Genomic DNA, 115,343 nt, shown 5'->3' with positions numbered 1-115,343 from the left:
CACCGTCAGCATATTTCAATAAAGCAATATGAGCTGTACGGTTTGGATCGTATTCAATACGCTCAACTACAGCAGGGATGCTGTCTTTGTTACGTTTGAAGTCTACGATACGGTAGTGCTGTTTATGACCACCACCAACGTGACGAGTAGTAATGTGACCGTTGTTATTACGACCGCCAGTACGTTTTTTAGCTTCAACCAACGGAGCATATGGCGCGCCTTTGTGAAGGTGGTTATGAACCACTTTCTCTACAAAGCGACGTCCTGGAGACGTTGGCTTACATTTTTGAATCGGCATAATTTTCGTCCTTATTCCGCTGCGTTTTCAGCGGTATCGCCCAAGTCAGCCATTTCAACATCTTGGCCAGCTTTCAGGGTGACGTATGCTTTTTTAACATCAGAACGACGTCCTAATGTTTTACCAAAGCGTTTAGTCTTACCTTTAGTGATCGTTGTGTTAACTTTAACAACTTGAACACCAAATAGTTGCTCAACAGCTTTTTTGATTTCAAGTTTGTTTGCATCTAGTGCAACTTTGAACACTTGAACACCAGCAGTTTCGCCTAAAACTTGTGCTTTTTCTGAGAATACAGGTCCTTGTAGGACTTGATAGATACGTTCGTTGTTCATCCGAGTTCTACCTCAATTTTCTTAGCAGCAGCAACAGACATAACAACTTTATCGAACGCGATCAAGCTAACAGGATCGATTGCAGCAGCATCAACCACATCAACGTGTGGAATGTTGCGAGCAGCAAGATACAAGTTCTCATCAACAGCATCTGTAACGATTAATGCACGAGGTGCATTCAAGTCGTTAAGTTTTGCAAGCAATTCTTTAGTTTTTGGAGCTGCAACAGCAATCTCTTCAACTAAAACAAGGCGATCTTGACGAACAAGCTCAGCCAGGATGCATTGCATAGCACCGCGATACATTTTACGGTTTACTTTTTGAGACCAGTCTTGTGGACGAGCAGCAAAAGTTTTACCACCGCCAACCCAGATTGGGCTACGAATAGAACCAGCACGAGCGCGGCCAGTACCTTTTTGACGGAAAGGTTTTTTACCACCGCCAGAAACGTCAGCACGTGATTTTTGCGCTTTAGAACCTTGACGACCACCAGCTAAGTAAGCTGTAACAACTTGGTGTACAAGAGCTTCGTTAAAATCACGACCAAACGCAACTTCAGATAACTCAACAGCAGAGCCGGAAACAGTATTTAAATTCACGTTATTTCCCCTCAGGCCTTGATAGTAGGACGAACAGTAACGTCGCCACCAGTAGCACCAGGAACCGCACCTTTAACAACTAGAACTGAACGTTCTGCGTCGATAGCAACGATTTCAAGACCCTGTGTAGTTACACGTTCAGCACCTAAGTGACCAGGCATTTTTTTGCCTTTGAACACGCGACCAGGAGTCTGGTTTTGACCTGTAGAACCGATAACACGGTGAGATACAGAGTTACCATGTGTAGCGTCTTGAGTACGGAAGTTCCAACGCTTAACACCACCTTGGAAACCTTTACCTTTAGATGTACCAGTTACGTCAACAATTTGACCCACTGTGAACAGATCTACACCGATAGTAGCGCCAACTTCACGACCTTCAAGCTCAGCTTCTGAAACGCGGAATTCTTGAACCAGACGACCAGCAGCAACACCAGCTTTCGCGAAGTGACCTTTCTGAGCGTTAGTTACGCGAGATTCGCGACGTTCACCAGTAGTGATTTGAATCGCTTGATAACCATCAGTTTCAAGCGTTTTGATTTGAGTGATGCGGTTAGGATCAACCTCAATCACTGTAACAGGCACAGAAACACCAGCATCTGTAAAGATACGTGTCATACCGCACTTGCGACCGACTAAACCAATAGCCATGTGCATAAACCTCTAAAAAAGCGGCCTAATTAACTTAGAGCGTTAATTAACCCGAAAGCCTTAACCCAATGCGATCTGAACATCAACACCAGCTGCAAGATCTAACTTCATCAATGCATCTACAGTTTTGTCTGTAGGTTGAACGATGTCGATCAAACGTTTGTAAGTGCGGATCTCGTATTGGTCACGCGCATCTTTGTTAACGTGTGGTGATGTTAAAACGTTAAAACGTTCAATGCGTGTAGGCATTGGAATTGGACCACAAACTTGTGCGCCAGTACGTTTTGCTGTTTCTACGATTTCTTGAGCTGATTGATCAATAAGACGGTGATCAAAAGACTTAAGACGGATACGAATTCTCTGGTTAGACATACCAGTTAACTCCAAGCCAAATATATAAAGAATCACTCTTGACGCATCTCACCCCACTATTTTAAGGCAAGTGTCAAGAGCAGTGAAATATCACTAAGGTCACGATCGATGCCGCGACTGTCACGATGTTAACTACTTTATTCGTAGCTAACCCCCTTCATCAAAGGGTCGCCCATTATAGCTATTGTTTAATGCATAAGCAAATCTCTTTTGCTGTTTTTCTTATATTTTTCATTTTTTATGAAAGATCAATTGCTTAACTTTTAATCAATAGGCATTTTTTCTTAATACATACTCTATTGCTTGGTTTAGTATTTGATTTCCCTCAATAAATTTGTTTTTTGCGCTTTTCCGTAGATCATGTACTGGCTGTACATGTGTTCCTGAAAAAAATGCCACTTCTTCATCATTTTCCAAAAATAAATCGAGTACTTCTGGGGTAATTTCAGGATGAAATTGGAAGCCCAAAACATTTTGTCCGATTTGATACATTTGATTACGACATGCATCATTTTCCGCCAGTAATACCGCTCCTTTGGGAATTTCAAATGTTTCACTGTGCCACTGCATGACTTTAAACTCTTTCGGTAGTTTGAAACAGTCATGCGGTACGTTATCGACCTTACGGATGGTCGTCCACCCCAATTCTTGTTGTACATTTCGACTCACCGCCCCACCCAAGGCATTGGCAATCAATTGCCCACCTAAACAAAGCCCGATTGCGGGTTTACCGAGGGCTAAATAGCGTCGCAGCCAACGCTTTTCTATTTTTAACCATGGGAAATTTGCCTCATCATTTACGCTCATGGTTCCACCCATAATGATAAGTAAATCGACATCTTCAACATGCGGCAAAGCCTCGAGATCTAAGGCTTGATCGACAGGTAATGCAAAGAATTCTGTGGCCGTAATTTTGGCCTGATGCTGTTTTAAAAATTCATAACAACTGCCGAACCCTTCACCAGCAATATGCTGAAAATAATGTACTTTTAAATGCGACTTCATGCGCTAAACCTATTGTTGTTGCTCTGTTATCGGTTTTGCAAGAATGAAGCCAACTTTGCTTTTCACTTAATTTTCTATACAAAAGCATCGTAAATCCATGCGTTTTAGTCGTATTCTTTTGAACATTCATTATTATTTTGATCATTTCAGAGCGCCACGTGAAAAAGAATCCTCAAACCGAACTCATTCATGCACCAAGAAAGGCACCGCAATACATCAATAGTGTTCAACCTCCCCTGTTTCGTGCATCCACTATAATTTTCGAAAATACAGATGCGCTATTTAATCGCCATTGGACTGATGATTATGACTATAGCTATGGAACACATGGCACACCCACTACATTTACCCTAGGCGATCAGATTGCTCAGATTGAAGGTGGCTTGTATCACTTACTCGCACCAAGCGGTTTATCTGCAATTAATTTGGTCAATTCATGTTTTTTAAGTCAAGGGGATGAAGTGTGGGTCGCAGATAATATCTATGGCCCAAATATGGACCATTTACGCAATTTAGAAACCCGCTATAGCATCGTGGTCAAGGTTTATAACCCTATTGATGTCGATTCATTTAGCCCTTCAGCGCAAGCCAAGCTTATCTGGTTAGAAGCGGCGGGTTCTGTCACTTTAGAGTTTCCAGATTTAGTCGGCTTGGTCAAAAAAGCTCAAGCGCAGAACATTCTCACTGCACTGGACAATACGTGGGGCGCAGGACTTGCCTTTAATGCTTTTGATTTTAGTGCTGAGCACCTGGGTGTCGATATCAGTGTGCATGCCTTGACCAAATACCCAAGTGGCGGCGGGGATATTTTGATGGGTTCGGTAATTACACGAGATAAAAAGCTTCATCACAAACTGTTTCGTGCGCACGCCATTCAAGGCATTAGCATCTCTGGTGATGATGCCGCGCAAATACAACGCAGTCTGGCTTCTATGCGCCTGCGCTATGAACACCAGTCACAAAGTGCTTTAACTTTATTAAATTGGCTAAAACAACAGCCAGCCTTTGTACAGGTTTTACATCCTGCTGATGAAGCTTCCGCAGGACATCAGTATTGGAAAGAAATTTGTACAGAACAACACAGTGCCGGTTTGGTCAGCGTGATATTTAATGAAAAATATAGTTTGCAAGATGTACGCCGCTTTTGCGATGCGCTGAAACTCTTTAAGCTCGGTTTTAGCTGGGGTGGCCCAGTCAGTTTAGTCATGCTATATAACTTAAAAGATATGCGTGTACTCGAACATTCACATATTCAAACCGGCTTACTGGTTCGCTTTTGTATAGGACTAGAACATCCTGCAGATTTAATACAAGATATAGAAAACGCACTACAACATTTAAATAAACAGCAACTCGAATAAATACAGGAACATCTATGGGTACACCAATTATTATTGGCAAAAAGACACAAGACACCACACAAGATGTGGTGCTTCATTCACAATTTGCAAACCGCCATGGTTTGATTGCTGGGGCTACAGGTACTGGTAAGACGGTGACGTTGAAGGTGTTGGCAGAAAGTTTTTCTCGGCTGGGTGTACCCGTATTTTTAGCCGATGCCAAAGGGGATGTTTCTAGCCTTGCCAAAGCAGGTGAAAACAATCCTAAGTTTGACGAACGAATTAAAAGTTTAAATATCGGGAGCATTCCTTTTGCTGCCTCCCCTGTGGTGTTTTGGGATTTGTTTGGTGAACAAGGACATCCCATTCGCACCACCATTTCTGAAATTGGTCCACTTCTCCTTGCCCGAATTCTGAATTTAAACGACACGCAAGAAGGCGTGTTATCTGCGGTCTTTCGTATTGCCGATGATCAGGGCTTATTGCTCATCGACTTTAAAGACTTAAAAGCCATGATTAGCTACGTCAGTGAACATGCAGCTGAATTTAAAAATGAATATGGCAATTTATCGCCTGCAAGTTTAGGTGCAATTCAACGTAATTTGCTTGCATTGGCCGATCAAGGTGGTGACAAGTTTTTTGGTGAGCCTGCGCTCAATATCATGGATTTCATTCAAACGGATGCACAAGGTCGTGGCAACATCAACCTGCTCGCCGCCGACAAGTTAATGAATACCCCTAAGCTCTATGCGACTTTTTTACTTTGGATGCTGTCAGAACTGTTTGAACAATTGCCCGAAGTTGGAGATATGGATAAACCCAAACTGGTGTTCTTCTTTGATGAAGCACATTTATTGTTTGATAATGCCAGCCCTGCTTTACAAGAAAAGATTGAACAAGTGGTTCGTCTGATTCGCTCTAAAGGGGTCGGCATTTACTTTGTAACGCAAAATCCACTTGACCTACCTGAGAGTGTTTTAGGACAACTGGGTAACCGTGTTCAACATGCGCTACGTGCATTTACCCCCAAAGATCAGAAAGCTGTTAAGACGGCAGCAGATACTTTCCGAGCCAATCCTGCGTTTAAAGTCGATCAAGTGATTACGGAACTGGCTGTAGGTGAAGCACTGATCAGCTGTCTAGATGAACAAGGCACACCTCAAATTGTTGAACGTGCTTGGGTGATGCCACCCTACTCTTCATTTAGCCCAATTGCTGTAGAAGAACGCAAAGCTCTGATGGCAAATAGCGTTGTCGCAGGTGTGTATGACACCGAAGCAGATCGTGAAAGTGCCTATGAACTTTTACAAAATAAAGTGGCGGAGCGCCAACAACAAGCCGTCCAAGCGGAACAAGATAAAATAGAAGCCAAAGAACAAGAAGCGTTGGCCAAACAACAAGCCAAAGAAGCAGATGCACTCGCCAAACAGCAAGCGCGTGAACAAGAACGCCTTGCGCGCGAACAACAAAAAGACGCTGAGCGCTCAGCCAAACAACGTGAAAAACTGATTCAAGACACGGTAGGAACTTTTGCAAAAAGTGCAGCACGCAGCTTGGGTGGGTCGACAGGTCAGAAAATTATCCGTGGCCTCTTAGGTTCTATCTTCGGCAAGAAATAATCTAAAAGCCCAATTAAAAAGTACAAATTTATGGAATCTTTTTATATTCCATAATTTTTTTATGGTTTTTACTAAAACATGTATTGCGCGGATGTATTTAAAAATGTATTTTAAATACATCTAATAAATAACAGCCATGAGAGATCAGCTATGACTCCGCAGCAAATTGACCTAGTAAAAGCAACTGTTCCTGTTCTACGTGAAAATGGTGTCGCGCTGACTGGTTACTTCTATAACCGTATGTTGGGCAATAACCCTGACCTCAAAGAAACCTTTAACATGGGACATCAGCGCAGTGGTGCTCAGGCACAAGCCTTGGCGGGTGCTGTATTGGCTTATGCTGAAAATATTGAGGACCCATCTGTACTTTTACCAGTTGTAGAATTAATTGCGCATAAACATGTGAGTCTTAACATTCAAGCGCCAGACTATAATATTGTCGGCGAAAATTTGCTGCACTCGATCAGTGAAGTATTAAGCATTTCAATGGAAGATCCACTGATTGCCGCTTGGGCAGCAGCATATGGACAATTGGCAGACTTGTTTATCAGCACTGAAAAAGCGATTTATGAGCAACATCAGCAAACTAAAGGCAGTTGGTTAGGTTGGCGTAATTTCAAAATCGCGAAAAAAGTGGCTGAAAGTGATGAAATCACCTCATTCTACCTTGAGCCTTCTGATGGTGGTGATTTACCAAAATATGAAGCAGGTCAGTACATCTCTGTACGTGTATTGGTCGATGAGCTGGGTCTAAAACAGCCACGTCAATATACACTGTCGACCAGCCCGCAAGACAACTACTTACGTATCTCTGTAAAACGTGAAGATCAGAAAGGTGACTTGGTTCCAGGTTGGGTATCGAATACACTGCATGGCTTGGAGATCGGTTCAGAAATCGAAGTGTCTGCACCAACAGGTAATTTCTTCCTGATTGATTCACAAAAACGCAATGTCTTTATCAGTGGTGGTGTAGGTCTAACACCAATGATTGCGATGCTGAATCAGTTGGTGACTTTAGACATGCCACAACCTGTAACCTTTATCCATGCCTGCCGTAGCAAACAAGTGCATGCAATGCATAAACACATTCAGGATTTGGAAGCAAAATACCCACGTCTTAGCACCTTTACAGCCTATGAGTTCCCTCATGCTAATGATAAATTAGGTGAAGATTATGATGCTGCTGGTCGTCTAGACTTAGGCAGCATGGATACTGCACTGTTACCGATCAATGCGGATTATTATCTTTGCGGTCCAATGCCATTTATGGCTGAACAACAGAAAGCTTTAATTGCTCGTGGTATTCCTGCTAGCAATATTCACAGCGAAGCTTTCGGCACTGGTGGTGTAAAACACTAACTAAGCTATTCACCTGAAATACAAAGGGTTAGTTTAGTTATGCTAGACTAGCCCTTATTTATTTCTCTCAGACTCACAGTATTATCATGCAACTCAATAAATTCACCGATTATGCATTACGCATTTTGCTCTATATCGCACGTCCTCGTGATGTGCCTTATAACATTGCTGAAATTGCAGAAGACCTGCACGTTTCGCGTAATCACTTGGTGAAAATTGTGCATTTTATGGCAAAGCAAAACTGGTTAATCACCAGCCGCGGCAAAGGTGGCGGCATTCGCCTAAACCCTGAAGCACTTGACGCTCAGCTCGGTCAAATCGTACGGATTTTGCAAGGCAATCACCAGATTGTAGAATGCAATGACCCACCTTGCGTACTGCGCAGTCAATGTGGTTTAAAAAGCATTTTAGACCAAGCTTTAGAACAGTTTTATCAAAGTCTCGATCAGTACAAACTTGCCGATGTTTTACAACCAAGCAGCGCATCTAAATTTACAACACAATCTCCAATTCAAATGATCAATCTCTAATTTCACTTTGCCTGCGACAAAATTCGCTTGCCTGCCCGACTTCCTTTATAATGCGTGTTGTTAAATCAGTTATTGAAGTTGGGTTATGCATCAGCACAGAGGAAAATCACGAAACAGTAAAGCGGCCAATGCGCCGAAGCAAAAGATTACTTATGAGAAAAAAGTAGACTCTGCGATTACTGAATATGCTGTGCGCTCGCTCAACTGGCTACGCAAAGCTGAGTTCTTAATGAGTGCGCCTAAACTCAACCTCTGCGTTGAAGATACCGGCTATGAAATTGCCTTTGCAGGTCGCTCCAATGCGGGTAAGTCGAGTGCCATTAATGCGCTCACCAACCAAAAACAATTGGCTCGTGCGTCGAAAAAACCGGGTCGGACCCAAATGATCAACTTTTTCAGTTTAGGAAATCCTGATCAACGTTTGGTCGACTTACCGGGTTATGGCTATGCCGCTGTACCTGAAGCGATGAAAATCGTGTGGCAAAAAGAGTTAGAAAACTATCTGATACACCGTGAAAGTTTACAAGGTCTTGTGCTGTTGATGGATATCCGTCATCCACTACAACACTTTGACGTCATGATGTTGGAATGGGCACATTCACGTAAATTGTTCGTACATGTACTCCTGACCAAATCAGATAAATTAAACCGTGGCCCAGCCTCTAAAGCACTACAAGAAGTGAAAGCAGCATTGAAAAAAATGAAGCTAAACTTCTCTATCCAATTGTTCTCATCATTGAATAAACAAGGTTTAGAAGAATTAGCGAGTGTCATGGCGGGTCGTCTCAACTTCACTCTAGAACAATCGACAGAGTTTGATCTCGACAGCATCCCTGAAGCATCAGAAGATGATATTGAAATCGATGCAGACGCGGAAGCATTCGATGACTTCCACACTACATCTGAAGACTTACCCCAAACTGAAGGCAAAAATTCAGACCACTAATCGAGTAATTTTAAAGTCAGCGCAAGAATGATTGTCTGACAAAAAGTATCTTCTGAAGATAATGAAATGTCCTGTATTGCTAATCACAATGCAGGATTTTTTTTGGATACTGAATACATCAGATGTGCACTCGATCACATAAAAACAAGGATAGGTCATGAAATTACTCTCCCGCTTGAAAAACACAAAACTTGGATCATCAATCGAATATAAAATTAAACCACGTAAAGTGAAATTTGAGTGGCAAGATACCCAAGTTGACTGGGTGCCCAACCAAGCTTTTGTCAGCTATTTTATTAATGAAATTAACATGATCTTACCGGCTGGTGAGTTTTGGTTTTGCCGTCTGTATAACAAAGTATTGCCACAAATTAGAGATGAAAAACTAGCCGAGGACGTTAAAGCATTTATCCGCCAAGAAGCTATGCATGCTCAGGCGCATAACTCTGCCAATAAAGAATATCTGTCTCAGCGCAATATCAGTATTCAACGCAACCTTGAAATCATGGATTTTCTCTTTGGCAAACTGCTTGCAGACCAACCTTTAGGGCTCAACGTACCCAAAGCTTTAGATCATCAATGGGATCTCTTTCGTTTAGGGGTGATTGCAACGGTTGAACACATGACCTGTGTACTAGGCAAATATGCTTTATATAATAAAGAGTGGGAACGCCTCGGTGCCGATCCGAATATGCTCGATCTAGTAAAATGGCATGGTGCAGAAGAAATAGAGCATCGTACCGTGGCCTTTGATTTGTATCGTCATCTCGGTGGGGGCTATATTTCTCGCTATTATCAAAGTGTGATCGTAATTGCAGCCGTACTTGGTCTATGGGTCGATGGTGCAGCACATATCATGCAGCAAGACTCGCGCTATGCATCGATTAAACCTGCCGTATATAAACCGTGGATTTGGCGTGAATGGGCGCGTATCGCGCAAAAAGATAATCGATTATTGCCACATCCACTTTGGTTAGTGTCGCAGCAATTGGGGTATTTAATGCCTTGGTACGATCCTGTGCATGAAGCAAAAACGGAAGATGCGATTGCATACCTCGACAACTCTCCTGCTACAAAACGTGCCGCACTGAAAGTCGCTTAAACACCACTTTAAAATCTGTATTAAGCAGGGTTCGCCCTGCTTTTTTTGTGCTCACATCCATTACGCTCCGTTTTTTATTGAGCAATCAACACACTCAAGATGGAAAAGGTCATAAGTTCGAGGTTTAAAGTACAGTTATTCCGAGTTCCCTATTCTCTTTAAAATGTATTTATACTCAGTCTCATCCTAAAATAAAAATAAGCCATTCAGGAGCATCTCCATGCACGCTCACATCTCCGTCATTACACTGGCCGTGAAAGATTTACATGCTGCATTCGCGTTTTATCAGGAGGGTTTAGGTCTAAATAGCGCAGGGATTATTGGGACTGAGTTTGAACATGGCGCTGTGGCATTTTTTGATTTACAACACGGTTTAAAGCTCGTACTCTGGCCACAAGATAGCCTTAGTCATGACACCGGACTCAGCACTTCAGCATTTTGTCCAACTCAAATGTCTCTCGGACATAACGTCAACAGTCCTGCAGCCGTCGATCAAATCATGAAACAAGCCCAACGCGCAGGTGCAAAAACAATTAAACCCGCACTGCCCACGTTTTACGGTGGTTATGCAGGCTATTTTCAAGACTTAGATGGGCATCTGTGGGAGATCGTCTACAACCCACATTTTAGTGCTTTATCTATTTAATTCGACAACGCTGGTTCATCTACATCTCGCGTATGACGATCAACCACCACACTAATCATCATATCGCCCTGTACGTTCACCACAGTCCGTACCGTATCCAATAGACGATCGATCGGCAGCAATATCGCAATGGCTTCTGCAGGAAGCCCAACCGATTGTAAAACCATAATCATCGTCACCATTCCAGCACTTGGAATGCCCGGTGCGCCGAGTGACGCAATCATGGCGGTTGCACAGACAATTAACTGCTGACCCAAGGTTAAATCTAAGCCCATCAAGTTAGCAATAAATAACGCAGCAGCAGCTTCATACAACGCTGTACCATCCATATTTAACTGTGTGCCCAATGGAATCACAAAACCTGCTGTTTGAGGACGTACGCCTAAATTTTCCTGCGCACATTTCATCGACAGTGGCATCGTTGCTGAACTTGAACTGGTTGCAAAAGCAGTGATTAAGGCAGCTCGTGTTCCTCTAAAAAATGTCAGTGGACTCATTTTCCCAAAAATCCAAAGCAACAGAGGTAACACCACTGCCCCATGGAAAATCGTGGTCCCTGTGACTACGGCAGCAAACTCCGCGAGGCGACTCAACACCGAAATATCTTCGGTAGCAATCAATTTAGCCAATAATGCAAAAATACCAATCGGTGCAAGCTTCATCACCCAGCCGATGATCATCATCATGATGTCGAAAAATTGCTGACTGAGCTTTCTCACGCTTCGGAACTTTTCACCGCCTTTGACCAAGGCCACACCTAGAAATAGTGAAAACACCACGACTGCGAGTACGTTGCCATCACTAAAGGCTTTAAACGGATTGATCAGTGTATTTTGAATAAAATTGGTAAAGAATGAACCTGCTGTGAGGGTGTCAGGACTCTGATGTTGTTGCATTGCATCTTGGAACATGACGATGTCCACGCCCTGCCCAACTTTAAAAATATGCGCACATGCTAGACCCAAGATCAGTGCCAAAGTCGTGGTGGTGACACAGCAAGCTAAGGTAATTTTCCACGTACGACTCAGCTGACCACCCGCTTGTAAATTCGATACCCCCACCACAATCGAACTAAAGATCAGCGGAACCAAGATCATTTTCAGCAAGCCAATAAAAATACTACTGGCAATCCCCAGGCCATACAGGCTGGCGGATAAAAACTGCGTCTCTGGAAACTGAATTAATAAAAAGCCAAATGCCACACCCAATATTGCGGCAATTAAAATCTGCGTATTTAAGCTCATTGTGCCTTGCATTTATCATCCTTTATTCAGGCACTATGCCATGCGACCCATTGAGAATCGAGGAATTTTTTGTCACATGAACTGCTACAATTCTGCAAAGCATGTATTCAACCCAATTCAATTAGTACTGCACCCTAATAAGATAACTCGATTCCGTGAGTAGTTGCATAACCCCAAATTGACGGAGATAAAAAACCGAATCAGAAGATTCGGTTTTTTCAGTATTCAACTTTTACTATTAACACATATTGCTCAAAGCTTATTGGGTTTCAATTTCACGTAAACGAATCAAGCCTTCTTGTGTCGTACTACAGACCAACTCACCGTTTTGCCACATGCGACCGAAATTTAGACCACGTGAACTAGCACTGACGGTGGCATCCATATCATAAAGCATCCATTCATCCACACGGAATGGCTTATGGAAATACATGGCATGATCAATACTCGCACACTGCAAACTAGGTGATAAATAACTTAAACCATGTGGACGAAGTGCAGTCGTCATCAGCGTAAAGTCTGAATAGAATGCCGCAATAGCCTGATGTAAAGAGATGTCATCAACGTCAGCAGCAATTTTGTCATGGGTACGAATATAGTGTGCATACGATGGCGCAGCAGGCTGCGGTTGGTACGGGTTTTGTGGATCAATCGGGCGAATTTCCACATGACGGTCGCGCATAAAAGATGCGCGGACGTTTTCAGGGACAAACTCCACCATCATTCGTTTCAACTCAGCTTCAGATTTTAAATCTTCGACGGCTGGATATTCTGGCTCTGCAACTTGGTAGTTCAACCCTTCTTCTTGCTCTGCAAATGACACCATACACATAAAAATGGTTTTACCATGTTGAATCGCACGAACCTGACGACTCACAAAACTGCGTCCATCGCGAATACGATCCACTTCATAAATGATTGGTGCATTGATATCACCGCCAAATAAGAAATAGGCATGTAAAGAATGAGCAGGTCGATCTGTCGTATAAGATGCCGCACGTAGCGCCTGACCTAAAACCTGTCCACCAAAGACACGTTTCCCGACCAAATTTCGGCTTTGCCCACGAAAAATATTTTCTTCTAATTTTTCAAGGCTGAGTAAATCAACCAACTCTTGTGTTAAGGCATTCATAACAAACCTATCTATCATTCGGGATTAAGCTAACGCAGGCAACATCAACAGATGTTTAAATATATTTTCCATTTTGCCATAAATCCAGACTAAAACCCTAAAGATTCGCTGACTGATCTGTCACCTTGCTGATGCAATATAACTGCTAAAAATACGTTTTTTAACGATAAAATCTTACAATATCTATGCAATTTGTCAGAAAATGACATACAGTTTTTAAGTACAATTACGCAGAATAGATTCCCCTCAGAATCTCTGTGGTTTGGTCATGAAAAGTAGGAGTTTGTATGTCCAAGAGCGGCTTTGGTCAGATGTATCGAAAGCTTTCGAGTAAACTGCTTGACCTTGTGGTAACACCGCATGTTTTAGGTGAAGTCCCTGTAGAACCTGTAGTGACTGAAACCGATACAGATACCGGCGTACAGACAACGAAAATTACCTGCTACGTTCTGCAAAATCATTCACGGAGTAATGCTTTAATTGTCGATGGTGAAACCCGTCGTTTAAAGCTACACCCTGCACTCGACCCAATGACTGTGGGTACGCAAACAGAAAAAGCCTCTGTGGTGTTTTTACAACATCATGATGAAGACAACTTACTCAATCCACCGCCACATGCCTTTCCACCTCGTTTATTACGTTTAATTGAGGTTTTGGAAAAAAATCCTGATGCGGATGTTGAGCTCGTTCCTGTAACCGTGCTGTGGGGCCGTGAACCCGATAAAGAAGACTCTTGGTTTAAATTATTATTTACCGATACCTGGTCTACACCAAGCAAAGTGAAGCAGTTGGTGAATATTGGTTTGCACGGTCGTCAATCGTACCTCGAATTCCATGAGCCACAGTCTTTGCGTCGTTTGGTTGAATATGCCAAAACTACACATCCGAACCTGTCACCTGCGACTTATATTGTCAGCACACTGAATGATTATTTAGATGCACAGCGTGAAGTGGTTTTGGGGCCGGATTTATCTGACCGTCGTAATGTGATGCACGGCCTGATCAAATCTACGGATGTGCAAGATGCGATTCGTCGTGAAAGCATTCGCAGTAAAATCAGTATGGTTGAAGCTGAACGTCGTGCGATTGGTTATTTAAATGAAATCGTTTCTGACTATTCTGCATCAACAGTACGTTTTGCTGACTTAGCACTGACTCGTCTGTGGACACAGCTTTATGATGGCGTCGAAGTGCATAACTTCAGTACCGTTCGTGAACTGGCCAAAGACTACGAGATCATTTACACCCCATGCCATCGTAGTCATATCGACTATTTATTATTGTCATATGTGATCTATAAGCGTGGCTTAATGGTGCCGTACATTGCTGCGGGCGATAACTTGAACATGCCATTTGTAGGACAAATTTTACGTGGTGGCGGTGCGTTCTTTATTCGTCGCTCATTCCGTGGCAATGGTCTCTACACCACTGTATTTAAAGAATACCTCTATAGTATTTTGGCGCGTAATACACCACTTGAATACTTCATCGAAGGGGGTCGTTCACGTACTGGTCGTTTATTACCACCGAAGACTGGCATGCTCGCCATGACTGTCCATGGTCATTTACGTAATCCAGCCAAACCGATCGTGTTCTTACCGACCTATATCGGCTATGAGCGTTTAATGGAAGGTGCGACCTACGTTGGCGAAATGAATGGTAAGCCGAAAGAAGGCGAATCGATCATTGGGATTATGAAAACTCTGCGTAAGATCGAACGTATTTTCGGTAAAGTGCATTTGAACTTTGGTGAGCCGGTTTTCCTTGATGATATGTTGAAACAGCATAATGCAAGCAACATCAAAATCGAGAAAAATGACGACCCAATTCCGCCAGAGGTTTCGGATGCCATTAACAGTTCTGCACACGTGATTTTAGAAAATATTAACCGTGCAGCAGTGGTGAACCCGGTTTCATTGCTTTCACTGATTTTATTGGCGACATCTAAACATACTTTAGATGAAGAGATTTGCATTAAGCAGTTAGATACCTATCGCGATCTTTTAAATGCCTTACCTTACGATGAACGCATGCAAGTGACACCGCTATCGGGTAAAGAAATCATTGCTTATGGCTTGAAACTCAAGCTGATTAAACGTGTTAATCATGTCCTTGGCGATATTATTGCCATTGCTGATAATCAAGCGGTGCTATTAACCTACTTCCGTAACAACATCCTACATGCATTTATTTTGCCATCATTGATTGCCGCTTTGGTTGAACATAATGGTTATATTCGCCGTGGTGATTTGATTAATGTCATTCGTACACTGTATCCGTTCTTAAAAGCTGAGTTGTTCCTTAAATGGAATGATGAAGAACTTAAAGATCAGATCTGTGCGTATGCAGAAGTACTGATCAAAGCCAAGCTAATTTCTGAAGATGCAGAAGGCAACCTGATCTCCCCTGCGCCTAACTCAGAGCAGCACAATCAGTTAGTGGTCTTAGCTGCACCCGTGATGCAAAGTCTTGAGCGTTACTACATGACTTTGGCCTTAATCACACAACGTGGTTCAGGCAATATCTCGACGCGTCAGGTTGAAGAACTCAGTCACTTGGTTGGTCAACGTCTGTCTGTGCTGTATGAATTTAACTCGCCAGAGTTCTTTGATAAGGCCTTATTCCAAAGCTTTATTAAAGTCTTAACCCAACAAGGTTATATCAGCACCAATGAAAACAATGCCATTGTGTTTGATGAAAATTTCCAAAATGTTGCGCAATATGCCAACCTCGTTTTGGATGATGTGACACTGCAAATGTTGCAGCACATTACGACCTTTAGTGATGAAGAGTTAAAAGAAGCACTGGATAAAGTGGCTGCGGAACAAGCCAAAAAACGCTTGAAACGTAAGAAGAAATAAACCGTTCTGATTTTTTTCGCCATAAAAGCGGAAGAATATGAGCAAAATCAGGGACAAGTTGTAAAAGGCTTGTCTCTGTTTTTTGGACTATACAAAAGTATTTAATATTTTCTTTTTTTAAATTAAGGTATGTACATGCCAAAATTTTGGAGTTCCATTGGCTAGCGGTTTATTGCCTTTAAATTCATCGATATAAATAATATCAAAGTCCGCATCAAACAATTGTTTAAGCTCTTCCTGTTCAAAACCTATAAACTTTTCAGAAAAATTATTTACCCAATCATCATCTTTTCCTAACAGTTGTATGAGTAAAATGCCTTGCTAACTTAAGAATTCCTGCATTTTCTTTAAAACACTTTCAAGCGAATCCATAGAACAAAAAAAATAAACTGAATAAAGCAATAATTAAACTAGCTTTAGGAAAGCTATAGTCTTCAAAGGCCTGATTAGAAAATAAAAAATTCTTATTGTCTTTAAATTTACTTAGACAGATATTTTTAGCTTCAACAGTTGGATCAAATGCATATACTTTAAAATTATGACGGAGTAGAAATGATGATTCATTTCCTGCACCACAACCACAATCAATCGCGATCTTTGGTAAATTTTCAAAATAACTCAAAGCTTTTTCCAGAATCGGTCTATGGGGTAGATTCTGAGTAAGTTCAGCAAATGATTTTGTCATTATTTAAATTTTATCCTTTGAGATCCATTCTAAAATTTGAACAATACATGTTGTAAAAGACCTATCTTATTCATTTATAGAATTTCTTTTAATACTCACAAAGCTGCTCTGAATTTTATACGTCACGCCAATTTTACATACACATCACAATCAATCGTGCGCTAACTTAAAACCACTCTCCATCATCCGCGTTGCATAAATCTTTTTCCCTGTTTCTACTTCACTCTCTAAAACCAATTCGGGTAAATGCATAGCTCTTTGCAATTCCAAGATTCGCTCATGCAAAGGTTGAGGTTTATTATCAGTACAAATATATGATTTTTCAGGATGTTCCACGTGAAGTAGATGACACAGAAATTTTGCCAAATCATCGATATGTATTCGATTTGACCAATGAATATTGGGATAGCGATGAGTCGTTTCTGCCAGTTTCTGCATTCGTGTTGTCGATGTGCCATAAATTCCAGATGGACGTACGATCACGCATTCGTTAGGAAATGCTTGTGTGTAGCGATGCTCCATTTCCAGTAACAACATGCCCTGCTCATCGATCGGATGTGGCACAGTGTCATCATCAATCCGCTCCCCCGCATGTTCACCATAGACACGAGTGGAAGACACCACGATTAAACGTTGTATTGGATGATGTGCTAATGCTTGAACAATCGGCTGTACAGAATCGACATAAGTGTGTCGGTAAGCATCCACAGCATTGAGTTGAGCATGACGTGCAGGAGCCAAAAGAACATAGACTACATCAATCGGTTGAACCTGCGACAAATCCAGTTGGTGAACATCTTGGATTAAATGTTCTGCAAAATCATCCTCTTTCGCACTACGACTCACTGTGGTAATTTGGTGACCTTGCTGAAATAATTGTTTAGCAACACGTTGCGATGTTTTACCATAACCGATAAATAGAATATGCATCAAACGACCTATTCTCAGAACTGATCCATTTAGATCATATAAACCGAAGTTGAGGGGACATGGCTGCCGTCCATCAATTGCAAGGGGTTGGCAATGCCGCCGCTGCTTTACTTGAAAAACTAAATATTTTCACGACAGATGATCTTTTGTTTCATCTGCCACGCGACTATGAAGATCGTAGCACGATCATCCCCATGAACCAATTGACCGTGGGTCGAAGTTATTTACTGGAAGGTACAGTCAAAAGTATCGACTTCCCACCCGGTAAGCGTAAATCGATGGCCGCCCTTTTGGATGACGATTGTGGCAAAGTCACTTTACGTTTTTACCATATCTACAAAGGCATTACTGATCGGGTAAAACCGGGAAATCGTTTACGGATTTTTGGTGAAGTCCGTGTTGGTGCTCGTGGCTTAGAAATGTATCATCCTGAACTACAGGTGATTACTGAACACACGCCTTTACCTCAAACCCAACTCACTGCGATTTACCCTGCAACTGAAGGCTTAACACAGCCCAAACTGCGTGAATACGTCAAACAAGCACTACAGTTATATAGTGATGACTTACCTGAATTATTGCCAGAAAAATTCACCAATGGCTATGCCCTAAAACAAGCACTGGACTATATTCATCACCCCCCTGTCGATGCCAATATGTTGCAACTCAGCCAAGGTTCTCATCCTGCACAGCAACGTTTAATTTTCGAAGAATTGGTTGCCCATCAGGTCAGTTTGCTCAGCCGCCGTGCTTATATTCAACAAATCGAAGCACCGTCATTCTCTGCAAGTAAGAACTTCACCAAACAGCTTTTAAGTACACTACCGTTTGAAATGACCGGCGCACAAAAACGCGTGTCCAAAGAAATTGCGGTCGATCTGAAAAAGAACAAACCTATGCTACGACTCGTACAAGGCGATGTAGGTGCAGGTAAAACCTTGGTTGCAGGCGTTGCAGCCTGTCATGCGCTTGAGGAAGGTTGGCAAGTGGCCATGATGGCGCCGACAGAAATTTTGGCCGAACAACATTATCTAAATTTCAAAAAATGGTTTGAGCCGATGGGTCTGACCGTGTCTTGGCTTTCAGGCAAACAAAAAGGTAAAGCTCGAGCTGCGGCAGAACAAAGTATTCAAGATGGCTCCGCCAATTTAGTGGTCGGCACACATGCTTTATTTCAAGACAATGTTCAATTTGCCAAATTAGGTTTAGTGATTATTGATGAACAACACCGTTTTGGTGTCGATCAGCGTTTAGCACTTCGAAACAAAGGTCTAAATGGCATGACACCGCATCAACTGGTGATGACAGCAACCCCTATTCCTCGTACTTTGGCGATGTCGGCTTATGGCGATTTAGATACCTCAGTGATTGATGAACTGCCACCCGGTCGTACACCGATTCAAACAGTCACTATTCCACTTGACCGTCGTGAAGAAGTACTACAGCGGATTGCCAGCAATTGTGCTGAAGGTAAACAAGCCTATTGGGTCTGTACCTTAGTGGAACAATCCGAAACCTTAGATGCTCAGGCCGCTGAAGCGACTTTTAATGAAATTAAAGAACGCTTTCCAGACCTCAATATTGGCCTTGTTCACGGCAAAATGAAGGCCGATGAAAAGCAAGCAGTGATGCAGCAATTTAAAAATAATGAATTGCAATTACTGATTGCAACCACAGTGATTGAAGTCGGTGTTGACGTCCCAAATGCCTCAATCATGGTGATTGAAAATGCAGAACGCCTAGGGCTTTCACAACTACATCAGCTACGTGGTCGTGTAGGGCGTGGTGCCAAAGCCAGTTTCTGTGCCTTGCTGTATAAAAATCCCTTGTCGCAAAATGGGCAAGAGCGTTTACGCATTATGCGCGAGACCAATGACGGCTTTATTATTGCTGAAAAAGATTTGGAAATTCGCGGCCCCGGTGAGCTCCTCGGCACTAAACAAACGGGCGACATGGGCTTTCGTGTAGCAAAATTAGAGCGAGATGACCATTTACTCAATCAGGCTCACTATGTGGCTCAACAAGTCCTGAATGACTATCCTGCACAGGCTCAAGCGCTTTTAAAACGATGGCTGCCTGAAGCACCCCGTTATGCCTATGTATAATTAGGAGAACGTAATGGAGCGATCATCCTAAAAATACAGATTGGCTTTAACCAGTAAGCTTGTCGAACAGATTGCTGTAGTGTCGTGATTGCACTTCACAGCAATCTGTGCAAAATACTCAAAAAAGAATGATTAGAATAAAAACATGCTCCAATCCATCCAACATTTCATCCGAAAAGGAATGCAGAGCGTTTCCCCTTGCCTGCTCTGTGGTATCGATCGACAACAACATCATTCGCTTTGTACTGACTGCTGGGAACAACTGCCTTGGTTTAAAAAAATGGTTAATCGCCATGAACACAGCATCTCTTGTGCCTTTCACTATGATTTTCCAATAGATCGCATCATCCAAAGCTATAAGTATGAGCAACAATTGCACTATCAAAATTTACTGGCACAGAGCCTTTTAAGCATGCGCTTAGCTAGAGTTCAAGCCATCGTGCCGATGCCTATTTCAGTAGAACGCCTCAAAGACCGTGGGTACAACCAAATGCTACTCGTTGCACAGATGATGGCAAAGCAATTGCGCATCCCTGTTTGGCAACCCGTGATTCGTCAAGCACAGCACGCTCAAAAAGGTTTAAGTCGGCTAGAACGACTAGAAAATATCGAACAGCAATTTATTATCGACCCAACCGAAAAACGCCGTTTCCGCAAAGTCCTCATCATCGATGATGTGGTGACCACGGGGAGTTCAATCCATGCATTAAGTACGCTGTTACATCAGCTACATTGCACGCAGGTATATGCCGCATGCATTGCTGCGGCACAGTCTTAGTTTCAAACATCAACCACTAATAAAGAAACTGAGCAAGCGAAGCGGTTTAGCTTTCAGCAAGAGATCGCGCCTGCTGCTTCACCCAAGGAATCACCACCTCACGTGTTAAAGGTGCAAGTTTTGTTTGTGTATCATCCAAGCTGACCCATTGCATCGCTGCAATTTCCGCATCAATTTTCGGTTCACCTTGCAACTGAACAAGATAGACATAACTCACCAGTAGATGATCTGCTTCGTTCGCAGCGGCCGTTTCAAAACGACCAATGAATTGCTCAATCTGCGCAGCGCAGCCTATTTCTTCCTGAATTTCACGCAGCATGGTGATTTCAGGGGCTTCATTGGGTTCTAACTTACCACCCACTTGCATAAAGAATGCCGTGTGTTTTTTACGAACCACTAAAAGTTCATGCTGTTCATTTAGAATAATTGCTGCGGCTACAGTAATAGTTTTCATCAATCTTGTTCCAAATCCGCGATAAAGGCTGTACGTTCAACCATGCCCCATTTCGGCTCTGGCGCAGTGAAATGTTGAAACTGCTCAACAATCGTTTCAATATTATCTTCTGCAATTAAGCCTTCGATAAAACGTGGATGGGTAAAGCCTTTTTCTGCGGTAGTTTTCAGAAAATTCAATAAATCGTCATAAAAACCATCTACATTGAGAAAGGCACATGGCTTTAAATGAATGCCCAATTGAGCCCACGTCCACTGCTCAAAAATTTCCTCTAAGGTGCCTGCTCCACCTGGAATCGCCACAAAACCATCCGAGAGTTCAGACATTTTAGTTTTCCGTTGTTGCATATTTTCTACTACATGCAATTCGGTTAAATCTGGATGCGCCAATTCTTTATCGACCAGGACTTTTGGAATCACCCCAATGACTTGCCCGCCTGCACGCAAAGCACTATCTGCCACAACCCCCATCAAACCTGAACGACCACCACCATAGACCAGTGTGATGCCTTGTGCCGCCAAATGACGACCGACTTTTTCAGCCACCTGTAAATAGGCTGGATTGTTACCAAGGGCGGAACCACAGAAAATTGCGATAGATTTCATTTATAATCCCCATCAGATCAGGAACGCTATGCTGGAAAAATCAACTTTAAACAGATTTTTTCATAAAATAAGCATTAGAACAGTGTTTTTCAGCAAATCCTTGTCTAAAATACACCCATTCATTTTTAACTTACTGCGCAAGGGGAAAAGACAACATGCTTGAAGCCTTTTACGCCACAGAGCGCGGTAGCCTGGAAGATGTCACCATCAATGGTGACTTCGATTTACATCAGGATTTAGTCTGGCTCGATCTCATTGCCCCGTCTCAGGAAGAGCAGCAATGGATTATGGATGCCTATGATCAAAATTTACCTACATTAAAATCATTAGAAGATATTTCGTCGAGTGCACGATTTTACCGTGATGACGACGGTATTTTGCACATCAGCACCTATTTTTTAACGAAAAATAAAAATTTTCAGGTCGATGGCGAACCCGAAGAAAATGCCAGCACCTTAGCTACCGTACAAACGGTTGCCTTTATTTTGCATAAAGAACGCTTATTCACTTTACGGGGTGAAAAGCTGGTAGCTTTCCGTGCCTTTCGTGCGCGCGCGCGTCGCAATGATTATGAAATTGACTATAAAGATCCAACTTGGATTTTATTGGGTCTTTTAGAAGCCAAACTCGATGAGCTTGCGGATATCTTGGAAGATATCCACAAGGACTTAGAAAAGTATTCCACAGAAGTGCTGAATAACCGTCATCGTGAGATGATTTTAGACTTAGATGACATGATTACCCGACTTGCACATTTAGAAGATATGCTCGGGAAAGCTCAACTGTGTCTGATCGACTTACGTCGTGTTCTTACCTTCCTGTCACGTCCTCGCGCCTTGGGCAGCCATATTTATGATGCCGACATCCGAGAACTCAGTGAAGACGTACGCTCTCTTGTTGAGCATGATGCCTTCTTGTTCCAAAAGGTTCGATTCTTACTGGATACCACCTCAGGGTTCATTAACACCGAACAGAATGATACGATTCGTCGATTCTCGATTTTACCAAGTATGCTTGCGCCACCGATGTTAGTGGCTAGCGTCTATGGGATGAACACCGATGTACTGCCATTCGCACATGGTACAACCAGTTTTATCGTGGTCAGCTTAATCATCGTGGCATTCTTTATTGGCCCATTGATGTACTTCCGTTGGAAGAAATGGATTTAATCCTTTCCTATTGCGTAGACTTGCGAGAGTTTCTTGTCCCGCTGAAATAAAAAAAGCACCTTATGGTGCTTTTTTTTATTTAGATCAATTGCAAGTCATGCTCAAGATGACAAGCTTGAATAATCTTCATCATTTTTTCAGGGACTGCTTTAAACTGCAAACCTTGCGCTTTTGGCGTTTGGCGTAACCAACGGACCAAAACAGCTAAAGCCAAAGTGCTGCCATGTTCAAGCTCAGCAAGATTGACCACTAAGGGAAAAGCTTGCTGTTGTTGAATCAATTTCAAGCCGTCTTGATAATATAATTCGGCATTGTTGTAATCGATTTTGCCTGAAACTATCAATTCTTGTTGATGAAGTTTAATCACACATCACCTATCTTATTTTTTCTTGTCTAATGCTGCATCAGCATCAGGTTTGAAGTTCGCAATTGCTTTATCAATGTTACCGCCATTACGTTTTACAGTCGCCGCAAACTGATTACGGAATTGTAAGCCTAGGTCGATACCCGAAACGTTGATATTACGGATTTTCCATTGTGAACCTTTATCCGCCAACTGGAAAGAGACTGGAATTTTTTCACCGTTGTTATGGAAATCAATCGTTACAACAGGGTTCTTACTGTTCGACGCTTTATATGGACGCATGCTATACGTTTGGTTACTAAACTTGGCAAAAGCTGAACCATAGTTTTCGATCAGCGTTGCACGGAAGTTACGTTCAAACTGCGCACGTTGAGCCGCTGAGCTGTATTGATTCGTTGCATACGTACCCATCACGATACGTGTGAACGCTTGTGAATCGATATACGGGTCTAAGTTTTGACGAACAATCGTTTTCACAGCTGCAGGGTTATTTTGTAGTTTTGCGTGATCTGCTTTTAAACGTGTAATGAGGCCATCAGCCACTTTTTTTACAAATGCAGGTGGTGCTTCGCTTGGAGCAGCAAAAGCTGTACCTGCCATCATAGTTGATAAGATACTTGCTGTAAGCGTATGTTTTAACAATGTGTTCACTTAATTTCTCCTAAAAATTATTCAACAAATGCAGGTTCTTCTGCCGTTGTTGTGTCAGCAGCTTCTGTTTTTTGTTCAGCTTCTGCTGTGCTGTCAGATTTGTTCCCTGCACCACCGGTCACAAATTTAGACACCAAATCTTCGATTTCCATCGTACCTTGGGTATTACCAATTTGGTCACCACGTTTTAAGAAGTTGACACCACCACCCGGTACAATTTTCAAATATTTCTCGCCCAATAAACCATTGGTTGCCACCATAATGTAAGCATCTTCATCGATATTGGTGATGGATTTCATGTTAGCAATCAGTTGCTGTTCCATTTCTTTTTGTTTCGCAGGTGTTGCTGCTTCATAATCTGATGTGTAACGCAGTTCTTCGAGTGCATTCTTTTGCACTTCTTTTAATTGTTCTGCGTTATAAGAGGTTAATGAGCCATCCATAATCAGATGTGCTGTCACTAAGCGCGTCACAGGATCGAGTTTCAACGACTCCACTTGACCGACTTTGACACCGCTTAAGGTGACTTTGGCACGGGGTTTAATCCCGTTTACATTTTCAAATGTCGCGGTCAATTCATAACTGTCTTCGATGTTATTGCCGACCAAACCACTCACACGCATCGCCAAGAAGAAAATAGCGATAGCAAAAAGAATGACAAAAAAACCGACGGCCAGTTCACTCGTACGTGATTTCATTAAATACCTCCGAACATGACCGCAGTCAACACGAAATCTGATCCTAAAACACACAACGAAGAATACACGACTGTACGTGTGGTCGACGTTGCAATACCTTCTGAAGTTGGGACACAGGCATAACCCTGATAGACCGCAATCCATGTACAAATTAATGCAAAAACAAAACTTTTGATGATGGTGCCATTAAAGACGTCTTTAAAGAATTGCACACTGTTCTCGATGCCACTCCAATAAGAGCCTTCATCTGCACCCAGAAAATCAACACCCACCAATTTACCGCCCATGATGCCGACCGCAGCGAAAATCACCGACAACATTGGCAAGCTAAAAATACCAGCCCAAAGTCGAGGCGAGATCACTCGTTTTAATGGATCGACCCCGATCATTTCCATACTCGACAACTGCTCAGTGGCTTTCATCAAACCAATTTCAGCCGTCAAAGCAGAACCTGCACGACCTGCAAAGAGTAAAGCCGCAACCACAGGTGCAAGTTCACGCAGTAAAGTCAGTGCAACGGCTGTGCCGAGCATCGCTTCACTACCAAAGGTCGACAGAATGCTATACATCTGCAAACCCAGTACCGAGCCAATAAATAAGCCAGATACCACAATAATCAGTAATGAAAGCACACCAACACGGTACATCTGATAAATAAACAATTTCACGCCAAGTAAAGTCGGCATGGAAAAAAGAATCTGCAGCAACATAATGGTTGCTACGCCGATTCCTCGAACACGTTCAATGACGCGTCTACCTAATGCGGCAATAGCATTCATGAACGAACCTCATGATTTAAATAGGGCTGATGACTGAATTGATAATCGACCGGACCTTCTACCGAACCCGTCAAGAACTGCTTCACAAAAGGCGAAGCATGTGCTTTTAACTGCTCAGGTGTTCCCTCGCCCTGCACTTTCCCTTCAGCCACCACATAGATGTAATCTGCAATTGATAAGGTTTCAGCTACATCATGCGAGACAATAATGGTGGTTAAATCTAAAGCTTCACGTAGCGAACGAATCAAGCGGGTTAAAACCCCCATCACAATCGGGTCCTGCCCTGCAAAGGGTTCGTCATACATGATCAGCTCAGGATCGAGTGCAATTGCACGGGCCAAAGCCACACGACGATTCATACCACCTGAAAGTTCAGAGGGCATCATTTGTTCTGCACCACGTAAACCAACAGACTCTAATTTCAACGCAACAATTTCAGCGATCAAATGCTCTGGCAACTTGGTATGCGCACGAATTGGAAAGGCTACGTTTTCATACACCGACATATCGGTAAATAATGCGCCGCTCTGAAACAGCATCCCCATACGCGCACGCGCAGCGAAGAGTTCCTGACGTGACATCTGTGCAATGTCCTGCCCATCAAGCAACACTTCTCCATTATCGGGAGTCAATTGACCACCAATTAAACGGAGTAAAGTCGTTTTACCTGTACCAGATGGACCCATAATTGCAGTGATCTGACCACGACGAATTTTTAAACTGACATTGTCATAAATGACGCGCTCTCCTCGCTTAAAACTCAGGTTTTTCACTTCGATCAGTGCCTGAGTCTGAGAAGACGTTTGATTATTCATAGCTGAGGATTTTCCTGCATTTTTTTCAGCATGCATACTATAAAGGATTGAAGTTTAAAATGTTACCATTGCATGAGCGCATATCCCTGCATTCCATCAGGTAAATTGTTTTTTATTATTAATGCGATTTTATAGAGGGTGTTTTCAACCCAAAAGAAGAATTTAGTTAAAATAATTGTATATATAGTAAACGATATTACACAATAAGAGTGTCAAACCGATATAAGGCATAAGTACCTCGATCATCACTGTACGCATATTTGCCAACGCGTTTCCGTTCATATTAATTATCATTAAACACATAAAGTTTGATCAAGTATACATTTTTCTGATTAAAAAGCTAATTTAAATCCATAAAAAAACCGGTGTTTCCACCGGTTTTTTCGATATTTCTTTCGAAATTCAATTAGTCATTGAATTTACGACGTGGACGATCTTCACCGAAAGTGCGTTCGCCACGTGGTTTATCATCACCGAAACGTTTTGGACGGTCATCGCCGAAACGTTTTGGACGATCTTCACCAAATGAACGTTGAGGACGGTCACCGTTGAATTCACGACGTGGACGATCTTCACCAAATGAACGTTTTGGACGATCGCCATAACCTTCACGAGCTGGTTTGTAATCTACACGGTTACCACGGTTGTCATCGTTAGAACGACGGTCAAAACCACCTTCACGACGTGGACGATCGCTGTTAAATTCGCGACGTGGACGATCTTCAAAACCGCCTTCACGACGTGGACGATCGTTGTTAAATTCGCGACGTGGACGATCTTCGAAACCGCCTTCACGACGTGGACGATCGTTGTTAAATTCGCGACGTGGACGATCTTCGAAACCGCCTTCACGACGTGGACGATCGTTGTTGTATTCGCGACGTGGACGATCTTCGCCACCGAATGAACGACGTTCGCCATCACGGTTGCCTTCACGACGTTTGAAGTTTGATTCACCTTCAAAACGACGACCGCCACCGAAACCACCACGACCACCGCGACCGCCATCACGACGACCACGACCGCCATCACGGCTACCACGTGCAGGAGGTGGAGATGGCTCAAGACCTTCAATTTCAGATACATTTAAACGTGCATCTAAGAAGTCTTCTAAAGCACGGATTTTACCGCGTTCACGGTAAGTCGCTAAAGTAATCGCGTTACCAGTACGGCCCGCACGACCTGTACGACCGATACGGTGTACATAGTCTTCGTTCTTCATTGGAAGACCGAAGTTAATTACGTGAGAAATAGTTGGTACGTCTAGACCACGTGCAGCAACGTCAGTCGCAACTAAGATTTTTGCACGACCTTCACGAATGCTACGTAAACGACGGTTACGTACAGTTTGTGGCATTGCACCGTGAAGAGCAACAACTGAGTGACCTGCTTCTGCAAGTTCTTCAGCCAACATATCTGTATCTTCTTGAGTAGATGCGAATACAACTGCTTGATCTACAGACTCATCAGATAACCAGTGAGTCAAAAGTTTTTTCTTATGTTCGAAACCGTCAGTCCAGTGAAGAGTCTGAGCAATGTCAGTATTTGTAGAATGACCAGTTTCAATCGCAATACGCTGTGGATCATTCATCATGCGTTCTGCAAGTGTAATGATACGCGGCGCAAATGTTGCAGAGAACATTAATGTTTGTTTACGGTTAGCAGCCAAGTCGCTGATCGCTTCTAGGTCTTCAGAGAAACCTAAGTCAAGCATACGGTCAGCTTCGTCAACGATTAACGCATCAACGTTGTCTAGTTTAATTTGACGACGGTTAACCAAGTCAAGTAAACGACCTGGAGTCGCTACGACAACTTGTGCACCTTTAAGCTGTTGGATTTGTTTACCGAAAGGCATACCACCCATAATTGCAGCAATACGAACACCTTTCATGTGACGTACTAAAGCAATTGCGTCTTGGCTAACCTGTTGAGCCAATTCACGTGTAGGGCAAAGTACAAGAATAGACGGTGCAGTTACCGCTTTCATGCGCTCTTTGAAAGACATCAATGTGTCTTGACCAGCCAAAGCATTCACAGTTGGGAGTAAGAATGCAGCAGTTTTACCAGAACCAGTTTGGCTTGATACAAGAAGGTCTTTACCTTCTAATGCAGCTGGAATTGATTGTTCTTGCACTGGAGTCGGTGTAGTAAAACCTAGACCTTGTAATGCTAGTTGTAACGACTCATGTAAAGGAAAATCAGCAAAAGTTTTGCTCATAGAGTATTTCACCCCAAAAATGGGTGCTCCATTAAAAATATAAATTCAGATGGACATCGGCAAAAAGCGGCACAGCAAAAGACGCTGAAAATATAGAATCAGCGGCGATCCGAGAACGACGATGCGTATAACGCACACATGATTACAGCCGCAACCTGAAGGAATCGCTTAGCGATTGGGTGGGGCGCGAAATATCGTCCTCTCTTTGGACCGGAACGCGCATACACAATGATAGAAGAGAATGTTCAGGTAATGAACGAAATTTAGTGCGTGCGGGGATTATAGCAGAAAGTTTTTAAATGTCACCTGTTTTAGTCAACTTCAGAATATTTTTTGTAAGAAGCTTTAAATTATAGGTGTTTAAGCCATTATTTTTGACCGATTAGACAAAAATAAAGCCCTCATAAAGAGGGCTTTATTTCATTATTCTGTCAATAAACTCGAACTAAGCGTTCTATTATTTAGCAGCTTCACCCCAAGCTGGAACAACAGCTTGCATAAGTGGTTTAAGCATTTTCATAGAACATGCAAGTACTTGACCATTGTCCATTGAGTCGTTACCACCACGAGCATCAACCACAGTACCACCCGCTTCTTTCACAATAAGTTCACCCGCAGCGATGTCCCAAGGTTTCAAACCAAGTTCGAAATAACCATCGAAACGACCGGCAGCAACATATGCTAGATCAAGAGCAGCAGAACCTGAACGACGGTATTGAGCACCGGCTTCAGTCACATTTAACAATGAGTTGAAATGGTTTTTCGCATAAGAAACCACTTCGCCATTACGAATTTTACGATACGCATGACCCACTGAAAGGAAAGTGTTTTCTAAGCTATCTTTTACATTTACACGAATACGGCGTTGATTCATCATCGCACCGCGACCACGGCTTGCAGAGAACAACTCATCTTTCACAGGGTCATAAATAACACCGTGTTGAGTTACACCTTTATGTTGAACTGCAATAGAGATACAGAAATGTGGAACACCATTAACGAAGTTTAATGTGCCATCAAGTGGGTCGATGATCCAACACCAATCAGCGTCGTGACCTTTGCCTTCTTGAAGACCAAACTCTTCGCCTAGGAAACTGTGATTTTTATAGCTTTTACGTAGGGTATCGATAGTCAATTGTTCCAAATAACGGTCTACACGCGTTACTGGACCATCAATTCCTTTTTCTTCGACTTGTAGATCGAGTTTATGACGATTTTGATGCGCTTTTAAAAGCTCTTGACCAACTAATTGAGCCGCACGCGCAGCCATAACCACCATAGGTTCCATTGAACACCCACTACAAATTTGAAGATACTGATAAAGAATAATGCATAAAAGCCCTTATATCTTATCAAATATAAGGGCTTTTAGGGAAAAAATGTTTCTAAAAATTAGAAATTCAACAAACCACTGTTTGCTTATGTTTTAGCCAGCTCTGTGTCACTGAAGCGCCAATGCCTTCAGCATCCAGTCCAGCCTGATGCAACATTTGAGCATGTGTTGCTTGATGCATGAACTCGTCAGCCAAACCTAAATTCAGCACAGGCTTAACCACGCCTGCTTGGGCTAAATATTCATTTACTGCACTGCCCGCACCCGCCATGACTGCATGCTCTTCAACTGTCACAAACAGTTGCGTACTTGCTGCGATTTGATCGATCAACTGTGTATCTAATGGCTTCACGAAGCGCATATTAATCACACGTACAGCCACATCTAGCTTTGTCGCTAAAGCCTGTCCTGCCTCTAGTGCCGCTTGAACACGACTACCGAAAGCCAGAATAGAAATGGTGTCATCTTGCTGATCATTGAAGTTTGCAAGAATTTCACCACGGCCAATTTCAAGCTCTGTCATCTCTTGCTGAATCTCAACACCCAGTCCATTACCACGTGGGTAACGTACCGCCGCTGGGCCTTTATACAAATAAGCCGTATGCAACATTTGACGACATTCATTTTCGTCTTTCGGCGCCATGATCACCATGTTTGGCACGGTACGCATAAAGGCATAATCATATGCACCGGCATGCGTTGGGCCATCTTCACCAACCAAACCTGCACGGTCGATACCAAATGTCACATCAAGATTTTGCAAAGCGACGTCATGAATCAGTTGATCATAACCACGTTGTAAGAAGGTTGAATAGATTGCAACAACCGGTTTTACTCCTTCACAGGCCATCCCCGCAGCCAAAGTCACCGCATGTTGTTCTGCAATGGCAACATCAAAGAAACGCTCAGGAAACTGCTTGGCAAATTGCACCATGCCTGAACCTTCACACATCGCTGGGGTAATCGCCAATAAACGATCATCCTGTGCAGCTTCATCACATAACCACTGACCAAAAACATCTGAATATTTCGGTGCAGTTGCCACTGCAGCAGGTGCATTCACTTTACTGATGGCATGGTATTTGATTTGATCTGCTTCGGCAGGTGCAAAGCCTTTACCTTTTTTGGTATAGACATGCACTAAACGTGGGCCTGTGCGTTTTTTTAAGGCTTCAAACACATGTGTTAATTGTTCAACATCGTGCCCATCAAAAGGACCAAAGTAGTCAAAGCCAATGGCTTTAAATAGGTTGTCTGCAGCATCGGTCGCAGCACAATGTAGGCGTGAGTTATACGCCCATTCAGGATGAGGTTGAATATAGGCTTCGCCATTTTCAGAAATATTCACCGATTGACCACTTTCCCAAATCGCAGCCAAATGCTTAGCAAAACCACCAGTACTGCATGAGATCGACATATCGTTGTCGTTCAATACCACCATGAGGTCAGCATTGTGTGCCACCGCATCGTTCATGGCTTCAAAAGCCATGCCCGCTGTCATCGCGCCATCACCCACGATTGCAACCACATGACAGGGATCTTGCTTGAAGCGACGTGCCAATGACATCCCAAGACCAGCAGAAATCGCTGTTGATGAATGGCCTACACCAAAGGTGTCAAATTCAGATTCTTCACGGGCAGGAAACGCAGCCAAACCATCTTTGGCACGAATCGTCACTAATTGTTCACGACGACCAGTTAAGGCTTTATGCGGATAGGCTTGATGACCCACATCCCAAATCAGACGATCACGTGGCGTTTCAAAACAATAATGTAATGCCACGGTTAATTCGATCACCCCAAGATTGGCACCAAAATGCCCACCACTTTGTCCGGCCGCATACAAAATAAATTGACGTAACTCATCCGCCACTTGCTCTAATTGGCTGCGCTCGAGTAAACGAAGTTGTTGAGGATGGTTAATCGTATCCAGCAACGGTGTTACAGGGCGTTGAAATGGTATTTCTTTATACAGCATAATGTGGCAAAGCCTTCTAAAGCCTGGCAAATTCCTAAGCTCGGTCTAAATGGGTAACTCGATCATATCGTCGAATTGTATCACCTTACAATCAGCCAAACTTGTAGCGATGTAATTTTTAGCAATGATCTCGTTGGGGAGATTTTGAATGAGTCAGATTATCCTGAATAATCTTCCTATTTATCAACTATTATCGTTCGCTTTATACAAAAAAGAAAATGTTCTGCATAAATTCGTCGTTGCAATTCTACCAATGTCCAAGCATTACGCTATACTTTAGCCAATTTATAATCGAATAAACGGGTTAAGCAGTGCCTATAGAATTTGTCGCAACGTCAAGATTACCGACCGCTTTTGGTGAATTCAATATTACGGTTTTTCAGGATCCTGAAACCGGTGAAGAACATGTCGCACTCTCTAAAGGACTAGAACAAGCTCCTACTGAACCTGTTTTAGTACGTATCCACTCCGAATGCCTGACCGGTGATGCCTTTGCTTCACTCAAATGTGACTGCGGCCCACAACTTCAAGCCACCCAAAAATTAATTAATGAAGCGGGTCAAGGGGTGATTTTATATTTACGCCAAGAAGGTCGCGGTATTGGTTTAACCAATAAAATCCGTGCCTATGCCCTACAAGACCAAGGTCATGACACCGTGGATGCCAATTTATTATTGGATCTTCCTGCCGATGCACGTCGTTATGATATGTGTCCTATCATGTTGAATCATCTCAACATTACTGCGGTGCGTCTCATTACCAATAACCCGTTAAAAATTGAAGCGCTACAAGAGCAAGGCGTGAATGTCGTTGATCGCGTTCCGCTGACTGTGGGTTTAAATCCCTTTAACGAACAATATTTAAAAACCAAACATGATCGTATGTCGCATATGTATCAAAAGGACGATTTTTAAAAATCCTTTAAATTCTCCATAAATTAATCCCTCCAAACCTCCCTTTACAAAAGGGAGGCTTCCCCCTCTTTATTAAAGAGGGGTTAGGGAAAATTCAAATCGTCATCGAAAAAATACGATTTTCAGGGACACGTCGTTTTAATCGTAAATCAAAAGCCATACAGATATTACGGACAAACGGCTTGCCTGCATCACTCACCTGAATGTGCTGATCAAAAATCTCGAGCAAGCCATCTTCTTGCATTTCAGCCAATTGCGCTAGTACTTCATCAAGCTCAGGAAATTGCATTTCTGGACCTGCCCAAGAAGTTTGGAAGGTACACATCAAATTGAGAATATGTTTACGGATGATTAAGTCTTCATCTGTCAGCACATGCCCCCGATAGACTGGAATTTCATTCGCTTCTAAACGTGCATAATAGTCTTCAATTTTCTTTTCATTTTGCGCAAAGCTGTACCAACTGTCACTGATCGAGGATAAGCCGAGTCCAATCATTACTTGGGTTTTCGATGCGGTATAGCCCATAAAATTACGGTGCAAACTTCCCTGCTGAAAAGCTTGATACATTGGATCTTGAGTTAATGCAAAATGATCCATCCCTATTTCATGATAGCCCTGCGCTAGTAGCTGTTTTTTACCTTCTTCATAGCATTGACGCTTTAAATCATCTTTCGGGACATCAGCATCTTTAAAACCACGCTGACCATTGCCCTTAATCCACGGCACATGTGCATAGCTATAAAAGGCTAGACGATCTGGCATCAAACGATTGGTCTGTTCAATGGTATGCAACACATCGTTTAAATCCTGAAATGGCAGACCAAAAACCAAATCATGTGAAATAGAGGTATAGCCAATATCACGTGCCCACTGTGTTACTTGTTCAACATGTGCAAAGGGCTGAATACGGTGGATGGCTTTTTGCACTTTTTCATTATAATCCTGCACCCCATAGCTCACGCGTCGAAACCCAACTTCGTACAAGGCTTGTAAATGCTCACGTGTGGTATTGTTCGGATGCCCTTCAAAGCTAAATTCATGTGCATCGGCAATATCAGCATGCACTAGAATGCCTTGAATCAACTGGGTGAGATGCTCAGGAGAAAAGAAAGTAGGCGTCCCCCCGCCCAAATGAATTTCTTTAATCATCGGTCGATCGACCAAGAGCTGACAATATAAGTCCCATTCTTTCAGCACCGCCTGAATATAAGGCAGCTCCATCTCATGTTTTTTCGTGACTTTTTTATGGCAACCACAAAACGTACATAAGCTTTCACAAAATGGTAGATGGATGTACAGACTGATGCCTTCGAGGTGATTGCTCTCATCAAAAGATCGCTTCAAGCCCTGTGTCCACTGTTGCAATGAAAACTCAGCTTCCTCCCAATACGGCACGGTTGGATAACTGGTATAGCGTGGACCTGGTACATTATATTTTTGAATTAAAGAACTCGCCTGCTGAGACATCGATGCACCATTTCAATCAATGAGATTCAATTTAAATCTACTTAATGATTATTGTGCTGGGCTTCAGAAGTGAATTCAACCTAGCAAATTTGTCGGAATAGTCCCAATTTCAGTCTGAGCAATTGCTGCTAACTTTGCATGATCTTTTGGTTTAATCACTAGATTTCCAGATTTAAAGCATAGATCCGATGCTGAGTATCGGGAAAAATGCCTTAAGTTTTCACCTAATTTATGCTTTGATGACACTTATCTTTAAATTATTTTAATAAAGGTCACCATGCAGAATCCAACTTCAGCCGATATTCAACGTGTAGATGAATTCCTTCGCGATTTACAGGCACGGATTTGTGCCGCATTGGAACAGCAAGAACGTGCTGGTGGCGGAAGTGCCGAATTTGCTATCGATGACTGGGAGCGCCCTGAAGGTGGTGGTGGTCGCTCACGTGTTCTTCAAAATGGAACTGTGATTGAAAAAGGCGGCGTGATGTTCTCGCACATCAACATTTCAAAATTACCGGCCTCTGCGACTGAACGCCATCCCGCTATTGCAGGTGCAAAAGCGCAAGCCATGGGCGTGTCATTGGTAATTCACCCGAAAAACCCCAACGTCCCAACCTCACATGCCAATGTGCGTTTATTTGTCGCGGAAAAAGAAGGACAAGATCCGATTTGGTGGTTTGGCGGTGGTTTTGACCTCACTCCATTTTATCCAAATGATGAAGATGTCTTGTCTTGGCATCAAACTGCCCATGATCTTTGTGCCCCATTTAGCGATACACTCTATGATGAACATAAGAAATGGTGTGATGACTATTTCTATCTCAAACACCGTGATGAACAACGTGGTGTGGGTGGTTTATTCTTTGATGATCTCAACCAATGGGACTTTGAAACCTGTTTCAAATATATGCAGGCCGTGGGTAATGGTTATTTAGAGGCGATTTTACCGATCTTCCAAAGAAACCAAGACAAAGCCTATACCGAAGCACAACGAGACTTCCAACTATACCGTCGTGGTCGTTACGTTGAATATAACCTGGTCTATGACCGTGGTACCTTATTTGGCTTACAAACTGGCGGGCGTATTGAGTCGATTTTAGTGAGTATGCCACCCTTGGCAGGCTGGTCGTATCGTCCTGAATGGGAAGAACATTCTGCTGAAAAAAGACTGACTGACTTTTATTTAAAACCGCAAGATTGGCTGAATACGCTGAAATAAAACCGATAAACATGTATTTGCCCCTGTCCGTCAGGGGCTTTTTATTGCCTGATGATTAGAGTATTCATTTGTATGTAATATCTTGATGCATAAATAAATTTTTTAAGCATTTACTTTGTAATCAGATTGCTCAACAATGACACATCTTTTAAACAGCTTTAAGCTATGTCATTGCACAATGTGTCAATAAACTCATGGCTGTAATTTTCTTGTACGGAGTACAACGCACATGACACATCAAACACTCAATAAAAAAGCAGTCAGTCTTACTGCATTGGTGTTTTGGAGCTTTGCTGTTGTGCTGATTAGCGCCATCAGTACCAATATTTTTTCCGAAACGTCTTTGAATGATAATTTGGCTATTGGCTTCATGGTGGTTGCCTTGATTGGTTTAGTCATCAGTGCTGCCAGCATCTTGATTCAAAGCGTCCTAGATATTTGTAATCCTTAATTTTCCGCCTTTATTTCACGATTTTAAGACTGCCCGAACTTTAGCCATCCTCGGTTTTGGCGTATATTGTCTGCTCTTTCACATCTACATGGACGCTGTGCAATGAGCAAACAATTTGCCGTGATTGGCAACCCGATTGAACAATCACGCTCACCTGAACTTCATCATGCCTTCGCTGAAAAAACAGGCCTCGACATTCAGTACAGCAAACGACTTGCGCCACTCGATGGTTTTCAGCACAGTGTCGAATCCTTCTTTGCCGAAGGTGGCATCGGTATGAATGTCACTGTTCCGTTTAAAGAACAAGCCTATGCACAATGTGCCGTCCTTACTGAACGTGCCAAAATTGCAGGTGCGGTCAATACACTTTGGATGCAAGATGGTCAATTACACGGTGATAATACTGATGGTCAAGGCTTGGTGAATGCCATTCATGCCTTAGATTGGAATTTAGAACAGAGCGATATATTGATCATTGGTGCAGGTGGTGCAACACGTGGCGTGATTTATCCGCTGGTACAAGCTGGGGCCAAAAAAATCGTCATTGCCAACCGTACTTTAGCGCGTGCTGAACAATTGGTCGCTGACTTAAAAACTGCTGTCCCCAATGCCGAACTTGTAGCCATTGCCCTCACTGACTTAGCAGGTCAATTTGATCTGGTGATTAATGCCACATCGGCAAGCTTAACGGGTGATCCGCTAATTTTGCCTGAAGCATTACAATTCACGCACGCCTATGAAATGGCCTATGGCAAGCCGTCGACATTTTTGGATCAAGCCAAAGCACGCCATGTTCCAACCTCAGAAGGTTTTGGCATGTTGGTTGGTCAAGCGATCGAATCTTTTTCCATTTGGAATGGCGTCAAACCTGATCTAAAAGACTTTCTATAATTCAAAATGATTTGCTCAATTTACTTTCAGAGCAGTCGAAACACCTAAAAAAAGAACCTCGATTGAGGTTCTTTTTTTATCCAACTTAGTTCTTGTGTTTTTGAATGGCCTTATAGGTTTCATAATAAGCCGATTGGCTGAACAACTCTTTGTGTTCTGCTGCTAGGCCTTGCAATGACGCTTCTGATAATTTTCCTTTGATATCATCAGCAAAGGCTTGCGCGTAGATTTTTGATGCTTTCACCAAATGCGCTTTTTCAGTTCCTTCCAGTTCATAGCTAGCTAAAAAGTTTTGTTGATATAAATGTGCAAAAATCGCCTGATCAGTTTTATAGGTTTTTTGCAACTGCTTCCATTCAACCTGAGCTTTGTACTCGCCAATTCCTGACTGTACATAATGGTTGACCGAAGAACCTAAGTCATCAAAGTCTTGATAGCGATGCAAAGCATGCTTATCACGTAATTGATTTAAACGTTTCAGCGCATTGCCTGTTGGCTCTTTTAAGCCATCAACAAATCGATATGCATAAACTTCTGCAATTTCATTCAAATCATTGGCTGAGTAATAACGCACATACTGAGCGCGATAGTTAGCAAATGCCACGACAAATGCCGCTTGATAGGCTTTCACTTCAGATTGATGACGTTTATAACTTTGCAATGCCACAGTACTGAGATATTCAGGAAGTTCGATTTCTTCATTTGCAGCACGGACATCATCAACCGATGCAGTTTCTGCTTCAGCAAGCAGAGGATCATTTCCTGTGATCGGCGCAAGCAGGCCTTTCAACATATTTTCAAAGAGTGAATCTTTACTGACTTCCTCAATGGATTTTGCCTGTTTCATGGCTTGACGATCAATTTTAGTCGCATTGCCATAATTCAAAATTTGGTTGCTACTTTTCAGCTTTAATTGACCTAAATGTGGCTCATTAAAGGCCAATTGATAGTCCATTACTTGGACGCGGCCTTTGTGATCTAAGCCTACATCCATCACCACATTCGAAGATGATTTATCCTGTGCATTCAGCACCTGCGCAATTTCAGTTTGATGCTTTTGCCATAATTGCTGGAATTGTTTTACATCGACAAGTTGTTCACTTTGATATTGCTGGAATACTGGCTTTAACTGCTCAACAGCATCCGAAATCTCAGAATCTGTGTTGGATGCGTCCGCATCAGAGGCCGATGGTACAGAATCTGTTTGCAGCGGTATCACCCGAACATCTTGATAATCCTGACACAGCGTGACTTTACCAATCGGCACCTGTTTGGTGTTCATCAAGGCCTGACAGACTTCCTCAGATAAGTTCGCTGTTTCATCATCTTCTTCGGAAGCCGCATAAACTTCGGTTACTTCAGTATCCGAACTATAGGCTTCTTCGTCATCACCCGCGGTTGCCTCCGCATATGCACTTGCAGTATCAATCGCCTCTTCAGCAGATTCAGCGGCAGAAGACGTTTGTTCGTCTTCCGTTTCGTGTTGGTGATACATCAGGCCATGCATTTTCGCATTGAGCAGCTCATTCACACGTTCTACAGATGCATAAGCCGCATCATAGTCTTCATCCTCAGCTGCTGCCGCTACTGCAGTCCCTCCCGCCGCTTCAGCCGCAGCCATCGCCTCTTCGGAAGCACTGAGATGCGCAGCAGCGTCCACAGATTCATCTTGCTCAGCGTCACTATTGCGCTGACCTTTGATTTGCGTGGTGTAATAGTTGGCGTTCACAAAATCAAAAAGTTCAAGCTGGGTGTAAAGCGCATCGAGATCACCCACATAGCGGATTTTTTTAGTCAGCCCTGCATTTTTTTCATCACGTGTTAAAGCAATATTTTGCACTTGATTCGGCTCTGCCAAGACATAGGGCAAAGCATTCATCTGTTTTAAATAGTCAGCAAATTTTTTCAAATCGTACTGAGCAATCGTCTCTTTATGTTTTGAAAAATCCACATAAGCCAAGCTGCTTTGGCTTTCGCGATTCACCATAAACGGCATGAACGCAAAGTAGTTGGTATAAAATTTATGTTGATTAAAATCAATGATCATCGGCAACTGTGCATTCACCTGCAAGGTCGGTTTTTGATAACTCAATTGCAAGGTTAAGGCAGCAAGTTTTTCTCTAAAATGTACTGAACCGCTATAGCTAAACTGTAAATCATTCAATACATTCAGCAGTGATTGAGCAATTTTAGATTGCGGAGAAACGCCATCCTCTTCATCGCTATAGCGCGCTGATGGTGGGATCGATTCATTGGCAATGGCTTGATAGAGCTGTTTCTTTTCTTTTTGGCTAAACGGAATATTTTGGGTTTTAATCAACTGATCCAGTTGTTTTTTAAGTTTAGGATCCAGCTCTGGCTGTGTGCTTATCGCAGGCTTTGACTTGGTTTCAGGCTTTTTTTCATCGAACTGAAGATCTGTCTGAATTGAAAATTGCCCTTTCATGTCATAACTGGCATTTTCAAACATTGCGTTTAAGCCTTGAGTGGCTTGTTGCCCGAGAGACTGATCCGTTGAATTGGTTTTTATGACATGTTGAGCACACCCAGTAATACTCAAACCCAGTAAACAAAGTGTTATATATTTTAATCGCATAATTGTACGAAAGACCTAAGTTCTTTATGATTTATTAAAAGAAAAAAATGATCAAAAGATCAACATCAAGTCTATCAGAAGTTTATTTTTCACATGTTGGTTAAATATTACAATTCGCCTTTCTGACATTTTTTAAGGGCGTATTCATCAATGTTTTTTAGATGAAATTATGAATAATCAAATCATCAATACAGATAATCCAAAAAAATTTAGATATTAGGATTAAGACTATGCCTGCATATAAAGCGCCTTTACACGATATTCGTTTCTTAATGAATGAAGTGCTCGATTACCCAGCACATTACAAAACTTTGTCTAATGGTGAAGCTGCTGATGCAGACACTGTCGACATGATTTTAGAAGGTGCAGCGGATTTTTGTGAAAACATCCTTTCGCCTTTGAACCAAACGGGTGATGAAGAAGGCTGTCATTTTGAAAATGGTGATGTGAAAACACCAAAAGGGTTTAAAGAAGCCTATGACCAATTTGTACAGGGTGGCTGGCAAGGTCTGTCTTTCCCTGAAGAATTTGGCGGTCAAAACTTGCCACAGTCGTTGAATCTCATCAAATCTGAAATGATGGGTACAGCAAACTGGTCATTCCAAATGTATCCGGGTCTCAGCGTAGGTTGTATCAACACCATTCTACAATTTGGTTCAGAAGAACAGAAAAACCAATATTTACCGAACCTTGTTGCTGGAACTTGGTCAGGCACCATGTGCTTAACTGAACCTCAATGCGGTACCGACTTAGGTCAGGTAAAAACCAAAGCGGAACCTCAAGCTGACGGTAGCTATGCAATTTCTGGTACAAAAATCTTCATCTCTGCGGGTGAGCATGATTTAACAGATAACATCGTGCATATCGTACTTGCTCGTCTTCCAGATGCTCCTGCAGGTACTAAAGGGATTTCATTGTTCATCGTTCCAAAATTCCTTGTGAATGCAGACGGTTCAGTGGGCGAACGCAACCCTGTGACTTGTGGTTCGATTGAACACAAAATGGGGATCCGTGCTTCAGCAACAGCTGTGTTGAACTTTGACAATGCGATTGGTTACTTGATCGGTGAAAAACACAAAGGCCTACACGCAATGTTCACCTTTATGAACACTGCACGTATTGGTACAGCGATCCAAGGCATTGCACATGCTGAATTGGCATTCCAAGGCGCTCTTCCATATGCCAAAGAACGTATGTCTATGCGCGCACTTTCAGGTAAAAAAGATCCTGAAAAAGTAGCCGATGCGATTATTCACCATGCAGACGTACGTCGTATGCTTTTAACTCAAAAAGCGATCGCTGAAGGCGGCCGTTCAATGATTTACTATGCAGCTCAAATTGCGGACAAAATGACTGATGCTTTAACCCGCGGTGATACAGCAGCGTTTGAAGCACATGATGACCACTTAGGCTTCTACACCCCGATTCTCAAAGGTTTCTTAACCGAAATGGGTTATGAAGCTGCAAACCATGGTATGCAAGTATACGGAGGTCATGGTTATATTAAAGAATGGGGCATGGAACAAATTGTTCGTGACTCACGTATCTCTACTCTCTACGAAGGCACAACCGGTGTTCAAGCACTAGACTTGATTGGTCGTAAAGTTCTGCTGACCTCTAAAGGTAAAGTGATTCGTGACTACACAGCTGAAATCTTGAAGTTCTGTGGTCAACATGCACGTAACAAATACATGCGTCGTTTTGCGTGGGACTTAACGAAGCTTTGCGCACAGTGGAATGCATTAACGGTTCGTATCATGCTTGCAGCACGTAAAGACCGTGACATCGTATCTTCTGCTTCTGTCGATTTCTTAATGTTCTCTGGCTACGTGATGATGGCTTATTTCTGGGCACAACAAGCTGCCGTAGCTTCTGAAAAATTAGCAGAAGGCAATGGTGCAGAAGTTCCTGAGTTCTATAAAGCAAAAATCAAAGTGGCTGACTTCTACTTTGAACGTCTATTACCACGCTCACAAGGTCACGCTGAAGCAATGGTTAACCCATCGAAGACCATGACTTCTTTGGCTCCTGAACACTTTAGCTTTGACTACTAAGCTTTAAACCGAGTTAAATGACTCTATAAAAAGACCGCTTCGGCGGTCTTTTTTGTCTTCTCTTTTAATTTTGATCTATAGGAATTACGAGTAGTATTCTTAATTTCTTCATGAGGTAATAACAATGTATAAAGATGAACTTTATATGGAGAAATTTTGTTGTATTTTTCAACAAAAATAGAACACCTTATCGCTAAAACATAATTTTATTTAATAAATATTAAATACTTAAAGTAAATTTAACTCCATAATTTTAGCTTTACATTTGTATCTCATACAACTTCATATCTTCTGCATAGCCTCCCCCTATGATGACTTCATTAATTCATAGAGAGCGTAACCATGAAAAAATTGATGTCTTCATTGATGATTGGTCTGATTGCAACAACTGCGACAATGTCCGCTATGGCAGCGCCTGCATTCGATCATAAAAATCCACCACCTGCTGCACACTTCGATAAAAAACCTGTGCCACCTAAAGCAACACATCACAAATCTGCTGGGCCCCACATGGTGAACAAAGAACATCAACAAGCTCATGCGAAATTTGCCAAACAAAACCATAAGGCCACAGCATTTAAAGCCAATCAACACAAACCTGTACCGCAGCATAAATTACCCCCTATGCCACCGAAACATCGTTAAGTTAAACTCAAAAAAAGACCGCGAATGCGGTCTTTTTTAATCTTTACTTTGCTTTATCAGCAATAAATTCTTTGATCTCTATGGGTTTATCTTTCACCAACTCAACTGTCCCTTCATTCACACCATTAAAGTTTTTAAAATGAATAGAAACGCCTTGTTCATTGGCAAGTCGTACACCACTTCCAGAAACCGCTCGTTTCAACTCATAAACCCGATCAGAATTATCCGTCAATTGTGCAGTTTCAAAATTATCTTTGGTTTTTAGCTCAATCGTCAGATCTTGCGGCCCAGTAAAATGAATAACTTGCTCGTCCTGAGCAATAGCAATGTCATTCGACGGAGTAGTTGCTGACGCTGGTTCAGTTGATACCGTGTTTTCTACTGTAGCCTTTTTATCTGCACAACCAATCAAAGCTAAACTGAATACTGCAGCACTTAAAATATATTTCATTTTTAGGATAGTCCTTCTTGTAATATGTATTGGATTATTACAGGTCTAATTTTACAAATTGGACGCAAACTACATTAGAAATATAAAAATTTACGTGCTTTTTAAATTAAAAAAACAATTTTTCAATAGCATTCATTACAAAAACTCTTCCAACACTGAGTTTAAAAAGATATGCCCCTGTTCAGTACAAGACAAACGCTCAGGATCATTCACCATCAATTGACGCTGACGTAATGAAGCCAATAATTCAGAGATTGGCGCTAAACTCTCACCCGTTCTCTGCGTATACAAACTTGCATCTACACCATGATTTAGCCGTAAAGCATTCATCATAAATTCAAAAGGCATGTCGGCTGCTTCGATGCGCTTAAACTGAAGATGTTCAGCAGGTACTTTGGCTAAATAGTCTTTCGGCAATCGGGTTTTTTGGAAACGATACACCCCGTCTGGCATGGTCACTTTACCATGCGCGCCTGCGCCAATCGCTAAATAGTCACCAAACTGCCAATAATTTAAATTATGTGCCGACGGCTTTTCTTTACGCCATGCAGATACTTCATAATTGATAAAGCCTTGCGCTGTTAAATAGGCTTCGCCCTGCGCTTGAATCTCTTCAAGCACATCATCGACAGGCAGAATCGGCTGGGTGCGGAAAAAGACCGTATTCGGCTCAATCGTCAACTGATACCACGACACATGTGTTGCGCCATTTTCCACAGCCAATTTCAAATCCAAAAGCGCTTGCTCAATCGCTTGTTCAGGCAGGCCATGCATCAAATCGACATTCACCCGTTCAAAACCTGCTTCCCGTGCATGCTGAATGGCAGAAATGGCATCGTCATTCGAGTGAATCCGACCCAGTTTTTTCAGTTGCTCGGTATTAAAACTCTGCACACCGATAGATAAACGATTAATCCCTGCCTCTAAATAACCTGAAAAAGGATCGTGCTCAACCGTACCGGGATTGGCTTCCAAGGTAATTTCACAGCCCTTTTCAAATGGCACCAATGCTTTGAGCTGAGTAAATAACCATTGATAACCTTGGGCAGAAATCAAAGATGGTGTACCGCCACCAATAAATACACTATGAATCAGGCGACCCTGAGCAAAATCGACTTGCGTTTTAAAGTCTTCAACCAACGCCTGTAAATATTCTTGTTCTAAGTCCAAAGACAATTCACCATTCGGCACCGCATGCGAATTAAAGTCACAGTATGGACATTTACGCACACACCACGGCATGTGAATGTATAAAGACAAAGGAACGAGTGCAGGATTTAATTCAGCCAAGGAGTATGCTCAAAATGCGTTGAAGAATACTGTTTATTTTAACATGACTGCATCAGAGTGCTTATGAAAACTCTGATCGAATACAGTAGACTGATCATATTAAAAAAGAATTTGCTGATAACAAGATGAAAATAAGCAGCCATTTATTGTACTTACTGCCGCTCGCGATGGGTATTGGTATCGCCATGACCATTCAAACAGCGATCAATAGCCAATTGCGTGAATATTTATATTCACCGCTGCAAGCTGCCCTTTTTTCTTTTTTGGTTGGTACAATAGTCCTCGCCTTTATGGTGTTTTTTCAATCGGCCGAAAAACCGGACTTTGCAAGTTTTGCTCAAATCCCTTGGTATTTATGGTTGGGGGGATTTTTGGGTGTTTATGCCATCAGTATCAGTATTTATACCGCACCGAAACTGGGTTTTTTATCCCTCTCCGGTCTGATTATTTTTGGACAGATCTTAATGTCGATGGTATTTGACCATTTTGGCTTGCTCGGCACTGAAAAAACCCCGATTAACTGGCAACGCTTATTGGGTGGCGTGGTGATTTTTATTGGTGTGCTTCTCACTTTCCAACGCTAAGACCTCATTCCTAAGCACCTCACAAGAAATGAGTACATTCTGTGTCTACTGTCACGGCTGTAACAAGCAGCAAGTATGAATTAAAACAACTGTTTCATTTAATGATCCCGATATTGATCACGCAATTTGCGCAAGCGGGATTTGGTCTCATTGATACCATCATGGCTGGACACATGTCCGCCAATGACCTTGCAGCCATTGCGGTCGGGGTCGGCTTATGGATACCAGTCATGCTGCTGTTCAGCGGCATTATGATTGCCACCACCCCATTGGTTGCCGAAGCCAATGGTGCTCGGACGCCTGAAAAAATTGCCACCATCGCCCGTCAGTCTTTGTGGGTTGCATTATTTTTAGGGATCATTGCCGCATTAGTCTTACAAGCTATGCCGCTGCTTTTACCGTTATTGGGTGTCCCTGAAGTATTACTTCCGAAGGCGAGCTTATTCTTACACGCCATTAGTTTAGGTATGCCTGCTGTCACCATGTACGCAGCTTTACGTGGTTACTCAGAAGCATTGGGGCATCCACGTCCAGTCACTGTGCTGAGTCTGCTGGCCTTATTGGTGTTAATTCCACTGAACTTTATTTTTATGTATGGTTTAGGCCCAGTCCCTGAACTGGGTTCTGCTGGATGTGGATTTGCCACCGCGATTTTGCAATGGTTAATGTTCTTTGCTTTGGCGATGTACGTTTTCAAAGGATCGGCCTATCAAAAAACCCAACCTTTCGCTGCTTTTGAAAAAATGAACAGTGAATGGATCAAACGTATCTTAAAACTTGGCTTTCCCATTGGCCTGGCCATTTTCTTTGAAGTCAGTATTTTTAGTACAGCCGCTATTGTTTTGAGTCCCTTAGGCGAAGTTACCATTGCAGCGCATCAAGTCGCCATTTCGATTACCTCGCAATTGTTTATGATTCCCATGTCACTGGCGATTGCGCTGACCATTCGAGTTGGTACCTATTATGGGGAAAAGAACTGGCTAGCGATGCGAAAAGTCCAAAAAGTTGGGATGTTGACAGGAACGGTATTTGCCCTGATTACTATGCTGTTGCTTTGGCTTTTACGTAATGAAATTGTGTCACTGTATACTAATGATTATGATGTAACTCAGCTTGCCGTGTATTTGGTCTTGTTCGCGATTGCCTATCAGTTGATGGACGCATGGCAAGTCAGTGCCGCAGGGTGCTTACGCGGTATGCAAGACACCAAAGGACCAATGTGGATCACCATGATCGCGTATTGGATCATTGCCTTCCCTGTAGGAATCTATCTTGCACGCTTCACCACGACTGGTGCTGCAGGCGTTTGGATTGGCCTAATTGTGGGTCTGACTGTCGCATGTATACTGCTACTTACACGTTTATTTATGATGAATAAACGTTTAGCACAAGCGGGATAAGCCCTAAAATATCATATAAAAAGTTATTTAAAAATACGGCTACGCTATGCAGAAGATTAATTCAAATTAACTCACTGCATAGCAACACCATAAATAAAAAGCACGAAGAAGAGGAAAATAAACATGTCCCATGTATTTCGCTCGATCAGTCTCTGTCTGAGCTTAGGCTTTTCCATGTCACTACAGGCTGAACAAACGATCAACCGACATGAATTTCCTTTGTATCACGCACCCATCAAAGTCCAATCACAACCTGAATTTGATTACATCAATCAAGCACTTTGGACAGCCTTTCGCTTTTATCATGAACAACAAGCGAACTCATATACCGCACGTTTAAAGTTAAGTTGTCAACAGTCTGGCATGGCTTATACCTATCAGGACTTCATCAAGGCCAATCCAAAGTTTGCCTCTGCGGACGATCAGGATTTTATCGTGACGCAAAACCTCATCACCTTGAATGAAAATTTACACCATAACCAATGCAGTAAATATCTCGGTCCACATTTAGAACTGGAAAAAACTGAAGCAACTGATGTTACGGAGTGACATCAGTTGCTCAATTTGATTCAAATAAAAAACGATACGCGGAAATGTCATCCGCAATTGTTTGAGACAGGACTACCTCTAAACAAAAATGTTTTTGCAATACTTTAAATAATTAGACGCTAGCGAACGAGTTTTGTCGGTGAGGTGCATTGCACCGCAAGATGGTTTCCTTGCGAAGCACGCTTCTCATTTTGCCGAATGAGAAACAACGTTTCGTAAGAGTACCTCCAGCTGAAGGCTAATCCCTTTATTCAATCCCTAGATGAAAGACTCCGTCGAATAAAATTAAAAATCTTTTTTTAAATGCGTAAATACTTTTACAGGCATAACATCAGTAAAGCAACTAAAGCAGTAAAGCCAACTAATTAAGCGCCTCGATGGCATTTTTTAAACCTTGTGGCACTTGGCTGGCATCTTCTACGTCTTTCACGATCACCTGCCTGACGATCACATCTGTCCCATTAAAACTCATGGTTGGCGAGCCATACAATTCATAGCCTTCATTTAAAGCTTTGGTCACACGGGCACAGAAATTGACATCATCTTTACCAGTTAAATAGCGATACACTTTCATCGTTCAGTTCTCTTCTAGCGACGCGATATTTTAAACCATTCAGCGTGTGGCTTAAATTTGCCTGAATTATTTTCAGTATTTACATTTTTGCCCATCATTTTATCAATAGAAATAAAGTCTTAACAATTTAAAGTAGGCAGTTTGTGTTTTGTCGCCTATGATCGGTAATAGATAATAAATGATGATCTTGAGGAACATCACATGGCAAAAACGGCTAGCACACCGGGTCGTCGCTTTATGAAACTTGCCAGTATGACGGCAAGCATTGCTACTAAAACCGTTTCCAATTCCATCCGCAATATCACTGCCGATGAAGAACAGAAAAATGCATCTCGCAGTAAACTTTTTCAGGACATCGGTCTGCAAATTGCAGATACTTTGGGTGAAATGAAGGGTGCGGTGATGAAAGTCGGACAAATTGCCTCGCAGTACAAAGACATTTTTCCACCTGAAGTCGCAAAGGCCATCAGTAAATTACAACGCCAAGCGCCAGCCATGCCTTTTGCTGAAATTAAGGCTCAAGTAGAACAAGAACTCGGCAAACCCCTCGCGCAAATTTTTAAAAGTTTTGAAGAACAACCTTTTGCCGCTGCATCCATTGGGCAGGTGCATAAAGCCGTGTTACCTAATGGTCAGCAGGTGGTGGTGAAAGTGCAATATCCGGGTGTCGAAGAAGCCTGTGAAAGTGATTTAAAACAAGTTCGGCTTGCACTTCGTCTGATGGGCGTATTGAAAATTGATCGGAAGTTACAAGACAAGCTATTTCGTGAAATTCAGGACAGTTTGGACAACGAACTGAACTATGAAATTGAAGCACAAAACTTAGATGTTGCGCGTGCGTTTCATAGTGCGCTGGATGACAAAATCATCATTCCACAGGTCTATAAAGATTATTCTTCACGTCATATTTTGACTCTAAGTCTAGAGCTTGGCGACAGTATAGAAACTGCCAGTACGTGGTCACAAGAAACACGAAATGCCTTGGGAAGGCGCTTATTCCGTGCCATTGGCCGTGAAATTTTCTTCCTTAAACGTTTCCACTGTGACCCGCATCCAGGCAACTTCGCCTTTCGTGAAGATGGTTCAGTCATCGTATATGACTACGGCGGTGTGAAAACCCTGTCTCCTGAAATCGTGTCGCACTTTAAGCAATTGATTAATGCTGCACGCAAGCACGATATTCCACTGATGGAACAGCAACTTGATGCCCTACATTCCCTCAATGAACTCGGTAAATTCCCTGCGGAGTTGTATGAACAATGGCTTGAAGTACTGATGCGTCCACTGACCACACAATACGACTTTGCTGAAAACTCAGCGCACCATGACGGGGTAGAATTAATTAAACCTTCTCTTAAATACTGGGATGTGTTTAAACCGTCACCGGATACCTTGATGGTGAACCGGACTGTTTCAGGACATTATTGGAATTTGATTCATTTGAAAGTGCATGACAATCTCAATGATCTTTTTGATGAGTTGGTCCCACCTAGCGCTTAAGTGAATATGACGCGCTGATTGCCTGATGAATTTCGGGCAATATTTGCATTTCATATTGTTATGTTATAACATTTCTTTAATCAATAAATTTAAGGAACAGAAGAATGCGTGCCAACATCCATCCCGAATACCGTGAAGTGCTCTTTCATGACACCAATGCCAATGCCTTTTTTGTGATTGGCAGTACTTTAAGCACCAATCAAACCAAAGAGTTTGAAGGCAAAACTTATCCATATGTGACGCTCGATATCTCAAGTGCATCACATCCTTTTTATACAGGTGAACAACGTCAAGTGAATAATGAAGGACGTATTGCGAACTTTAATAAACGCTTTGCGCGTTTCAAACGCTCACAATAAGTTCAGTTTCGATTAAGTTTTTGCTTTTAAAATTAAAGCATTGAAGAAGTTCAGGGTTCCCCTCCTCCAGCCTGAACTTCTTTTTTTATGTCTGAAATTTTGAGGTTTTCAAGCGTTGTTTTAAACATCTATTTTTAAAATCGACTGAAATAAGTAATATCCCAGCCCCAATACGATGACACCAATCACCACACTGGAAATGGCATAACTAAATGCCAGCCCACTTTGCCCTTGTCTAAGCAGTTGAAAGGTTTCTAAGCCGAAACTCGAAAAGGTGGTAAAGCCGCCTAAGATCCCGACCATAAGTAATAAGCGTGCTTCATTTTGTAGAACGGGATATTTTTGGCTAAATGCAAAAAACACACCTGCACAAAAGCAACCTAAAATATTCACCCACCATGTTGCCCATGGAAAGAGCACGGTTGGCTTAGCCAATAACAGTCCTGCCGCATAGCGAAGTGTTGCCCCAATTGCGCCGCCACATGCGACCAAAAGCCAGTTCATAGTTGTCCTACTTCAACATCATTGGTATCTACAATTTAGGCAACAGACTGCCTAAGGTCGCCCTTCAATATACACGCATTTAATTTACGCAAATAGTGTTAAATGTTTGGGCCAAAGCTTGCTATAGTCTGCAACACTTTGCGGTATTTTTTATTGAAAGAGGACATTATGGCTCAGGAATTATTAGATCAACTTCAAGCAGGGACTGCGAAATTTTCAGATGTGATTGCATTTATTGAAGCGCGTTATAACCACACAGCAACCGCTTTTACCAATGGCAAACAAGCCAATGCAGCAACTGAAAACCAAGGCAGTGCCAAAGTATTTTCTTTTGCCCAATTGAATGGTCTAAACCAAGCTGAAACCTTAAGTCTTTTTGCTGAACATTATGCTGCTGTATTGGCAACACCAGACGCAACTGACCACCAAAACATTCGCCAATTTATGCAAAATGGTTGGGAAGGTATTCAATTTGACGGTCAAGCGCTCAGCGCGAAATAATGCCTAGGTAGACGTTCTAAATCAGTTCGTCTGCAATAAAAAAGCCAGTACAAATACTGGCTTTTTTTATCGTTCATCATCTGTTCACATCAGGACACTCGAACTCTGCAAGTCCATTCAGCCATCGCGGTTTTTTCCCAAGCTCGTGCATGCTTCAAATGTAGTAATTCTTCACCCGCAGTCGTTGCGGTAAAACGATAAGTTTTTTGACCGCCTCCGCCTAGTACTGGTGTCGTATCCGCATCAGCTTGCTGTTGAGCTGACTGAAACACTTCTTCAACTTTAAAAAGTTTCGGTTGCTCAGCCAAAGACCATACATACCCAGTACTTGGATTTTCGTTTAACAGCACTTCCAAAGTCTGTCCACGATCCATCTCAAGCAAAGTCGGACAACTTTGCTGTTCAGTAAATACATGGGTTTTCCCATCTACAGTTGAACTCATACTGGTACATCCACCAAGCGCCAAACCACTCGCCATCATTAGACTCAAAATAAACTTTTTCTTTATCGTCATTTTCATCATCAAATTATTTTACCTTGAATCTAATGCACACCGATTTCAAATACGATCTCGATACAATCGAAATTTAGCCTTTGACTTTTTCAATCCACTGAATCGAACTGACACGAAAAACTTCACAAGCCCCATCACCCGTATCTGTTGGGGTCAAAGATGAAGTCCAAACCAAATCTTTGTCTTTCACCTCAACCAAATCCCCTTTTAAACGCACAAGATCACCACGTTTTACTTGAGTAATTTGTTTCGCAATTTGCGGGTTTGCAGGAATGATGTGCATATTCGACACCATCATCATCGCTTGCTTTTGCGGTACAGGAACGCGATCCATTTTCCAATTTAAGAAACGGTCATATTGATTGACTGAAATCGTACGAGCAATTTCTGGCTCTGCAAATAAGCCCCAACTGACTGCATAATCGATCGGAGAAAATTTTGCTTGTTCATCTGTTTGATAGGTTTTTGAACCTAAAATTCGGAAATCACCTTTAAATTCTTTCAAGGTGGAAATTGACTGGCCTTTGGCAGCAGGTGCTAAGCCTTTGGCAATATTATAATCTGAAGACGCTTGGACACCGACATTCAATAAAAAGCCTGCAAGCACAGTACTTAATGCAATTCGCTTGATCATCGCGTTATCCTCTTACCCTGTAATACTTCACATTACTCAATTTTAATTCTGCAATTGAGCCGACTTCATCTATTCATAATGCCCCAACCTGAACATGAGCTTAAAATCCCGTAGGTTGAGCCTGATGAATGTCGTTTTCACTAGTTGTAACTCTATATTACGCACACAGTCTGCATAAACCTTATGAACTTGGTAACAAAATGCTGTTATTCAGTCAATTGGCCCATATCCACGCCCTACCACATGATTTAAAATTAAAAAGACATGATTTACACTTAAAAAAAAGCCAACAACAATACCCGCTATGATTTATAAATTTTATCAACAACACATTTTTCCGCATCTTTTAAATCAAGTCATGCAAGTACCGAGCCTGATGGATAAACGACGCGAACTCCTTTTAGCCGTGTCTGGTGAAGTACTCGAAATTGGCTTTGGTACAGGTTTGAATTTAGCGTTTTATCAAAATGTTGATACGGTTTTTGCCCTTGAGCCCAATCCTGATATTTTTCATTTAGCTGCTGAACGTGTACATGCGGCACCCTTTGAGGTACAGCATATTTTAGCCGGTGCTGAAAAATTACCCTTTGCAGATGAAAGTCTAGATCATGTCGTGAGTACATGGACCTTATGCAGCATTGCCGATATTGAAACTGCGCTTGAAGAAATCTACCGCGTCCTTAAACCAACAGGGACATTTCTTTTAGTAGAGCATGTACAACACAATGAAAATCGGAAAATTAAGCAGTTACAACACCTACTAACGCCCATTCAAAAGAAAGTCGCAGATGGCTGTCATTTGGATCGTAATATGCAAAAGTTGCTTGAAGATGCCCAGTTTGAGTGTTTTGAAACGCAGTATTTTGATGCAGAAGGCATTCCAAAAATTGGACAGCGCATGTTGCTCGCCCGCGCACGGAAGTTGAGTTAAAGCGTCCAAGGCCATGTTTAAGCAAAATCAAATCTAGATAAAAGTACCTAGTCTTTGATTAGTCGAATGGCATTAATTTTTAGGATATGACAGGGCTTTTTATTCAACACATTATAGGTGTTATACGACTTCCCTGTTTTGATGGAATGCACATCCACCCATTCACCCAAAATCTCCACGCGATCACCTGATTTTAAACGCCGAATACGATTTGCGACATCTTCGGATTGAGCAATCACACTAACATTTTGCAATTCGGACTTGAGCTGTTCAATTTGTGTCGAGGGCGCGTCTTTCGCTTGCACACTAAAACAGCGGTTCTGCTGAGACCATTCAAGATGGTATTTTAAAGATTGGATATCATTTGCGCCTGAACTCAGTAGCAGATCAATATTGCTGACATAGGCCAAGTCTTGAAAGCCACCCACCACGGTCGGTGCTGCCGGATGTAATGTACGACTACTCGCACTGTAGTAGCGTTTATCCAACAGCAAATATTCACCGGAAAATGCCTGAGTCGCTGTGACCTGAAAATTTTTCAGCACACCTGTCTGCTCTAAATGTGGAATGGCACGAAAATATTCAGACCATATCCACAGCATGAGCGCAAAAACGGCTGCAGTCGCTAAGAGTTTTTCCATGTGAATATTCTGTCCTTATTACTTTTCGACGGTTCTGAGCCTGAATCACGCGAGCTTAAATATGCTCAAAATCAATTCGGATGGTTTCAAAACGCACTCGCCCTTCGGCAATGGCTTGAGCAATCGCTTGTTGCCCTTTGGTCAAACGTGCCCCACCACTTTTAATATCAATCAGCACCACTTCGATGTCTTCAGCGAGTCCATCACCATCACGAAAGTCGGTATAGCCATCAAAAACCACATAATCGATCGGGTCACCGAGAAACTTTGCATCGCTAGGTAAATATTGAAATTCAGGCATGATCGGCGCCATTTGTTCGGCCATTTTGCCTTTTAAAACAGCACGACTGGTATTTACACTGCGTTTTTGTGCATGGGCCAAGGCCTGCTGATGTTCCAATTCTAGTTCTGCAATATATTGCTCGTATTCTGCCTTAATCCTTCCATTGCGACTGCCACTTAAAATTAAGGTGGTCAGTACAATCCCAATACACGCGCCAATGAGCATGGCCATCCAGACAGACATTTAAAATTCCTAATCTTTTTAAGATATTACAGCGAAACGTATAGAAAAAACTTAGACTTTGGTTCTTTGTCATATTCCCCGCATTAAACAATGATATGCTAGGGATGAGCAGAATAAAATCTATTTAGGTCGATGAAAACGATATTAATTGCCAATCAAAAAGGTGGTTGTGGCAAAACCATCACAGCAATCAGTTTAGCCTCTGCACTTGCGCAAAAAGGTTATAAAGTGGCCTTGGCAGATGCTGACAATCAAAAGTCTGCACGTCAATGGCTCAAACAGCGCCCAGAGACTGCCGCCCCGATTCAGAGCCTAGATTGGCGTCATGAAAAATCGATTGGTGATGTGCCGAAAGGGATTGAATATCTAATTATCGATGCTCCGGGTGCGTTATCGGGTGAACATGCAGATCAGTTGGTGAGTGAAGCTCACGCCATCGTTACCCCGCTACAACCATCTTTCTTCGACATAGACTCGACCCGTCGTTTTTTAAAGCATTTACAAGAAATTAAACGGATTCGTAAAGGTAAAGTCCAAATCTTATTGCTTGCCAATCGTGTAAAACACAATTCTGCTCATTCCAAAGAAATTCAAGATTTTTTCAATAAAGTTGAACAACAGCCCGTTGCTTGGATTTCTGAACGTACCGCTTATGGTCAACTTGCCATGCAAGGTCTTTCGGTTTTTGATAAAACGCAAAAATTGTACCTCGGAATGCAACAACAATGGCAACCTGTGCTCAATGCCATTATTGAAGACGAAGCCGAGTGGTTTTAACACATCATTCCACATTTTGTTGATATAAAGGCCAATCTTGCAAGGATCTAGCCTGAAAGATATTCACCATAAGTTAACAAGCTCTCGTTTTCGGGAGCTTTTTTTTCGGTTAAGATTGAACACAACATGATGAAAAAATCAGAGCACGCATTGCCAACGTTCGCACCTACATTACAAAAAGTCTTATTGTTCGGATTATTTTTTATCCTGATTTTTTTGAGCTTTAGCGTACTCAAATACTTTATTGTGCCCGTTGTTTGGGCAGCGATTATTGCTTATATGACTTGGCCGCTGTATCAATCGGTGCATCGTTTTTGTGGCAATCGTGCAAATCTAAGTGCGGCGCTGATGATCTTATTGGTCGTGCTCGTGGTAGGTCTGCCGGTGATTTTTGCGATCTTCTTGCTACAACATGAAGGCCGTAACTTGTATTTTGAATTACAAAAGCAGGTCTTCTCGGGTCATGTCAATGTGCCTGATTTTATTCGCCAACTGCCGTTTATTGGTAAAGAAGTCAGTCGTACCCTGCATGAGCTGAACAATGACCCGAACAGTATTATTCAATCGGTACAAATTTGGATTCAGGGGCATTTGAACTACGGTAAAGTTTTGGTCGGCGAAGTCAGTAAAAATATCTTTAAGCTGTGTTTTGCCGTGATGTCTTTATTTTTCTTCTATCGTGATGGTCAAACCATTTTAAGTCAGGTCAGTAAAGCCCTCGAAATGGTGATCGGGCCACGTATTCATCATTATCTTGCCACCATCTCGGATACCACACGTGCTGTAGTGTATGGCATCGGTCTTACCGCCATTGCCCAAGCTTTACTTGCCGGTGTGAGCTATTTTGTCGCCGATGTGCCTAACCCGATGTTACTAACCATCATTACCTTCATGTTGGCACTGATTCCGTTTGGCCCACCAATTTCATATACCGCTGTGTCGTTGTGGTTATTTTCACAAGGTCAAACCATTGAAGCCATTGGCGTCATGGCTTGGGGTGTATGTATCGTGAGTACAGCCGATAACGTGATTCGTCCTTTAGTGATTTCAGGGGCAACCCAGATTCCATTCTTATTAATCATGTTTGGTGTTTTGGGTGGGATCGCCAGTTTCGGTCTTGTCGGTTTATTTATCGGCCCAGTGATTTTGGCGGTACTCTTGGCGATTTGGCGTGAATGGTTGCATGAAACCCAAATTGAAGCCGTCATGATGCCCAAAGCAACATTGGCACATAACTTAGACAATATAGATGATAAGCCTGAACAACCTTAATTCAGGCTTGAATTCATTAAACAAATATTACAATCAAATACTTAAATTATCTGTCATCCTGTATCCGCATCTGTTTCAATAGTTGAAACTCCATAAAAACAGACAGGATGCCAAACATGTCTTCACTATTTAAATTCGGTGCGCTTGCTGCGGTCAGTGCCCTGATGTTTACAGGCTGTGCGAGTACCTCGACTTCAACAGGTCTGAATGCAAAAACCGTGACGGTCAATGCCGTGACTGCTCAAGGTATTGGTCAAAGCATCGGTCAAATTAACTTGGTTGATAGCCCTGCTGGCTTGGTTATTCATACCAATTTAACCCAGCTCCCTCCGGGTCCACACGGTTTCCATATTCATGAAAAAGGCTCTTGTGCCCCAGCTGAAAAAGATGGAAAAGCGGGTGCTGCTCTTGCTGCAGGTGGTCACTTTAACCCTAAAGCTACACCTAACCACGGTACGCCGCTAACAGGTCACTTGGGTGACTTACCGATCCTTCAAGTTCAAACCGATGGCACAGCAAAAGTGAATTTAATTGCACCACGTTTGAAATTGGCGGATGTACAAGGCTTAGCCATCATGATCCATGCCGGTGGTGATAATTACTCTGACGACCCTAAACCTCTAGGCGGTGGCGGTGACCGTATTGCCTGTGGTGTGATTCAATAATCGACCTTGCATATAGATTTGAACAAGCGGACTTTAAGTCCGCTTTTCTATTGATTGACATCCTCACCCCCTTAAAAGAGGGTGATTCCTACAGCTAGACGCTTATGCCCAAGCGCAAGAATGTTTAGAGCTGAGTTTATATCTCGATCATGAGCTGTACCACAGCTCATGCACTCCCATTCTCTTATTCCAAGATCTGTCCTACCTTTTGGACTACTTGAGGTGATCTCACCGCAGCACGAACAGATTTGGGTGGTATAGGCTTCTTGGACTTCTTCAAACAATACGCCTGCGTTCTCGCATTTATACTTGAGCATTGTTTTTAGTGCAGAAAATCCTGTATCCAAAACAGATTTTGCCATTTTGGTTTTTACTAATTTTTTAGCACTCAAGTCACCTACAATAATCAATGCATTTTCATTCACAAGCTTGGTGCTTGCTTTATGCAAATGATCTTTTCGACTATTTGCAATCTTGGCGTGTAATGCACGAACACGCTTCTTATTCCTGGCTCTCTGAGCAATACCTAATTTCTGCTCATATTTTCGATAGAATTTTGGATTTGAAATTACTGTGCCATCAGAACAGGTGGCAATATCTTTTAAGCCTAGATCAATACCAATCGCTTTGGTTGCTGTCGATTTATCTTGCTTAGGCGATTCAACAACAAGACATACATACCAACGCCCACGGCTATCCTCTACAAATGAACCTGTTTTTAACGTGTATTTGCTTAAACCGTAGCTATCCCAAAGCTTAAATTGGTGTTTTCCATACTGGACATATCCATTGGCATATTTGATAGCCACCTTTTTAAAGGGAACCCATCCCAAAGAGCGCCTTGCTGATTTTTTATTGCTGACACGCCATTTCAGCTTTGCCTTTTTAAATTGCTTTCTTCGGGTGACTAATTCTTCAGTTACAGCCTGAATGGTTTGACTATGTAAATTACATTCTTTGGATGTGCCTTTCGTATATTTGGCAATATCAAAAGCAGAGAGAAATTCACCTTTCCGCTTCAAATGCCTAAACCCTAAATCATTGACATAATTCCAGACGAAGTTCACTTCTGATGCTAGTTGGTCTAACACCTTGCAATGTTTGTCTTTTATACGTAATTTAAGGGTTTTCATGTACTTATATTAACAATCAAAACTCAAGGAAAATAGTCCTTAGTTAAATCAAACGACACTTCATGTCGTGTCGCTTATATCTCTGACCTGAAGGACAGAGTTTTACGCTCCATTTGATAAAAATTGACAGTTCACAGAAAAAAGCTCAGTCTAATTTACAAAATCATTCGAATACTTCATAACTCTGTGAACACGCGACTCTCTTGGTTTCAACAGTTTCAATCCAGTGCAATCATTATGTATTGCTTGCAAATTTGTATTGTTTTGAGTGGCACCACGCTCGGATTATATTTTCTCGGTTTTCATAGTTTTATTGTGCCCGTCACCTTAGGTGCGATTGCTACCGCGCTCACCGACTTTGATGACCGACTCAGCATCCGACTGCGTAATTTGCTCTATGTCTGCGTACTCTTCTTTAGTGTCAGTAGTATTTTAGATTTTCTCTATCCTTATAAGCTGCTGTTTATCTTGTATCTTTCACTGTCCAGTGCAGGATTTATTTTATTAGGAGCTTTGGGGCAACGCTATGCCACGATTTCTTTTGGCACGATTTTACTATCGATCTACACCATGTTCGGCTTGGGCGAATATGACATCTGGTATTTTCAACCCAGTTGCTTTGTTCTAGGGGCCTTATGGTATGGCTTCACCTCAATTCTTTTTTACCTGATTAAACCCACCCTACCCGTACAGGACAATCTCTCGCGTTGTTTTTTACAAATCGCCGAAGTACTGAATGCAAAAGCACGCTTATTTGACCCAGATAATGTCAACAATGTGGAACATTTACTGTATGAATTATCACTCAAAAACAGTGATGTCATCCCGAGTTTAAACACCACCAAAGCTTCTTTACTCACCCGTTTAAAAGCCTCAAGAGCCAATAAAAACACCATCTACTGGCTGAATTTATATTTCTTGGCACAAGATATTCACGAACAGGCCAATGCGAATTATTTACACTATGAACAAATTCATCAAAATTTTAGCCGTACCGATTTAATTTTCCGTTTTCAAAAAAATATTCGATTACAGGCGCAGGCTTGCCAACAGTTGGCCTACTGTATATTGCATCGGCAGCCCTATCAGCCTGATCCCATTACTGCGCAAGCACTGGCACATTTGCATGCCTCTTTGCAGGAGTGGATGACCAACAATCCGCAAAATATAGAAGTAAAAAACCTACAGCTGATCTTGAGTAATTTGGACAGTGTACAAGAACGCTTTTCGCATGTTCAGGATTTAGATCATTCACAGCAACAGGCCTATCAGCAGCATATTGATAACCTCAATTTACTTGATGACGATATTCATGGGTGGCATGATTTATGGCTCAAACTGAAACAGCATTTGAGTCCCGAATCTGCCTTATTTCGCCATGCCGTTCGCATCGCTTTTGTCTTTGCGATGGGCTATGCCATTTCGCTATTGCCCTTTGCTAAAAATGGCTACTGGATATTATTGACCAGTTTATTTGTCTGTCAGATGCGTTATTTTGCGACCAAAAGTCGTTTAAAAATGCGGACATTGGGAACCATATTAGGGGTCTTACTTGGCATTCCTATTTTGTATTTTGTGCCGAGTGTCGAAGGTCAATTGCTACTGACGATTATTTTTGGCGTGTGCTTTTTCTATCTGAGTGCCAAAAAATATGCCATGGCGACCCTCATGGCAACCTTAATGGTCTTGCTGATTTTTAATTTGAAAGGCGCAGGTTATGCGGTCATTTTACCGCGTATCGTTGATACTCTACTCGGCTGTTTTATTGCATGGTTTGCGGTGAATGTGATCTGGCCAGATTGGGACTTTCGCAATATTTCCAAGACCATTCAAAAAAGCTCTGCTGCGACCCTGCATTATTTTGATGCCGTGGTTGAGCAATATCTCCATGGGAAAACCAATAGCATTGATTATCGGCGTGCCCGTCGTTCAGCCCATAATGCTCAAACTGAATTGTCGAGCATGATTTCAAGTTTAAGTACCGAGCCTGAACCCGACCAAATTTTGATTCAACATGCTTTTCGCTATTTGGTCTATAGCCATAGTCAGCTCAGTTATATTTCGGCACTGGGGAGCCACCGTGAACAAGTACAAGACCAACAAGTCCTTGAACTACTGCAATGGTGTCAAAGCACCTTAGACGACGTCTTAATTCAGCAAAAACCGCTCAACCCTGAGAAAATTCAGCAAAAACTTTTCGAAATTCAAACACTCAGCACTGAAGAAATGCGGTCTAATCACCTACAACTGGTGCTCAAGCAGATCAGTTTATTATTAGAAACATTAGCCGAACTGATTCAGCTCAGAACACAGCTAATTCAGGCGGAAATTAAATAAAATCATTTGGGACTCTTGATGAAAATGCTTAGTTTCGGTCTTAAACGCCTCATATTAACCACGATTATGGCGACCTCATGTTTAGCTGCGTCTTCTGTTTTTGCAGCACCGACAGCACAAGATTTAAAGCGTATTCTGGAATGTCAGGCCGATTACGACACCTACCATGACACTTTACTCGACTATGAAAAGGTTCTAGGGCAATTGGGTTGGAAACGCCATGATGACCCACATCAACCGTTTATTTATATCTATAAAAATAAGCAGGCTGTAGAGTTTTTTGGCATGCCGACCCAAGAAATTGGCCTGTCTTCCAATGCAGTATTCGCAATCTATCGCCAAGCCGATGTGAAAAAACTTGCCCAAAAGTATGGCATTGAGCAGCATCCAATGTTTGCCAATATGCCGTTTTTCCGTGGTGAAAAAATCCTACGCACGGAAGCTGAAACGGATGATCTGCATGCCATCAATCACAAACTAAGCCTGTCTGAAATGACCGGAAAAAGCCCGATGATTTTACTCGGCTGTAACTATGAATTTGATCAGGGTTCGATTGAAGACGCCTTAGCGGATCTAGAAGATTAATCCGAGTAGATAACTCAGAATTAACTTAAAAAACATTCACTTAGATTCAATATGCAGATCAATTATTTCAACAGGAACGCTTCGTTCCTGCTGTGCTTTCAGGTACACTCAAGGCTGAAATCACTTTGAATTTAGACTTCGCATGAATATCAAGACCTTACGCTTTGTGGGCCTACTCGAAGGCATCTCCTTTTTATTATTGTTGTTCATTGCTATGCCAATGAAATACCTGATGGATAATCCAATATTGGTCAAATACGTCGGTATGGGACATGGCGTCTTGTTTATTGCCTTCTTGGTGGTGCTATTTGTGGTCTGTGAAAAGCAAAAATGGTCACTCAGCGTATTTCTAATGGGCCTGATTGCATCGATTTTGCCTTTTGGTCCGTTTATTTTCGATCGCAAATTAAAAAATGCAGAACAACCTGCAACATCAAATTAAGACGGTATCCAGCAAATAAAAAAGCCCAATATTGTTCTACACAGCATTGGGCTTTTTCTATAATGGCATGAACTCGAATTTAAAATTCACCCGTCAATTGACGTTGTCGCATAATATCTCGCACCACCAAGCGTGGTAGGCTGAACCACAAGATAATGAGGGTAAAGCCTGCCAAACTATAGGCCCAAAGGCCAAAGTTTTCATACAGCACGCGCACGATTTCGATCACGGCAAAGAACATCAGCATCATGATCACAGACACTGCCGCAGCCACTGTGCCCTTCGACATTTCAGACGACATTAAGGCAAATCGATAGAGCACAGAAAAGCTAATCCCTTCACCAAAACTGACCAAACTCATGCCAAGAATGAGCAATGTCAGAAAATAACTTTCAGTCATCGTCCCAATCACCACGAGGCTCGTCCCGAGTAACATCAGCGGTAGCCCGATCATCACAGACTGACCTAGAGGCAATTTGTCGATGATTTTAATCAGGACAATATTACCGAGGATCAGACCGCCCAAAACGGGAAACTGCGCCATGCCGTATTGCATGCTACTCAGTCCTAGTTGCTCCACCAATATGACCGGAGATAGCGCAATCCAGAGCATCAGTGGCATTGCCACCATCGGTAGGCCCAGTGTCAACGCCAAAAAGCGTTTGTTTTTTAACACCTGTTTAAAGTCATCGATAATATAGCCCACCGGTTGCTTTGGAATGCTGATGTGCTGAGCCGGCATCTTGGCCTTTAAACCAAACCAACTCAGAAAAGATAGAAATGCGATTCCTATAAAGCCCCAATGCCATGACACGTGATCAATCATAAAAGCACCGAGGACAGGGCCGATCAGTGGCGCCAGTAGTGAAATATTGGCCATGATCGCCATGACTTTGATGGCATCACGCTCTTCAAAAGTTTCCTGAACAGCAGCATAGCCCACGGCAGAAATGACCGACAAACCAAAACCTTGTAAAAAACGCAACGTTAAAAAGCTTTCGATATTATGCGTGAGCAATATCGCTAAACAGCATAAGCTAAAGAACGCTACACCACCCAATAGGACTTTTTTACGGCCTAATCGGTCTGACAATGGCCCTAATATTGCAGCGACACAAGCACCTCCCAATAAGTAAAATGACATCGACGAGGGTGCCCATGCACTACTCACGCCAAACTCTTGGGTAATCGCAAGCATGGCGGGTTGGACTAAGTCGTTTCCGATATAGACAGAAAATTCAAATAAAACCAGTGCCAAGGGAAACATTAAGGTGGCACGACTTAATTTTGTGGTTTGTACGTTTTGCATTGTTATCTACATATCAAATATGTGCTGTCGAGCTTGAAATGACAAATAGGGAGAGACACTTCAGCCCAATGACGAGCACTGTAATATTAATTTTAAAAATGAATTTGCGGCGTATCCGCCATATGTGCGTCGTATTCACAAGACGCTAGATAGAGATAAAATGAACTTCAACGAACCGATCTGTCGGTTTGAGTCCGACTATTTTAACAGTGTTTGCTGGCGTTGTATTGGTCTTTTTAAACTACCGCTTTTATGGTTTTTCATTGTCTGCTTTTTGGATAAAGCGACCTTGTTTTAGGTCTTCATAGGCTTGCATGACTTCTGCAAAATGATTCATCACAAAATAACCTCGCCCATAGATGGGTTCATTTAAAGGCTGCGCCGATAAATACAATATGTGGCTATCTTCGACTGCCGTCAATTCGACATTTTCACCTTGGCTCGACATGACTGCCATATGCTGTGCGTTTAAACGCTCATCCGCTTCAGTAAACTGTAACTGACCCGAACGTAGATACAACAAGGTTGTATCACCAGATGATGCAGGTAAATTCAGTGTCTGCCCTGCGCGTAGATACACATCAAATACCTGCATAGGTGTATGTGTTTCTGCGGGGCCGTGGGCTGTTAAATAATGCCCTGCAATGATCCGTACATAACCTGCATTATCTGCTAAATCCACTACAGGAATACTGGCTTTGGCTAAGCTCTGATAACGTGCAGGATTCATTTTATCTTTGGCAGGCAGATTGACCCAAAGTTGCAATATTTCAAATGCTCCGCCCTGCTGTGCAAAGGCTTGGCTAAAGACTTCTTCGTGTTGAATGCCTGAAGCAGCAGTCATCCACTGTACATCGCCCTCTCCAATGACGCCACCGCCGCCAGTCGTATCATGATGTTCAAGTTCGCCTTTAAACACCAATGTGACGGTTTCAAAGCCTCGATGTGGATGTTCCAATACACCTTTTTTCAGTTGGGTTGGTTTCAAAACCCCAGGCCCTAAATGGTCGAGCAATAAAAAAGGTGAAACGGTATTTCCCAATTCATAATGGGAAAAAACTGAAGTCACTGGAGCAAAGTCACCGACAGGTGAGCCTGAATCATTGACGTGAATAAAAGCGAGGGTTTTCATCATAAATTTGAAATCTGATCAAGATTTGAATTCGGTTTTATATTATTAAAAACTATACGAACTCACGAGAAAATTTTTAGGATTGAATATTCTATGTTTAGGATGAAAATTAAGATACGCGAAAACTCATCCGCAACTGTCCGAGTCAGGACACATTCAATATGTAAAGTTTCTGCGACCTACACAATTGAAGATGGTATTTGACGAGTTTTGCGGATGAAAGATGGTTTTGCTACTTTTGCCGAAACAAAAGTAGATACGAGCTCCAATCATCGAATTTAAAATGAAATGACCCCGTCATGCTGAACATTTAATAAGAAATTTAGACCTTAACTTTTTATAATTTAAGGACACTTCGCCGACTGGAAAGTCTTAGTATTTTTACCACGTTGGCACTGATATTCCTTTTGCGTATTTACACGCTGCCAGTCACCATCCACCAATCTAAAACTATAAATAGTACGAATTGATTTCACCGAATCATCCATCAAACCCGTTTCCGTCACTTTCACCTGCCCCGCATTTGGCGACTCAACACGGTTAAAGTACTGACGAATTTCCACAGTCGACAGCTCTTTACGCAAATCAGGACGTTCTTTTAATACCTGATCGAGTGGCGTAGCAGAAGAACCGACTTTAGACACAATTTTCTGCGTTGTCGCACAACCCGCCAACATCCCCACACACAATGCAGACACAGCAATTAAACGATACATAGAAGCAACTCAAATTTATTATTCAGACCTATCATGCCGAACATTTGTCCAAAACACTATTTAAGCAATGTAAAAGAAGCGATGAAATCCATAAATTGGTGAAAGAAGCTCTGATCCTTAATGAGTGCCATTTCAAAAATACAGCTATAAAAAAACGCATCCGAAGATGCGTTTTTAATCGTCTTTAAAAAATTAAAGATCAAACAATTTACCTGGGTTCATAATCGCATTTGGATCGAATACTTTTTTCAATGCTTTCATATATTCGATTTCTTCTGCTGAACGTGTGTAATCGAGGTAAGGCTTTTTAGTCATACCCACGCCATGTTCTGCTGAAATTGAACCGTCATATTTTTTCACAGTTTCAAATACGTATTTGTTTACCACTTGGCATTTTGCAAAGAATTCATCTTTACTTAAATCCGCAGGTTTCAAAATATTTAAGTGCAAGTTACCGTCACCAATATGACCGAACCAGCAAATTTCAAAGTCTGGGTAGTTCGCTTCCACAATTGCATCAATTTCTTTAATAAATGCAGGCACATGTGTAATCAGAACAGAGATGTCATTTTTGTATGGAGTGAACGGTGCGATTGACTCAGAAATGTCTTCACGTAAACGCCATAAATTATGTACTTGGTCTAAGCTTTGGCTCATTACGCCATCCAGTACCCAACCTTGTTCCATGCAATGTTCAAAGATTTCCATTGCCGCATCCATGATCGGTTCAAATGGTGCTTCAAACTCAAGTAAAACATAGAACGGACATGGTGTTTCAAACGGACGTTGTACATGGCCATTGTCCAATACTTTTTGCATCGCAAGTTCACCAAAGAACTCAAATGCAGTCAGGTCGATTTTCTTTTGGAAGGCATGTAGAACAGGCATAATCGCATCAAAATCAGGCACACCGAGAACCAATACTTGTAAGTCATGGGGTTGGCGTTCAAGTTTGATTTCAGCTTCCGTCACGAGGCCTAAAGTACCTTCACCACCAATAAATAAGTGCTGAAGTGCATAACCCGTCGCGTTTTTGATCATGCCTTTATTCAAGCGCAGGATGTCACCTTTACCAGTAACCACAGTCATGCCCAACACCCAGTTACGAGTCATGCCGTATTTAATCACTTTAATACCGCCGGCATTGGTACCGATGTTACCGCCAATTTGTGATGAACCTGAAGATGCAAAATCAACTGGGTAGTACATGCCTTGTTCTTCAGCATAGTTCTGAAGTTGTTCAGTCACTACACCTGCTTGTACGCGAACCATACGGTCAGCTGGGAAGAATTCCAAGATTTGGTTCATCTTTTCCATGCTCACCACGATTTCACCGTTAGCAGCCACAGCACCTGCTGATAAACCTGTACGACCGCCACTTGGGGTAATCGCGACATTAAATTGGTTTGCCAGCTTAACAATTTGTTGAACTTGCTCTGTGCTTGAAGGGAAAACGACGACCGAAGGATTTGGATCGAAGTGCTTAGTATGGTCACGACCCCAATTTTGGAGACTATCCGCATCTGTTTTAATACGGCTTTCGCCAACAATAGCGGTCAATTGGGTCAATAACTCTGGGGTTAAAGCGACTGGAGCATTCATCGTTTTCAGACCTTGCAAGAAGTAAACAAGTTTTTTTAAAGGTCCAGACTTCATTCAGTCAAAACTGCGGTAACGCATATTTCAAGGGAAAAAGCCTGAAACAGAGCGCATCAAAATGTCAGGGACTTGGTCATGATGATTTTGAGCGGCACCATTATAAGCTATAACTGGGCTTTTTTTGACAAAACCCAAAGAAAAACGTGATTTCAAAATGTCACGAGGAATATGACCAAGTTAATTAGACCAAATCTAAAAAAATTGACTCATCATTCGCCAAAATAGCCATGACGTCGGTCATAAAGGAAATGTATATCAGGCGACTTCCTATGCTATTATATGCGCACTAAATTTGGCCTTTGTAGCGGAGCCGTAATGAGCCAACATCTTTCTTTACCTAAAGATAAAATTCGTTTCTTGTTGTTAGAAGGCGTTCACCAAAACGCAATCGACACTCTAAATGCTGCTGGATACACCAACATTGACTACCGTAAAACTGCGCTTGAGGGTGAAGCGTTGAAAGAAGCGGTTAAAGATGCTCACTTCATTGGTATTCGTTCACGTACTCAATTAACTGAAGAAGTTTTTGAAGCGGCGAACAAACTGATTGCTGTGGGTTGTTTCTGTATCGGTACAAACCAAGTGAACTTAAATGCTGCAATGATTCGCGGTATTCCAGTATTTAACGCACCATACTCAAATACGCGTTCAGTTGCTGAACTAGTACTTGCTGAAGCGATTCTATTACTTCGTGGTGTTCCTGCAAAATCTGCTTCAACTCACCGTGGTGGTTGGAACAAGTCTGCAGTCGGTTCATTTGAAACTCGTGGTAAAACTTTAGGTATTGTTGGTTACGGTTCGATTGGCTCGCAACTTTCTGTACTTGCTGAAAGTTTAGGTATGCACGTAATTTATTACGATGCCGTAACTAAACTTCCAATGGGTAATGCACGTCAAGTCGGTTCTATGGGTGAACTTCTTGCCAATGCAGACGTGGTTTCTTTACACGTTCCTGACGTTCCATCTACACGTAACTTCTTCGGCAAAGACCAATTTGCTCAAATGAAAGAAGGCGCAATCTTCCTCAATGCTGCACGTGGTACATGTGTCATCATTGAAGATCTTGCTGATGCAATCAAATCTGGTCATATTGCTGGTGCTGCTGTAGACGTATTCCCTAAAGAACCGAAAGCAAACGGTGAAGAATTCGTTTCTCCACTTCGTGGCTTAGACAACGTGATTTTGACTCCTCACGTGGGTGGTTCAACAATGGAAGCGCAAGCGAACATCGGTCTAGAAGTGGCTGAAAAATTCGTTGCTTACTCTGATAAAGGTATGACTTTATCTGCAGTGAACTTCCCAGAAATCGCGTTACCGTTGACTGAAGGCAAACACCGTTTACTTCATATCCACAAAAACGTGCCAGGCGTTCTTTCAAAAATCAACAACTTGTTTGCTGAACACGGTATCAACATCTCTGGTCAGTCATTAATGACAAAAGGCGATGTGGGCTATCTTGTGATGGACGTTGATGCAACTGCTTCTAAAGAAGCATTGGATACACTTCACGAAGTTGAAGGTACCATCCGCGTTCGCGTATTGTTCTAATCGCATTAGACTCTGAAGCCACAGCCTTCGGGCTGTGGTTTTTTTATTGTAGTAGACTTTTAAAATCTGGCTTTTGCCAATCTCCCGCTATTCGAGTCATCGAAACAAATTTAGTCTATGCCAAATTTTAAAATTACCCCTGCCCTACAAGCACCACTGATCTTGCTTATTGCAATGATCAGTATGCAAAGCAGTGGTTCTTTCGCCAAGTACCTGTTTGGTCAGTTTCCCATCCTGACCGTGTCCGCGATGCGTTTACTGCTCGGTGCATTAATCTTGGCGATTATTTTTAAAGTTTGGCAGATCAATTTTAAACAAGTCAAATGGTCTGCAATTATCAGCTATGGCTGTGCCTTAGCAGGGATGAATGTATTATTTTACTTGTCGATTGATCGCCTGCCTCTCGGCATTGCCGTGTCTTTTGAATTTATTGGTCCGCTCAGTGTCGCACTATTTGCTGCACGCCGAAAATTTGATTTTATTTGGGTCGGACTGGCTATTTTAGGCCTTATCCTACTTTTTCCTTTTGACCAAGCTGCACAACGACTTGACCCCGTGGGCATTGCCCTCGCCCTCGGTGCAGGTGCGTGTTGGGCACTCTATATCGTGGCAGGTCAAAAACCATCAGGGGTCTCAGGCAATCATACCGTTTGCTTAGGCATGTTCGTCGGCATGTGTGTTCTGATGCCCATCGCAATCTTTGCAGGTATGCCGGCACAGGCGTTTGAGCCAAGTAGTCTGCTGTATTTTATTGCACTTGCGACCTTAGCTAGTGCTTTACCTTTTACTCTAGAAATGATTGCGCTACGTAACATGACTGCGCTGAGTTTCGGTACACTCATGAGTTTGGAACCCGCTGTTGCCGCTCTCTCGGGTTTTATCTTTTTGCATGAACATTTGTTATGGACACAATGGTTGGCATTGGCAGTGATAATCAGTGCTTCGATTGGCTGTACTTATACCACGCAAAAAGCCAAAGTCATTTAAATTCAAAATCCATCATGATTTGGTCAAATGTTAAAATTCACTCAATTGTTAGCATTAACCGCTATACTGTACTGACTCAAAAATAGGGCTCAACACCGCCCAACAACTGTGTGCCGCATGCCAAATTCACAACTTCTCGCTGTTGTTTTCATGGTGCTCTCCATGATTTCCTATCAGATCAGTGCATCATTCGCCAAGCAATTATTTTTGGTGCTTGATCCACTCAGTGTGACCATTTTACGACTCTGTTTTGCTTCAATTATTATCTGCTTAATGTTTCGTTCATGGCACATTTTAAAACGGCTGTCTTTTTTAAAATGGTGGGATCTGCTCTGCTATAGCGCGGCACTCTGTTTGATGAATGTGTTGTTCTATATGTCACTGGGTAAATTGCCACAAGGCATTGCCGTGGGTTTAGAGTTTATCGGCCCTTTGGGTCTGGCATTGTTATCCATTAAAAACAGCAGTGATTATATTTGGGTCTTTTTAGCAATCTTAGGCATTACCTTGATGGTGCCTTGGGGACAAGCTCATGATGGTAATTTCTCAATACTTGGGGCAGCCTGTGCCTTAGCAGCGGGACTCTGTTGGGCATTCTATATTTATTTCGGGCAAAAAGTCGTACACCAAAATATTGGTATGCATGCGCTAACGATTGCCATCACACTGTCCGCACTGACCTTGCTCCCGATTGGACTATATAACAATGCACCCGCCCTACTCGATACCCAATATTGGCCGAAAGCCTTATTAATTGCGATTTTAGCCACGGCCATACCTTATGCACTGGATTTAAAAGCGTTAAAAATCCTCAGTAAACTTAGTTATGGGACTTTATCGAGTTTGTCGCCTGCATTAGCTGCCATTACAGGTATGGTTCTGCTTGGCGAAAATATTGGGACGTGGCAATGGGTGGCCTTAGTCTGCATTATGTTGGCGTCCGTCGGGGTGACTTTACGCTCCTCTCGCAATACTCCGAGCAGCGTATCAGACTAAATTTTTATATTTATAGTTGAAACAAAAAGACGGCCTCTGCCGTCTTTTTTTGAATTTGTATGAGTCTTCAGGCTTCACTTGCATTTATCCCGTCAAACTGTCTTTATCCGCTTTCTTGTATTTTTTATATTCTGCCAAATATTGTTTGGCTAAACTTTCCTTTTGTTTTTCATCTAAGATTTTACCTGCTTGCTGAAAAAAGCCGTGTTCTTCCTCCTGCAAATGATGATGTACCGTTTCAGATAACTTTTTCGCAATTGCCAACCAACCTGGATTACTAAATTCAGTTTCCGTCAGTTGCTCTAATAATTCATCCATCTCATGATGTTCCGCCAATGCATGACGGGTGATGTTTAGGCCTGAATCAGTCATCATTAACGGGATGTAAAAATAACGATCTTCGCCAACAGCATGAGCAAATAACTCATTTTTGAGCAGCTCAAATAAATCTCGACGCTCAGGTGTATCCCCTGATGTTTGAATGAGTTTTTCAGCAAGTTCACGTTGCTTTTCATGACTTTGGCGTAAAGCTTCAAATATATTCATTGTAGTGATGACCTCTGATGCTTAGCTAATTGTGTATTATGAAATTTAATTATTATCCACAACTCAAACGAGTCGCTTATTTTCATACTAATCATTTCAGCGACAGAATTCAGCAACGCTCTGTTAAGATTTGTTTTAAGCTTGTCCCGTAAAGGTTTGATAACCCAACCGTACAATCAAAATACTCACCAAAATCAAAAATAGAATTCGAATAAATCCACTGCCGTATTTAATCGCTGCACGTACACCAACGATCGAGCCTAAAATATTTGCTACAGCCATCATTAAGCCTATCGCAAATAACACATGGCCAGTGGGCGCAAAAAAACTCAGTGCTGCAAGGTTGGTGGTTAAGTTGGCCACTTTAGACAAGGCAGAGGCATGCAAAAAGTCTGCTTGTAGATAACGAATAAAAAAGAAGATAAAGAAACTGCCCGTGCCAGGCCCAAAGATACCGTCATAAAAACCAATCACCAGACTACCAATAGCGGCAAAACCGAGGATTTTAGGAGTCAGTTCTTGGCGTACATGCACCTGACCAAATTGTTTTTTGGCAAAGGTATAAATCGCAATCACGATCAACATAACCAAAACGAAAGGACGTAAGACTTCTTTTGGAATTATTGATACACAGGCTGCTCCCACAAAGGAGGCAACAAATGCACAGCTTGCAATGACCGCAAGTAATTTCCAACGGAGTTTGACTTGGTGTAAAAAAGAATAGGACGCCGAAGCCGTACCAAAGATCGAAGACAACTTATTAGTGCCAAACACCGTCGCCGGAGATAAGTGCGGCATGGCATTCATAATGGCTGGAATTTGAATTAATCCTCCGCCCCCCACTGCTGCATCAATTGCACCGGCAAAAAATGCAAAAAATAAGAGGCTTAAAATAATTTCAATTTCCATAATTTGGCTTCAGTGGCTGTTGATGACTATTCAAGATTTAATACACGTTTTGGTACTAAGCGCTTACGATCGGTAATTTCCGCTAGACCTAAGCAACGTTCCCCATCAAATACCAAAACCTGCGCTTCCGCAGCATGCTCAATATTACTTTCCATTCCACGACTAAAATATTCAGCTCGACCTTCCGGCGCTTGCACTTTGCAGAAATGATCGACAGGCGAATACACCGGCAGCAATAATGCTTCACGCTCAGCTTCGGTCAGACTCTCTAAATATTCAATAGTGTAAGTTGGATTGAGATCAAAATGCCCAGTTTGCGTACGGTGTAGATAGGTCAAATGTCCAAAAGTACCCAATGCTTTGGCAATATCTTCGCCTAAAACACGAATATACGTGCCTTTGGAACAGGTGATGTCGAGTGTAATACTATTCTCATTAAATGATAATAACTCGATGGCATAAATCGAAATTGGACGTGCTTCACGCTCTATTTCTATGCCTTTACGCGCCAACTCGTACAGCGGGCGACCTTCTTTTTTCAGCGCAGAATACATCGGTGGAATTTGTTGAATATCCCCTACAAATTGCGCCAAGACATTTTGAATATTTTCTTCAGTCAATATTGGAACAGCTTGCTCTAATAGTATTTCACCTTCCACATCACCCGTCGTGGTACTGTGTCCTAAAAAGACGGTGGTTTTATAACGTTTAGTCGAATCCAATAAAAAATGCGAAAACTTTGTTGCTTCACCCAAACAAATCGGCAATAAACCTGAAGCCAGCGGATCAAGCGCACCAGTATGTCCTGCTTTTTGTGCACGAAACAACCAACGCACCTTCTGTAAGGCTGCATTCGAGCTAATACCCAAAGGCTTATTCAAAAGAAATACACCATGTACAGGACGACGTTGGATCTTAGGAGAGGCTTTTTTCATGTCAAAATTTGGCTAATACAGGAACAGCGCAATGGTAACAACCCACCTCTAACGTTTACAACTCTTCTATGTTTTTATCTGCGTTTTATGTCATATTGAGTTCGCATTTAGAACTCTAAAACAATTAAAAACGGAATAAAGGTGCATTGGGATATGCAAAAAAATAAACTTTGGCTCATCATTGCCTTGGTCGTTATCGCTGTTGCTGCATTTATATTTTGGCTGGCGCCAAAAGCATCACAAAATGATCCTTCAGATCAATCGGTTCAACAACAAAATACGCCTTTAGCGCAGGGCGAAAATGCTACAGCACAAGCCACAAGCGGTTCTTCACTGCTCAGTCCAAGTCAACAAGACACGGAAGTTAACTGTCAAATCAGTATGGATGGTTCAAACCGTCTGATCGTGAACGAACAAACACGGAATTGTTTTGAATATTTCATCACTCAATATGGTGAAAAGTCGATAGATCAAATCAAAAAGGATTTTAAAACCTACATTGCACAAGGTCATAAAGAACCTGCGCTATCCCAAATTTATGATTTGTGGGATCGCTATATGAAATATCGTGAACAATTAGGTAATTTACAGCCACCAAGTGACGACAAAGAATCACCACAATATTATCGCTCGATCTATAGCAGCACACAGAATTTAAGAAAACAGTTCTTTTCTGATTATGAAATTGAAGGTTTATTTGGCAAGGAAAATACCTATCACGAATACACGCTGAAACGGATGGAAGTGGTGAATGACAAAAAACTGTCTGAGTCTGAAAAAGCCAAAAAACTAAAAGCCCTGTTTGATGAACTCCCAGAAGACTGGAAAGAAAATCTGGAACAAATCAATAAACTTGAAGATTTACGCAAACTCACTGCGGATATTAAAGCCCGTGGTGGTTCAAGCGAAGAAATCCATCAAATGCGGTTAAATTTAGTTGGTCCTGAAGCCACTCAGCGCCTTGAAAATCTAGACAGCCAGCGCAGCTCTTGGAAATCTAGCGTGAATCAATATCTCACAGAGCGTGACAGTATTGTGAAAAGCAATATGAGTGACAGCGCCAAACAACAAGCAGTACAGCAGCTCCGTAATCAACATTTTAAATCCAAGGAAGATCAGCTCCGCGTTAGTACCTTTGAATCTGTGCATGATCAAGGTGGAAAATTACCTTTCGCAGAATAAGTACAAATAACAATCTTAAAATAACTTCAATTTCAGGATGAAATGATGAAAAAGCCACAGGCTCTTTTATGCGCAATCATGGCTGCATCAGCAGCGATCGCTAGCACACAATCTCAAGCTGCTGCAGGACTCCAACATGTCACCGCCAATAGCTCGGCAAGCTATGCCAAGACCAAATATCCGATTGTGTTTACCCATGGTATGTTTGGGTTTACCCGCATTGGTTTTGACAGCTTTGGCATGGATTATTTTTATCAAATTTTGCCGGATTTAGCCCGCAATGGGGCCAATACCTTTGCTGCCCAAGTTTCTCCACTTGAGTCGACAGAAGTTCGGGGTGAGCAATTACTCTCTCAAGTCGAAGAAGTCCTTGCCCTGACCGGGCAACCTAAAGTGAACCTCATTGGTCATTCACATGGTGGACCGACGACTCGCTATATTGCAGCGATCAAACCTGAGTATGTAGCTTCGGTAACTGGGGTTGCAGGCACTTATCGCGGCTCTCTAGTCGCAGATAAGATCCAAGCGAATAAAACCATTAATTCAGTCTTTGGGGTACTCGGCGATCAACTCTTAGCACCGATTATTACTTGGGCTGAAGGCAACTCGAGTCTACCCAACAGTGTTGATGCATCACTTACCGCGATCAGTGAAAAAGGTTCTGCTGAATTTAATGCAAAATTTCCAACCGCAGCACTGGCGGCGAACTGCAATCAGTCGGGTGCCAAAGTCGACAAAGGCGTGTATTACTACTCATGGACAGGTACAGCGCAAACCACAAATGTATTAGATGTACTAGATACAGTGATTAGTCAGCTTGCCCCTTTGGCCTATGGAAATCGTGACAATGACGGTTTGGTTGGACGCTGTAGCACCCACATCGGACAAGTAATCCGTGATGACTACAATCACAACCACTTAGATGAAGTGAATATGATCTTTGGCCTACGCAGCCTATTTTCACCTGACCCAGTTGCGCTCTATCGCCAACATGCCAATCGTTTAAAATTACAGGGACTTTAACTCAAAAGTTAGTTCCCTTTCAGCACTGAACAGGACGTCTTTGGACGTCCTTTTTTGTTTACAATTTTTTTATTTGTACGCATTAAACAATTTAATTCAATAAGTTCTTAAATGATAACAACTAAAATAAACGATAAAAATAAAAGACGAATGTATATAAATATACTTGTCACCTCAACGCCGTCCATGTCCTAAAATGACATGGAATTTCAAACCGAGCATGAAAAAATGACAAGGCATCTTTGTCTATTCAAACTCTCTAAAATCAAAGATATGGCCTAGCCAATCACAAAGATGTTGCTTAAAAACAGAGAGTATTTTCATTATTAAAAAGTAATAAAAACAACATCAGATCAAGGAACATTTATGCGATCTTTAGTAAACACGGCCAAGATGGCCTCTGTAGCTGCAGTTGCAGGCTTAGCGATGAGTATATCGGCAAGCACTCAAGCTGCGCCTAGCGCCCTCCAGGTGAAGGAAACGGCAAAATCTGACTACGCAAAAACCAAATATCCAATTTTAATGGTGCATGGTTGGCTCGGTTGGTCACGTATCGGCACTGACACCATCGGACTAGATTATTGGTACCAAATCTTGCCAGATATGGCACGAAATGGCTCAACCGTATTCGCCGCGCAATTATCTCCTGCAAACACCACAGCACATCGTGGCGAGCAGTTAATTGCACAAGTTGAAGATGTTTTGGCTATTACAGGGAAGCCAAAACTTAACTTAATCGGTCACTCTCATGGTGGTCCAACTGTATTGTATGTGGCTCAAACAAAACCACAGTACATTGCGTCTATTACAGGTGTTGCAGGGACCTATCACGGCTCTAAAGTAGCGGATGATATTCAAGGCAACTCACTTTCTCGTACTGCCTTCAATATTTTAGGTGATTATATTGTCGGCCCACTGATTGCTTTAGGTCAGGCAAAACCAGAGCTTGAAATTGATTTCGATGCTTCAATGAAATCACTATCACAAACAGGTTCTGCTACATTTAACAGTACGGTTGCAAAATCTGCTGTAGCTGACGGTGTTTTGGCGTCTTCAGAAAATTGCAGTAAGAACTTAAAGCAAGTCGACAGCAAAGGCATTCAATACTATTCATGGACCGGTGTTGCGCAAACCACGAACCTACTTGATATCGACACGATCCTGATGCAACTCGGGCCATTGTCTTATGGTAATAAAGACAATGACGGTATGGTTGCACGTTGTAGTGCTTATATCGGTAAAGTCATTAACGACAGCTACAAACTTAACCATACCGATTTAGCCAATATGATGTTCGGCTTAACGGGTCTATTTGCACAAGATCCTGTGGCACTGTACCGTCAACATGCTAACCGTTTAAAACTGCAAGGACTTTAATTTTTATCGTTGACGTTTCAATTCACTAAGGGGGCTTCGGCCCTCTTATTTACTTTTATCAATCTGAAGTTCTTGATCTTTTATTTTGTTACATTTAGCGGCGCAGTTAATCTTTTTCAATTTGCAACAGGTGATCTTTATTGCTTTATTAGAAGTGACAATAAATATTGTCATAAAACAATAATACATTGAGGATCGCTCATGAAATACGGACCATTTTTAGCAGGTTTAATTGCAGCTACATTCATCGGTAATGTATCTGCATCGCAAGCAACCCAAGTCACCGCCAAAGCTAGTTCTAGCTATGCAAAGACCAAATATCCAATCGTATTTAACCATGGTATGGGTGGTTTCATTACCGTCGGTACGGACTCATTTGGACTCGACTATTGGTATCAAATCCTGCCTGATCTTGCCCGCAATGGTGCAAATGTCTGGGCAACGCGCGTATCGCCGTTTAACTCCACCGAAGTACGTGGCGAACAGCTTCTACAACAAGTCCTTGAAATCCGAGCACTCACTGGTGCGGATAAGGTGAATTTGATTGGACATAGCCATGGTGGGCCAACAATTCGTTATGTTGCCGGTGTTCGCCCAGATGTAGTTGCTTCATTAACCAGTGTTGCAGGACCTCATCAAGGCTCCCCTGTTGCAGACTTAATTTTAAAAGCTGAAGGCACCGCTGTCGAAGCACCCTTAGTCGGAGCTGTGAATTTTGTCTCTAAAGCCATTGTTTGGGCGCAAGGTCTAGATCCAACGACTTATCCTCATGACGCATTGGCAGGTGGTTCAAGTTTAACGCTAGCGGGTTCTGCAAAGTATAACTCCGCATTCCCTCTGGGCTTGCCTAAATCCAATTGCGCTGATGGCAATAGCGTTGAGAAAGGCATTTATAACTATTCATTTACAGGTGTGGGCCAAATCACCAATATTTTAGATTTAGACTCAGCACTAAAAGTGACCGCATTACTGATCGATGGCGGAAAAGACAATGATGGCCTCGTATCACGCTGTAGTGCCAAATTTGGTAAAACCATTCGTGATAACTACAACTGGAACCATTTAGATGAAGTCAACCAAGTGCTTGGTCTCAAAGCGTTGTTCGCACCAGATCCTGTCGATGTTTATCGTCAACATGCCAATCGTTTAAAACTTCAAGGTTTATAATTTAGTAAAGCTATACATTAAACCCTGTAAATTCAGGGTTTAATGATATTTTCATTAATCAATGTACAAAATATCTTTCATTCTATCGATTAGTTCTCACATTTTTCTTTCCTTTTTTATAATCCTTAATGACAATAAAAATTGTCAGATAGGCAATTTTGTCTATTTCCAAACTAAACTGAATCAAAGTTTGAAAACCAAAACAAAAAGAAAGGAATGAAAAATTGCTCTGTGCCACGCTCCTTGCAAGTATGGCAGTGACCCAAACGCATGCTGCATTGGGTATACAGCAAGCGACCACTAAAAAAGTCATCGACAATTATGCTGAAACCAAATACCCCCTAGTGTTTGTACACGGGATGTTTGGTTTTAATCGCTTAGGCGGTGCCGTTTTTGGTCTAGATTATTGGTATCAAGTTCTCCCTGATTTAGCAAGCCATAAGGCTACGGCCTTTGCTACACAAATCTCCCCGTTGGAGTCCATTGAAGTTCGCGGTGAACAACTGTTAGACCAAGTTGAACAAGTGGTTGCGATTACTGGCAAACCTAAAGTGAATTTAATTGGTCACTCACATGGTGGCCCTACGGCTCGATATATTGCGGGTGTACGACCTGATTTGGTTGCCTCTGTCAGTACGGTCGCAGGAACCAATGACGGTTCACCTGTGGCAGATTTAGTACAGAGTGTCCCGATTTTAAATGGCGTATTAGCGACTGTTATGGATGCCTTAATGACCCCAGTGATTAACTTCGCCCAGCAGTCTAACCTCCCTTCAAATTTTAAAGCTTCGATCTACAGTATGTCTCAACCGGGTGTGAAAGCCTTTAACGCAAAATTTCCACTCGGTATGCCTGCAACCAAATGTGTTGATGGCTCAAGTGTTGCCAATGGCATTAGCTTCTATTCATGGACAGGTATATCTAACACCACCAACTTACTTGATCCAGATACGATCTTTACTGCAATGGAGCCAATTGCATTTAGCGGACAACCGAACGACGGCTTAGTGAGCCAATGTAGCAGTAAATTGGGTAAAACCGTCCGTGATAATTATAAGTGGAACCATTTCGATGAAGTTAATCAAGTATTGGGCTTGAAGGGACTATTTGCACCAGACCCTGTTTCAGTCTACCGTCAACATGCCAATCGTTTGAAACTTCAAGGTTTATAACTTTCTTTCATGCATAAAAAAATGCGCCTAAAGGCGCATTTTTTTACAGCGTTGTAAAACAAATTATTTTGCTTTACGAGCTGGTAATTTTTCACGAATACGTGCAGCTTTACCAGACAATTCACGTAGGTAGTAAAGTTTAGCACGACGAACGTCACCACGACGTTTCACTTCGATACCAGCAACGATTGGTGAGTGAGTTTGGAATACACGCTCAACACCGAAACCGCTAGAAATTTTACGTACTGTGAACGCAGAGTTCAAACCACGGTTTTTCTTAGCAATTACAACACCTTCAAATGCCTGAAGACGTTCACGCTCACCTTCTTTTACTTTTACTTGAACAACTACTGTGTCACCAGGAGCAAAAGCAGGGATGTCTTGTTTCAACTGTGCATTTTCAACAGCTTGTACTAAAGGATGTTTACCGCTCATGGGGTATCTCCGATTATGCGAGTTAGAAGAGGTCTAATCATCGCTGGGGCTAGAGGCTAAAGCGCATAGACCCGATTGACTTTCCCTTTATGCTTGACCGCTTCAATGCATAAAGAGCCTAATATAAGATTTAAAAAATTTAAACCTTGGAATCTTTTAGCCATTTCTTTTGCTGCTTGGTCAATTCAACTTTTTCAACCAACTCAGGTCGGCGTTCTAAAGTGCGTTGATATCGCTGCAAAAACCGCCATTTCTCAATATTGGCATGATGTCCCGATTTTAATACTTCAGGAACATCTAAACCTTCAAAATGGTCTGGCTTGGTATATTGTGGGCAATCTAAAAGACCATCCACAAATGAGTCTTGCACATGTGATTGCTCATCAGACATTGCACCCGGAAGTCTCCGAATCACACTATCCAATAAAACCATCGCAGGGAGTTCACCACCAGATAAAACGTAATCGCCTATTGACCATTCCTGATCAACATATTGTTGGATCAAACGCTCATCTACACCTTCATAACGACCACACAATACAATCAAACCATCATATTTGACGAAATCTTGTACCGCAGGTTCATTTAAGGTCTTTCCTTGCGGCGACATATACACCACAGGGACATGAACAGCACCCGCTTGCTTGGCAAGCTCTTTGGCACGATGAATTGCTTTCGCTAATGGCTCAGCCATCATCACCATACCTGGACCACCACCAAATGGACGTTCATCCACTCTTTTGTAGTTGCCCTCAGCAAATTCGCGTGGATTGATACAATGAACTTGCACAATGTCACGTTTTGCTGCGCGCCCGCTAATACCGTAGGCTGTAATCGCTTCAAACATTTCAGGAAAAAGCGTAATGACTGCAAAAAACATCGCAGACTCCTCTATTTTCCTGCTGCGTCAATCCTTAAAGGATTAATAATCTACGCCCCAATTTACGTAGATACGACCAGCTTCGAGATCAACACGCTGTACCACATCTTTATGCCATGGAATCATTCGCTCTTCGCTATCGACGCTGTCAGCAGTAGCGCGAACTACCATAACGTCGTTAGCACCTGTTTCAAACAATTCGTGGATTTGACCGAGGTTGACTTCTTGCTCATCTTCTCCAAGACCTAACACTGTTAAGCCCTTCAAATCTGACCAGTAATACTCGTCCACGCCTGCTTGAGGCAGTTGCGATTTAGAGATCCAGATATTTGCGCCAACCAAGTTATCTGCCGCGGTACGATCACTCACACCTTTTAGCGAAACAACCAAGCCTTTGCCATGTGGTTTCCAACGTTTTACATCTACTGTTTGCCAACCTGCTTTGGTCTCAATGTACCAAGGGAGGTAGTCAAAAATATTGCTCATAGGTTCTGTATTGGAATAGACCCAGAGCCACCCATTTAATCCATATGCTGAACGTAGCTGTCCAATCTGAATACGATCTTCGGGAACATTCTGTGTTGGTGTCATGGGTAACCTACTACTAATTAAGCAGTAGCTGCAGCTTTCTTAGCTTCAGCAGCTAAAGAAGCAACACGTTCTGAAGGTTGAGCACCTTGTGAAACCCAGTGAGCAAAACGGTCAGCATCTAAACGAAGTTTTTCTGCTTTACCTTGAGCTGTAGGGTTGAAGAAACCGATACGTTCGATGAAACGACCGTCACGTGCATTACGGCTATCAGTCACAATGATTTGATAGAACGGACGTTTTTTAGCACCACCGCGTGCAAGACGAATAACAACCATGATAGAACCTTATAGTTTTTACGGATTATCCCTGTACCGACCATCGATACATTTCAAACCCCTTTCATAGAGGGCAATATTTTACGTGAAATTTGCCCTGAATGAAAGATCAAAAAGTGTTTATCCACAATTTTGAATTTGAGGTTATTTACCGTCCCAGTTAGAGGTGGCAGATGGAGTACAAGCAGTACCAGAATTATCTGTACCAACAGTCCAACACCGCTCACCTTTATAATTTAGTGCAATATGCCCATCAAGGTGCTGAGTTGAAGTTGCAATTGGTGTAGCAACTAATAACCACCTTTCTGAACCTAAGGGTGAGGATGTATCAATAACTCCACTATCATCAAGCCATTGCAGTTCTAACATATACAAAGGATTGCCCTGAATCGGGTATGTAGTCTTAATACCAATATCAGTCATAGTTGCACCTGTTACCTTAAAATTAGCAATTTTAAAGCGCTGAATTTGTGCAGCAACTTGCAACATATTTGCTTGCATATCAGTACGTTTAGTTTTTTTCACATATTGAAGATATGAGGGATATGCAAATGCTGCAAGTATTCCAACTATCGCAACAACAATCATCAATTCAACAAGTGTAAAGCCATTTTTTCTTACCATGACTCTGCTCCGGAACAATCAAAACCTATTGTCTTCCCTTGCTTAAAACACTGTACACCCGTGCTTGTGACTACATAACTATTATTTCTCTCATCAGTTGATGTAGCCATAATTGCCCAACTTTGCCCGGTAGAAGATGAATTACTTAAAGTATTTGCTGTATTCGCTCCATCTCGAACACTAATATTATATTTAATATCAGTGCCCGTCGCACCATTAGGCACAACCAACAAATTGGATGAAGCATTAAAATTTAAATAATTAAAATTACGCGTTTTATGCTTCTCCAAATCCACAGCGATTTGTTTCATCGTTTGTTGTGCTTGCGATGCTAAAGATTTTCTTGCATAAGCTTGATAACTAGGAATAGCAATAGCTGCAAGTATTGCAATGATGACAACGACAACCATCAACTCAATTAAAGTAAAACCTTTTTGAGCCAATAACGTATTTTTGTTATACATACCGCCCACCTATTGTAACTTGGCATACCAACGCTGAGGAATTAAACAAATCCTACTCGCTTCACCTGGATTACCACCCATACCATTATAAATAGTTCGAGCCCCAGTACTTAAACAATAATTGTTTTCACTACCGCCAGTTCCACCACCATTTCCACCACCATTTCCACCGCCAGTTCCACTACCAGACCCGTCATCAACACTGACAACTGTGCCTGTATGAATACCTACACCTATTTCATCTTTACCATACCATTCAGTACCAAATTTTGTTTTATCACACTGACCATATGGCAAACATAAACGCGAAAGATAACTTTCACCTTTGACACCAGCACCACAATCTCCAGAAATACCTGGACGGGAACCATCAAAAGTAGTTACGTAAAGTACGTAATTCATTGCGATTGGGGTGCCAAATACCTTCTCACTTTGAAATTTGTAGTTATTACATGAGTCTGAACCAGAACAGTTTTTATATTCATAATACCAACCTTTTGTCGAAGCATAAGGTGCTTTAAGCGTAGTATCATCCTTACGATCCTCATCCGTAATCGCAACAAGATTTGTTCTTATAATATCTTGTGTACTATATGCAGATAATGACATCAAATTTTTATTAGCAACATCTTTATCATAAACATTATAAACCGCTTCATAATCTGCACCTGAGGCATAATCCTGCAACGGCTTACTTCTATTTCCAGAGCCAATACTGATAAGTGCAAAAACATCACCTTGGTCACTATATAATGAAAATGCTGGCATATCATAAAAACGTGGACTCATCCCACCAGTTTTACTCAAATTCAGTAATCGAACAGGCTTTTTAACAATATTGCCTAGAGCCGTTGCTTTATTGTCTAAATCAACCCTAAATACTTGACCACCCAAATCTCCAAAGTAAATATTATCAATGAGTTCATCACCGTCGCGATCAACAGTTCGGATCTCACTAACAACACTATTAATCATTGTTGATACATTAGATGCTAAAGGTACTGCTGTACTAGTTGTAGCACTCGCACTCGACCACCATAATAAATCACCATTTTGTGCATCAAACATATAAACACCAGCCCCTTTTGCTGGAGCAGAGCTTGTCGGTGCATATTTAGGGCATTCATAACCTACATTTTTGGAAGTCGTATCTGTACCAGTATTACATGCTGTTGTCCCAGTTTTTGCATCATAACCACCACCAACAAACATTACTTGCTTACGAGTCGTTTTTCCTGTTGAGTCCTTCCAATTAATCCAACCAATTGCTGGTTTAGACCAACTTTGTCCCATATGTTGAAGTTGATTAAATGACTTTGACGAATTATTGTAGAAAACTTTTTGCTTTTCTGGATCTATATGGAACTTCAGCTTTGGATCGCTCATATTTTGCAGATCTAGCGCATAGTAACTATTTCCGCCCATACGCAGCCCACCATAAACCATCTGTCTGCCTTTTTGTGTTCCCTTTCCAGAACCAACGGTCAGGTAACCATTATCATCTACCACATATTCAGTATAAGCCGTCCACGGCCCGTCTATACCATAATAAAGATTATTAACACCGCCATTTGTAGAATCATATTTTAGAAAAGCATTTTTTTGCTTTTCAATCATTTCATTTGGCACAAATGTAAATACTTCATCACCACCTGCATCAGAACTTCCAGATCCATTTTTATCACCAACTACAATATCGCCATTTTCTAAACGTTGTTTTCCAGCTTTAACGACATGTAAAACACCTTGTGTAGTACCAAATAAAATGTAATCTTCACGCCCCTCAGAACTGAGTCGCTTAACATCTTTATCGTATGCAATTTTACCCTTATTCGTAATTAATAAAGGAGATGAGTGCATTACTGCACCGATTTGGCGTAACTCTTTATTTAAAGTTGTTGATGTTGGGTTGTTTAAATCATTTACGTTATAGCCAAGCAAAGCCATAAGATAACTATTATTTGCATTATCGGCTTTATAGACACTATTTGTTAGATCAGCCCGAGTGACCTGTCTAAGTTTAGTCCCACCACTCCAAACACCTGAATTTACATCTCGATTTGTTAATACTTTACGTTGCTCTTTAGTGTTATCACTCGCACTAAACCCTAATTTTAGTTGAGAAAACACTCCTCCACGCAATGCAAACTTAGTGCTGCCCTCTGTAAACTCATCACTTTCTTTATTTGCGTCAACAACTGATGCGGCCCACAGATCATAATTATTTTTAATCGCACCATCATCATCCAAAATTTTATTTTTATTTTTATCTTTTAATACACCGTCAATGACTGCATATTTTTTTAAATTACCGGCCCAAAGTTGAAAGCTTTTCTCTGGGGTTGGTTGAAATTGAGGATAATATGCAAAATTTTGAATAACTGATGGATTTAAAGCGTCTTGCGGAACAGAAGGTGAGCCCGTCGTAACAGTTGGTATTGCCACTCCTAAGTCACCTAAAAAGGCATTAACACTATTTACAATATCCTCAGAACTTTTTCCCGAATACCACCCACCCTCACCAATAATTCCTAACTTAGCCGCATTCTTTTGGTTCGTACTAGCATTGGAAGCATCCACCGCTGCCAAATTTTCAGCACGAGTTTTAGCCTTATCAAAACTTGGTACAGAGTTAAAAGAATTACCAAACCCAACCATCGCAGTTTTAATTTTTAAATTAACTGGATTTTTAGTCGGGTCTAATAATGTCTCAGCCAGCTGATGACTACATGCCCAAGTGCTATTATCCGTACATGTAAAAGCATTACCATAAGCACCCAGTGCCTTTTTCATAAGAGCTCTAGGACTGCTATCATTTACAGGGTCACCGTCAGTCAAAATATAGACACCTTGACCACTACATTTTTTTATTGCATCTGTTTGCACTAGTGATGCAGGCTTTTGGTATTTATTTGTCGCAGCATTTTTTGTTGTATCATCTGAATAAGCGTAACCACTTCCAGTTGTGCCAGAAGTTGTCTCCCCCATTAAATATGCTATAGCTTCACTGTATGAACGAGAGGTTGGTGTATTAGTAGAAGCTGTAAGACTATTTACTTGATCGATCAAAATTTGCCTATGGGTTTTCCCATTATTAGGCATATTAAAACAACCAACCGCACCATATACGCAGTCTAACCGTCTTGCTGGAACTAATACTGCACCAGTATTATAATTATTATTATTATACTTAGCCCCTAAAGTGGAGATACCAATTACCTTATCGTCACTAATTGGCAATATTTTTTTTGTTGTATTCCCTTGCAATAAATCGGTCATTGCAATTTTTAAACGTTGAATCCTACTTCCTGTTGTTCCTGAATCAGAATTACCCATACTGCCCGAAATATCAAGCACAAACATCAAGGTAATATCACCCGACTTGGCCTCCTGATAAATATCAATATCACTTGCTTGCGCTACACTTGATGCTACTAGACCCGTATAAATTGCTGCGATACTGGTCGCAAGAATTTTCTGACGATAGGATTTTTTTATCGCATTCTGTTCAATCTTTTTCATCTTTTCTTACTCCCAAATCACGTAAAATCTTGTGCAATCACATACTCAGTCGCATGTGAAGTATATGGAACATTTAACCCCGACAAACATTCCGTCACACTTTTAGTTGGATCATCCTCGATGGGATCAACTTTAGATGGTTTTGTCGTACCATCAGGTATGGAAACTTCATTCATTCTTGCATTAAAACAAGTATCAATTTTCGAGCGATCTGCTGTGCTGAGCGCAGGCATAATCGAAACAGCGAACACTTTCACTGGTTTACTTTTTTCAAACTTCACACCCTTTTCATCAGAACCGAACTGCATTCCATAAAATGGATCCGCATCAGACTGAGTTGAATATTTCACAGCAACTTGAGTAATAACAGCCTTACGACCACTCGTAAAAAAGTTGCTTGTAGCAGATGTTGATGTACTGCAATAACCATCCATTCCCATTGCATTTGCTGTTGGTTTTGACTGTCCACCTTCCCATTGCATAATGCTGGCACGATTAATATCAAAAAAGTCCGCCTTATCACCTCTATAGCAAAATACTAATTCTTTATCTTTATTTTCAGCCCCACTGATATAACCAAACATTCCACTCGTGGTTAAACTTTGAATTAAGTTCTCTTCTTTTTCCACGCTAAAAAAAGCTGAATCAGCATTTTGTAAAAGTAATTGTTGAGCTTGGCTGTTTGTAGCAATGCTTAAACCCACTACACTATTTTTTATAGCTAATGTCCCGATTACAGTTATCGCCAATAAAAGTACCAATACAACAATCAAGGTTGCACCATTTTGATTTTTCATTTTCCTCGCTCCCCAAACGTGTTACGTAACGCAATCGTTTGCGAAACAACTTGTCTTACGTACTTAGAAGATGAATTAGTTGTTGGCGTTTTAACAACGACAGTTTGATCCAAAATTTTAAACTCTTGATCATCCTTAAAAGCAGAATCACTCCCAACACTTTGAGTCGAACGGCCTAATAACCCTAACTGAACAGATAAAATTCGTGGTTTAGGCTCTTCTGTTAAATCCATATATTTTTCTTGAGAAATATATTCATAACCATTTTTCGTATGAATCCCAAATAAAACCCGAAAGTGGTCAACTCGTTTCATTATAATTTCACCCTGACCACCAAAATCAGTTAATACTGTTGGATTGACGTCTGCAGAAGCGCTATTTTTATAAGACTCCCAATACCACCCTGCATCACAAGCTAAAGAAAGTGATTCATTTGGTTCAGTACCTTTATCGGTATCTTCCCTTAAGAAATAGCGCTGTACAATAATTCGCTTTGCAGGTTCTGTTTTTAAAAATTCAATTTTATTACCTTCACAATCGTATCCCCCAAACCACATATCATCTGATGTAACTGTTGTTCCTTTATCATCTGTGACATATTGAGGTTTGTATTGAATAACTAATTGATCACTAGACACATCACCCGACTCACAACCATTATCTATTACATCAGCACAAGAGACATTAGATGAATGAATCCCACTAGATGTCAAAAAAGATTCCGCCGTATTAGCGCCTATTAATGTTGGATATAAATTACTAAATACTTTTTTGGGTACGGTATCAGTTGCAGGAATAGTTCGTGCATTTGCAGCAGATGTAAATACTATTCCTCCATATGTTGTTTCGTCATTTATGATGGATTTAATATTGTTTAAATTAGTAGATCTAATTTCGTCAGTAATATAATTCAAACCAAAAGTGGTATTATCCTGCAAATTAGCCATACCTTGTTGTAAAGCATAACTTTTTTGAGCCGTAATAAACATCAATATTGCTGCAGCAGAAACAATCAAACCCAATGCTAATGCAATCATTAACTCAATTAATGTAAAACCATGTTGAAGTTTCATATTAGTACACCTCCATGATCAGGCATGTTGAACTTGGATCATAAGAAGTCGAGTTAGTACATCCACCAGCCCCTGCATCCGTTTCATTCGTCGGGCTTGTCTCCCCCCACGCGACATATATACATGCACGACCATCATCATTCCCCTGACAATCAATCAAATTTACTGCCATAGCTTTTTCATGTGCTTTTTTAACAATTTCAGAAACATCAAAATCAGCCATTTCATCTGCATCACATGCGGTCTGATAACAGTTTTTAGTAGACGTTTTTTGTTCAGCCGGCGTTGTTATTTCAGACTTATATTTTTCCAAAGCACCCCGATTTACACGAATGCGCTCGGCAAAATCACGAGCCAAACTCATGCCTTCTACTCGATAGGTACTTTCAGCCGATGCCTCAATTGCACGATATTGCAATGCAATAAATCCAAGCACGCCTATTGCTAGCACTAATAGCGCGACTAGGACCTCCATCAATCCCAAACCTTTCTGTACTGATATGTAATGATGCATTAGCAAGTACCCTCTACAATTTGTTGAATTATCCCCATTCTTGAAATCGTAATTATCTTTGATTTCTCTCCGGAATTTTCGTTACAGACTTCAATGACTACGTCAGTCATTGAACTACTCACTCTTCCTGTCATATCAAATACAATAGGGCTAACTGATGTTTTTAATTCAGATTTACCAGAAGGACTCCACCCAAACAAAAGCTTTTCTCTCATTTTTTCTTTTTCAGCGCTACTCGGGGTAACAGTATTTAATGAAAGATCAACCTCTACATTTTGACGATTTAATACAGCTTGAGCTCTTGCCTCATTCATTACCGAGATTAAAGTATTCGTACTTTTATTTAGATTCTGATTTAAAAGCATATTATTCATAAATGGCGCTGCCATTCCCGCAATAATTGCTATCACAGCAATTGTCACAATCAGCTCAATTAACGTAAATCCATTATTTTTCTGCATACTCCCCCCAAGGCGCGCCAAACTTTACCCTATTAAAAATAATATCTAATTAAATTACAAAACAAACACAAATAAGGATAAAAGGCATAAAAAAACAGATAATTGCCAAAAAGCAATTATCTGTCAATTCTTAAAAAAATTCAGAATGTTAAGTTATTAACACTTTATGCTTGAGTTACAGGAATACGTAACTCTTTTGGCAAACTAAATGTAATATTTTCTTCGCGACCATCCAACTCTTGCGGTGCTTTTGCCCCCCAATCTTGTAGACGCTGAATTACTTGTTTAATTAATATTTCAGGTGCAGATGCTCCTGCAGTTACACCAATTTTAGTGTGTTCATTAAACCATTCTTGCTGCAACTGATCTGCATTGTCTACCAAATACGCATGCTTACCCATCCGTTCAGCCAACTCACGCAATCGATTCGAGTTCGAAGAGTTCGGTGAACCAACGACCAATACAACATCACATTGTTCGGCAAGATCACGTACGGCATCTTGGCGGTTTTGAGTGGCATAACAAATATCATCTTTGCGCGGCCCCTGAATTTCAGGGTACTTCTGACGTAAGGCATCAATGACTTTTGCTGTATCGTCTATAGAAAGCGTTGTCTGAGTTACAAACGCTACTTTTTCAGGATGCACCACTTTTAGATCAGCAACATCTTGTTCATCTTCAACCAAATAAATCGAGCCACCATTCTTGGTGTCATATTGACCCATTGTCCCTTCAACTTCTGGGTGACCTTCATGACCAATCAAAATCGCTTCCACGCCTTCACGTGCGTACTTGGTCACTTCTATATGTACCTTGGTCACCAAAGGGCACGTCGCATCAAATACTTTTAGCCCACGGCGCTCAGCTTCTTGTTGTACCGCTTTAGATACACCATGCGCACTGAAAATCACGATATTATCATCTGGCACTTCATCCAGTTCATCCACAAATATCGCACCGCGTTGACGCAAGTCGTCCACCACAAATTTATTATGTACTACCTCATGACGCACATATATTGGGGGGTTAAAGCATTCCAGTGCACGGTTCACAATCGCGATGGCGCGATCAACACCTGCACAGAAACCGCGTGGATTAGCTAAAACAATTTCCATAGAATCCTCAATGCCCACTCAATTTTACGGGTATCACTTGAAATAAATGTAAACAATAGACGTCTGACTATTTTGTTTGGCGCGCGTCTACTCTAAAATAGAGAAGATATTTTATCATATCAGGAAAAATATCATGTCGGGTCTCTTGTTTGTCGTTTCTGCTGCTTCGGGAACGGGCAAAACATCCCTCGTTAAAGCCCTGCTTGAACGTGTAAACAATTTACATGTCTCTGTTTCTCATACCACTCGTGGTCAGCGTCCTGGCGAATTAGACGGCGTACATTACCATTTTGCTAAAAAAGAAGATTTTCTATCTTTGGTGAATGAAGGCGGCTTCATTGAATATGCAGAAGTTTTTGGTAATTATTACGGTACTGCGCAGCGCACAGTAAAAGAACAATTGGCCAAAGGTCATGACGTTTTACTTGAAATTGACTGGCAAGGTGCTGAACAGGTTCGTAAACTTTTTCCTGAATCTAGACAAATTTTTATTCTTCCTCCGAGTCAATTCGATTTACGTCAACGTTTATCCAATCGTGGTACAGACTCTGTTGAAGTGATTGAACATCGTCTCAGCTGTGCCGTAGAAGATATGCAGCAATATGTTAATTTTGACTATGTCATTATTAATGATGACTTTAATAAAGCACTGCATGACTTAGAGTCTGTGATTATTGCCAATCGTCTTGTTTTAAAACAACAAGCCATGCGCCATGAAAAACTGATTGAGAAATTAATCACCCCTACAGAACAGTGATTAAAACTTGAGTCTATAGACAAAGCACCTTATACTGCACAGTCTGTTAAAAATTTATATTCAAACGAGAATTCTTATGGCACGCGTAACCGTTGAAGATTGTTTAGACCATGTAGACAACCGCTTTGAGCTTGTACTAGTGGCAAGCAAACGCGCGCGTCAATTGGCACGTCAAGGTATCGAACCTACTGTTGAGTGGGACAATGACAAACCAACCGTTGTTGCTCTTCGTGAAATCGCAGCGGGTCACGTTTCTAAAGACATTTTGAAACAACGTGAACAAGACTACCAAACTTCAAGTTTAGACCTTGCACTTTCTGCAAATAACCTAAACTTAGACGGTTTTTCTTTCCAATAAGATAAACCTGACCTTAAAAGCCTAGTTTTTAACTAGGCTTTTTTTATGGATTCTCTTTAATATTTCACTCAGAACAGTTATAACATAAGCTTAAGAAGTGCAAAGCAAGCGAAAAAGATTTTCATTTTTTTAAACTAAAAAATTGACAAGTCATGCAATATGCATTTCATTAAAGTATTAACCGTTTCATTTGTAAATCAGTAGTAAAAGGGTGTTCTATGCCAGGCCCAATGGTCAGCCAAGCCAAGCAACAGTTAAATGTGATAATCGACGCTTACCTTTCAGTAAGTGATGTCGAACGCGTGCTTGAAGCTTGCGACTATGCGGATATTGCCCATGATGGTATTACGCGTAAAAGTGGCGAACCCTACATCCTTCACCCGATTGCGGTGAGCTGTATTTTGGCGCATATGCGTCTGGATGCGGAAACTTTAATGGCCGCTTTACTACATGATGTCATCGAAGATACTGAATTTACTAAACAAGATATTACTGAAAAATTTGGTCTGACCGTTGCTGAACTCGTCGACGGCGTCACCAAACTCAGCCATTCTAGTGATAAAGAATATAATAAAGCTGCATCCTTCCGTAAAATTTTGCAAGCCACCCTACAAGACCCACGTGTCATTATTATTAAACTTGCGGATCGTTATCACAATATGACCACACTGGGTGCTTTACGCCCTGACAAACGTGCTCGTATTGCCCAAGAAACTTTTGAAATTTTTGTGCCTATGGCACGCCTTGTCGGTATGAATGAAATGGCCGACAACCTTGAACATTTGTGTTATCAAAATCTCGACTTAGATATGTATAACAATGTTCAAGAAGCTTTATTACAAACCAAACCGAAACGCTGCGAATACCAAACCAAGTGGGAAAACAACCTTACCACCCTACTTGAACAGCACCATATTTCAGGTCGAATTAAAAAGAAAAATAATAATATTGAATTACTTCGCCACTTCGTAAAAAACGATATCGATCTGCAAGAGCTCACTCATAGTCATGCCTTTGAAATTATTTTACAAAGCATCGCAGACTGTGACCGACTTGCTGACATCCTCAAAGAAAGCTTTAAAGTCCTTAATTACGCCGATCATATCCGTCGCCCACTCCCAGGTGGCAACCAGTCACTGATGATGCGCTTAAAAGGTGAAAAGACCATTTTATCGCTGACCATCCAAACGGAGTTGATGCGTAAAGCGGCGCGCTTTGGTGTGGTTCTCGGTGAAAATGCACCACAAGCTTGTCGCTCAGCGATCCAAGCCTCCATGCAAAATTTAAACGTGTTAGTCGATGGCGCATGTGCCAAGACCACATTTAGTGAATTACTCGATTATCTACATCAAGAGAAAATTTGGGTTTATACCCCACACGGTCATTTGCATGAACTCCCTCAGGGTGCCACAGCGGTTGATTTCGCTTATTCAGCAAGCTTATTTTTGGGCAACCATGCCGTTGGTGCGAAAATTGATGGGGAAACCAAGCCCCTTTCAACACCATTACTGAGTGGTCAAGTGATTGAAATTATCACTGATGTTCTTGCAACACCAAACCCTGACTGGCTAAGCTTTATTAATACCCAAAAAGCCCGCCGCGCATTACAAAATATCCTCCGTGACCAAGACCAAGATGAACAACGTTTAGTTGGTCAGCAAGCTTTAAATCGTGCATTAAAGCTCTTTAACCGTTCTGTGAGTGATTTGACATTAGCAGATTGGGAAAATGTGCTGAATTGGCGTCATTTAAATGATAAAGAACAATTGTTTGAACAGATTGCCGTGGGTGATTTACTGCCTCAATTGGTTGCTAATCATTTATATGCTCAAGATACTATTCAGACTTCAAATTCTGCACGCTTGATCTTGGGCACAGATGGTGTCGACGTTAAATATGCGCACTGCTGTAACCCGGTTTTAGGTGATCCAATACAAGGGCATTTATCACGTCGTGGTTTGATTGTGCACCGTTCACGTTGTCATAATTTATTGCATGAACAGCATTTACATCCTGAAAATATCATGCCTTTACACTGGACAACAGAAGACAGTGAAGACATTAGTTTTACAGCCTATTTATGCTTAAACATGCTGTTAAATGATGAGCAAATTTCAGAACTGATCTATCTATGCCGTAAAGAAAAAATAGGTGTAGAAACTGTCCGCTCACATGAAGAAAAAACCTATGTGAATATCGTTGTACATAACCGTAAACAAATTGCCGAAATTATCCGTAATTTAAGAATGCATTTTGGCTTCCCACGCATCAGTCGTTTGGCACAACCTGTTGCCATTGCTGAGCCTGCGAAAGTTGCCAGCTAACCTGACACAACGCATAATTATATGTGATATGTCTGTGATGATAATAGGAGAAATAGATGTCCCGCCAGGTAATCCATACTGAAAATGCACCCGCTGCAATTGGTACTTACTCACAAGCCATTTTAGTGGGCGACACTTTGTATTTATCAGGTCAAATTGGCTTAGATCCATATAGCATGGAGCTGGTAGAAGGCATTGAAGCTCAAATTCGCCGTGTATTCGACAACTTAAAAGCGGTATGTGAAGCTGCAGGTGGCACGCTAGCAGATATTGCTAAGCTGAATATTTTCCTCACTGACCTTTCTAACTTCCAATTGGTCAACCAAATTATGGGCGAATACTTTGCTCAACCTTACCCAGCACGCGCAGCACTCGGTGTAGCTAGCCTACCAAAAGGTGCACTAGTTGAAATGGATGGTGTGGTTATTCTTAATCAATAAGTTAGTAAATACCGCTTAAGCCCATCACTGAATATCAAATTCTAAAAGAATAGAAGTCTCATACGGAAATCTGAGCATTACTCAGATTTCCGCTTAAATGACATTTTTTATTCAAAAACTCAATCAGCATAAAAGTATTTTTAGATGATTTTTATTGACAAACGATAATAATTATCAATAATATTACTTATCCCATTTATTCACTTGGTTTGATTTCATGTACGTTTGTTTGTGCCGTGGTATTACTGATCAAGACATTAAAGATGCAATTGCCAATGGTGCAGAAAGCTATCGTGAAGTTCGCGATATGCTCGATTTAGGCACCTGTTGTGGTCGCTGTGCTCCTGAAGCACGTATGATCATCAGTGATGAAGTTGCACAAATTGCAGCCCGTATCGCAATTGCTGCATAAACTAAATTTTTAAGTTTCCTCAACAATCATAATTATAAAACCAATGGTCTCAGACCATTCCTCCTCCCCCGCTTCTGACTCTAAGCGGGTTTTTATTTATTAAAGCACTGAAAATTAGCGCCTTGTTTTGATTGTGATTTTCATTTGCTGTTCTATAAAATACTCGCTAATTTGCACTTTGTTGTTTAAGATATTTCTATTCTAATATCGAATTTATATTGCTTAGTTCGAGCTTTATTGCAGTTAAGGAGTCAGACATGAAAGGCAATCGTGATGTAATTAATCAGTTAAATCAGGTGCTTTATCATCATTTAACTGCAATCAACCAATATTTTCTTCATTCACGTATGTTTAACGATTGGAGCATTGAGCAACTGGGATCTGCGGAATATAAAGAATCAATTCGTCAAATGAAGCATGCTGATAAAATAATTGAACGTATTTTATTTTTAGAAGGTTTACCTAACTTACAACACCTAGGTAAGCTCTATATCGGCCAGCATACCGTTGAAGTTTTAAATTGTGATGTACGTAAGGTCAAAGAGAACATTGAAGCCATTCAAACTGCAGTTAAAATAGCAGAAGAACAGTTAGATTATGTCACTCGAGATCTAGCCCAAGAAATCTTAGAAAAAGAAGAAGAATGGTTGGATTGGACCACGACTCAGCTAGACCTTATTGAGTCTATCGGTGTAGAGAATTATATTCAGAGTCAGATTTAAACTTATAAAAAAACCCGCAGATGCGGGTTTTTTATCTTCAAAATTTACTTCCAAGGACGAAGATCGACAATTTTAATCACTTCACCCTTCTCTTTATTAATTAAAACGACCATTGGTAGACCATATGTTTCCAAAGGGACCCATGCCGTTGCCTGTGGATATGCCTTAATTTTCTGCTGCACAACAATATCAGAATTCCACTGACTAAGCTCAGACAAAGCATGAGCTTTGGTTTTCATCTGCTCTATGACTTGTTCCAATGGAATGTAGCGCTCAGGATATTGAGCCAAAGAAATACCATTTAACATAGCACCCATTTGCTCAATTTGTTGCTCCTGTGGATCTACTGCTTGTTTAACAGCGACATATTGTGGCTGTAACCATGTAGGTTGCTGATATTGTGATTGTACATGTGTAATATTCTCAGTTTTTAGTTCATTATTACGCACCAGTTCAAAACGATCATTATTGAATGCAATCCACACAGGACGTGCTTGTGCAATGCTATATAGACCATAACTTAATGCCGCGATTTGAATTAAAATAATAACCGTTAAATCCATTTTTAAGGTTTTTTTGCCTTCTTTATAAACCAAAAGACCAAGCAGAGGCCCTAAAATTACATCTATAACCAATAACATTAAAAAAATATGGGTCACGCCTGCAGCTTTTGCGAGTGGTGATGGATACCACAATACAAAGACCACACAAATTACAATAAGTGCCACCAAAACTGAAATACATAGATGACTTAGAAAAAACTTAATGCGATTGTTCATTTTTTAATGGATTAAATAGAAAACTCGATTTTAACGACAACCAATCAATAATCCTAATATTTTTTTAGGATTGACACTTTTTGTCAGTTAATTCTATACTTTTTAATATAAGCCCTAAAACAAAACACAACATTATGTTTTTATTACATTTTTAAAATGGAATGTTTTTTGCATAGTTTGTTAAAAATATCACCTTTCGAGTTAAATATGCAAAAAGGTTTTACCCTCATTGAATTAATGATTGTTATCGCCATCGTTGGTGTTCTATCTGCACTCGCTATTTCAAGCTATTTCTTTTTTACCTTAAAAACCAGACTGAATACTGCACTTTATGAAGTTTCTTCAATTAAACCCGCTTATGAAGTTATTATTACTCAAAGTTCGCCCTCAACTCTAACTTATGCGGATTTAAACATAAAATCAGAAACAGCCCTATGCAAAATTGACATTGCGTTGCCTAGCTACAATACAGATGAAAGTAAAGTTTTAAGTTGTCGCTTAAAAAATAAATCTGCACTACAAAATAATGCAGAAATATATTTAATACGCAGCACCACAGGACAGTATCACTGTAAAACAATTGGAATCCCTAATTATCTCATTCCAACGCAATGCAAATAAAATTTACTGATATTGCTGCTTTAAGTTTTGATAAATTAACATTTTAGTTTGGTCATATTGTGCGTGACCTAAAGCAGCTTGACCACTTGCCAATAACGTCACAACACCACCTTTATCATCTACCACAACCAAGGAACTTGCTCCTAGCAAAGTTCCGTCTCGGAAATATACTTTTAAACTATTTGCATCTTGTTGATAAGGAAACATAGCATAGCCGTAACAATCTCTTAGTTTTGTGATGTCACAAGCCAATTTTGGTTGACTCAAAATATTCGGTTGCGGTTTTTCAATCATTTTTGCCACTTGTAAAGCCAATGCACTGGCGCTTCCAGATAGTCCAGCCGAAGATGCTAAAGCAGGAAAATCAAAGGCTGTATAAATATTGCCATAACCCGTTAAAGATGTTTCAACATACAGATATTTCGCCTCATCTACTTTACGCTGATTGTCTAAGAATTGGATTCCATTTTCTGCCAAAGCATATTTTTTTTCGATTCCACTTTGGAAGCTCATTTGGGTTTGTGCTGCTACAGCCTCTCCCAACAAACAATAACCCAAATTTGAATAACTATAGGTCGTGTTTGGGTCAAATGAAAGTTGTGTTTGAGCCAATCGCTGCAAAGATGATGGACAAAATGGTGTTTGTCCAGATCTAAACATTTCATCCCCCATTAAACCTGTACGATTAAATCCTGCACGATGTAGTAACAAATCGCCTACCGTGATTTGTTCAATACGAACATCTTCAGGTTTAGGTATGTTGGGTAATAGTTTTAATATCGGCGTATCTAACTGCATTTTATTTTGTTTAATCAAATCTAAAACTGCATCACTGGTCCATAATTTGGACACACTAGCATAACGGAAGCGTGTATTTTCATTTACTTTGGCAGATAAAAGCGGCAGCCCCAAATATCCACTTTCACAATGAAATAATTGCCCTTGTGGAGAAAGATAAGCGATTTGGGTATTGGGCGCATGGTGTGACAAAGTGGTCTGTTTTAAAAGTTGCGCCAACCAAGTTGGACTATTTTCAGTACATTGCAACGCATGTTGTTCTATTTTTGCCTGCAAAGGATACAACTGTAAACGTAGCTTATTGCGTTCAAGTGTATTCACATAATAATATGTACAACCACCTGCCAAAAAAAATAAAAAAGTAACGATTATTAATTCTGATAATTTAACTTCACGGCGCATATTCATCTCTTTTAAATAAAGAACCTCCCATATGGGAGGTCCTTTATTAATAAAAATAATTTATTTAGAGCCAGATTTTGCAGGACAGCCTGACGGTGCAAATTTTGTATCAATTGAACCAGCATCACAAGTCCAGCTACCACCGGCAGTGTCAGCAGCACGAGTCCAAGTAATTGTTTTATCTTTCAAATTACCACTCGCGCCAACACCAAATTTACCTTTAATTGTACCTGCGCCAGTCGACATAGTGAAATCTAATGTAGGTTGCATAAGATCATTCACTTTCTCACCGCCAGTCGGCATTTTACCTTCTTCACCAGCAGCACCCAATAAGCTTGAACCAGGTACGTTAAATACACACTCTTTACCATCAGTCAGACATAAGTCAACGAGTGTTCGTAGGCTACCCAACTCACCAACTACACGTGTAACTTGCGACTTAGTAACATAGTTTTGGTATTGAGGTATCGCAATCGCAGCAAGAATACCGATAATTGCAACAACGATCATTAATTCGATAAGAGTAAAACCCTTTTGAACTGATTTCATAACATTCTCCACAAATGTTTTTTAATTTAATTATTTAATAAAGCTATGTAGCTTGTTTTATAAATAGCACAGAGCGTGCCAAGAATTATTATAGTGAAAATGACAGAAAAAACAGCACTTTAAAAAAATATTTTTATTTTTTGTAATCATTACGTCTCTTTTTGTGTTTAAAAGTGACGATTTGTGTCACTTTATCACCGTTTTTTTAGCGCAGAATTATTGGCGCATTTGCAATTTCATTATTTCGATCTACAGCCTTCCCTACATAAAAGTGATCCATCACTTCACCAATCTCTTTTACACCAACCGCCAAAGCTATTCGGTATTGTTTGCTTTGCATATTTTGGATAATTCGCGCGCAAATGTCCTGCCACACTTGGGCATCGGTTGCCTGTCTCATCCCGCGATCAATCACAATCTCAACTTGACGCTCACACAAATTTAAATACAGCAAAACACCACTATTAAACTCCGTATCCCATACACCCAGTTCCGCAAAGAGCTGTTCAGCACGTGCACGGGTATTTTGATAATAGGCTTGGTTCGAAGGAATATGCCCTTCGATTACCACCTGTATTTCGCCCACATGGCCATGCTCAGCTTCTGTCACCGCTTGTGCAATGGCCTGCTGATCTTGCTTATTAAAAAACCGGTTTGCTGCAGGCATATAAAAGAAGTGCTTCAACCAGCGTTTAAAACTTGGTTGCTGTATTTCCTGTGTTTTAGGACAGGTGACAATTTCTGTTGTTTCTGTTTTCGTTACCATGAACCTGATGCTCCCCCACCACCAAAGCCACCACCGCCTCCGCTATAGCCGCCGCCAAAGCCACCACCTCCGCTACGGCCTCCACCGCCCCCACCACCAGCAAGAAACATTTGAAAAATGGTTTGAGCAATAGCCGTAATCAGTAAAAAGAAAATTGCTCCACCCATCAACAGACTGGTGAGTAGACCTGCACCGTTGACCAAACCAGCAACGGTACCTGCAACAGCAGCAGTTGACGCACTTAAGCGCTTACCCACAATAAAGGATGCAAAAATACCAATCACCAAAATGATGAGAACCGTTGTAAACGTTTTCTCTTTGGCTTGTTGCTCGTGTAAGGCTTGTTCCTGACGTTCTTTTAACTCTTGGGCTGCTTGAGCGGCAACTTCAGGGTCTTGATTTAAAATTTGAGTTATTTCTGTTAAGCCAGCATCAATACCTTGAGCATACTGAGCTTGCTTAAAATACGGCGTGATTTGATTACGAATAATGCGACTAACGATGATGTCGGGCATGATTCCTTCTAATCCATAACCCGTAAGGATTTGAATTCTACGGTCGTTCACGGCGATTGCCATCAATATCCCGTTGTCACGTTTTGCAGAACCGAGTTGCCATTTTTCTGCAACACGCATGGCATAATCAAAAATATCTTCTTGACCTGTGGTTGGTACAATCACGATACCAACTTGTGCCTTGCCTTGTTCGTGTAACTGTAGAATTTTCTGGCTAATGGCTTGCTTTTCAGCAGCAGAAAGTAAGTTTGCCTGATCAACTACAGGTTCATTGAGCGTCGGCAAGCCACGAATCGACTCGCCATCTGCCATATCATTGGCGATATTCGGCTGCTGAATTTTGATTTCAGGCTGCGCTGTTGTATCTTTTTGCGTAGCTGAATGTTGATCTTTTAATATTTTACCGACAACAACTGTTTCAGCATCTACATCTGTAGCGGTGGCAGTTTCTGCATGTGTGAAACCCACCACACACAATAAGCATGCTAAAACCATGCGCTGCAACCACAACAAACCTGTATGTTTTAGCTCAAAATCCACCATCAGCCCACCTCACAATGCAGTGATGCCAATTAATTAAAATCAACTTTCGGTGCAGTTTGTGCACTTTGCTCTGCACTAAAGTTAGGCTTGGTATCCATACCGATGACTTTAGCTGTCATCACTTGCGGGAACTGGCGTGCATAGCCATTAAAGTCTTGTACCGTAGTAATGTAGCGATTACGTGCGACAGCGATCCTGTTTTCAGTGCCTTCAAGCTGTACCTGTAAATCACGGAATTGCTCATTGGCTTTTAAGTCTGGATAATTTTCCGAGACTGCAATTAAACGAGAAAGTGCGCTGGTCATCTGCGCTTGAGCTTCTTGATATTTTTGGAACAGTGCTGGATCTTCCAAAACTTCCTTATCCACTTTTAAGCCTGCAACATTGGCACGTGCTTGAGTCACTTCAGTCAGTACTTGTTCCTCATGTTTCGCGTAGCCTTTCACGACATTGACAAGATTAGGTACCAAATCTGCACGGCGTTGATATTGGTTTTGCACCTCAGACCATGCTGCTGTAACGGCCTCGTCTTTGACTTGTAATGTGTTATAGCCACAACCACTCAGGGTCAACGTACTGACTAATGCGATTGCGAGCATGCTTTTTTTCATTGAATTCATAACCCTTAACCTCAAGTATTTATTTGTAATTGTTTAAATAAATTCATTCTAACCTTATTTTTCGAATGAATTATGTATTTTCTTTGTGATTAAACTGATCTACTCAAAAAATATTTAGCATTAAAAAAAGCCCACAACTCGGGCTTTTTTAACATTTTGAATTAATTATACAATTGCGGTGTAATTTCAGTCTGAAAACTTTCCATTTGATATTCATCAGCAAGGCGTTCTTTCCAATATTTCACGATCTGACTGTAATCAATTTCGCTCGGATGGAATTCTGCTTTGTAATATGACAAATATTCAGGCGCTAGTTGAATAAACATTTTTGCCAATAAATACGCCCCGAAAATATTTCCGCCCAGCTTTGGCAAACTTTTTTTCTTATCCTGCATAAATAGTTTAGTTGCAGAATAAAACGTAAGACTTGCAAAACCCGTGGTCACACTGCGCATAATCATGCGACGTATTTTGTCATCTCCATAGACATGTTGATATACATCAAATGCCACTGCGCGATGCTCAATTTCTTCAATCGCATGCCACACCCAAAGTTTCACCGCATCATCATCTAAAGTACTCAGCACTTCAGGATGTCTTAAAATATAGCCACCAAGCAAAGCGGTAAAATGTTCAAATGCACAGGTAATTGCCAACTGTATTTTTGGATGTAAGTTTTTTACATAGCTATCTTTACGTGCCAGCCATGCTTGGAAACGATCTAAATTATAGCTTTCACTGCGCCAAGCATCGTTAAATTCAGCATGGGCTTTGGAATGCATCGCTTCTTGCCCAATAAATGCTGCGATCTCAGCTTGTAATTTTTCATCACTGACTTTATCGCGTACATTGCGTACACTATGCACAAAGAATTGCTCACCAATGGGAAAGGTCGATGACAATGCCGTCAACAAATGCGACATCACCGGTGAGTTGGCAAAATAATGCCGGCGAATCGCTTTAGGATTGAATTGTGCTCGACGTACCGTAATGCCAATGGCTTTAGGACGATTTAGATATGTTTTTTGTGTCGTCACTTGCGTCATGGTCGCTTCCTAAGATTTGGTTCATGATCTCAGTATGTAATTTCTAAGCTCTTTCACACATGGCAAAATGTGCTAGCACACTTGCATAATTCACCATTCTAAAGCGCTGTCTGACAACTTTTCAGCGTATTTATCTGCAAAATCCATTCACGTGTCATTTGAGGTAAATTCCAAAAAAAACCCGCCGAAGCGGGTTTTTTGAATAAATCCAGTGTAAGCACTGGCGTGTCATGACTTAAACATCTAAGTAGTCAAGAATACCTTCTGCAGCTTGGCGACCTTCCCAGATTGCGGTTACCACAAGATCAGATCCACGTACCATATCACCGCCGGCAAAAATTTTCGGATTCGATGTTTGGAACTTAAATTCTTGCTGTTCAGCAGCAATGACGCGGCCTGAACCATCCATACTGATGTTTGATGTAGTAAACCAATCTGCGGGGCTTGTACGGAAACCAAAGGCTAGCAATACTGCATCTGCTGGTAAAATTTCTTCTGAACCTGGAACTGGCTCAGGGCTACGACGACCGCGACTATCAGGTGCACCTAGCTGTGTAGTCACAACTTTAACACCCGTCACTTTGCCATTTTCACCTACAATTTCAATCGGCTGACGATTAAATTGGAAATCCACGCCTTCTTCACGCGCATTTTTCACTTCACGACGTGAACCCGGCATGTTTTCTTCATCACGACGGTAGGCACAGACAACGGATTCGGCACCTTGACGGATCGAGGTACGGTTACAGTCCATCGCGGTATCACCACCACCGAGAACAATCACTTTTTTGCCTTCCATGCTGATGTATTCAGATGGATCTTTTTCCCAACCTTGCGTACGGTTGACATTGGCAATCAAGAAATCCAGTGCATCATGAACACCAACAAGATCTTCACCCGCAAAACCACCCTTCATGTAAGTATAGGTTCCCATACCCATGAATACAGCGTCGTAATCAGCCAAAAGCTGATCAATGGTCACATCTGTACCAATTTCAGTATTTAGACGGAATTCAACTCCCATGCCAGAGAAAATCTCACGGCGACGTTTCATTACGTCTTTTTCCATTTTGAATTCTGGAATACCAAATGTCAGCAAACCACCAATTTCAGGGCGTTTGTCAAATACGACTGGCTTCACACCATTACGTACCAGAATATCAGCACAGCCAAGGCCAGCAGGACCTGCACCAATAATCGCAACTTTTTTGTCTGTCCACTTAACGTGTGACATATCTGGACGCCAGCCCAATGCAAATGCCGTATCGTTAATGTATTTTTCAGCATTACCAATGGTAACTGCACCAAAGCCGTCATTTAGCGTACACGCGCCTTCACATAAACGGTCTTGTGGGCACACACGACCACAAACTTCAGGCAATGTATTGGTTTGATGACACAATTCAGCCGCTTGGAAAATGCGACCTTCTGCAATCAGTTTTAACCAGTTTGGAATGTAGTTATGTACTGGACATTTCCATTCACAATATGGGTTACCGCAACCTAAGCACCGGTGCGTTTGGTTTTTTGCAACTTCAGCTGTAAACGGTTTATAGATTTCCACAAATTCTGCTTTGCGGACAACTAGATCTTTTTTCTCTGGATCTTGGCGTGCTACATCCAGGAACTGAAAGTCATTATTTAGGCGCTCTGCCATGTCTCTCTCCGTGGGTAGGTGTAAGCATGTTTGGACTTACACCTGCCTATCAAATCTGCAGTAGTGGAATTATTGTGGATCAGCTTGAGTTGTTTTCAACAAAGTCTGCAAATTAGCAGCTTTTGGTTTCACAAGCCAGAATTTGCGGCTATAGAAGTCAAACTCGTTGCGGATCTTATACGCCCAAGCACTACCTGTTTCTTTAATATGTTCATCTAAGATACGGCACAAGAACTCTTTGTGTTCTTCCATCGATTCTGTAGAGATACGGTTCAATTCAATCAGTTCGTGGTTGTAATGGTCAACAAAGTCATTGTCGAGGTCGAGCACATAAGCGAAACCGCCTGTCATACCCGCGCCAAAGTTATGACCCACTTTACCCAATACAGTCACGATACCACCTGTCATATATTCACAGCAGTGGTCGCCTGCACCTTCAATCACGGCAAACGCACCCGAGTTACGTACTGCAAAACGCTCGCCTGCTGTACCTGCAGCAAACAATTTACCGCCTGTTGCACCATATAAACAGGTGTTACCAATGATTGCAGTATTTTGCGTTTGGAACGGTGAACCTTTCGGTGGGAAGATCGAGATACGACCACCAGCCATACCTTTACCCACGTAATCATTCGCATCGCCTTCTAGGCTGATGTGTAAACCACCTGCGTTCCAAACACCCAATGACTGACCTGCAGTCCCTGTTAATTTAACTTTAACAGGGTGCGCTTCCATACTGAGGTTGCCATAACGTTTTGCAATCTCACCCGAAATACGCGCGCCAATTGAACGGTCACAGTTACCAATTGTGAAGCTATATTCACCGCCTGTGCCTGCTTCAATCGCTGGCAGCATTTCAGCTACCATTTTCTCAGCCAATAAGCCTTTATCGAATGGTGCATTACCTTGTACATCACAGTACTGTGCTTTGCCTTCAGCCGCAGGATGCGATTGGAGCAATGCGCTCAAATCAAGGTGTGCATGTTTTTCAGTTTCACCTGGAAGCATTTCCAGTAAATCTGTACGGCCAATCAAATCTTTCAGACTTGATACGCCTAACGCGGCTAACCATTCACGTGTTTCTTCCGCAATAAAGTGGAAGAAATTGATCAGCATTTCAGGTTCACCGATATAGTGTTCCTGACGTAAATGATCTTGCTGTGTTGCAACACCGGTCGCACAGTTGTTTAAATGGCAAATACGCAGGTATTTACATCCCAATGCGATCATCGGTGTAGAACCAAAACCGAAACTTTCAGCCCCAAGAATCGCTGCTTTCACAACATCTAGACCCGTTTTCAAGCCGCCATCAGTTTGTACACGGACTTTGCCACGCAGATCGTTCACACGAAGCGCCTGATGCGCCTCAGATAGACCAAGCTCCCATGGAGAACCTGCATGGTGAATTGAAGAAAGTGGAGAAGCCGCTGTACCGCCGTCATAACCAGAAATGGTAATGAAGTCTGCGTATGCTTTTGCTACACCTGCCGCAATCGTACCAACACCCGGCTCAGAAACCAGCTTAACGGACACCATCGCCTGTGGGTTAACCTGTTTTAAATCGAAAATTAACTGTGATAAATCTTCGATTGAGTAGATGTCGTGATGCGGCGGTGGAGAAATTAATGTCACACCCGGTACTGAGTAACGTAAACGTGCAATTAAGCCATTCACTTTACCGCCCGGCAACTGACCACCTTCACCTGGTTTTGCACCTTGCGCCACTTTAATTTGAAGGACTTCTGCAGAAGTTAGATATGCAGGGGTCACACCAAAACGGCCAGATGCAATTTGTTTGATTTTCGAGTTACGGATAGTGCCGTAACGCGCTGGGTCTTCGCCGCCCTCACCTGAGTTCGAGCGACCACCAATGGTGTTCATCGCGATTGCAATAGCTTCGTGCGCTTCAGGTGATAATGCACCTAAAGACATACCTGCAGAGTCAAAACGCGGCAGAATCTCTTCTACGGATTCAACTTGATCGAGTGCAATCGATTGATCTGTTTTGAGCTTGAATAAGTCACGAATCGTCGCGATTGGACGGTTATTCACTAGTTCCGCGTATTCTTTAAAGTCCGCATAATTACCAGAACGCACAGATTTATGCAGCGCATTGATCACGTCTGGGTTAAATGCGTGATATTCCTTACCGAATACAAATTTCAGCATACCGCCTTGATCGATTGGCTTACGTGATTTCCACGCCAAATCTGCCAATTTTTTCAAGTCATTTTCTAGATCAGAGAATGTTGCGCCTTTAATACGGCTCGGTACACCCGTAAAGCATTTTGCAACCACTTCATCAGAGAGGCCGACTGCTTCAAACAGCTGGCCGCCACGGTAAGAGGCAACAGTAGAAATACCCATCTTAGAAAGGACTTTCAGCAAACCTTTCTCAATGCCTTTACGGAAGTTCGCTTGTGCATGGATTGGGTCACCCAGCAACTCGCCTTTCGCGATCAAGTCATTAATCACGTCATAAGCAAGGTACGGATAGATCGCAGTCGCACCGAAACCAAGAATCACCGCAAACTGGTGTGCATCACGTGCCAAACCAGTTTCGACAATGATGTTGGCATCTGTACGTAGACCCACATTGATTAAATAGTGGTGAACTGCACCAGTTGCCATCAATGCATTTGCAGGTAAGAAACCTTGACTGATTTTCTTATCAGACAATACAAGTAAAGTTTTTCCATCGCGAATCGCTTGTGCAGATTCTTCACAAATACGCGCGATAGCAGCTTCTAAGCCTTCATCTTCTGCATAGTTCAGGTCGATATCTGCAATTTCATAACCTTTACGACCAAGGGTACGAATTTGATGCATTTTCGAATTTGACAGTACTGGGCTTGAAATGATCAGACGATCTGCATGCTCTGGACCTTGTTCAAATACATTTTGTTCACGGCCGAGACATGTCTCTAACGACATTACGATCGATTCACGTAATGGATCGATTGGCGGATTCGTAACCTGAGCGAACTGCTGACGGAAGTAGTCAGACACATGGCGCACCTGACGAGACAATACTGCCATTGGCGTATCATCACCCATTGAGCCCACGGCTTCCTGACCGCTTTCAGCGATTGGACGAAGCAATTGGTCACGTTCTTCAAATGTCACCATGAACATTTTTTGTGAAGCTTTCAGGTCATCACCTTTTAAGCCTTGATCACATAAATATTCTTCTAGCTCTGGACTACCTTGCACACGTACTGAGTTTTCACGTAACCACTGACGGTACGGACGCATACGTTTGAGGTGATTACTCACATCTTGAGTATCGAGCATTTTGCCGGTAAAGGTATCGATCACCAAAATTTGACCTGGACCGACACGACCTTTAGATACAACGTCTTCTGGTTCATAACCCCAAACACCAATTTCGGATGCCAAAGTAATGTAACCATTTTTGGTAATCACCCAACGTGCTGGACGTAAACCATTACGGTCAAGCATACAAATCGCATGACGACCATCTTGAATTACCAGACCTGCTGGACCATCCCAAGCTTCCATATGTTTTGAGTTGAATTCATAGAATGCACGTAAATCCGCATCTAAAGTTTCAACGTTTTGCCAAGCTGGTGGAACCAACATGCGCAGCGCACGGAACAAATCCATACCGCCACCAACAAGGATTTCCAGCATATTGTCTAAGCTTGAAGAATCCGAACCTGTACGGTTTACAATTGGATTCAGCTCAGTTAAACCCGGCAATAATGGGTTTTCAAATTTTGGTGTACGCGCCATCGCCCAGTTACGGTTTGCGGTAATGGTGTTAATTTCACCATTGTGCGCCAAGTAACGGAACGGCTGTGCCAAAGGCCAACGCGGCAATGTATTGGTTGAGAAGCGCTGATGGAATACCACGATGTGTGACTTTAAACGCTCATCAGCAAGATCGGTATAGAAGTCAGCAATCGCTGCTGGCATCATCAAACCTTTATAGCTGATCACAGTTGAGCATAAAGTGGTTACATAGAAGTATGGGTCAGCAGTCAGTTGTTGTTCTGCACGACGACGTGCCATCACCAACTTACGGTTGAATTCAACCTCTGAAACACCCATTGGGCAATTCACGATAATTTGTTCAAAGGCAGGCAATGACTGCATCGCGATTGAACCCAATGCATCGTTATTGGTTGGCACAACACGCCAAGCGATGACTTTACAGCCTTCGTCTTCGATTTCTTTGGTTAAAATTTGTTTTGCATGTGCGGCTAATGCAGGGTCTAGATTTAGAAATACCGTACCCACAGCAAAGATTTCACTCAATGTAATGTCACTGAGTTTTTTCGCTTCTTCACGGAAAAATTCTTTGGGCATAGCAAGGAGTAGACCACAACCGTCACCGGTTTTGCCATCTGCGGCAATACCACCACGGTGGGTCATACAACTTAAACTATGCATTGCGGTTTTGACGAGATCATGGCTTGCATCACCCTGCATATGGGCGATTAAACCGAAACCACAGTTATCTTTAAACTCATCCGGTTGGTATAAACCTTGAGCGGGAGCTACAGTATTAGGCGATGGCATGTGCATAGCGTACCCTTCTTTTCTTTACAGCTCTTTCGAGCACTTAACAAACTAATTTCTTGTTGCGATTCGTCTTAACTTACTCACATGAATTGTTCTGTCGAGCAAAATTATTTCTTATTCACACCCTTAAGATAAACCGAATTCATCTTTGATGCATGAATAAAAAGTCAAATTTTCTGCTTTTGCAGTTCAGATCAGGGATAACGACTGGATTAATGACTTCGCACTTTTATCGAATCATTTTCGCGCCAAAACAGGGAGAAAAGTTCAATTTACGCACCAATTAAGCAATTTATATGCCAACTTGATGCATTTTCTCCTAAGATGGCTGATTACAAGCATTTTTTAGTTATAACAAATAATTCAAATTGTTCTTTTTTTATTTTATGCACTTTTTCTGTGCAGTTTAAGCTTTTCCTAAGACGTCTTGCGCTATTTTAGAACTAATTAAAAGGATCGGTTACTTCTTGTTCTACCGGCGCAGGTTTTGGACGTGGTGCATCTACACTACTTTGTGATTTTTGCACATCAATCACATTTCCTTCAGCATCTCGACGTGTCACCGTAGTACTTGTCGTTGCATTAGTTGGTGTTGTTACCGTCGTTGCAGCCGCTGCTTTTCGTGCGGCGATTTGAGCTTCATCAATTTTCGGTAAAGGTACAGATTTTAATTTAACAGCATATAACTTTTGACTCGACGACATTTCTTCCGTGCCTAAGTCATTCACATATGCTTGATATTGTTTAAATTCAACAACCTCAGGTTTGATTGAAGCAGGCAAAGCGATGTTGAGGCTCGACATTGCAGCTTTGGCATCATTTTGCGACGAATATGGTCCTGTTAAAATGACGTATTGCTCAGGATGGTCTTCACCAGAAAGACGTAGATAAATAAATTTGTGACGCTCAGGCTGCTTACGTAAGAAGCTTTTTAAAATATCTTCTTCAGAAACCCGAAATAATTCAACACCATAAAGTTTGGCAGAATCATTGATAAATTTAGTGCCGCGAAATTCTGGCTCATGTTGAGCTGTAGCAACCACACGTGTCGTCATATCCAGCGGACGCACTTCTTCATTTAATGCACCAAGATGGGACATTGCCGCCACTTTCTCGGGCTGAATTTGCAAATCCACTTCAGTTTCAGCTTGTTTTTCAACTTCAACCAATTCTTTGGTATCTGTAATCGCCCAGAAAACCAATGCAGCGAACAGACACACAGCTCCACCCACCAACCATGTGTAGTGATGAACTTTTTGCCATTGAGACTGCCGCGCTGCCATGATGTACCTACTCTGCCTGATTTGCCAAAATTGCCTGTTTCATTAACTCAACATCAAACTCTTTGGTGATGATGGCCTGACCTAATGATTTCAGTAAAATAAGTCGTAATTGCCCATTCAATACTTTTTTATCATGGGACATATACAACAAAAATTCCTCTAGCGGAATTTTAGGGCAAACTATCGGTAATTGTGCACGTAAAATGATTTTTTTTGTACGTTCTAAATCTTCAGCAGTGATCCAGCCCATACGATGGGACAAATCTGCAGCCATTACCATTCCTGTTGCAACAGCTTCACCATGCAACCATTCACCATATCCTAAGTACGATTCAATCGCATGACCAAAGGTATGACCCAGGTTTAATAACGCACGTTCGCCTTGTTCTTTTTCGTCATTGGCCACAATACGCGCTTTATGGGCACATGAACGATATACTGCTTCAGCCAACAAGGTTGCATCACCTGCAACCAAAGCATCCATATGTTGCTCAAGCCAAGCCAAGAATTCAACATCACCTAACAATGCATATTTGATCACTTCGGCCAAACCTGCAGAAAGTTCACGCGCCGGCAAAGTTTTTAATTGCGCCATATCCGCAAGGACCACTTGGGGTTGCTGGAAAGCGCCAATCATGTTTTTACCCAGTGGATGGTTAATCCCAGTTTTTCCACCGACACTTGAATCCACTTGAGAAAGCAAAGTCGTCGGCACTTGAATAAAATACACACCACGTTGATAGCATGCAGAAGCAAAACCGGTCATATCCCCAATGACACCCCCACCCAATGCTAAAACCGTACAATCGCGGTTAAAGCCTGCTTCGAGCAAGGCATCAAAAATTAAATTCAAATGCTCTAAATTTTTATACTTTTCACCATCAGGCAAAATACATGTTGCAACAGTTTTCCCTAATGCCTCAATTGCATCTACATAATGTTTTAAATAGAGCGGAGCAACTGTGGTATTAGAGACAATCATCACTTGTTTACCCTGAATATAAGGCTCAAGTAAAGTTTGTGGATCGAGGTCACTACCAATAAAAATAGGGTAGCGACGATCACCAAGTTCAACATGTAAGGTTTGCATGAATTTAACCTTTTCTAACGAGATATATTTTGTGAAACAATTAAATTAAAAATTTTTTGCGCAAGATCTCGCGCGGCACCTTGATTGGTTTCAATAATATAGTGCGCGACTTCACGATAAAGAGGATCACGGGCAGCCAATAAATCTCGTAGCTTTTGCTCTGGATTTTCCACTTGAAGCAGTGGACGATTTTTGTCGCGGTAGGTTCGTTGTAACTGAATTTCCACCGGAGTATATAGATAAACAACAATACCACGTTGTTTTAAGAATTCGCGATTTGGGGGCTGAGTCACTGCACCACCGCCAGTCGCCAAGACCAGTTGTTTTTTTGCAGTTAACTCATCAATGACATTCGTTTCACGACTTCTAAACCCTTTTTCCCCTTCTTTTTCAAAAATCCAAGGAATCGTCGCACCTGTTTTACGTTCAATTTCATGATCACTGTCTAGAAATTCACGTCCTAACAATTCTGCTAAATGTCGCCCTACGGTTGTTTTTCCTGCCCCCATTGGCCCTACCAAATAGATATTTGGTAGGGTTTCAAACTCTTTGCTTGGCAAGGAGTCACCTATTTCTTTTGTTAAATTGAAAATATATTAATGATTTCTGGTAACACTGTCATTAACAATTCGCGGAGTAACAAAAATCAGCAACTCATTTTTTGCATCGCTTTTTAGATCTTTACGGAATAAACGTCCCACATAAGGAATATCCCCCAAGAATGGCACTTTAGTTTGCTTACTTTGCGTTTCCTGATTAAAAATACCGCCGAGCACAACAGTTTCACCGTTGTTGACTAAGACATCGGTATTAATTTCATTTTTATTCAGGATAATTTCACCATTATTGGCATACCCTGCTGGTGAGTCGCTCTTAATATTCAGCTTCATTTGCACTTTACCATCTGGAGTGATGCTCGGTGTGACATCCAGACTCAATAGAGCTTCTTTAAACTCGGTAGAAGAAGTCGCATTTGAACCGGTACCCGTTGTGGTTTGATACGGAATTTCTTGACCTGATGCAACTTTGGCTTGTTGTTTATCCGCTGTCAGTACTTTTGGTGTGGAAATCACTTCACCATAACCATCCGCTTGTAAAGCAGAAAGCTCTAAATCCAACATAAAATCAGAAAGACTAATCAAACCAAACGCAATTCGACTCGCACCTGTAGTAGTCACACCTAAATCCACGTTTAAATTTTGAGGACGTTGAATGGTATATTTCCCATCATCATCCGGGGTTTTTAAGTCCCAAAGTGTGGTATCACTACCACCCACCAATAAATGGTCATTTTGGTTAATCCCTTGAGACAAGAGCCCCCATTTCACACCCATTTCTTTGGTAAAGTCTGTAGACGCTTTCACAATACGAGCTTCAACCATAACTTGCTTGACTGATACATCAAGCAAATCCACCATTTTACGAATTTGATCAATATTTTGCGCGGTATCATTGATAATCAGTGTATTTGTACGTGTATCTGCAGAAATTGTGCCTCGGGGACTTAATAAGTTGCCACGGTCCTCATCAGCATTATTACTATTAGACGAACCACTGTTCCCTGCTGTTTTAGACTGCGTAATCAGTTTCTCAATATCAGCTGCCTTAGCATAACTTAAAGTAAGATATTCTGTTTGAATGGGTGCTAACTTCATACTTTGACGTAAGGCTTTCGCTTCTTCTTCTTCCGCCTTAATCAACTCAGATACAGGCGCAATCCAAATCACATTACCGTTACGACGTTTATCCAAGTTCTTAGTTTTCAACACGATGTCTAGCGCTTGATCCCAAGGCACATCTTTCAAACGAAGTGTAATATTCCCTTGTACTGTATCAGCAGCAACCATATTGATTTCAGTGAAATCAGCCAAAAGTTGTAGCACGCGGCGTACTTCAATATCTTGGAAGTCTAATGAAATTTTCTTACCGGTATAATGATTTGCGGCTTTAGGACGTAATGGATTCTTATCTTCCGGACGTTTCAAACTCACCGTTAATTTATTATCGGTTTGATACGCCATATATTCATAGCTACCCGTCGACTGAATGGTAATTACACCATTACCTCCATCATTATGTGCGTCTACCGTTGCAACTGGGGTTGCAAAATCATTGACATTTAAACGTCGCGTCAAATGTGCAGGTACTTTATTACCTAAAGTACGAATCACCACTTTACTGCCTTGTTGCTGAACATCAACAGGGGTGTTTCCACCCAGTAAATCTACAACGACTTGACCTTCACCATTAGAACCACGATGGAAACCAATATTTGAGATGCCCTGTTGCTGACGTTGTGCTGTAGGCTGTATATAACTTGCAGCTTGTGCAGAATTAATTTTTAGAATGAAGGTATTACCTTCAACACGCGTGGTAAATGCACCCGCATTGGCTAAATTTACCGTTAAGCGCGCACGTTGTGCATCCGAACTCACATCCACAGTGCTCGCTTCAGCTGTTGCCACAGGAATTGAACTTTGCTTTAAATTTTGCTGTGCTTTATCAAAATCTAAGACTAGTCGTGATGGTTGATCGAGTTGATAAGCTTGTGGTTGCGGCGGCAAGCCATTAAACATCACGCGAATTTCAGTCCCTTGACCTGGAATTTGCATTGGTACCACATTGGTTACACTCACCTGAGCATTGGCAACTTGCATCATCGCCATTGCAACAGCCCCCATCGAAAACTGACGAAACACATGATTCATTGTATTGCCATCCCCAAAAATAAAATCTTGTACACTATTCTTCATTTTTATTCCTTTAAGCTTAAGGTGCTGGTCCAATTAATATGAGACTTCTAGGACGCTCTACATATCCTTCTCGCCCATCCGGAATAATCTCAATCAAATCAATTTGAGTCGGGGTAATATTTACCACTCGACCATGATTGAGCCCCATATAACTTCCACGTTGAATACGCTCAACTTCACCATCAGGTGTCTGAATCAAGGCTAATATTTGCCCAGATTGGTTACGCATACTACCCTTCATATTCAGGGTTTCGAGTGCATAACTCTCCAAAGGTTGAGGCTGACGGCTCAAGTTTGGATAAACACGCTTACCTGCCATGATTTTAAGTTCTGCTGCCAAGGAACTTGGCAAGAACGGACTTTTTAAAGAATGCGCCGCATAATTAAAAGTCTCGACAGGTACAAAATCTGGCGCAGGTTCAATCGCTAGTGGAGCTTGATTGCGTATATTTGCCATCTCTTGATTGACCACATCAATACGTGATTCACAACCAGCCAATACAAATCCAACCATCACAGAAAGTGCCAATTTATTCATTTTCATTTTGGAGCCTCCTGTGTGCTTGCTGAATCTGCAGCTTTCGCAGCACTTTCAGTATTTCCTTCGTAACGATATGTTTTCGCAGAAATGACATAATCAATTTTTGGAATATCTGAATTCTTTTCTTTATTTTCAGTTGCTGTAATCGTTAAATTATGCAAAGTCACAATCCGTGAAAGCCCTGCAATGCCACTAACAAATGAACCAAAGGCATGGTAATCACCTGTTGCTTCGATATGAATTGGCTGTTCCGTAAAGAATTCTTGCTTCACTTCAGGCTCAAGACGAATAATTTTAAATTTCAATCCAGAATTCACGCCTGTTAAGTTGATATCTTCAACCAAACCTGGAATTTCAGTTTCTTTCGGCAATTGTTCTAATTGTTGATTAAAACGTGCTTCCATATCCTGCAACTGCAATTGATATTGTTGCAAATTACGTAGTTTTGAATCTTTTTCACGAAATTCATTCAACAAATTTTGTTCTTGCGCATTGGCACTTGAAATGGCTTCAATCTTGCCTTTAATCGCCAAAAAATAGCCCAAAATTGCCACAAGGATAATGATAAAAATCCAGCAGGTAATTTTGACTGAAATTGGCCAACTACCATAATTGTTTGGATCTAGCGTATTGAACTGCTGTACAAACTTATCAAAAGTCATTTTCTTTTTCGGAATGACAACAGCATCTTGATTTAATTGTTCAAATTCATCACGACTCATTTTGCAGCCTCCGGAGTTGGTGTTGCTGCAGTTTGTGCGTCAGATGTTTGCGCCGATGAAGCTGACTGTCCTGCATTTGCTGCTGGATCATTAATGGTCGGCTGCGCAATTTGCTCCAAATCAGCAGTCACAGTAAATGCACCATAAGATTCTTCTACGCGAGGAACCACTGACGTCGGCGCTTTGTCTTTTTTCTCTTCAACCACAAGGAATGAGCTCATGAAGGCATTACGATACCAAGGTGATGCTTCCAAATTACGCAGTAAATCTGCAACAGTATTTGGACTTTCCGCACGCCCTTCGATCATAAATTTGTCGCCATTACGCTCAAATTTTGTGATGTACATATTGGCAGGTGTCACACGAACCAATTCATCTACAAGATGTACTGCGATTGGACGTTGACCTTGTAAGCCTTGAATCAACTTCATGCGTTCAATAATGGCATTACGCTGCTCTTGTAAACCATCCAAAGACTTTAATTGAACATCTAAATTTTGGTTATGACTGATAATCAATTGGTTCGCTTGTTCTTGATCTTTTAATTTGTGATCAAAGTACAACCATGTTAAACCAACCCCAATTACCCCAATTAAGAAAGCCCCAATACAAAGTGCAATAAATTCTTTTTTTCGTTTCTCTCTTAGCTCATCACGCCAAGGGAGCAAGTTAATTTTTGCCATTAATCAAAACTCCTCAATGCTAGACCGCATGCCACCATGAGTGATGAGGCATCATTTTCAATTTTTTTAATATCAATTTGAGGTGAAAAACCCATTTGTAAGAATGGATTGGCAATCGTGACGCGGTAACCCAATTTTTGTTGAAGTAGTTTTGCAAGCCCCGGAATATTGGCATTCCCCCCTGCCAATAAAATATGGTCAATTTCGTTGAACTGTGAAGATGAGAAGAAGAACTGTAAAGAACGCGCTGCTTGTTGAACGACAGCTTCTAAGAAAGGTTCTAAGACTTCAACATCATAGTCATCTGGCAAGGCACGTGTTTTTTTCGCACGACCCGCTTCTTCGAAAGACAATGCATAGCGATTTTGAATTTCCTGCGTCAATTGTTTGCCACCAAACACTTGCTCACGGGTATAAATCACTTTGTTATTCTGCATAACAGATAAGGTCGTCATACTATGACCAATATCTAAAATACCCACGGTATTTACACCCATTGGCAAAGTATCTGAGAAAACTTTAAATGCATTTTCAATTGCAAAGCTTTCTACATCACCAATTTTTGGTGTCAGACCCGCAAGCTGAATGACTTCCGCACGCGCTTCAACATTTTCAATACGCGTAGCGACAAGCAAAACATTGACACGATTTGGGTTGGACAGACGATCTGGCAAGACCTCAAAATCAAGGCTCGCTTCATCAAGTGGGAACGGAATATATTGCTCAGCATCATCACGAATCTGAATTTCACGTTCATCATCATTCATATCTGCATCCATTTCGATGATTTTTGTAATCACCATCGACGTTGGAACCGCCAAAGCTGCATTAGTGGTCTGCGTATTGGCCAAATTAATTGCGCGCTCTAAACAGTCACCGACAGCTTCCGGATTCAATATGTTCTTTTCAACAACACTTCCTTCTGGTAACGGGACCAAAGCATAGCTTTCTACCCAATACCGTCCACTTTTTACAGAAAGTTCCAAAACCTTAACAGAAGTCGAACTAATATCTACTCCTATTAACCCCTTATTTGGCTTACGATATAACCTGAGCACAATATAATTCCTATTATTTTTTTATCCCCAAAAAAATTAACCCACTAATTAGCATTGGTCTATAATTTTATACAGATACAATAACTCATCTAACAATCCGTATATCGAAAGGATATACTGACCACCAATTAGTTTGCCATTAGCTCTTATTAAAACTTACTTGTTATGAAAAAGCTATCTTGTTCAGGCCTTGTTCATCCATTTTTTTTGGCCATTATTATTATTTTGGTCGCAATTCCAATGGGTTTCTATGGCATGTATCTCTATATTGCCCCGTCTTTGCCTGAAATGTCCATCTTAAAAAAGGCTCCATTATTAAAACCATTACAGGTTTATAGTGCTGATAATGAGCTGATTGCAGAATATGGTGGCAAACTTTCGGTCCCTGTAGAGTACGACCAAATCCCGTCTCATTTCATTCATGGCTTTTTAGCTGCGGAAGATTCTTCGTTTTTTGAACACAGCGGCATTAGTTTCAAAGGATTGGGGCGTGCCGTCAGTGAAAGTATTACCGGTTCCGATGTGCAAACCGGTGGTTCAACCATTACCATGCAGGTTGCAAAAAACTATTATCTGACTCCAGAGCGTACTTTAAAACGTAAACTGACCGAAGTTTTCCTTGCTCGAAAAATTGAACAAAATCTAAGTAAAGAAGAAATTTTAACGCTGTATGTCAACAAAATCTTTTTAGGAAAAAATGCCTACGGGATCGCAGCAGCAGCAAAAATTTATTATAACAAGAGCCTGCAAGATTTAAGTTTGGCTCAAATGGCAATGATTTCAGGCTTACCTAAAGCACCTTCAAAATACAATCCTGTAGCCAACCCAAAACGTGCTTTAGAGCGTCGTAATTGGATTTTAGGCCGTATGTTGCAATTGGGGTATATCAATCAATCTGAATATCAAAAAGCGATTGCTGAACCGATTAATCTCGATATGCCTGACCGCGGGGTCAGCAACAAATTCCCCTACGTCGGGGAAATGGTTCGCTCTGAGCTCGTAGAAAAGCTTGGTGAACAAGCGACGGATTCTGGCTATAAAGTCTACACCACTATCAACAGCCAACGCCAAGCCTATGCTGAGCAGGCTGTACAAGAGGGTCTCGAAGCTTACGATAGACGACATGGTTGGCGTGGTGCAGAAGCACATGATGAACCCTTAAAAAACTTTATTCCATATGCCAACACCTATCCTGCCGAAGTAACCAAAGTCAACAACACCAGTATCGAAGTGTTGATGCAAGACGGCAGTAGTGTGACAGTTCCATGGTCAGGTTTATCTTGGGCACGCCCCTATCGCAATGCCAATAGTGTAAGCAATGCGCCTAGCAAAGCCTCTCAAATTGTAAAAGTAAAAGATATTATTCGCCTACGTCCGAATGCGGACAAAAGCTCATGGGCTTTGGTGCAAATTCCCAAAGCGCAAGGTCAATTAATTGCACTTAATCCCAATAATGGTGGTATTGAAGCCATTGTGGGTGGTTATAATTTTTATCAATCTAAATTTAACCGTGCTCTACAAGGCTGGCGTCAACCGGGTTCAACCATTAAACCCTTTGTTTATGCTTTAGCACTTGAACGTGGCATGACTCCGTATTCCATGGTCAATGACAATCCAATTACGATTGGCAAGTGGACGCCTAAAAACTCTGACGGTCGCTATTTAGGGATGATACCTCTACGCCGTGCCCTCTATTTATCACGTAACACAGTTTCAGTACGCTTATTACAAGTCGTCGGGATTGAACGTACTCGCCAATTATTTATGGATTTTGGCTTACAAGAAAACCAAATTCCACGTAACTACACCATTGCTTTAGGTACCCCACAGGTGTTGCCGATTCAAATGGCGACAGGTTATGCGACTTTTGCCAACGGTGGATATCGTATTCAACCCCATTTTATTAGCCGTATTGAAGATGCTTATGGCAAAGTCATTTATC

At 41.6% G+C, this 115,343-nt stretch carries 113 protein-coding genes (2 of these 113 cut by a window edge); 46 read left to right on the top strand and 67 right to left on the bottom strand.

All coding sequences use genetic code 11. The features are described from left to right. The 6 genes from rplB to FTU16_RS05820 all read right to left on the bottom strand — a co-directional run. Positions 1–298, bottom strand: the 5' end (the start) of a protein-coding gene (rplB, locus tag FTU16_RS05845) for a 50S ribosomal protein L2 (RefSeq protein WP_078189278.1). Its footprint begins 527 nt before the window's first position; 298 of the gene's 825 nt are visible here — the first part of the coding sequence; the start codon lies at positions 296–298; the stop codon falls past the left edge of the window. 11 nt (positions 299–309) lie between these two features. After that, entirely contained in the window at positions 310–630 is a 321-nt protein-coding gene (gene rplW / locus FTU16_RS05840) for a 50S ribosomal protein L23 (protein ID WP_005012992.1), read from the bottom strand. Next, positions 627–1,229 carry a 50S ribosomal protein L4 gene (gene rplD / locus FTU16_RS05835; RefSeq protein WP_078189279.1) on the bottom strand — a complete coding sequence of 201 codons (603 nt, stop codon included), beginning with the start codon at positions 1,227–1,229 and terminating at the stop codon, positions 627–629. Before rplD ends, rplW begins: the two co-directional genes overlap by 4 nt. A gap of 11 nt (positions 1,230–1,240) precedes the next feature. Further along, the gene (rplC, locus tag FTU16_RS05830; protein ID WP_180162891.1) at positions 1,241–1,879 is read right to left on the bottom strand and encodes a 50S ribosomal protein L3; all 639 of its coding nucleotides are present in this window, start codon (positions 1,877–1,879) and stop codon (positions 1,241–1,243) included. A gap of 60 nt (positions 1,880–1,939) precedes the next feature. Further along, the gene (rpsJ, locus tag FTU16_RS05825) at positions 1,940–2,251 is read right to left on the bottom strand and encodes a 30S ribosomal protein S10 (RefSeq protein ID WP_000070912.1); all 312 of its coding nucleotides are present in this window, start codon (positions 2,249–2,251) and stop codon (positions 1,940–1,942) included. Positions 2,252–2,518: 267 nt separating this feature from the next. After that, positions 2,519–3,256, bottom strand: coding sequence for a type 1 glutamine amidotransferase (locus FTU16_RS05820; RefSeq protein ID WP_180062865.1), 738 nt, complete (start codon positions 3,254–3,256; stop codon positions 2,519–2,521). Between the two features lie 158 nt (positions 3,257–3,414). Here FTU16_RS05820 and FTU16_RS05815 point away from each other — a divergent pair, with 158 nt between their 5' ends. The 7 genes from FTU16_RS05815 to FTU16_RS05785 all read left to right on the top strand — a co-directional run bounded on the left by FTU16_RS05815 (position 3,415) and on the right by FTU16_RS05785 (position 10,798). Then, the gene (locus FTU16_RS05815; RefSeq protein WP_180049263.1) at positions 3,415–4,617 is read left to right on the top strand and encodes a PLP-dependent transferase; all 1,203 of its coding nucleotides are present in this window, start codon (positions 3,415–3,417) and stop codon (positions 4,615–4,617) included. A gap of 14 nt (positions 4,618–4,631) precedes the next feature. Further along, positions 4,632–6,215, top strand: coding sequence for a helicase HerA-like domain-containing protein (locus FTU16_RS05810; protein ID WP_180162890.1), 1,584 nt, complete (start codon positions 4,632–4,634; stop codon positions 6,213–6,215). A gap of 150 nt (positions 6,216–6,365) precedes the next feature. Continuing rightward, a complete protein-coding gene (gene hmpA, locus FTU16_RS05805) occupies positions 6,366–7,574 on the top strand; it encodes an NO-inducible flavohemoprotein (RefSeq protein ID WP_078192460.1) in 1,209 nt (402 codons plus the stop codon). An 86-nt stretch (positions 7,575–7,660) separates the two neighbouring features. After that, positions 7,661–8,104 (top strand): Rrf2 family transcriptional regulator, encoded by a 444-nt coding sequence (locus FTU16_RS05800; protein ID WP_078189285.1) that lies wholly within the window; start codon positions 7,661–7,663, stop codon positions 8,102–8,104. An 85-nt stretch (positions 8,105–8,189) separates the two neighbouring features. Then, positions 8,190–9,050, top strand: coding sequence for a ribosome biogenesis GTP-binding protein YihA/YsxC (gene yihA / locus FTU16_RS05795; RefSeq protein WP_180039474.1), 861 nt, complete (start codon positions 8,190–8,192; stop codon positions 9,048–9,050). 157 nt (positions 9,051–9,207) lie between these two features. After that, a complete protein-coding gene (locus FTU16_RS05790; protein ID WP_180162889.1) occupies positions 9,208–10,152 on the top strand; it encodes a metal-dependent hydrolase in 945 nt (314 codons plus the stop codon). Between the two features lie 220 nt (positions 10,153–10,372). Further along, on the top strand, positions 10,373–10,798 hold the full coding sequence (locus FTU16_RS05785; RefSeq protein WP_180162888.1) for a VOC family protein: 426 nt from the start codon (positions 10,373–10,375) through the stop codon (positions 10,796–10,798). On the opposite strand, the gene FTU16_RS05780 is transcribed toward FTU16_RS05785, so the two are convergent. Continuing rightward, complete coding sequence (locus tag FTU16_RS05780; protein ID WP_171525930.1) at positions 10,795–12,054, bottom strand: dicarboxylate/amino acid:cation symporter; 1,260 nt, start codon at positions 12,052–12,054, stop codon at positions 10,795–10,797. The two genes, FTU16_RS05785 and FTU16_RS05780, sit on opposite strands and share 4 nt — an antisense overlap. Positions 12,055–12,301: 247 nt before the next feature. After that, positions 12,302–13,174, bottom strand: a complete 873-nt coding sequence (locus FTU16_RS05775; RefSeq protein WP_078189289.1) for an acyl-CoA thioesterase II — start codon at positions 13,172–13,174, stop codon at positions 12,302–12,304. 287 nt (positions 13,175–13,461) lie between these two features. On the opposite strand from FTU16_RS05775, the gene plsB reads away from it, so the two are divergent. Beyond that, positions 13,462–16,035, top strand: a complete 2,574-nt coding sequence (gene plsB, locus FTU16_RS05770; RefSeq protein WP_180162887.1) for a glycerol-3-phosphate 1-O-acyltransferase PlsB — start codon at positions 13,462–13,464, stop codon at positions 16,033–16,035. 358 nt (positions 16,036–16,393) lie between these two features. Here plsB and FTU16_RS16500 read toward each other — a convergent pair whose 3' ends face one another. Together FTU16_RS16500 and FTU16_RS05760 are read right to left on the bottom strand one after the other, a co-directional pair. Next, positions 16,394–16,720 (bottom strand): class I SAM-dependent methyltransferase, encoded by a 327-nt coding sequence (locus FTU16_RS16500; protein WP_257227097.1) that lies wholly within the window; start codon positions 16,718–16,720, stop codon positions 16,394–16,396. A 150-nt stretch (positions 16,721–16,870) separates the two neighbouring features. Continuing rightward, a complete protein-coding gene (locus FTU16_RS05760) occupies positions 16,871–17,650 on the bottom strand; it encodes an NAD-dependent epimerase/dehydratase family protein (RefSeq protein ID WP_180118479.1) in 780 nt (259 codons plus the stop codon). A 59-nt stretch (positions 17,651–17,709) separates the two neighbouring features. Here FTU16_RS05760 and recG point away from each other — a divergent pair, with 59 nt between their 5' ends. Further along, positions 17,710–19,755 (top strand): ATP-dependent DNA helicase RecG, encoded by a 2,046-nt coding sequence (recG, locus tag FTU16_RS05755; protein WP_078189293.1) that lies wholly within the window; start codon positions 17,710–17,712, stop codon positions 19,753–19,755. A 145-nt stretch (positions 19,756–19,900) separates the two neighbouring features. Beyond that, positions 19,901–20,533 (top strand): ComF family protein, encoded by a 633-nt coding sequence (locus FTU16_RS05750; RefSeq protein WP_180162886.1) that lies wholly within the window; start codon positions 19,901–19,903, stop codon positions 20,531–20,533. Between the two features lie 46 nt (positions 20,534–20,579). Here FTU16_RS05750 and FTU16_RS05745 read toward each other — a convergent pair whose 3' ends face one another. Then, positions 20,580–20,987, bottom strand: coding sequence for an NUDIX domain-containing protein (locus tag FTU16_RS05745; protein WP_180021593.1), 408 nt, complete (start codon positions 20,985–20,987; stop codon positions 20,580–20,582). Continuing rightward, positions 20,987–21,592, bottom strand: a complete 606-nt coding sequence (locus FTU16_RS05740) for a TIGR00730 family Rossman fold protein (RefSeq protein ID WP_180103003.1) — start codon at positions 21,590–21,592, stop codon at positions 20,987–20,989. The genes FTU16_RS05745 and FTU16_RS05740 overlap by 1 nt, the downstream gene beginning before the upstream one ends. 155 nt (positions 21,593–21,747) lie before the next feature. On the opposite strand from FTU16_RS05740, the gene FTU16_RS05735 reads away from it, so the two are divergent. Further along, positions 21,748–22,761, top strand: a complete 1,014-nt coding sequence (locus FTU16_RS05735; RefSeq protein WP_078189297.1) for a CorA family divalent cation transporter — start codon at positions 21,748–21,750, stop codon at positions 22,759–22,761. A 79-nt stretch (positions 22,762–22,840) separates the two neighbouring features. On the opposite strand, the gene FTU16_RS05730 is transcribed toward FTU16_RS05735, so the two are convergent. The 8 genes from FTU16_RS05730 to dxs form a co-directional block, all read right to left on the bottom strand. Beyond that, positions 22,841–23,128 (bottom strand): STAS domain-containing protein, encoded by a 288-nt coding sequence (locus FTU16_RS05730; protein ID WP_180003434.1) that lies wholly within the window; start codon positions 23,126–23,128, stop codon positions 22,841–22,843. A gap of 12 nt (positions 23,129–23,140) precedes the next feature. Further along, the gene (locus tag FTU16_RS05725; RefSeq protein WP_078189299.1) at positions 23,141–23,776 is read right to left on the bottom strand and encodes a phospholipid-binding protein MlaC; all 636 of its coding nucleotides are present in this window, start codon (positions 23,774–23,776) and stop codon (positions 23,141–23,143) included. A 17-nt stretch (positions 23,777–23,793) separates the two neighbouring features. Beyond that, positions 23,794–24,474 carry an outer membrane lipid asymmetry maintenance protein MlaD gene (locus tag FTU16_RS05720; RefSeq protein WP_078189300.1) on the bottom strand — a complete coding sequence of 227 codons (681 nt, stop codon included), beginning with the start codon at positions 24,472–24,474 and terminating at the stop codon, positions 23,794–23,796. Further along, complete coding sequence (mlaE, locus tag FTU16_RS05715) at positions 24,474–25,253, bottom strand: lipid asymmetry maintenance ABC transporter permease subunit MlaE (protein WP_078189301.1); 780 nt, start codon at positions 25,251–25,253, stop codon at positions 24,474–24,476. Before mlaE ends, FTU16_RS05720 begins: the two co-directional genes overlap by 1 nt. Further along, positions 25,250–26,068, bottom strand: coding sequence for an ABC transporter ATP-binding protein (locus tag FTU16_RS05710; protein ID WP_111885426.1), 819 nt, complete (start codon positions 26,066–26,068; stop codon positions 25,250–25,252). The genes mlaE and FTU16_RS05710 overlap by 4 nt, the downstream gene beginning before the upstream one ends. Before the next feature lie 406 nt (positions 26,069–26,474). Next, positions 26,475–28,286 (bottom strand): DEAD/DEAH box helicase, encoded by a 1,812-nt coding sequence (locus FTU16_RS05705; protein WP_180003429.1) that lies wholly within the window; start codon positions 28,284–28,286, stop codon positions 26,475–26,477. A 457-nt stretch (positions 28,287–28,743) separates the two neighbouring features. Next, positions 28,744–29,574 carry an inositol monophosphatase family protein gene (locus FTU16_RS05700; protein ID WP_078189303.1) on the bottom strand — a complete coding sequence of 277 codons (831 nt, stop codon included), beginning with the start codon at positions 29,572–29,574 and terminating at the stop codon, positions 28,744–28,746. A 112-nt stretch (positions 29,575–29,686) separates the two neighbouring features. Beyond that, a complete protein-coding gene (gene dxs, locus FTU16_RS05695) occupies positions 29,687–31,597 on the bottom strand; it encodes a 1-deoxy-D-xylulose-5-phosphate synthase (RefSeq protein WP_180162885.1) in 1,911 nt (636 codons plus the stop codon). A gap of 311 nt (positions 31,598–31,908) precedes the next feature. On the opposite strand from dxs, the gene ribA reads away from it, so the two are divergent. Further along, positions 31,909–32,511 carry a GTP cyclohydrolase II gene (gene ribA, locus FTU16_RS05690; protein WP_168379100.1) on the top strand — a complete coding sequence of 201 codons (603 nt, stop codon included), beginning with the start codon at positions 31,909–31,911 and terminating at the stop codon, positions 32,509–32,511. Between the two features lie 94 nt (positions 32,512–32,605). Here the strand turns inward: ribA and hemN are convergent, their stop codons facing one another. Next, on the bottom strand, positions 32,606–33,979 hold the full coding sequence (gene hemN / locus FTU16_RS05685; RefSeq protein ID WP_180162884.1) for an oxygen-independent coproporphyrinogen III oxidase: 1,374 nt from the start codon (positions 33,977–33,979) through the stop codon (positions 32,606–32,608). A 277-nt stretch (positions 33,980–34,256) separates the two neighbouring features. Here hemN and hemF point away from each other — a divergent pair, with 277 nt between their 5' ends. The 3 genes from hemF (at position 34,257) to aroE (ending at position 36,540) form a co-directional block, all read left to right on the top strand. Further along, positions 34,257–35,198 carry an oxygen-dependent coproporphyrinogen oxidase gene (hemF, locus tag FTU16_RS05680; RefSeq protein ID WP_078189307.1) on the top strand — a complete coding sequence of 314 codons (942 nt, stop codon included), beginning with the start codon at positions 34,257–34,259 and terminating at the stop codon, positions 35,196–35,198. Between the two features lie 229 nt (positions 35,199–35,427). Continuing rightward, complete coding sequence (locus tag FTU16_RS05675) at positions 35,428–35,649, top strand: hypothetical protein (RefSeq protein ID WP_078189308.1); 222 nt, start codon at positions 35,428–35,430, stop codon at positions 35,647–35,649. A 102-nt stretch (positions 35,650–35,751) separates the two neighbouring features. Then, positions 35,752–36,540, top strand: coding sequence for a shikimate dehydrogenase (gene aroE, locus FTU16_RS05670; protein ID WP_180021578.1), 789 nt, complete (start codon positions 35,752–35,754; stop codon positions 36,538–36,540). An 85-nt stretch (positions 36,541–36,625) separates the two neighbouring features. Here the strand turns inward: aroE and FTU16_RS05665 are convergent, their stop codons facing one another. Then, positions 36,626–39,136, bottom strand: a complete 2,511-nt coding sequence (locus FTU16_RS05665; RefSeq protein WP_180162883.1) for a hypothetical protein — start codon at positions 39,134–39,136, stop codon at positions 36,626–36,628. A gap of 230 nt (positions 39,137–39,366) precedes the next feature. Between FTU16_RS05665 and FTU16_RS05660 the strand changes: the two genes are divergently transcribed. Beyond that, entirely contained in the window at positions 39,367–41,190 is a 1,824-nt protein-coding gene (locus FTU16_RS05660) for an acyl-CoA dehydrogenase C-terminal domain-containing protein (RefSeq protein ID WP_168379095.1), read from the top strand. Between the two features lie 342 nt (positions 41,191–41,532). Further along, positions 41,533–41,835, top strand: coding sequence for a hypothetical protein (locus FTU16_RS05655; RefSeq protein ID WP_180039449.1), 303 nt, complete (start codon positions 41,533–41,535; stop codon positions 41,833–41,835). Between the two features lie 43 nt (positions 41,836–41,878). Here FTU16_RS05655 and FTU16_RS05650 read toward each other — a convergent pair whose 3' ends face one another. Both FTU16_RS05650 and hemW read right to left on the bottom strand, forming a co-directional pair. Further along, on the bottom strand, positions 41,879–42,286 hold the full coding sequence (locus FTU16_RS05650; protein ID WP_180115995.1) for a hypothetical protein: 408 nt from the start codon (positions 42,284–42,286) through the stop codon (positions 41,879–41,881). A gap of 135 nt (positions 42,287–42,421) precedes the next feature. After that, the gene (hemW, locus tag FTU16_RS05645) at positions 42,422–43,576 is read right to left on the bottom strand and encodes a radical SAM family heme chaperone HemW (RefSeq protein WP_180162882.1); all 1,155 of its coding nucleotides are present in this window, start codon (positions 43,574–43,576) and stop codon (positions 42,422–42,424) included. A gap of 125 nt (positions 43,577–43,701) precedes the next feature. Here hemW and FTU16_RS05640 point away from each other — a divergent pair, with 125 nt between their 5' ends. The 3 genes from FTU16_RS05640 to FTU16_RS05630 all read left to right on the top strand — a co-directional run bounded on the left by FTU16_RS05640 (position 43,702) and on the right by FTU16_RS05630 (position 46,109). Continuing rightward, on the top strand, positions 43,702–44,160 hold the full coding sequence (locus tag FTU16_RS05640; protein WP_180064829.1) for a DMT family transporter: 459 nt from the start codon (positions 43,702–43,704) through the stop codon (positions 44,158–44,160). 41 nt (positions 44,161–44,201) lie between these two features. Continuing rightward, positions 44,202–45,560: an MATE family efflux transporter gene (locus tag FTU16_RS05635; RefSeq protein ID WP_306670494.1), complete on the top strand. Its 1,359-nt coding sequence runs from the start codon at positions 44,202–44,204 to the stop codon at positions 45,558–45,560. Between the two features lie 123 nt (positions 45,561–45,683). Beyond that, entirely contained in the window at positions 45,684–46,109 is a 426-nt protein-coding gene (locus FTU16_RS05630) for a hypothetical protein (RefSeq protein ID WP_180162881.1), read from the top strand. A gap of 361 nt (positions 46,110–46,470) precedes the next feature. Here FTU16_RS05630 and FTU16_RS05625 read toward each other — a convergent pair whose 3' ends face one another. After that, positions 46,471–46,683: a DUF1737 domain-containing protein gene (locus FTU16_RS05625; RefSeq protein WP_180162880.1), complete on the bottom strand. Its 213-nt coding sequence runs from the start codon at positions 46,681–46,683 to the stop codon at positions 46,471–46,473. 201 nt (positions 46,684–46,884) lie between these two features. Between FTU16_RS05625 and FTU16_RS05620 the strand changes: the two genes are divergently transcribed. Both FTU16_RS05620 and FTU16_RS05615 read left to right on the top strand, forming a co-directional pair. After that, the gene (locus FTU16_RS05620) at positions 46,885–48,183 is read left to right on the top strand and encodes an AarF/ABC1/UbiB kinase family protein (protein WP_180039443.1); all 1,299 of its coding nucleotides are present in this window, start codon (positions 46,885–46,887) and stop codon (positions 48,181–48,183) included. 104 nt (positions 48,184–48,287) lie between these two features. After that, positions 48,288–48,542: a type B 50S ribosomal protein L31 gene (locus FTU16_RS05615; RefSeq protein WP_078189321.1), complete on the top strand. Its 255-nt coding sequence runs from the start codon at positions 48,288–48,290 to the stop codon at positions 48,540–48,542. Between the two features lie 120 nt (positions 48,543–48,662). On the opposite strand, the gene crcB is transcribed toward FTU16_RS05615, so the two are convergent. After that, complete coding sequence (crcB, locus tag FTU16_RS05610) at positions 48,663–49,046, bottom strand: fluoride efflux transporter CrcB (protein ID WP_078189322.1); 384 nt, start codon at positions 49,044–49,046, stop codon at positions 48,663–48,665. A 168-nt stretch (positions 49,047–49,214) separates the two neighbouring features. Here crcB and FTU16_RS05605 point away from each other — a divergent pair, with 168 nt between their 5' ends. Beyond that, positions 49,215–49,547 (top strand): HopJ type III effector protein, encoded by a 333-nt coding sequence (locus FTU16_RS05605; protein ID WP_078189323.1) that lies wholly within the window; start codon positions 49,215–49,217, stop codon positions 49,545–49,547. Between the two features lie 89 nt (positions 49,548–49,636). Here FTU16_RS05605 and FTU16_RS05600 read toward each other — a convergent pair whose 3' ends face one another. Both FTU16_RS05600 and FTU16_RS05595 read right to left on the bottom strand, forming a co-directional pair. Then, positions 49,637–50,062 carry a protease inhibitor I42 family protein gene (locus tag FTU16_RS05600; protein WP_257225656.1) on the bottom strand — a complete coding sequence of 142 codons (426 nt, stop codon included), beginning with the start codon at positions 50,060–50,062 and terminating at the stop codon, positions 49,637–49,639. A gap of 73 nt (positions 50,063–50,135) precedes the next feature. Next, positions 50,136–50,696: a hypothetical protein gene (locus FTU16_RS05595; protein WP_078189325.1), complete on the bottom strand. Its 561-nt coding sequence runs from the start codon at positions 50,694–50,696 to the stop codon at positions 50,136–50,138. 304 nt (positions 50,697–51,000) lie between these two features. Between FTU16_RS05595 and FTU16_RS05590 the strand changes: the two genes are divergently transcribed. Next, positions 51,001–51,627 (top strand): class I SAM-dependent methyltransferase, encoded by a 627-nt coding sequence (locus FTU16_RS05590; RefSeq protein ID WP_180162879.1) that lies wholly within the window; start codon positions 51,001–51,003, stop codon positions 51,625–51,627. Between the two features lie 47 nt (positions 51,628–51,674). Here FTU16_RS05590 and FTU16_RS05585 read toward each other — a convergent pair whose 3' ends face one another. Both FTU16_RS05585 and FTU16_RS05580 read right to left on the bottom strand, forming a co-directional pair. Next, a complete protein-coding gene (locus tag FTU16_RS05585) occupies positions 51,675–52,268 on the bottom strand; it encodes a hypothetical protein (protein ID WP_168378147.1) in 594 nt (197 codons plus the stop codon). 55 nt (positions 52,269–52,323) lie between these two features. Further along, positions 52,324–52,794, bottom strand: a complete 471-nt coding sequence (locus FTU16_RS05580; RefSeq protein WP_078192492.1) for a Holliday junction resolvase-like protein — start codon at positions 52,792–52,794, stop codon at positions 52,324–52,326. Between the two features lie 132 nt (positions 52,795–52,926). Between FTU16_RS05580 and FTU16_RS05575 the strand changes: the two genes are divergently transcribed. The 3 genes from FTU16_RS05575 to sodC all read left to right on the top strand — a co-directional run bounded on the left by FTU16_RS05575 (position 52,927) and on the right by sodC (position 55,508). Beyond that, positions 52,927–53,571: a ParA family protein gene (locus tag FTU16_RS05575; RefSeq protein ID WP_180066155.1), complete on the top strand. Its 645-nt coding sequence runs from the start codon at positions 52,927–52,929 to the stop codon at positions 53,569–53,571. Positions 53,572–53,721: 150 nt separating this feature from the next. Beyond that, positions 53,722–54,843 carry an AI-2E family transporter gene (locus FTU16_RS05570; protein ID WP_180162909.1) on the top strand — a complete coding sequence of 374 codons (1,122 nt, stop codon included), beginning with the start codon at positions 53,722–53,724 and terminating at the stop codon, positions 54,841–54,843. Positions 54,844–54,959: 116 nt separating this feature from the next. Continuing rightward, on the top strand, positions 54,960–55,508 hold the full coding sequence (gene sodC / locus FTU16_RS05565; protein ID WP_180162878.1) for a superoxide dismutase family protein: 549 nt from the start codon (positions 54,960–54,962) through the stop codon (positions 55,506–55,508). Between the two features lie 71 nt (positions 55,509–55,579). Here the strand turns inward: sodC and FTU16_RS05560 are convergent, their stop codons facing one another. Further along, complete coding sequence (locus FTU16_RS05560) at positions 55,580–56,641, bottom strand: RNA-guided endonuclease TnpB family protein (RefSeq protein ID WP_180153414.1); 1,062 nt, start codon at positions 56,639–56,641, stop codon at positions 55,580–55,582. A 186-nt stretch (positions 56,642–56,827) separates the two neighbouring features. Between FTU16_RS05560 and yccS the strand changes: the two genes are divergently transcribed. From yccS to FTU16_RS05545, 3 genes are all read left to right on the top strand, one after another. Next, positions 56,828–58,978, top strand: a complete 2,151-nt coding sequence (gene yccS / locus FTU16_RS05555) for a YccS family putative transporter (protein ID WP_373683889.1) — start codon at positions 56,828–56,830, stop codon at positions 58,976–58,978. An 18-nt stretch (positions 58,979–58,996) separates the two neighbouring features. Continuing rightward, the gene (locus tag FTU16_RS05550) at positions 58,997–59,563 is read left to right on the top strand and encodes a hypothetical protein (protein ID WP_180162877.1); all 567 of its coding nucleotides are present in this window, start codon (positions 58,997–58,999) and stop codon (positions 59,561–59,563) included. Positions 59,564–59,705: 142 nt separating this feature from the next. Continuing rightward, positions 59,706–60,005 (top strand): DUF3817 domain-containing protein, encoded by a 300-nt coding sequence (locus FTU16_RS05545; protein WP_078189335.1) that lies wholly within the window; start codon positions 59,706–59,708, stop codon positions 60,003–60,005. A gap of 79 nt (positions 60,006–60,084) precedes the next feature. On the opposite strand, the gene FTU16_RS05540 is transcribed toward FTU16_RS05545, so the two are convergent. The 4 genes from FTU16_RS05540 to FTU16_RS05525 form a co-directional block, all read right to left on the bottom strand. Next, a complete protein-coding gene (locus tag FTU16_RS05540; protein WP_180162876.1) occupies positions 60,085–61,314 on the bottom strand; it encodes an MFS transporter in 1,230 nt (409 codons plus the stop codon). Between the two features lie 250 nt (positions 61,315–61,564). After that, positions 61,565–62,446 carry a pirin family protein gene (locus FTU16_RS05535; protein ID WP_180162908.1) on the bottom strand — a complete coding sequence of 294 codons (882 nt, stop codon included), beginning with the start codon at positions 62,444–62,446 and terminating at the stop codon, positions 61,565–61,567. Between the two features lie 344 nt (positions 62,447–62,790). Beyond that, positions 62,791–63,162 carry a hypothetical protein gene (locus FTU16_RS05530; protein WP_078192499.1) on the bottom strand — a complete coding sequence of 124 codons (372 nt, stop codon included), beginning with the start codon at positions 63,160–63,162 and terminating at the stop codon, positions 62,791–62,793. A 192-nt stretch (positions 63,163–63,354) separates the two neighbouring features. Further along, entirely contained in the window at positions 63,355–64,764 is a 1,410-nt protein-coding gene (locus FTU16_RS05525; RefSeq protein WP_180162875.1) for an FAD-binding oxidoreductase, read from the bottom strand. A 372-nt stretch (positions 64,765–65,136) separates the two neighbouring features. Here FTU16_RS05525 and serA point away from each other — a divergent pair, with 372 nt between their 5' ends. From serA to FTU16_RS05510, 3 genes are all read left to right on the top strand, one after another. Continuing rightward, on the top strand, positions 65,137–66,369 hold the full coding sequence (gene serA / locus FTU16_RS05520; protein ID WP_078192852.1) for a phosphoglycerate dehydrogenase: 1,233 nt from the start codon (positions 65,137–65,139) through the stop codon (positions 66,367–66,369). A 117-nt stretch (positions 66,370–66,486) separates the two neighbouring features. After that, positions 66,487–67,356 (top strand): EamA family transporter, encoded by an 870-nt coding sequence (locus tag FTU16_RS05515; protein ID WP_180162874.1) that lies wholly within the window; start codon positions 66,487–66,489, stop codon positions 67,354–67,356. Between the two features lie 117 nt (positions 67,357–67,473). Continuing rightward, complete coding sequence (locus tag FTU16_RS05510) at positions 67,474–68,352, top strand: DMT family transporter (RefSeq protein ID WP_180162873.1); 879 nt, start codon at positions 67,474–67,476, stop codon at positions 68,350–68,352. A gap of 84 nt (positions 68,353–68,436) precedes the next feature. Here FTU16_RS05510 and FTU16_RS05505 read toward each other — a convergent pair whose 3' ends face one another. From FTU16_RS05505 to truB, 3 genes are all read right to left on the bottom strand, one after another. Next, positions 68,437–68,898: a hemerythrin domain-containing protein gene (locus tag FTU16_RS05505; RefSeq protein ID WP_078192502.1), complete on the bottom strand. Its 462-nt coding sequence runs from the start codon at positions 68,896–68,898 to the stop codon at positions 68,437–68,439. Positions 68,899–69,033: 135 nt separating this feature from the next. Beyond that, a complete protein-coding gene (locus FTU16_RS05500) occupies positions 69,034–69,807 on the bottom strand; it encodes a TSUP family transporter (RefSeq protein ID WP_180162872.1) in 774 nt (257 codons plus the stop codon). 26 nt (positions 69,808–69,833) lie between these two features. Continuing rightward, the gene (gene truB, locus FTU16_RS05495; RefSeq protein WP_180162871.1) at positions 69,834–70,742 is read right to left on the bottom strand and encodes a tRNA pseudouridine(55) synthase TruB; all 909 of its coding nucleotides are present in this window, start codon (positions 70,740–70,742) and stop codon (positions 69,834–69,836) included. A gap of 153 nt (positions 70,743–70,895) precedes the next feature. Here truB and FTU16_RS05490 point away from each other — a divergent pair, with 153 nt between their 5' ends. The 5 genes from FTU16_RS05490 to FTU16_RS05470 all read left to right on the top strand — a co-directional run bounded on the left by FTU16_RS05490 (position 70,896) and on the right by FTU16_RS05470 (position 76,663). Beyond that, entirely contained in the window at positions 70,896–71,924 is a 1,029-nt protein-coding gene (locus FTU16_RS05490; RefSeq protein ID WP_180162870.1) for a lipase secretion chaperone, read from the top strand. Between the two features lie 78 nt (positions 71,925–72,002). Continuing rightward, on the top strand, positions 72,003–72,947 hold the full coding sequence (locus tag FTU16_RS05485) for a triacylglycerol lipase (protein WP_257227096.1): 945 nt from the start codon (positions 72,003–72,005) through the stop codon (positions 72,945–72,947). Positions 72,948–73,313: 366 nt separating this feature from the next. After that, positions 73,314–74,324, top strand: coding sequence for a triacylglycerol lipase (locus FTU16_RS05480; protein WP_180055419.1), 1,011 nt, complete (start codon positions 73,314–73,316; stop codon positions 74,322–74,324). A 201-nt stretch (positions 74,325–74,525) separates the two neighbouring features. Next, a complete protein-coding gene (locus FTU16_RS05475; RefSeq protein WP_180162868.1) occupies positions 74,526–75,491 on the top strand; it encodes a triacylglycerol lipase in 966 nt (321 codons plus the stop codon). Between the two features lie 251 nt (positions 75,492–75,742). Continuing rightward, on the top strand, positions 75,743–76,663 hold the full coding sequence (locus FTU16_RS05470) for a triacylglycerol lipase (RefSeq protein ID WP_180162907.1): 921 nt from the start codon (positions 75,743–75,745) through the stop codon (positions 76,661–76,663). 63 nt (positions 76,664–76,726) lie between these two features. Here FTU16_RS05470 and rplS read toward each other — a convergent pair whose 3' ends face one another. The 12 genes from rplS to ispH form a co-directional block, all read right to left on the bottom strand. Then, positions 76,727–77,098, bottom strand: coding sequence for a 50S ribosomal protein L19 (gene rplS / locus FTU16_RS05465; protein ID WP_078189351.1), 372 nt, complete (start codon positions 77,096–77,098; stop codon positions 76,727–76,729). 139 nt (positions 77,099–77,237) lie between these two features. After that, the gene (gene trmD, locus FTU16_RS05460) at positions 77,238–77,978 is read right to left on the bottom strand and encodes a tRNA (guanosine(37)-N1)-methyltransferase TrmD (protein ID WP_180004770.1); all 741 of its coding nucleotides are present in this window, start codon (positions 77,976–77,978) and stop codon (positions 77,238–77,240) included. 42 nt (positions 77,979–78,020) lie between these two features. Beyond that, positions 78,021–78,569: a ribosome maturation factor RimM gene (gene rimM / locus FTU16_RS05455; RefSeq protein ID WP_078189353.1), complete on the bottom strand. Its 549-nt coding sequence runs from the start codon at positions 78,567–78,569 to the stop codon at positions 78,021–78,023. Positions 78,570–78,586: 17 nt separating this feature from the next. Then, complete coding sequence (gene rpsP, locus FTU16_RS05450; protein ID WP_078189354.1) at positions 78,587–78,844, bottom strand: 30S ribosomal protein S16; 258 nt, start codon at positions 78,842–78,844, stop codon at positions 78,587–78,589. A 144-nt stretch (positions 78,845–78,988) separates the two neighbouring features. Continuing rightward, complete coding sequence (locus FTU16_RS05445) at positions 78,989–79,468, bottom strand: type IV pilin protein (protein WP_180024306.1); 480 nt, start codon at positions 79,466–79,468, stop codon at positions 78,989–78,991. Further along, complete coding sequence (locus tag FTU16_RS05440) at positions 79,462–79,932, bottom strand: type IV pilin protein (protein WP_180162867.1); 471 nt, start codon at positions 79,930–79,932, stop codon at positions 79,462–79,464. The genes FTU16_RS05445 and FTU16_RS05440 overlap by 7 nt, the downstream gene beginning before the upstream one ends. A gap of 9 nt (positions 79,933–79,941) precedes the next feature. Then, the gene (locus FTU16_RS05435; RefSeq protein ID WP_180162866.1) at positions 79,942–83,454 is read right to left on the bottom strand and encodes a hypothetical protein; all 3,513 of its coding nucleotides are present in this window, start codon (positions 83,452–83,454) and stop codon (positions 79,942–79,944) included. Positions 83,455–83,471: 17 nt separating this feature from the next. Further along, the gene (locus FTU16_RS05430; protein WP_180055423.1) at positions 83,472–84,251 is read right to left on the bottom strand and encodes a PilX N-terminal domain-containing pilus assembly protein; all 780 of its coding nucleotides are present in this window, start codon (positions 84,249–84,251) and stop codon (positions 83,472–83,474) included. Next, complete coding sequence (locus tag FTU16_RS05425; protein ID WP_180162865.1) at positions 84,248–85,324, bottom strand: PilW family protein; 1,077 nt, start codon at positions 85,322–85,324, stop codon at positions 84,248–84,250. Before FTU16_RS05425 ends, FTU16_RS05430 begins: the two co-directional genes overlap by 4 nt. A 1-nt stretch (position 85,325) precedes the next feature. Then, a complete protein-coding gene (pilV, locus tag FTU16_RS05420) occupies positions 85,326–85,838 on the bottom strand; it encodes a type IV pilus modification protein PilV (protein ID WP_078189360.1) in 513 nt (170 codons plus the stop codon). After that, positions 85,838–86,299 (bottom strand): GspH/FimT family protein, encoded by a 462-nt coding sequence (locus tag FTU16_RS05415; protein WP_078189361.1) that lies wholly within the window; start codon positions 86,297–86,299, stop codon positions 85,838–85,840. The genes pilV and FTU16_RS05415 overlap by 1 nt, the downstream gene beginning before the upstream one ends. A gap of 164 nt (positions 86,300–86,463) precedes the next feature. Then, complete coding sequence (gene ispH, locus FTU16_RS05410; protein WP_180162864.1) at positions 86,464–87,414, bottom strand: 4-hydroxy-3-methylbut-2-enyl diphosphate reductase; 951 nt, start codon at positions 87,412–87,414, stop codon at positions 86,464–86,466. 133 nt (positions 87,415–87,547) lie between these two features. Between ispH and gmk the strand changes: the two genes are divergently transcribed. The 6 genes from gmk to bfr all read left to right on the top strand — a co-directional run bounded on the left by gmk (position 87,548) and on the right by bfr (position 92,427). Further along, a complete protein-coding gene (gene gmk / locus FTU16_RS05405; RefSeq protein ID WP_078189363.1) occupies positions 87,548–88,171 on the top strand; it encodes a guanylate kinase in 624 nt (207 codons plus the stop codon). A 76-nt stretch (positions 88,172–88,247) separates the two neighbouring features. After that, a complete protein-coding gene (gene rpoZ, locus FTU16_RS05400; RefSeq protein ID WP_067762989.1) occupies positions 88,248–88,529 on the top strand; it encodes a DNA-directed RNA polymerase subunit omega in 282 nt (93 codons plus the stop codon). Positions 88,530–88,747: 218 nt separating this feature from the next. Further along, complete coding sequence (locus FTU16_RS05395; RefSeq protein WP_180162863.1) at positions 88,748–90,853, top strand: bifunctional (p)ppGpp synthetase/guanosine-3',5'-bis(diphosphate) 3'-pyrophosphohydrolase; 2,106 nt, start codon at positions 88,748–88,750, stop codon at positions 90,851–90,853. A gap of 56 nt (positions 90,854–90,909) precedes the next feature. Continuing rightward, on the top strand, positions 90,910–91,293 hold the full coding sequence (locus tag FTU16_RS05390) for a RidA family protein (RefSeq protein ID WP_180162862.1): 384 nt from the start codon (positions 90,910–90,912) through the stop codon (positions 91,291–91,293). Between the two features lie 217 nt (positions 91,294–91,510). Beyond that, positions 91,511–91,705: a bacterioferritin-associated ferredoxin gene (locus FTU16_RS05385; RefSeq protein WP_078192519.1), complete on the top strand. Its 195-nt coding sequence runs from the start codon at positions 91,511–91,513 to the stop codon at positions 91,703–91,705. Between the two features lie 257 nt (positions 91,706–91,962). Further along, entirely contained in the window at positions 91,963–92,427 is a 465-nt protein-coding gene (gene bfr / locus FTU16_RS05380; RefSeq protein WP_180162861.1) for a bacterioferritin, read from the top strand. Between the two features lie 44 nt (positions 92,428–92,471). Here the strand turns inward: bfr and tfpZ are convergent, their stop codons facing one another. Continuing rightward, positions 92,472–93,206 (bottom strand): TfpX/TfpZ family type IV pilin accessory protein, encoded by a 735-nt coding sequence (gene tfpZ / locus FTU16_RS05375; protein ID WP_180162860.1) that lies wholly within the window; start codon positions 93,204–93,206, stop codon positions 92,472–92,474. A 207-nt stretch (positions 93,207–93,413) separates the two neighbouring features. Between tfpZ and FTU16_RS05370 the strand changes: the two genes are divergently transcribed. Beyond that, positions 93,414–93,827: a prepilin-type N-terminal cleavage/methylation domain-containing protein gene (locus FTU16_RS05370; protein WP_180162859.1), complete on the top strand. Its 414-nt coding sequence runs from the start codon at positions 93,414–93,416 to the stop codon at positions 93,825–93,827. 3 nt (positions 93,828–93,830) lie between these two features. Here FTU16_RS05370 and FTU16_RS05365 read toward each other — a convergent pair whose 3' ends face one another. The 16 genes from FTU16_RS05365 to FTU16_RS05290 all read right to left on the bottom strand — a co-directional run bounded on the left by FTU16_RS05365 (position 93,831) and on the right by FTU16_RS05290 (position 113,401). Then, on the bottom strand, positions 93,831–95,027 hold the full coding sequence (locus FTU16_RS05365; protein ID WP_180162858.1) for a serine hydrolase: 1,197 nt from the start codon (positions 95,025–95,027) through the stop codon (positions 93,831–93,833). Positions 95,028–95,087: 60 nt separating this feature from the next. After that, positions 95,088–95,576 (bottom strand): pilin, encoded by a 489-nt coding sequence (locus tag FTU16_RS05360; RefSeq protein ID WP_180162857.1) that lies wholly within the window; start codon positions 95,574–95,576, stop codon positions 95,088–95,090. A 205-nt stretch (positions 95,577–95,781) separates the two neighbouring features. Further along, on the bottom strand, positions 95,782–96,342 hold the full coding sequence (locus FTU16_RS05355; protein ID WP_180162856.1) for a TPM domain-containing protein: 561 nt from the start codon (positions 96,340–96,342) through the stop codon (positions 95,782–95,784). Continuing rightward, positions 96,336–97,352: a YgcG family protein gene (locus FTU16_RS05350; protein WP_257227098.1), complete on the bottom strand. Its 1,017-nt coding sequence runs from the start codon at positions 97,350–97,352 to the stop codon at positions 96,336–96,338. The genes FTU16_RS05355 and FTU16_RS05350 overlap by 7 nt, the downstream gene beginning before the upstream one ends. 77 nt (positions 97,353–97,429) lie before the next feature. Next, positions 97,430–98,020 (bottom strand): LemA family protein, encoded by a 591-nt coding sequence (locus FTU16_RS05345; RefSeq protein ID WP_078189372.1) that lies wholly within the window; start codon positions 98,018–98,020, stop codon positions 97,430–97,432. Positions 98,021–98,181: 161 nt separating this feature from the next. Then, on the bottom strand, positions 98,182–99,066 hold the full coding sequence (locus FTU16_RS05340) for a metal-dependent hydrolase (protein WP_180162854.1): 885 nt from the start codon (positions 99,064–99,066) through the stop codon (positions 98,182–98,184). Positions 99,067–99,301: 235 nt separating this feature from the next. Next, on the bottom strand, positions 99,302–100,723 hold the full coding sequence (locus FTU16_RS05335; protein WP_078189374.1) for an FAD-dependent oxidoreductase: 1,422 nt from the start codon (positions 100,721–100,723) through the stop codon (positions 99,302–99,304). Positions 100,724–100,792: 69 nt separating this feature from the next. Next, positions 100,793–105,268, bottom strand: coding sequence for a glutamate synthase large subunit (gltB, locus tag FTU16_RS05330; RefSeq protein ID WP_180162906.1), 4,476 nt, complete (start codon positions 105,266–105,268; stop codon positions 100,793–100,795). 446 nt (positions 105,269–105,714) lie between these two features. After that, positions 105,715–106,554 (bottom strand): hypothetical protein, encoded by an 840-nt coding sequence (locus tag FTU16_RS05325; protein WP_180114145.1) that lies wholly within the window; start codon positions 106,552–106,554, stop codon positions 105,715–105,717. A gap of 7 nt (positions 106,555–106,561) precedes the next feature. Further along, positions 106,562–107,644 (bottom strand): 3-dehydroquinate synthase, encoded by a 1,083-nt coding sequence (gene aroB / locus FTU16_RS05320; RefSeq protein WP_180162853.1) that lies wholly within the window; start codon positions 107,642–107,644, stop codon positions 106,562–106,564. Positions 107,645–107,658: 14 nt separating this feature from the next. After that, on the bottom strand, positions 107,659–108,204 hold the full coding sequence (gene aroK, locus FTU16_RS05315) for a shikimate kinase AroK (RefSeq protein WP_078189378.1): 546 nt from the start codon (positions 108,202–108,204) through the stop codon (positions 107,659–107,661). A gap of 36 nt (positions 108,205–108,240) precedes the next feature. Then, positions 108,241–110,352, bottom strand: a complete 2,112-nt coding sequence (gene pilQ / locus FTU16_RS05310) for a type IV pilus secretin PilQ (RefSeq protein WP_171525864.1) — start codon at positions 110,350–110,352, stop codon at positions 108,241–108,243. A 61-nt stretch (positions 110,353–110,413) separates the two neighbouring features. After that, positions 110,414–110,941, bottom strand: coding sequence for a pilus assembly protein PilP (locus tag FTU16_RS05305; RefSeq protein WP_078192530.1), 528 nt, complete (start codon positions 110,939–110,941; stop codon positions 110,414–110,416). Further along, positions 110,938–111,660 (bottom strand): type 4a pilus biogenesis protein PilO, encoded by a 723-nt coding sequence (locus FTU16_RS05300; RefSeq protein WP_078189381.1) that lies wholly within the window; start codon positions 111,658–111,660, stop codon positions 110,938–110,940. Before FTU16_RS05300 ends, FTU16_RS05305 begins: the two co-directional genes overlap by 4 nt. Continuing rightward, positions 111,657–112,343: a PilN domain-containing protein gene (locus tag FTU16_RS05295; protein ID WP_180162852.1), complete on the bottom strand. Its 687-nt coding sequence runs from the start codon at positions 112,341–112,343 to the stop codon at positions 111,657–111,659. Before FTU16_RS05295 ends, FTU16_RS05300 begins: the two co-directional genes overlap by 4 nt. After that, positions 112,343–113,401 carry a pilus assembly protein PilM gene (locus tag FTU16_RS05290; RefSeq protein ID WP_078189383.1) on the bottom strand — a complete coding sequence of 353 codons (1,059 nt, stop codon included), beginning with the start codon at positions 113,399–113,401 and terminating at the stop codon, positions 112,343–112,345. The genes FTU16_RS05295 and FTU16_RS05290 overlap by 1 nt, the downstream gene beginning before the upstream one ends. A 165-nt stretch (positions 113,402–113,566) precedes the next feature. Between FTU16_RS05290 and ponA the strand changes: the two genes are divergently transcribed. Further along, on the top strand, positions 113,567–115,343 hold the 5' portion of the coding sequence (gene ponA, locus FTU16_RS05285; protein WP_180162851.1) for a penicillin-binding protein PBP1a. 764 nt of this gene lie beyond the right edge of the window; 1,777 of the gene's 2,541 nt are visible here — the first part of the coding sequence; its start codon is at positions 113,567–113,569; its stop codon lies beyond the right edge, outside the window.

Source organism: Acinetobacter sp. YH12069, from assembly GCF_013419675.1.
In the GTDB taxonomy this organism is placed as follows: Bacteria; Pseudomonadota; Gammaproteobacteria; order Pseudomonadales; family Moraxellaceae; genus Acinetobacter; species Acinetobacter amyesii.
The sequence above is the reverse complement of the archived record's forward strand: the minus strand, read 5'-3'. Positions and strand labels throughout refer to the sequence as shown.

Coding starts and splice junctions, on each gene's coding strand:
- rplW (WP_005012992.1), bottom strand. CDS start 630: ATGAACAACGAACGTATCTATCAAGTCCTACAAGGACCTGTATTCTCA.
- rplC (WP_180162891.1), bottom strand. CDS start 1,879: ATGGCTATTGGTTTAGTCGGTCGCAAGTGCGGTATGACACGTATCTTT.
- rpsJ (WP_000070912.1), bottom strand. CDS start 2,251: ATGTCTAACCAGAGAATTCGTATCCGTCTTAAGTCTTTTGATCACCGT.
- FTU16_RS05820 (WP_180062865.1), bottom strand. CDS start 3,256: ATGAAGTCGCATTTAAAAGTACATTATTTTCAGCATATTGCTGGTGAA.
- FTU16_RS05810 (WP_180162890.1), top strand. CDS start 4,632: ATGGGTACACCAATTATTATTGGCAAAAAGACACAAGACACCACACAA.
- hmpA (WP_078192460.1), top strand. CDS start 6,366: ATGACTCCGCAGCAAATTGACCTAGTAAAAGCAACTGTTCCTGTTCTA.
- FTU16_RS05800 (WP_078189285.1), top strand. CDS start 7,661: ATGCAACTCAATAAATTCACCGATTATGCATTACGCATTTTGCTCTAT.
- yihA (WP_180039474.1), top strand. CDS start 8,190: ATGCATCAGCACAGAGGAAAATCACGAAACAGTAAAGCGGCCAATGCG.
- FTU16_RS05790 (WP_180162889.1), top strand. CDS start 9,208: ATGAAATTACTCTCCCGCTTGAAAAACACAAAACTTGGATCATCAATC.
- FTU16_RS05785 (WP_180162888.1), top strand. CDS start 10,373: ATGCACGCTCACATCTCCGTCATTACACTGGCCGTGAAAGATTTACAT.
- FTU16_RS05780 (WP_171525930.1), bottom strand. CDS start 12,054: ATGCAAGGCACAATGAGCTTAAATACGCAGATTTTAATTGCCGCAATA.
- FTU16_RS05775 (WP_078189289.1), bottom strand. CDS start 13,174: ATGAATGCCTTAACACAAGAGTTGGTTGATTTACTCAGCCTTGAAAAA.
- plsB (WP_180162887.1), top strand. CDS start 13,462: ATGTCCAAGAGCGGCTTTGGTCAGATGTATCGAAAGCTTTCGAGTAAA.
- FTU16_RS16500 (WP_257227097.1), bottom strand. CDS start 16,720: ATGACAAAATCATTTGCTGAACTTACTCAGAATCTACCCCATAGACCG.
- FTU16_RS05760 (WP_180118479.1), bottom strand. CDS start 17,650: ATGCATATTCTATTTATCGGTTATGGTAAAACATCGCAACGTGTTGCT.
- recG (WP_078189293.1), top strand. CDS start 17,710: ATGGCTGCCGTCCATCAATTGCAAGGGGTTGGCAATGCCGCCGCTGCT.
- FTU16_RS05750 (WP_180162886.1), top strand. CDS start 19,901: ATGCTCCAATCCATCCAACATTTCATCCGAAAAGGAATGCAGAGCGTT.
- FTU16_RS05745 (WP_180021593.1), bottom strand. CDS start 20,987: ATGAAAACTATTACTGTAGCCGCAGCAATTATTCTAAATGAACAGCAT.
- FTU16_RS05740 (WP_180103003.1), bottom strand. CDS start 21,592: ATGAAATCTATCGCAATTTTCTGTGGTTCCGCCCTTGGTAACAATCCA.
- FTU16_RS05735 (WP_078189297.1), top strand. CDS start 21,748: ATGCTTGAAGCCTTTTACGCCACAGAGCGCGGTAGCCTGGAAGATGTC.
- FTU16_RS05720 (WP_078189300.1), bottom strand. CDS start 24,474: ATGAAATCACGTACGAGTGAACTGGCCGTCGGTTTTTTTGTCATTCTT.
- mlaE (WP_078189301.1), bottom strand. CDS start 25,253: ATGAATGCTATTGCCGCATTAGGTAGACGCGTCATTGAACGTGTTCGA.
- FTU16_RS05710 (WP_111885426.1), bottom strand. CDS start 26,068: ATGAATAATCAAACGTCTTCTCAGACTCAGGCACTGATCGAAGTGAAA.
- FTU16_RS05705 (WP_180003429.1), bottom strand. CDS start 28,286: ATGAGCAAAACTTTTGCTGATTTTCCTTTACATGAGTCGTTACAACTA.
- FTU16_RS05700 (WP_078189303.1), bottom strand. CDS start 29,574: ATGGAACCTATGGTGGTTATGGCTGCGCGTGCGGCTCAATTAGTTGGT.
- dxs (WP_180162885.1), bottom strand. CDS start 31,597: ATGCTGTATAAAGAAATACCATTTCAACGCCCTGTAACACCGTTGCTG.
- hemN (WP_180162884.1), bottom strand. CDS start 33,979: ATGTCTCAGCAGGCGAGTTCTTTAATTCAAAAATATAATGTACCAGGT.
- hemF (WP_078189307.1), top strand. CDS start 34,257: ATGCAGAATCCAACTTCAGCCGATATTCAACGTGTAGATGAATTCCTT.
- FTU16_RS05675 (WP_078189308.1), top strand. CDS start 35,428: ATGACACATCAAACACTCAATAAAAAAGCAGTCAGTCTTACTGCATTG.
- aroE (WP_180021578.1), top strand. CDS start 35,752: ATGAGCAAACAATTTGCCGTGATTGGCAACCCGATTGAACAATCACGC.
- FTU16_RS05665 (WP_180162883.1), bottom strand. CDS start 39,136: ATGCGATTAAAATATATAACACTTTGTTTACTGGGTTTGAGTATTACT.
- FTU16_RS05660 (WP_168379095.1), top strand. CDS start 39,367: ATGCCTGCATATAAAGCGCCTTTACACGATATTCGTTTCTTAATGAAT.
- FTU16_RS05655 (WP_180039449.1), top strand. CDS start 41,533: ATGAAAAAATTGATGTCTTCATTGATGATTGGTCTGATTGCAACAACT.
- FTU16_RS05650 (WP_180115995.1), bottom strand. CDS start 42,286: ATGAAATATATTTTAAGTGCTGCAGTATTCAGTTTAGCTTTGATTGGT.
- FTU16_RS05640 (WP_180064829.1), top strand. CDS start 43,702: ATGAAAATAAGCAGCCATTTATTGTACTTACTGCCGCTCGCGATGGGT.
- FTU16_RS05630 (WP_180162881.1), top strand. CDS start 45,684: ATGTCCCATGTATTTCGCTCGATCAGTCTCTGTCTGAGCTTAGGCTTT.
- FTU16_RS05625 (WP_180162880.1), bottom strand. CDS start 46,683: ATGAAAGTGTATCGCTATTTAACTGGTAAAGATGATGTCAATTTCTGT.
- FTU16_RS05620 (WP_180039443.1), top strand. CDS start 46,885: ATGGCAAAAACGGCTAGCACACCGGGTCGTCGCTTTATGAAACTTGCC.
- FTU16_RS05615 (WP_078189321.1), top strand. CDS start 48,288: ATGCGTGCCAACATCCATCCCGAATACCGTGAAGTGCTCTTTCATGAC.
- crcB (WP_078189322.1), bottom strand. CDS start 49,046: ATGAACTGGCTTTTGGTCGCATGTGGCGGCGCAATTGGGGCAACACTT.
- FTU16_RS05605 (WP_078189323.1), top strand. CDS start 49,215: ATGGCTCAGGAATTATTAGATCAACTTCAAGCAGGGACTGCGAAATTT.
- FTU16_RS05600 (WP_257225656.1), bottom strand. CDS start 50,062: ATGACGATAAAGAAAAAGTTTATTTTGAGTCTAATGATGGCGAGTGGT.
- FTU16_RS05595 (WP_078189325.1), bottom strand. CDS start 50,696: ATGATCAAGCGAATTGCATTAAGTACTGTGCTTGCAGGCTTTTTATTG.
- FTU16_RS05590 (WP_180162879.1), top strand. CDS start 51,001: ATGATTTATAAATTTTATCAACAACACATTTTTCCGCATCTTTTAAAT.
- FTU16_RS05585 (WP_168378147.1), bottom strand. CDS start 52,268: ATGGAAAAACTCTTAGCGACTGCAGCCGTTTTTGCGCTCATGCTGTGG.
- FTU16_RS05580 (WP_078192492.1), bottom strand. CDS start 52,794: ATGTCTGTCTGGATGGCCATGCTCATTGGCGCGTGTATTGGGATTGTA.
- FTU16_RS05575 (WP_180066155.1), top strand. CDS start 52,927: ATGAAAACGATATTAATTGCCAATCAAAAAGGTGGTTGTGGCAAAACC.
- sodC (WP_180162878.1), top strand. CDS start 54,960: ATGTCTTCACTATTTAAATTCGGTGCGCTTGCTGCGGTCAGTGCCCTG.
- FTU16_RS05560 (WP_180153414.1), bottom strand. CDS start 56,641: ATGAAAACCCTTAAATTACGTATAAAAGACAAACATTGCAAGGTGTTA.
- FTU16_RS05550 (WP_180162877.1), top strand. CDS start 58,997: ATGAAAATGCTTAGTTTCGGTCTTAAACGCCTCATATTAACCACGATT.
- FTU16_RS05545 (WP_078189335.1), top strand. CDS start 59,706: ATGAATATCAAGACCTTACGCTTTGTGGGCCTACTCGAAGGCATCTCC.
- FTU16_RS05540 (WP_180162876.1), bottom strand. CDS start 61,314: ATGCAAAACGTACAAACCACAAAATTAAGTCGTGCCACCTTAATGTTT.
- FTU16_RS05535 (WP_180162908.1), bottom strand. CDS start 62,446: ATGAAAACCCTCGCTTTTATTCACGTCAATGATTCAGGCTCACCTGTC.
- FTU16_RS05530 (WP_078192499.1), bottom strand. CDS start 63,162: ATGTATCGTTTAATTGCTGTGTCTGCATTGTGTGTGGGGATGTTGGCG.
- FTU16_RS05525 (WP_180162875.1), bottom strand. CDS start 64,764: ATGAATGCTCCAGTCGCTTTAACCCCAGAGTTATTGACCCAATTGACC.
- serA (WP_078192852.1), top strand. CDS start 65,137: ATGAGCCAACATCTTTCTTTACCTAAAGATAAAATTCGTTTCTTGTTG.
- FTU16_RS05515 (WP_180162874.1), top strand. CDS start 66,487: ATGCCAAATTTTAAAATTACCCCTGCCCTACAAGCACCACTGATCTTG.
- FTU16_RS05510 (WP_180162873.1), top strand. CDS start 67,474: ATGCCAAATTCACAACTTCTCGCTGTTGTTTTCATGGTGCTCTCCATG.
- FTU16_RS05505 (WP_078192502.1), bottom strand. CDS start 68,898: ATGAATATATTTGAAGCTTTACGCCAAAGTCATGAAAAGCAACGTGAA.
- FTU16_RS05500 (WP_180162872.1), bottom strand. CDS start 69,807: ATGGAAATTGAAATTATTTTAAGCCTCTTATTTTTTGCATTTTTTGCC.
- truB (WP_180162871.1), bottom strand. CDS start 70,742: ATGAAAAAAGCCTCTCCTAAGATCCAACGTCGTCCTGTACATGGTGTA.
- FTU16_RS05490 (WP_180162870.1), top strand. CDS start 70,896: ATGCAAAAAAATAAACTTTGGCTCATCATTGCCTTGGTCGTTATCGCT.
- FTU16_RS05485 (WP_257227096.1), top strand. CDS start 72,003: ATGGCTGCATCAGCAGCGATCGCTAGCACACAATCTCAAGCTGCTGCA.
- FTU16_RS05480 (WP_180055419.1), top strand. CDS start 73,314: ATGCGATCTTTAGTAAACACGGCCAAGATGGCCTCTGTAGCTGCAGTT.
- FTU16_RS05475 (WP_180162868.1), top strand. CDS start 74,526: ATGAAATACGGACCATTTTTAGCAGGTTTAATTGCAGCTACATTCATC.
- FTU16_RS05470 (WP_180162907.1), top strand. CDS start 75,743: ATGGCAGTGACCCAAACGCATGCTGCATTGGGTATACAGCAAGCGACC.
- rplS (WP_078189351.1), bottom strand. CDS start 77,098: ATGAGCGGTAAACATCCTTTAGTACAAGCTGTTGAAAATGCACAGTTG.
- trmD (WP_180004770.1), bottom strand. CDS start 77,978: ATGTTTTTTGCAGTCATTACGCTTTTTCCTGAAATGTTTGAAGCGATT.
- rimM (WP_078189353.1), bottom strand. CDS start 78,569: ATGACACCAACACAGAATGTTCCCGAAGATCGTATTCAGATTGGACAG.
- rpsP (WP_078189354.1), bottom strand. CDS start 78,844: ATGGTTGTTATTCGTCTTGCACGCGGTGGTGCTAAAAAACGTCCGTTC.
- FTU16_RS05445 (WP_180024306.1), bottom strand. CDS start 79,468: ATGGTAAGAAAAAATGGCTTTACACTTGTTGAATTGATGATTGTTGTT.
- FTU16_RS05440 (WP_180162867.1), bottom strand. CDS start 79,932: ATGTATAACAAAAATACGTTATTGGCTCAAAAAGGTTTTACTTTAATT.
- FTU16_RS05435 (WP_180162866.1), bottom strand. CDS start 83,454: ATGAAAAAGATTGAACAGAATGCGATAAAAAAATCCTATCGTCAGAAA.
- FTU16_RS05430 (WP_180055423.1), bottom strand. CDS start 84,251: ATGAAAAATCAAAATGGTGCAACCTTGATTGTTGTATTGGTACTTTTA.
- FTU16_RS05425 (WP_180162865.1), bottom strand. CDS start 85,324: ATGAAACTTCAACATGGTTTTACATTAATTGAGTTAATGATTGCATTA.
- pilV (WP_078189360.1), bottom strand. CDS start 85,838: ATGCATCATTACATATCAGTACAGAAAGGTTTGGGATTGATGGAGGTC.
- FTU16_RS05415 (WP_078189361.1), bottom strand. CDS start 86,299: ATGCAGAAAAATAATGGATTTACGTTAATTGAGCTGATTGTGACAATT.
- ispH (WP_180162864.1), bottom strand. CDS start 87,414: ATGGAAATTGTTTTAGCTAATCCACGCGGTTTCTGTGCAGGTGTTGAT.
- gmk (WP_078189363.1), top strand. CDS start 87,548: ATGTCGGGTCTCTTGTTTGTCGTTTCTGCTGCTTCGGGAACGGGCAAA.
- rpoZ (WP_067762989.1), top strand. CDS start 88,248: ATGGCACGCGTAACCGTTGAAGATTGTTTAGACCATGTAGACAACCGC.
- FTU16_RS05395 (WP_180162863.1), top strand. CDS start 88,748: ATGCCAGGCCCAATGGTCAGCCAAGCCAAGCAACAGTTAAATGTGATA.
- FTU16_RS05390 (WP_180162862.1), top strand. CDS start 90,910: ATGTCCCGCCAGGTAATCCATACTGAAAATGCACCCGCTGCAATTGGT.
- FTU16_RS05385 (WP_078192519.1), top strand. CDS start 91,511: ATGTACGTTTGTTTGTGCCGTGGTATTACTGATCAAGACATTAAAGAT.
- bfr (WP_180162861.1), top strand. CDS start 91,963: ATGAAAGGCAATCGTGATGTAATTAATCAGTTAAATCAGGTGCTTTAT.
- tfpZ (WP_180162860.1), bottom strand. CDS start 93,206: ATGAACAATCGCATTAAGTTTTTTCTAAGTCATCTATGTATTTCAGTT.
- FTU16_RS05370 (WP_180162859.1), top strand. CDS start 93,414: ATGCAAAAAGGTTTTACCCTCATTGAATTAATGATTGTTATCGCCATC.
- FTU16_RS05365 (WP_180162858.1), bottom strand. CDS start 95,027: ATGCGCCGTGAAGTTAAATTATCAGAATTAATAATCGTTACTTTTTTA.
- FTU16_RS05360 (WP_180162857.1), bottom strand. CDS start 95,576: ATGAAATCAGTTCAAAAGGGTTTTACTCTTATCGAATTAATGATCGTT.
- FTU16_RS05355 (WP_180162856.1), bottom strand. CDS start 96,342: ATGGTAACGAAAACAGAAACAACAGAAATTGTCACCTGTCCTAAAACA.
- FTU16_RS05350 (WP_257227098.1), bottom strand. CDS start 97,352: ATGGTTTTAGCATGCTTATTGTGTGTGGTGGGTTTCACACATGCAGAA.
- FTU16_RS05345 (WP_078189372.1), bottom strand. CDS start 98,020: ATGAATTCAATGAAAAAAAGCATGCTCGCAATCGCATTAGTCAGTACG.
- FTU16_RS05340 (WP_180162854.1), bottom strand. CDS start 99,066: ATGACGCAAGTGACGACACAAAAAACATATCTAAATCGTCCTAAAGCC.
- FTU16_RS05335 (WP_078189374.1), bottom strand. CDS start 100,723: ATGGCAGAGCGCCTAAATAATGACTTTCAGTTCCTGGATGTAGCACGC.
- gltB (WP_180162906.1), bottom strand. CDS start 105,268: ATGCCATCGCCTAATACTGTAGCTCCCGCTCAAGGTTTATACCAACCG.
- FTU16_RS05325 (WP_180114145.1), bottom strand. CDS start 106,554: ATGGCAGCGCGGCAGTCTCAATGGCAAAAAGTTCATCACTACACATGG.
- aroB (WP_180162853.1), bottom strand. CDS start 107,644: ATGCAAACCTTACATGTTGAACTTGGTGATCGTCGCTACCCTATTTTT.
- pilQ (WP_171525864.1), bottom strand. CDS start 110,352: ATGAATCATGTGTTTCGTCAGTTTTCGATGGGGGCTGTTGCAATGGCG.
- FTU16_RS05305 (WP_078192530.1), bottom strand. CDS start 110,941: ATGAAAATGAATAAATTGGCACTTTCTGTGATGGTTGGATTTGTATTG.
- FTU16_RS05300 (WP_078189381.1), bottom strand. CDS start 111,660: ATGAGTCGTGATGAATTTGAACAATTAAATCAAGATGCTGTTGTCATT.
- FTU16_RS05295 (WP_180162852.1), bottom strand. CDS start 112,343: ATGGCAAAAATTAACTTGCTCCCTTGGCGTGATGAGCTAAGAGAGAAA.